Annotated in this window: 75 protein-coding genes, 1 tRNA gene and 1 pseudogene; 54 read left to right on the top strand and 23 right to left on the bottom strand. The window is 73.0% G+C overall.

Features of this window, described 5'->3' with window-relative positions; all coding sequences use genetic code 11:
* Positions 1–263: hypothetical protein (locus tag GVV76_RS08325; RefSeq protein ID WP_159626342.1), on the bottom strand; the 263-nt coding region annotated here is incomplete at its 3' end.
* Positions 264–584: 321 nt separating this feature from the next.
* Positions 585–1,889 carry a cysteine desulfurase family protein gene (locus GVV76_RS08320; RefSeq protein ID WP_159626340.1) on the bottom strand — a complete coding sequence of 435 codons (1,305 nt, stop codon included), beginning with the start codon at positions 1,887–1,889 and terminating at the stop codon, positions 585–587.
* Positions 1,890–2,165: 276 nt separating this feature from the next.
* On the opposite strand from GVV76_RS08320, the gene nudC reads away from it, so the two are divergent.
* Together nudC and GVV76_RS08310 are read left to right on the top strand one after the other, a co-directional pair.
* On the top strand, positions 2,166–3,290 hold the full coding sequence (gene nudC / locus GVV76_RS08315; protein WP_159626358.1) for an NAD(+) diphosphatase: 1,125 nt from the start codon (positions 2,166–2,168) through the stop codon (positions 3,288–3,290).
* Positions 3,291–3,354: 64 nt separating this feature from the next.
* Positions 3,355–5,469, top strand: a complete 2,115-nt coding sequence (locus GVV76_RS08310; protein ID WP_159626338.1) for an ATP-dependent helicase — start codon at positions 3,355–3,357, stop codon at positions 5,467–5,469.
* An 8-nt stretch (positions 5,470–5,477) separates the two neighbouring features.
* Here the strand turns inward: GVV76_RS08310 and GVV76_RS08305 are convergent, their stop codons facing one another.
* Positions 5,478–6,425 (bottom strand): thiamine biosynthesis protein ThiF, encoded by a 948-nt coding sequence (locus tag GVV76_RS08305; protein ID WP_159626336.1) that lies wholly within the window; start codon positions 6,423–6,425, stop codon positions 5,478–5,480.
* 293 nt (positions 6,426–6,718) lie between these two features.
* Here GVV76_RS08305 and GVV76_RS08300 point away from each other — a divergent pair, with 293 nt between their 5' ends.
* Complete coding sequence (locus GVV76_RS08300; RefSeq protein WP_159626334.1) at positions 6,719–8,263, top strand: rhamnulokinase; 1,545 nt, start codon at positions 6,719–6,721, stop codon at positions 8,261–8,263.
* 115 nt (positions 8,264–8,378) lie between these two features.
* Here GVV76_RS08300 and GVV76_RS08295 read toward each other — a convergent pair whose 3' ends face one another.
* The gene (locus GVV76_RS08295) at positions 8,379–9,596 is read right to left on the bottom strand and encodes a YlbL family protein (RefSeq protein ID WP_236263329.1); all 1,218 of its coding nucleotides are present in this window, start codon (positions 9,594–9,596) and stop codon (positions 8,379–8,381) included.
* 190 nt (positions 9,597–9,786) lie between these two features.
* On the opposite strand from GVV76_RS08295, the gene GVV76_RS08290 reads away from it, so the two are divergent.
* Positions 9,787–11,283, top strand: a complete 1,497-nt coding sequence (locus GVV76_RS08290; protein ID WP_159626329.1) for a zinc-dependent metalloprotease — start codon at positions 9,787–9,789, stop codon at positions 11,281–11,283.
* A gap of 29 nt (positions 11,284–11,312) precedes the next feature.
* Here the strand turns inward: GVV76_RS08290 and GVV76_RS08285 are convergent, their stop codons facing one another.
* Positions 11,313–11,921, bottom strand: coding sequence for a PPA1309 family protein (locus GVV76_RS08285; protein WP_159524446.1), 609 nt, complete (start codon positions 11,919–11,921; stop codon positions 11,313–11,315).
* A gap of 166 nt (positions 11,922–12,087) precedes the next feature.
* Here GVV76_RS08285 and GVV76_RS08280 point away from each other — a divergent pair, with 166 nt between their 5' ends.
* The 7 genes from GVV76_RS08280 to GVV76_RS08250 all read left to right on the top strand — a co-directional run bounded on the left by GVV76_RS08280 (position 12,088) and on the right by GVV76_RS08250 (position 21,071).
* Complete coding sequence (locus tag GVV76_RS08280; RefSeq protein ID WP_159626327.1) at positions 12,088–15,507, top strand: UPF0182 family membrane protein; 3,420 nt, start codon at positions 12,088–12,090, stop codon at positions 15,505–15,507.
* A 118-nt stretch (positions 15,508–15,625) separates the two neighbouring features.
* Positions 15,626–15,699, top strand: a tRNA-Met gene (locus GVV76_RS08275).
* A 298-nt stretch (positions 15,700–15,997) separates the two neighbouring features.
* Positions 15,998–17,419 carry a class II fumarate hydratase gene (gene fumC, locus GVV76_RS08270; protein ID WP_159626325.1) on the top strand — a complete coding sequence of 474 codons (1,422 nt, stop codon included), beginning with the start codon at positions 15,998–16,000 and terminating at the stop codon, positions 17,417–17,419.
* 466 nt (positions 17,420–17,885) lie between these two features.
* Complete coding sequence (locus GVV76_RS08265; protein ID WP_159626323.1) at positions 17,886–18,761, top strand: ABC transporter ATP-binding protein; 876 nt, start codon at positions 17,886–17,888, stop codon at positions 18,759–18,761.
* Positions 18,758–19,420, top strand: a complete 663-nt coding sequence (locus GVV76_RS08260) for an ABC transporter permease (protein WP_159524313.1) — start codon at positions 18,758–18,760, stop codon at positions 19,418–19,420. Before GVV76_RS08265 ends, GVV76_RS08260 begins: the two co-directional genes overlap by 4 nt.
* Complete coding sequence (locus tag GVV76_RS08255) at positions 19,417–20,097, top strand: ABC transporter permease (RefSeq protein WP_159626321.1); 681 nt, start codon at positions 19,417–19,419, stop codon at positions 20,095–20,097. Before GVV76_RS08260 ends, GVV76_RS08255 begins: the two co-directional genes overlap by 4 nt.
* Complete coding sequence (locus GVV76_RS08250) at positions 20,094–21,071, top strand: ABC transporter substrate-binding protein (RefSeq protein ID WP_159524315.1); 978 nt, start codon at positions 20,094–20,096, stop codon at positions 21,069–21,071. The genes GVV76_RS08255 and GVV76_RS08250 overlap by 4 nt, the downstream gene beginning before the upstream one ends.
* Positions 21,072–21,126: 55 nt before the next feature.
* Here the strand turns inward: GVV76_RS08250 and GVV76_RS08245 are convergent, their stop codons facing one another.
* On the bottom strand, positions 21,127–22,140 hold the full coding sequence (locus GVV76_RS08245) for a LacI family DNA-binding transcriptional regulator (protein WP_159626319.1): 1,014 nt from the start codon (positions 22,138–22,140) through the stop codon (positions 21,127–21,129).
* 316 nt (positions 22,141–22,456) lie between these two features.
* Here GVV76_RS08245 and GVV76_RS08240 point away from each other — a divergent pair, with 316 nt between their 5' ends.
* The 3 genes from GVV76_RS08240 to GVV76_RS08230 are packed head-to-tail and all read left to right on the top strand — an operon-like array spanning position 22,457 to position 25,769.
* On the top strand, positions 22,457–23,482 hold the full coding sequence (locus tag GVV76_RS08240) for a Gfo/Idh/MocA family oxidoreductase (protein WP_159626317.1): 1,026 nt from the start codon (positions 22,457–22,459) through the stop codon (positions 23,480–23,482).
* Complete coding sequence (locus GVV76_RS10620) at positions 23,479–24,336, top strand: TIM barrel protein (protein ID WP_159626315.1); 858 nt, start codon at positions 23,479–23,481, stop codon at positions 24,334–24,336. The genes GVV76_RS08240 and GVV76_RS10620 overlap by 4 nt, the downstream gene beginning before the upstream one ends.
* Positions 24,333–25,769 (top strand): sugar porter family MFS transporter, encoded by a 1,437-nt coding sequence (locus GVV76_RS08230; protein ID WP_159524318.1) that lies wholly within the window; start codon positions 24,333–24,335, stop codon positions 25,767–25,769. Before GVV76_RS10620 ends, GVV76_RS08230 begins: the two co-directional genes overlap by 4 nt.
* 118 nt (positions 25,770–25,887) lie before the next feature.
* On the opposite strand, the gene GVV76_RS08225 is transcribed toward GVV76_RS08230, so the two are convergent.
* Entirely contained in the window at positions 25,888–27,189 is a 1,302-nt protein-coding gene (locus GVV76_RS08225) for an MFS transporter (RefSeq protein ID WP_442858370.1), read from the bottom strand.
* 113 nt (positions 27,190–27,302) lie between these two features.
* On the opposite strand from GVV76_RS08225, the gene GVV76_RS08220 reads away from it, so the two are divergent.
* Positions 27,303–27,881, top strand: a complete 579-nt coding sequence (locus GVV76_RS08220; protein WP_442858368.1) for a dihydrofolate reductase — start codon at positions 27,303–27,305, stop codon at positions 27,879–27,881.
* A 64-nt stretch (positions 27,882–27,945) separates the two neighbouring features.
* Here GVV76_RS08220 and GVV76_RS08215 read toward each other — a convergent pair whose 3' ends face one another.
* The 4 genes from GVV76_RS08215 to GVV76_RS08200 form a co-directional block, all read right to left on the bottom strand.
* Positions 27,946–28,800 carry a thymidylate synthase gene (locus GVV76_RS08215; RefSeq protein WP_159626311.1) on the bottom strand — a complete coding sequence of 285 codons (855 nt, stop codon included), beginning with the start codon at positions 28,798–28,800 and terminating at the stop codon, positions 27,946–27,948.
* Complete coding sequence (locus tag GVV76_RS08210) at positions 28,797–29,450, bottom strand: hypothetical protein (protein WP_159524334.1); 654 nt, start codon at positions 29,448–29,450, stop codon at positions 28,797–28,799. Before GVV76_RS08210 ends, GVV76_RS08215 begins: the two co-directional genes overlap by 4 nt.
* A gap of 119 nt (positions 29,451–29,569) precedes the next feature.
* Positions 29,570–30,025, bottom strand: a complete 456-nt coding sequence (locus tag GVV76_RS08205) for an OsmC family protein (protein WP_159524321.1) — start codon at positions 30,023–30,025, stop codon at positions 29,570–29,572.
* 132 nt (positions 30,026–30,157) lie between these two features.
* Positions 30,158–30,652 (bottom strand): DUF2505 domain-containing protein, encoded by a 495-nt coding sequence (locus GVV76_RS08200; protein WP_159626309.1) that lies wholly within the window; start codon positions 30,650–30,652, stop codon positions 30,158–30,160.
* A gap of 65 nt (positions 30,653–30,717) precedes the next feature.
* Between GVV76_RS08200 and GVV76_RS08195 the strand changes: the two genes are divergently transcribed.
* On the top strand, positions 30,718–32,208 hold the full coding sequence (locus GVV76_RS08195; RefSeq protein ID WP_159626307.1) for a sensor histidine kinase: 1,491 nt from the start codon (positions 30,718–30,720) through the stop codon (positions 32,206–32,208).
* Positions 32,209–32,402: 194 nt separating this feature from the next.
* Here GVV76_RS08195 and GVV76_RS08190 read toward each other — a convergent pair whose 3' ends face one another.
* Together GVV76_RS08190 and GVV76_RS08185 are read right to left on the bottom strand one after the other, a co-directional pair.
* Complete coding sequence (locus GVV76_RS08190; protein ID WP_159524324.1) at positions 32,403–32,651, bottom strand: WhiB family transcriptional regulator; 249 nt, start codon at positions 32,649–32,651, stop codon at positions 32,403–32,405.
* A 204-nt stretch (positions 32,652–32,855) separates the two neighbouring features.
* A complete protein-coding gene (locus tag GVV76_RS08185; RefSeq protein WP_159626304.1) occupies positions 32,856–36,485 on the bottom strand; it encodes an FtsK/SpoIIIE domain-containing protein in 3,630 nt (1,209 codons plus the stop codon).
* A 171-nt stretch (positions 36,486–36,656) separates the two neighbouring features.
* Between GVV76_RS08185 and ligA the strand changes: the two genes are divergently transcribed.
* Entirely contained in the window at positions 36,657–39,215 is a 2,559-nt protein-coding gene (gene ligA / locus GVV76_RS08180; protein WP_159626302.1) for an NAD-dependent DNA ligase LigA, read from the top strand.
* 77 nt (positions 39,216–39,292) lie between these two features.
* Here ligA and GVV76_RS08175 read toward each other — a convergent pair whose 3' ends face one another.
* Together GVV76_RS08175 and GVV76_RS08170 are read right to left on the bottom strand one after the other, a co-directional pair.
* Positions 39,293–40,576 carry an ABC transporter permease gene (locus GVV76_RS08175; RefSeq protein WP_236263324.1) on the bottom strand — a complete coding sequence of 428 codons (1,284 nt, stop codon included), beginning with the start codon at positions 40,574–40,576 and terminating at the stop codon, positions 39,293–39,295.
* On the bottom strand, positions 40,573–41,544 hold the full coding sequence (locus tag GVV76_RS08170) for an ABC transporter ATP-binding protein (RefSeq protein ID WP_159626300.1): 972 nt from the start codon (positions 41,542–41,544) through the stop codon (positions 40,573–40,575). The genes GVV76_RS08175 and GVV76_RS08170 overlap by 4 nt, the downstream gene beginning before the upstream one ends.
* Between GVV76_RS08170 and GVV76_RS08165 the strand changes: the two genes are divergently transcribed.
* From GVV76_RS08165 to ffh, 5 genes are all read left to right on the top strand, one after another.
* A complete protein-coding gene (locus GVV76_RS08165; protein ID WP_159626298.1) occupies positions 41,494–42,855 on the top strand; it encodes an alpha/beta hydrolase in 1,362 nt (453 codons plus the stop codon). The genes GVV76_RS08170 and GVV76_RS08165 overlap by 51 nt on opposite strands.
* Positions 42,856–42,940: 85 nt before the next feature.
* Entirely contained in the window at positions 42,941–46,795 is a 3,855-nt protein-coding gene (locus tag GVV76_RS08160) for a chromosome segregation SMC family protein (RefSeq protein ID WP_159626296.1), read from the top strand.
* A gap of 33 nt (positions 46,796–46,828) precedes the next feature.
* Positions 46,829–48,031 (top strand): signal recognition particle-docking protein FtsY, encoded by a 1,203-nt coding sequence (gene ftsY, locus GVV76_RS08155; protein WP_159626294.1) that lies wholly within the window; start codon positions 46,829–46,831, stop codon positions 48,029–48,031.
* Between the two features lie 981 nt (positions 48,032–49,012).
* Complete coding sequence (locus GVV76_RS08150; RefSeq protein ID WP_159626292.1) at positions 49,013–49,858, top strand: MerR family transcriptional regulator; 846 nt, start codon at positions 49,013–49,015, stop codon at positions 49,856–49,858.
* 132 nt (positions 49,859–49,990) lie between these two features.
* Positions 49,991–51,718, top strand: a complete 1,728-nt coding sequence (gene ffh / locus GVV76_RS08145) for a signal recognition particle protein (RefSeq protein ID WP_159626290.1) — start codon at positions 49,991–49,993, stop codon at positions 51,716–51,718.
* A 1,981-nt stretch (positions 51,719–53,699) separates the two neighbouring features.
* On the opposite strand, the gene GVV76_RS08140 is transcribed toward ffh, so the two are convergent.
* The 4 genes from GVV76_RS08140 to GVV76_RS08125 are packed head-to-tail and all read right to left on the bottom strand — an operon-like array spanning position 53,700 to position 57,543.
* Positions 53,700–54,338, bottom strand: coding sequence for a response regulator transcription factor (locus tag GVV76_RS08140; protein ID WP_236263323.1), 639 nt, complete (start codon positions 54,336–54,338; stop codon positions 53,700–53,702).
* Positions 54,335–55,666: a sensor histidine kinase gene (locus GVV76_RS08135; RefSeq protein ID WP_236263321.1), complete on the bottom strand. Its 1,332-nt coding sequence runs from the start codon at positions 55,664–55,666 to the stop codon at positions 54,335–54,337. Before GVV76_RS08135 ends, GVV76_RS08140 begins: the two co-directional genes overlap by 4 nt.
* The gene (locus tag GVV76_RS08130; protein WP_201288257.1) at positions 55,603–56,469 is read right to left on the bottom strand and encodes an ABC transporter; all 867 of its coding nucleotides are present in this window, start codon (positions 56,467–56,469) and stop codon (positions 55,603–55,605) included. The genes GVV76_RS08135 and GVV76_RS08130 overlap by 64 nt, the downstream gene beginning before the upstream one ends.
* Before the next feature lie 51 nt (positions 56,470–56,520).
* The gene (locus GVV76_RS08125; RefSeq protein WP_159626288.1) at positions 56,521–57,543 is read right to left on the bottom strand and encodes an ABC transporter ATP-binding protein; all 1,023 of its coding nucleotides are present in this window, start codon (positions 57,541–57,543) and stop codon (positions 56,521–56,523) included.
* Between the two features lie 233 nt (positions 57,544–57,776).
* Here GVV76_RS08125 and GVV76_RS08120 point away from each other — a divergent pair, with 233 nt between their 5' ends.
* The 15 genes from GVV76_RS08120 (at position 57,777) to GVV76_RS08050 (ending at position 71,973) form a co-directional block, all read left to right on the top strand.
* Positions 57,777–59,345, top strand: a complete 1,569-nt coding sequence (locus GVV76_RS08120; protein ID WP_235925289.1) for an alanine/glycine:cation symporter family protein — start codon at positions 57,777–57,779, stop codon at positions 59,343–59,345.
* A gap of 282 nt (positions 59,346–59,627) precedes the next feature.
* Positions 59,628–60,113 (top strand): 30S ribosomal protein S16, encoded by a 486-nt coding sequence (gene rpsP, locus GVV76_RS08115; RefSeq protein ID WP_159524281.1) that lies wholly within the window; start codon positions 59,628–59,630, stop codon positions 60,111–60,113.
* A 1-nt stretch (position 60,114) separates the two neighbouring features.
* Positions 60,115–60,351: an RNA-binding protein gene (locus GVV76_RS08110; RefSeq protein WP_080462961.1), complete on the top strand. Its 237-nt coding sequence runs from the start codon at positions 60,115–60,117 to the stop codon at positions 60,349–60,351.
* 140 nt (positions 60,352–60,491) lie between these two features.
* A complete protein-coding gene (locus GVV76_RS08105) occupies positions 60,492–61,436 on the top strand; it encodes an aldo/keto reductase (protein ID WP_159524280.1) in 945 nt (314 codons plus the stop codon).
* A 245-nt stretch (positions 61,437–61,681) separates the two neighbouring features.
* Positions 61,682–62,305 carry a ribosome maturation factor RimM gene (rimM, locus tag GVV76_RS08100; RefSeq protein WP_159524279.1) on the top strand — a complete coding sequence of 208 codons (624 nt, stop codon included), beginning with the start codon at positions 61,682–61,684 and terminating at the stop codon, positions 62,303–62,305.
* A 31-nt stretch (positions 62,306–62,336) separates the two neighbouring features.
* A complete protein-coding gene (gene trmD / locus GVV76_RS08095; RefSeq protein WP_159524290.1) occupies positions 62,337–63,815 on the top strand; it encodes a tRNA (guanosine(37)-N1)-methyltransferase TrmD in 1,479 nt (492 codons plus the stop codon).
* Entirely contained in the window at positions 63,812–64,597 is a 786-nt protein-coding gene (gene lepB, locus GVV76_RS08090) for a signal peptidase I (protein WP_159524278.1), read from the top strand. Before trmD ends, lepB (GVV76_RS08090) begins: the two co-directional genes overlap by 4 nt.
* A 236-nt stretch (positions 64,598–64,833) precedes the next feature.
* Positions 64,834–65,181 (top strand): 50S ribosomal protein L19, encoded by a 348-nt coding sequence (gene rplS, locus GVV76_RS08085; protein WP_080462967.1) that lies wholly within the window; start codon positions 64,834–64,836, stop codon positions 65,179–65,181.
* A 111-nt stretch (positions 65,182–65,292) separates the two neighbouring features.
* The gene (lepB, locus tag GVV76_RS08080) at positions 65,293–66,183 is read left to right on the top strand and encodes a signal peptidase I (protein WP_159524277.1); all 891 of its coding nucleotides are present in this window, start codon (positions 65,293–65,295) and stop codon (positions 66,181–66,183) included.
* A gap of 3 nt (positions 66,184–66,186) precedes the next feature.
* Complete coding sequence (locus GVV76_RS08075; RefSeq protein WP_159524276.1) at positions 66,187–66,897, top strand: ribonuclease HII; 711 nt, start codon at positions 66,187–66,189, stop codon at positions 66,895–66,897.
* Positions 66,898–67,003: 106 nt separating this feature from the next.
* Entirely contained in the window at positions 67,004–67,309 is a 306-nt protein-coding gene (locus GVV76_RS08070; protein ID WP_017177022.1) for a DUF2469 domain-containing protein, read from the top strand.
* A 203-nt stretch (positions 67,310–67,512) separates the two neighbouring features.
* On the top strand, positions 67,513–67,998 hold the full coding sequence (locus tag GVV76_RS08065; RefSeq protein WP_159524275.1) for a YraN family protein: 486 nt from the start codon (positions 67,513–67,515) through the stop codon (positions 67,996–67,998).
* Positions 67,995–69,575 (top strand): YifB family Mg chelatase-like AAA ATPase, encoded by a 1,581-nt coding sequence (locus GVV76_RS08060; RefSeq protein ID WP_159524274.1) that lies wholly within the window; start codon positions 67,995–67,997, stop codon positions 69,573–69,575. Before GVV76_RS08065 ends, GVV76_RS08060 begins: the two co-directional genes overlap by 4 nt.
* Complete coding sequence (locus GVV76_RS08055; RefSeq protein ID WP_159524273.1) at positions 69,572–70,963, top strand: DNA-processing protein DprA; 1,392 nt, start codon at positions 69,572–69,574, stop codon at positions 70,961–70,963. Before GVV76_RS08060 ends, GVV76_RS08055 begins: the two co-directional genes overlap by 4 nt.
* A 38-nt stretch (positions 70,964–71,001) precedes the next feature.
* Positions 71,002–71,973, top strand: a complete 972-nt coding sequence (locus GVV76_RS08050) for a tyrosine recombinase XerC (RefSeq protein ID WP_235905571.1) — start codon at positions 71,002–71,004, stop codon at positions 71,971–71,973.
* Here the strand turns inward: GVV76_RS08050 and GVV76_RS10460 are convergent.
* Entirely contained in the window at positions 71,946–72,782 is an 837-nt protein-coding gene (locus tag GVV76_RS10460) for a M23 family metallopeptidase (RefSeq protein ID WP_236263319.1), read from the bottom strand. The two genes, GVV76_RS08050 and GVV76_RS10460, sit on opposite strands and share 28 nt — an antisense overlap.
* Before the next feature lie 557 nt (positions 72,783–73,339).
* Here GVV76_RS10460 and rpsB point away from each other — a divergent pair.
* Positions 73,340–74,209 (top strand): 30S ribosomal protein S2, encoded by an 870-nt coding sequence (rpsB, locus tag GVV76_RS08040; protein WP_159626286.1) that lies wholly within the window; start codon positions 73,340–73,342, stop codon positions 74,207–74,209.
* A gap of 44 nt (positions 74,210–74,253) precedes the next feature.
* Entirely contained in the window at positions 74,254–75,093 is an 840-nt protein-coding gene (gene tsf, locus GVV76_RS08035) for a translation elongation factor Ts (RefSeq protein WP_159524271.1), read from the top strand.
* 172 nt (positions 75,094–75,265) lie between these two features.
* Here tsf and GVV76_RS08030 read toward each other — a convergent pair whose 3' ends face one another.
* Both GVV76_RS08030 and GVV76_RS08025 read right to left on the bottom strand, forming a co-directional pair.
* Positions 75,266–75,538 (bottom strand): hypothetical protein, encoded by a 273-nt coding sequence (locus GVV76_RS08030; protein WP_159626284.1) that lies wholly within the window; start codon positions 75,536–75,538, stop codon positions 75,266–75,268.
* 12 nt (positions 75,539–75,550) lie between these two features.
* Positions 75,551–77,299 carry a sodium:solute symporter family protein gene (locus GVV76_RS08025; RefSeq protein WP_159626282.1) on the bottom strand — a complete coding sequence of 583 codons (1,749 nt, stop codon included), beginning with the start codon at positions 77,297–77,299 and terminating at the stop codon, positions 75,551–75,553.
* Between the two features lie 285 nt (positions 77,300–77,584).
* Between GVV76_RS08025 and pyrH the strand changes: the two genes are divergently transcribed.
* From pyrH to GVV76_RS07970, 11 genes are all read left to right on the top strand, one after another.
* On the top strand, positions 77,585–78,343 hold the full coding sequence (gene pyrH / locus GVV76_RS08020; RefSeq protein WP_159524268.1) for a UMP kinase: 759 nt from the start codon (positions 77,585–77,587) through the stop codon (positions 78,341–78,343).
* A gap of 96 nt (positions 78,344–78,439) precedes the next feature.
* On the top strand, positions 78,440–78,997 hold the full coding sequence (gene frr, locus GVV76_RS08015) for a ribosome recycling factor (protein ID WP_159524267.1): 558 nt from the start codon (positions 78,440–78,442) through the stop codon (positions 78,995–78,997).
* A gap of 68 nt (positions 78,998–79,065) precedes the next feature.
* Complete coding sequence (locus GVV76_RS08010; protein ID WP_201292224.1) at positions 79,066–80,004, top strand: phosphatidate cytidylyltransferase; 939 nt, start codon at positions 79,066–79,068, stop codon at positions 80,002–80,004.
* A gap of 158 nt (positions 80,005–80,162) precedes the next feature.
* Positions 80,163–81,335, top strand: a complete 1,173-nt coding sequence (gene rlmN, locus GVV76_RS08005) for a 23S rRNA (adenine(2503)-C(2))-methyltransferase RlmN (RefSeq protein WP_413227758.1) — start codon at positions 80,163–80,165, stop codon at positions 81,333–81,335.
* Positions 81,332–81,874 (top strand): DivIVA domain-containing protein, encoded by a 543-nt coding sequence (locus tag GVV76_RS08000; RefSeq protein ID WP_413227756.1) that lies wholly within the window; start codon positions 81,332–81,334, stop codon positions 81,872–81,874. Before rlmN ends, GVV76_RS08000 begins: the two co-directional genes overlap by 4 nt.
* A 43-nt stretch (positions 81,875–81,917) precedes the next feature.
* Positions 81,918–83,195 (top strand): 1-deoxy-D-xylulose-5-phosphate reductoisomerase, encoded by a 1,278-nt coding sequence (gene dxr, locus GVV76_RS07995; RefSeq protein WP_159626344.1) that lies wholly within the window; start codon positions 81,918–81,920, stop codon positions 83,193–83,195.
* The gene (locus tag GVV76_RS07990; protein WP_159626280.1) at positions 83,192–84,517 is read left to right on the top strand and encodes a M50 family metallopeptidase; all 1,326 of its coding nucleotides are present in this window, start codon (positions 83,192–83,194) and stop codon (positions 84,515–84,517) included. Before dxr ends, GVV76_RS07990 begins: the two co-directional genes overlap by 4 nt.
* A gap of 58 nt (positions 84,518–84,575) precedes the next feature.
* The gene (locus GVV76_RS07985; protein ID WP_159626278.1) at positions 84,576–84,833 is read left to right on the top strand and encodes a hypothetical protein; all 258 of its coding nucleotides are present in this window, start codon (positions 84,576–84,578) and stop codon (positions 84,831–84,833) included.
* A 78-nt stretch (positions 84,834–84,911) separates the two neighbouring features.
* The gene (ispG, locus tag GVV76_RS07980) at positions 84,912–86,090 is read left to right on the top strand and encodes a flavodoxin-dependent (E)-4-hydroxy-3-methylbut-2-enyl-diphosphate synthase (protein ID WP_159524262.1); all 1,179 of its coding nucleotides are present in this window, start codon (positions 84,912–84,914) and stop codon (positions 86,088–86,090) included.
* Between the two features lie 39 nt (positions 86,091–86,129).
* Positions 86,130–87,086, top strand: a complete 957-nt coding sequence (locus tag GVV76_RS07975; protein WP_159626276.1) for a GNAT family N-acetyltransferase — start codon at positions 86,130–86,132, stop codon at positions 87,084–87,086.
* Between the two features lie 107 nt (positions 87,087–87,193).
* Positions 87,194–89,005, top strand: a complete 1,812-nt coding sequence (locus GVV76_RS07970) for a proline--tRNA ligase (RefSeq protein ID WP_442858369.1) — start codon at positions 87,194–87,196, stop codon at positions 89,003–89,005.
* Positions 89,006–89,059: 54 nt separating this feature from the next.
* Here GVV76_RS07970 and GVV76_RS07965 read toward each other — a convergent pair whose 3' ends face one another.
* Entirely contained in the window at positions 89,060–89,896 is an 837-nt protein-coding gene (locus tag GVV76_RS07965) for a Tat pathway signal protein (protein ID WP_159626272.1), read from the bottom strand.
* 342 nt (positions 89,897–90,238) lie between these two features.
* Between GVV76_RS07965 and rimP the strand changes: the two genes are divergently transcribed.
* The 4 genes and pseudogenes from rimP to GVV76_RS07945 all read left to right on the top strand — a co-directional run.
* A complete protein-coding gene (rimP, locus tag GVV76_RS07960; protein ID WP_159626270.1) occupies positions 90,239–90,709 on the top strand; it encodes a ribosome maturation factor RimP in 471 nt (156 codons plus the stop codon).
* A gap of 61 nt (positions 90,710–90,770) precedes the next feature.
* Positions 90,771–91,817 carry a transcription termination factor NusA gene (gene nusA / locus GVV76_RS07955; RefSeq protein WP_159626268.1) on the top strand — a complete coding sequence of 349 codons (1,047 nt, stop codon included), beginning with the start codon at positions 90,771–90,773 and terminating at the stop codon, positions 91,815–91,817.
* Between the two features lie 111 nt (positions 91,818–91,928).
* Positions 91,929–92,264: a YlxR family protein gene (locus GVV76_RS07950; RefSeq protein ID WP_159524256.1), complete on the top strand. Its 336-nt coding sequence runs from the start codon at positions 91,929–91,931 to the stop codon at positions 92,262–92,264.
* 92 nt (positions 92,265–92,356) lie between these two features.
* Positions 92,357–92,699 (top strand): annotated as a pseudogene (locus tag GVV76_RS07945) (translation initiation factor IF-2 N-terminal domain-containing protein); the annotation flags it as partial.

The following is a 92,699-nucleotide window of genomic DNA, read 5'->3' as shown; positions in this document are numbered from 1 at the left end:
ATCAGGCGCGGGTCGTCGGGGATCTCGGGCGCCATCTCGGCCCAGGGGATCGGGTCGGTCATCTCCCTGGGGCCCGTCAGGGGGTCGTAGCCGATGAGTTGGTCCCACCTGGGGATCAAGGAGGCTAGGAAGGGATCCTTGGCGGGGTTGGCCGCCGCCCAGTGGGCCCAGAACGCGATCGAGTCCTGATCGCTCATCGTCACCGGCGTCGCTTTGCCGGGTCTGGGATCGGGCGTCGTGTCGGGTTCTGCCAGCGCTGTCATCGGTTGCCTCCTCGATCAGGGCGTCCAGGCTCAGCTGGGCGAAGGTGCCTTCATTGTGGTGGGGGCCGGTGGGCGTCGGGGGTCTTCTCCTCGTCGGGGAGCGCCACGGATAACCCCATTCTGGCTCAGGGCACCGACATGAATAGGGACTCAATCCCCGGCGGGCACTGGCTCACGCGCTGACGCCCGCGGCGATCTGGGGCGCTCGTGGATCCTTAAGGGGTGGTGGGCCCGTGCGGGTCGTGGTGGGCTCGGCGGGTGTGGCGAACCGCGGCGTCGGCGGTCTCAGAACGGAGGCGCGGAAGCGCGCCCCACAGAGGATCAGTGGGCCCGATGCGCCCGTCGCGCCGTCCCCACCGCGGCGGGCAGGGCCGCCAGGAGGCGCTCGACGTCGTCGAGAGAGGTCCCCGCCCCCATGGTGCAGCGCAGCGTCCCCCGCGCCGCCTCCTCACCCAGGCCCATCGCCATCAGCACATGGCTCGGGCCGCTCACCCCCGCGTGGCACGCAGAGCCCGCCGAGGCGTCGATCCCCGCCATGTCCAGGGCCATGAGCAGCGCCTCCGCGCTCACACCCTCGAACCACAGATGCGCCGTCCCCGGCAGATGCGGCGCTCCCCCCGGCAGGGTCGCATGCGCGCCCGGGATCGCCAGCGCCCCCGCCAGCAGACGGGATCGCAGCCCTTCCAGGCGCTCCGCCTCCGCCTCCCGCTCCGCCACCGCCAACTCCAGAGCCAGTGCGAGCGCGCGTGCGCCCACCACGTCCTGCGTGCCTGAGCGCAGGCCCCGCTCCTGGCGGCCCCCGCCCATCGGCGCCGCCAGCTCCAGATCGCGCCGGGCCACCAGCGCCCCCACGCCCACCGGCGCGCCCAGCTTGTGCCCGGAGACGCTCACCGCGTCCAAACCCCAGCCATGAACATCCAGCGGAACCCTTCCCACGGCCGCCACCGCGTCGCAGTGCACCGGCACGTACCCCGGCCGCCCCGGGCGCGGCACGCCACTCGCCTCCCGCACCGCCGCGACGATCCCCGCCAGGTCCTGCACGGCCCCCGTCTCGTTATTCGCCGCCATGACACTCACCAGCGCCACGGGGCCCGCCGCGCCACCGCTTTCGGGACGGGCCGCGCCCCCGCCCTCGGGGCGGGCCGAGCCCCCGCCCGCCGGCGCCTCCCGCACATCCCGCGCCTCCCGCACCACCGCGGCCGCGGTCTCCGGCCGCACCAGCCCCGCACCGTCGACTCCTAGAACCCGCAGGCGCGCGCCCAGGCGCGCCCACGCCGTCCTGGCCGAATCCAGTACCGCCGGGTGCTCCACCGCAGAGACGGCCAGCACCCCACCCGGGACCGCCAAGGCCCGCCCCGCCACCACGAGCCCATCGGCCTCCGTCCCGCCAGAGGTCAGAATCACCTCGTGCGCGTCCACCCCCAGGGCCGCCGCGATCCGGCCCCGCGCCTCGGCCAGGCGCCCCGCCGCCTTCCGGCCCGAGCCATGCAGAGCCGCCGGATTCGCCAGCGCCCCGTCCGCCCGGCCGCCCGCCTTGCCAGCCATCTCAGCCATGTCCCGCGCCACCTGCTCGGCAACCTCGGGGCGCGTCGGCGCCGTCGCCGCATAATCGAGGTAGGTCCGCATGGAGGAACCCTAGAGGATCGCCCAACTCAGGCGCCCTGGAGGCCCTCAGGACGGCTCGCCGCTGCGCGGCCGACTCCGCGACCAGGCCTGGGGCGCGGCGCCCCACCTGTTGGGACCCGTTGGGCGGACGATCGGGGAAAGGCGCATGGTGGGCGCATGTCCTCCCAACCCGGCGCGCCCCGCCCCACCGCGCCTCATGAGACCGACCGGGACGCGCCGACCACGCGGCGCGCCCACCGCGCCCACCGCGCCCGACCCGCCTCCCTCGCGCTACCGATGCTCTCGCGCGGTCAGACCGACCGGGACGCCGCGCGCCGCGGCGAACCGGGGCTCCTGGAGCGCCTCGCCGCCGACCCCGCCACCCGGCTGCTCCTGGCCGATGCCCGGGGGCGCGCGGCGCTCGCGGCCCCCGCCATCCGCCCCGACCTGCCCCTGGATGGACTCACGCCCTTCGAGTCCGCGCCGGAGAGCCTGCGCCTGGCCGATCTGCGCGCCACCGACGCGGACCTGAGCGGGCTGCTCCTCATCTACCTCGGCCGCTCCCCACGCGGCGGCGCGGTGGGCGAGGGGGGAACGGGCGGGCCGGGGGAGGAGGCCGAGGGCGCCAGCTGGATCGCCGCGATCATTCCCGACGGCGCTCCCGCCACCACAGCCGCCGAGCCCCAGGACGCCGAGGGCGCCAGGCGGCCCCACGCCGACCTCGAGCGGATACTCGCGGCCAACCCGCTGTCCGCGTTGCGCGCCGTCGGCGCCGCCCTCGACGCCCACGACGCCGGGCTCGCCACCACCGCCGTTGCCCTGGCCGCCTGGCACGCCTCCGCCCCCCACTGCGCCGCCTGCGGGGCCCGCACCGAGCCCCACGAGGCCGGCTGGGCCCGCCGCTGCCCGCGACCCGGCGGCTGCGGGGCCATCTCCTTCCCCCGCACCGACCCCGCCGTCATCATGGCGGTCACCGACGAGCGCGACCGCATCGTCCTGGTCCACGGCGCCGCCTGGCCGCCCCGGCGCTACTCCACCGTCGCCGGGTTCATCGAGGCGGGGGAGTCCGCTGAGGCAGCCGTCGCCCGGGAGGTCGCCGAGGAGATCGGGCTGCGGGTCGAGGCGGTCGAGCACGTCGCCACCCAGCCCTGGCCCTTCCCCCGCTCCCTCATGCTCGGCTACCGCGCCCGCCTCGCCCCCGGCCAGGGCCCCGCGCGCCCCGACGGCGAGGAGGTCACTGACGCCGCCACCCTGTCCCGCTCGGAGCTGGCGCAGGCCGTGTCCGCCGGGGAGGTCATCCTTCCCGGACCCACCTCCATCGCCCGCCTTCTCATCGAGGACTGGTACGGCGGGGAGCTGCCCGAGGCGCCCGCGCGGAATGCCGAGGCTCGTCCCGAGGCGGGCGCGCCGCGGCGACCGTGAGCGGCGGGCGGATCGCGATAAGCGCCGTCGGAACGCGTCAGTGGGCCGTGGCAGGCTGTCCCCGATGACCAAGCCCAGCCCGACCCCCGACGCCCCCGGCCCCACCCAGGCCGGGCGGCCGCTGAGCCCCGCCCAGCTGCTCGACGCCCTCGACCCCGATCAGCGCGCCGTCGCCGAGCATGTGGAGGGCGCCCTGTGCGTGCTCGCCGGCGCCGGCACCGGCAAGACCCGCGCCATCACCTACCGCATCGCCCACGGCGTGGCCGTCGGCGCCTACCACCCCCACCAGCTCCTCGCCCTCACCTTCACCAAGAAGGCCGCGGGCGAGCTGCGCGGCCGCCTGCGCGCGCTGGGCATCGAGGGCGCCCAGGCCCGCACCTTCCACTCCGCCGCCCTCAGCCAACTCCGCTACTTCTGGCCCAGCGCCGTCGGCGGGCAGATCCTCCCCCTCCAGCCCGGCAAGGCCCCCCTCATCGCCGTCGCCGCCTCCCGCCTCGGCCTGGGAACAGACCGCGCCCTCATCCGGGACCTCGCCGCGGAGATCGAATGGGCCAAGGTCACCAACACCCTCCCCGAGGACTACGCCCAGGCCGCCACCGCGCGCGGGCGCGGCGCCGCCGGGCTCGACGCCGGCACCATCGCCTCCGTCCTCCACCTCTACGAGGAGGCCAAGAGCGAGCGCGGCGTCATCGACTTCGAGGACGTCCTGCTCATCCTCGCCGGCATCCTCGCCGAGCGGGAGGACATCGCCGCCCGCGTGAGGAACCAGTACAAGCACTTCGTGGTTGACGAGTACCAGGACGTCTCCCCGATCCAGCAGCGCCTGCTGGACCTGTGGCTCGGGCGGCGCCGCCAGCTGTGCGTCGTCGGGGACGTCTCCCAGACCATCTACTCCTTCGCCGGCGCCACCCCGGACTTCCTCACCGGTTTCGCCTCCCGGTACGACGGCGCCCGCGTCATCCGCCTCAACCGCGACTACCGCTCCACTCCGCAGGTCGTCTCCCTGGCCAACCGGGTACTCGCCCGCTCACAGCGCGGTTCAGGGGCGCTGCGCCTGCCCGCCGGAGCCGTCGAGCTCGTCGCCCAGCGCCCCAGCGGCCCCGCCGTCCGCTTCGACTCCTACGACGATGACACCGCCGAGGCCGCGGGCGTCGTCGAGCAGGTGGGGCGGCTCACCGCCGCCGGAGTACCCCTGTCCGAGATCGCCGTCCTGTACCGCACCAACTCCCAGTCCGAGGCCATCGAGCAGGCGCTGGCTTCCGCGGGCATCGGATACCTCGTGCGCGGCGGGGAGCGGTTCTTCGAGCGCGACGAGGTCAAGCGCGCCATGGTGCTGCTGCGCGGCGCCGCCCGCACCGAGGCCGCCACCCTCACCGGGGACGTCGCCCGCGACGCCCGGGAGATCCTCGCCCGCGAGGGCTGGGCCGAGCAGCCCCCCGCCGCCCGCGGCGCCCAGCGCGAGCGCTGGGACTCCCTCAACGCCATCATCTCCCTCGCGGACGAGCTCGCCCCCCGCCCCGGCTCCAGCCTCGACGCCCTCATCGCCGAGCTCACCGAGCGCGCCGAGGCGCAGAACGCCCCCACGGTCGACGGCGTCACCCTGTCCTCCCTCCATGCCGCCAAGGGCCTGGAATGGGACGCGGTGCTCCTCATCGGCGCCTGCGAGGGGCTCCTGCCGATCTCCCTGGCCGAGGGGCTCGCCGCCCTGGAGGAGGAGCGGCGCCTGCTCTACGTGGGCGTCACCCGCGCCCGCGAGCACCTCCTCATCTCCTACGCCCGCGCCCGTCACCCCGGGGGCCGCGCCTCCCGCCGCCACTCCCGCTTCCTCGACGGCATCTGGCCCACCGACGCCGGCACCGCGGGCAGCGGGGCGCGCCGTCGGGGCAGTGGCGGCACCTCGCCGCGCGCCCGCGCCAAGGAGGCCGCCGCCCTCTTCGAGCAGGAGAACGACCCCGCCACCATCGCCCTGTTCGAGGCCTTGCGCGCCTGGCGGGCCGAGGAGGCCAAGGGGCGCTCCGTGCCGGCCTACACGGTCTTCGCGGATACGACCCTGCGGTCCATCGCCGTCGTCAAACCGGGCACCCGACAGCAGCTCGCCCTCATCCGCGGCGTGGGCCCGGTCAAGATCGAGGCCTACTCCGAGGCCATCCTCGCCATCGTCCGCGAGCAGACCGGCTAGGGCCCGGCCTATTCCGATTCCAGCGCCGCGCAGGCGCACTCCGGATGCGGCAGCCACTGCCGCTCCAGGCCCAGGGGCTCGGCCCCGGAGATCTCCAGGCTGCGGCCCGCCCACGTCCCCGGCCCATCAGCCAGCGCCTCCAGGACCGTCCTCGCCACGAGCCCCGACGCCTGATGCGCCAGAAGCCGCTCGATGCGCGGCGCGGGCAGGCCGCGCTCCTGCGTGGCCACCACCGGCCACCGCGGGTCGGCGTCCCGCTCATGCAGATCGAGGCAGGCCGCGCACAGGGCCCGGCCCGGCTCCAGGAGCGGGCCGACCCGCACGCTCACCTCCCGCACCACCACGGGCAGATGAGGGGCGTCGGCCCGCGCCAGGCTCCGCGCCCGGATCGGGTCGATGAGATGCGGCTCCACGGTGAGCATGAGGTCGGGGACCGCGCGCAGCGGGGCCCGTCGCGCCGTCGTCGGAAAGGACTGGGCGACAGCGGCGTCGAGGGCCGGGTCCTCGGCCAAGACCGTGCCCACCCCGGCCTCGGCGAGGAGGGCGGTGGCCTCACGGGCGATCAGCCCCGGCGCCCCGTCGTCGAAGCGCCCCAGGACCGCCAAGCGGGCCTCACCCAGGCGACGGGCGCGCGCCGAGGCGCCGCCGGGGGAGCGCAGGCGCTCCCAGTACAGGAGGTCGTCGGCCTTGCGCCCCCCGCCCGGGAACGGCTCCTCATGCAGCATCCCGGCCTCGCGCAGCCTCCCCACGAGCTCGTGGGCGCGGCGCAGGGGCAGGCCGGCCAGGCGCGCTGAGCGGGACAGCGAGACCCGGTCGATGCCCTCGTCGAGGCGGTCGATGAGCCGCTGCTCCGCCGCGCTCATCCCCGTCAGGACGATGGCGTTGCCCGCCTCGGCTCCGATCTGGCACTCTCCGGGGCCCCGCCATAGGACGGGGGACGCTCCGCGCAGGCGCATGACGATGCTCTCCTCACGGCCGCCATGGGGACGGGGGACCGGTGAGCCGGTGGCGGGGCGGCCAGCATCAGCCTGGCACCCCAGGCGGCGTCGTGCCAGGGGGGCGGGAGAATCTGTGGAAAACCACCCGTCTCCGCAGGCTGAGAACCGGTTTCGATGCTGTTTTCGACCGGTCTCGGCCCGGGGGCGGGGCAGGTCCTACGACGGCGGGGCCGGCATCGGGGTACCTTGAGCGATGCGCCGGGCGGGCCGTACTGCCGACGCCTCCCGGGGCGCCAAGCGCAGGAGGAGACATGAGCAGCAGCACGCCGATCCGCATCGGGGCCATCGACCTGGGCCCATCCGCCGGAAGGGTCATCGTCGGCACCATCGACGACGGCCGCATCACCCTGACCGAGACGCGGCGCTTCTCCAACAGCGCCATCCCCCTGCCCACCCGCGCCGGTGAGCGCCTCTACTGGGACGTCCTGCGCCTGTGGAGCGAGATCCGCGAGGGACTGCTCGCCGCGGTGCGCGACATCGGGCCCCTGTCCGCCATCGGCGTGGATGCCTGGAGCGTTGACTACGGCCTGGTCGATGGCAACGGCGTTCCCGCCGGCATGGTGAGCGCCTACAACTCCCCGCGCACCAAAGGGATGCCTGAGCGCTTCTTCGCGGCGATCCCCGCTGGAGAGCTCTACCGCATCAACGGCCTGCAGGTTCAGGAGTTCAACACCGTTTTCCAGCTCCTCGCCGAAGACCTCGACGGCGGACTGCCCTCTCCCGGCAACGGCCTGCCCTCCCGGACCCTGCTCCTCCTTCCCGATCTCATCGCCTGCTGGCTCACCGGATCGATGTACGCCGAGGTCACGAATGCCTCGACCACCGGACTGGTGGATGTGAGGACCCGCAGCTGGTCCCGCCCGCTGGTCGAGCGCCTGCGCACCGACTTGGGCCTGGACCTGGTGGGGGTGCTCCCCGAGACGATCGAGGCGGGCGCCGTCGTCGGACCCGTGCGCCGCGATGCCCTTGAGGTCTTCGGGCCGGACGGCGCGCCCACGCCCGTGGTCGCCGTCGGCTCGCGCGACACCGCCTCCGCCGTCGTCGCCGTGCCCGCCCAGGGTGAGGACTTCGCCTACGTGTCCTGCGGGACCTGGTCGCATGTGGGGCTCGAGTTGGAGCGACCCGTGCTCTCCGAGGCCTCCCGGCGCGCCAACTTCACCAACGAGCTCGGCGTTGACGGAACCGTGCGCTACCTCAAGAACGTCGTGGGACTGTGGGCGCTCAACGAGGCCGTGCGCACCTGGGGGCGCCAGGGGCTCGATGTCTCCCTGGAAGACCTCGACGCCGCGGCCGAGTCCAGCGAGCCGCTGCGCACCATCATCGACCTCGACGACGGCTCCTTCCGGGCCCCGGGGGACATGGCTGCCCGCATCGATGACGCTGCCCATGCGACCGGGCAACCGCGGCCCCGCACGATCGGCGAGTACGCGCGGTGCATCAACGAGTCCCTTGCCCTGGCCTACCGGAGAGCCGTGCGCGAGGCCATGGCGCTGTCGGGCAAGCGGGTGGGTGTTCTGCACATGGTCGGCGGGGGAGTCCGCAACCGCCTTCTGTGCCAGTTGACCGCGGACGCCACCGGCCTGCGCGTGGTGGCGGGGCCCGTCGAGGCCGCCGCGCTGGGGAGCATCGCCGTCGCGGCCCGCGGCGTCGGGCTCATCGACGGCGACCTGGCGCGGTTGCGCTCCCTGGTGCGGGCCTCTTCGGAGATCGTGGAGTACGCGCCGAGACCCGAGGCCGCGGCCGCCTGGGACGCCGCTGAGCGCCGGGTCTTCGGAGAGCCCGAGCCTCAATCGTGAACCACAGCCCGGCGCGCGGGAGCGAGCGGCGGGCGCCTGTGGACGGGGACCCGGTCTCGGAGTTGTTTTCGACCGGTCTCGGAGTTGTTTTCGACCGGTCTCGATCGAGGGGTGGTCAGCGGGAGGCGACCGCTTGGCAGGTGGTGAGGGATGAGGTGTCGTCGGCGGCGATGCCCTCGGCGGCCTTCACGGCCTCATGCAGGTTGGACACCGCGTAGACCTCCATGCCCTCGGGCTCATGGCCCAGGACATCCCCGCAATTGCTCGCGGGGGCGAGGAAGTAGCGCGACCCCGCGGCAGAGGCGCCCGCCATCTTCTGGGCGATGCCGCCGATGGGCCCGATCTTGCCATCGGAGGAGATCGTCCCCGTTCCGGCGATGTCCTTGCCGCCGGTCAGATCCCCCGGGGTGATCTTGTCGACGATGCCGAGGGCGAACATCGAGCCGGCGCTCGGCCCGCCCACGTCCGACAGGGAGAAGGTCGCGCTGACATCCGAGTTCGCGCGCACATCGAGCATGACGCCCAGGAGCGAGCCCTCGCGGCCCGAGCCCTTCCCCGGGGCGAGGGTCGTCATCGTCAGGCTGACGTCCTGCCCGTCCCGCCTCACCACGACCTGGACCTCGGCTCCCGGCGCGATGGTCGTCATGAGTTCCTGGAGCTGGGCGTAGGTGGCCGGAGAGGTCGTCGTCCCGCCCGCGGGCGTGATCGAGCGGATGACGTCCCCGGCCTTGAACACGCCGTCGCCCCGCTCCTGGGAGGTCCCCCGCACGGTGAGCACCATAGAGTCCGCCAGCCCGGTCTCCATGAGCGCGGCGGTCACCGCCGCGTCCTGCGAGCTCGTCATCTGGGCCTGCTCCACCTCGTGCTGCTGCTCGGCGGTGACGCTCTCGGGGCAGACCCGGTCGCGGTCGAGCACGACCTCATCGGGGTCGAACCAGGCGTGGATGACGTCCAGAGCGGTCACCGGGTAGCCCGGGCAGCCGGAAACCGCCACCGTGGTCATCCGCAGCGCGCCCCGCGCGTGATAGGTCTCGGCGCCGGAGATGCTGATGAGCTCGGTGGACTGGCCCTCGGACTGGACGGTGCCGAGCACGTTCCAGGTGCGCCCCGGGCTCTCGATGACCTTCGGGACGGGGATCGTCGCCGCCGCGATGAAGGCCAGGACCCCCAGCGCCACCCCGGCCAGGAGCCAGCGCCAGGGGTGGGCGATGCGCGGGCGGCCCTCGGCGTCCTCAGGGGCGGCCCCCGCGTCCGGAGCCGCGGCGGTCGGCTCCTGGGCGGGTGAGTCGGAGGCGGGGAGCGTCGGGTCGGGATGCTCGGTCACGGGCCCCATCATGGCCCACGGGGCGGCTCCGCGCCCACCCGCCCCGCCCCGTTCCGTGATCGCGCTGCGGGCGAAGCGCGTACCCGGCGCGCGGGCGCCCATGGCACGATCGTGCCGTGCCCCGCGGGCGGTTCTTTCAGCGCCCGCCGCCCGGCACCGCCCCGACGTCAGCCAGTCACCACCGCCAGGGAGGAACCCCATGAGCGAGGACCCCTTCGAGACCCTTGAGGAGCTCCTCTCCGCGATCCTCGGGCCGCAGACCGCGCGCGATGCCGTCGCCGCCCTGCGATCCTCCGGCATCGATCCCGAGCGGCTCGCCTCAATGGGCGGGATGGAGGAACTCGCGCGCATGAGCCCCGGGCAGGCCATGGCGATGCGCGCGCAGCTGTCCCAGATGTTCGCCGCCTCCTCATCCGAGCCCGTCAACTGGACCATGGGCCGTGACCTCGCCCTCCAGCGGGCGCGCGAGGGCGGCGACCCCACCGTCACGGCCGCGCAGGCCCAGGCCATTCGCCAGGCCCTGACCGTCGCCGATCTCTGGCTGGACACCGCGACCGAGTTCATGCCGGCCCCCGGTGGGCGCGAGGCCTGGAGCCGCGAGGCCTGGCTCACTCGGACCATGCCCGTGTGGAAGGACGTCTGCGCGCCCGTCGCCCAGGCCGCCACTCGCGCCCTCTCCGAGGCCCTGGCCCACCAGATGCGGGGCCTGGGCGAGGCTGTGGGGGAGGAGGTTGTGGGTGAGGCCTCCAAGCAGGCCGGCGCCCTGGAGGCGATCATGCGCACCATGGCCGGCGCCGCCTTCGGCATGCAACTCGGCCACGCCATCGGGCGGCTCGCGCAGGAGGCCGTCGCCTCCACCGAGGTCGGCCTGCCGCTGACCCGCGAGCCCGGCACCGCCCTCCTGCCCGCCAACATCAGCGCCTTCGCTGCCGAGCTGGAGGAGGACGAGGAGGAGGTGCGGATGTTCTTCGCTGTGCGGGAGGCCGCCACCGCGCGCCTCTACGCGCATGTCCCCTGGCTGCGCGGGCAGGTCATGAGCGCCGTGGAGGCCTACGCCCGCGGCATCGCCATCGACACCGACGCCGTCGAGGCGGCCGTGGCGCAGGCGGACCCGCATGACCCCGAGGCGATCCAGGCCGCCCTGGCCGGGGGGATGTTCTCCCCGCAGTCCAGCCCCGAGCAGCTCGAGGCCCTCGGCCGCCTTGAGACCCTCTTGGCCCTCATCGAGGGCTGGGTGCAGGTGGTCACCGAGCGGGCGATCGCCGCGCATCTGCCGCGAGGCATGGCGCTAGCCGAGATGATGCGGCGCCGTCGCGCCGCCGGCGGCCCCGCTGAGCAGGTCTTCGCCCAGCTCATCGGCCTGGAGTTCCGCCCCCGGCTCGCCCGTGAGGCAGCCGAGTTGTGGCGGCGCATCGGCGCGGAGTCCAGCGACGCCGAGCGCGACGCCTTCTGGCAGCACCCCGACGTCATGCCCACCGCCTCCGAGCTCGCCCACCCCGAGGACTTCCTGACGATGCGGCGGGCGGACAAGGACATGGACGCCGAGATGGACGCCGATCTCGCCTCGCTGCTCGACGGCACCCTGGGCTACACCGACGCCGCCCGTGAGGCGGACAGGGCCGACCAGGGCGGGCGCGGGGAGCAGGACGGGGGCCCCGGCCCGGACGGGCCCGGCGCCCCCGGTGAGGAGGCCTGAGGCGCTGAGCCCCGGCGCCCGGGCGAGGCTCAGATGAAGGTGGCCCGCAGGGCCTCCGCCAGGCCCGGCACCAGGTCGGGGCCCTGGGCGACCATGGCGGGGGAGTCCTGGGAGCGGGCGCGCACCGCGCACCACGCCTCATTGGAGCGCAGCGCCCCGACGACGACGCGCACCTCCTCGCGATCCGGCCGGCTCTCCAGGTAGGCCAACTGCTCGGCCTCGTCCTCGATCGCCGCGGCCTCCGCCTCCGCCTCCGCCGGCAGGATGATGCGCTCCGCGGACACGGCCACGCCGTCGATGCTCATCGGCCAGGCGAGCTGGGTGAGCAGGTCCTCCAGCGTGGACGAGGGCGGCAGGTCCTCCTGCTCGACGATCATGAGCGACTCCGGGTTCTCCTTCGCCGCCTCCACGGCGCCGGGGTCCAGGAGGTCGGCCAGGGAGGGGTCGGCCTGGAGGGCGGCCGAGGTGCGCACCAGCGCGAAGACCGCCACGGGGGCGTCCCAGCCCCGCTTCGCCATGTGCTCCTCGAGCTCCATGACGGCGTCGGCCAGGGCGACGTGGCGCGGCGAGCCGAGCGCGAGGCGGCGCGCGGCCCCAGTAACGGACGGGTTCTCCCCAGGGAAGGTCGGCTGCGTCATGCGCCTATCCTCGCACCCTCCTGCCCGGTCACCCCGTCCACCCCGGCGCCGATCGGCGCGTCCCGCTTTGATCGCCGTCTCGCGCCTATGGGACCATGGGGCCCGGGCGCCTCAGCGCCGACCAGCCCGCGCGAGAGCCGCGCGGCACCAGCGACGGAGCGTGATCGTGAGCAACAGGTCCGACGACGACCCCATCGAGCAGCCAGATCCCGACCGGCCCGAGGGCGCGCCCCGGACCCCGTCCGAGGGCGCCAAGGACTCTCAGGGGCCTAAGGGACCGAAGGGGCCGAGGAAGCCCGGGGGCTCGGCGGGCTCCGCGGACGAGCCCAGCAAGGAGGACCGCGTCCGCTCGGGAATGTTCTTCGAGGGTGACGCGGCCTTCCTGCGCCACCTCGGCGATGCCCTCAAGGCCCATGACCCCGGCCCGTCGGACGACGGCGGAGACGGGGGATCGCGCGGTGGAAGCGGCGGCTCCGGCGGCTCTGGGGGATCCAGTGGCGGGCGCGGTGACGGCCCCTCGCGGCGCCCCTCCTCGGGCGCCGGGAGCGCCGGTGCCTCACGGCGCCCGGGACCGCTCTCCCTGACGATCGGCATCCTGGCCGGGGCGGCGGCGATCATCGGCTTCCTCTCGCGCTCGTGGACAGAGGTCCTCTGGTTCAACCAGCTGGGCTACCAGCGGATCCTCTGGACCCACTGGGCCAGCGCGGGGGCGCTGTTCGTCGTCGGGTTCGTCATCATGTTCCTGGCCACCGGTGGTGCGATGGTCGCGGCCTACCGCGCCCGCGAGATCGAGGTCCCCACCGATGAGGCCACTCGCAATCTGGAGGCCTACCGCACGCTCGTCGAGCCCTCCCGCCGGCGCCTGGCCTGGCTCATCCCGGCGTTCGTGGCGCTGGCTGGCGCGGCCTGGGAGCTCGCGCCCAAGTGGCAGCAGTTCCTCCTGGCCTTCAACGCCGAGCCCTTCGGGGTGACCGACCCGCAGTTCGGCATGGACATCTCCTTCTACGTCTTCATCCTGCCGGTGCTCACCACGGTGGTCGGCTTCCTCATCCGCGTGGTCATCTTCGCGGGCCTGGCGAGCGTGGCCGTCCACTACCTCTACGGCGGGATCGCGGTGGCGCGCGCCCAGCACTTCACCCGCGCCGCGCGCATCCACCTGACCGGCCTCATGGCGGCCCTCAGCCTCCTGCTGGGCGCGCGCTACTGGCTGACCCGCTACACCTCGCTGCACTCCTCGAACTCCAAGTTCGACGGCGCCGCCTACACCGACGTCAACGCGGTCCTCCCCGCCCAGGGGATCCTGGCGGCCATCGCCGTCGTCATCGCGGTGCTGTTCATCGCCTCGATCCGCTCCAGCTCGTGGCGGCTGCCCATCATCGGCGTCGTCGTCATGGTGGCCTCGGCCCTGGTCATCGGGACCGGCTACCCGGCGGTCGTCCAGCGCTTCGTCGTCGAGCCCAACGCGCAGCGCGAGGAGGCGGAGTACATCGGCCGCAACATCAAGGCCACGCTGGCGGCCTACGGCCTGAAGGACGCCAGTCTGACCGCCTATGACGCCAAGACCACGGCCGAGCCGGGCCAGTTGCTGGAGGACGCGGAGTCGACGGCGTCGATTCGCCTGCTCGACCCCGGCCAGATCTCGCCGACTTTCCGCCAGGTCCAGCAGAACAAGCAGTACTACTCCTTCCAGCCCCGCCTGAACGTGGACCGCTACCAGATCAACGGCAGCAGCCGGGACACGGTTATCGCGGTGCGCGAGCTCAACCTCAACGGCATCGGGAAGGACCAGCGGAGCTGGATCAACGATCACACCGTGTACACCCATGGCTACGGCGTCGTCACCGCCTACGGCAACACGGTGGCCTCCGACGGCAGCCCCGCGTTCTGGGAGGGAGGCATTCCCTCCCGGGGTGATCTGGGCTCCTACGAGCCGCGCATCTACTTCGGCCAGTCCTCCCCCAAGTACTCGATTGTCGGCGGGGACGACGGTGGAAGCCCCCACGAGCTCGACTACCCCGATGACACCGCCCCCAACGGCCAGGTGAACTCGACCTTCGCCGGCGACGGCGGCCCCAGCGTGTCCAACTACTGGAACCGGTTGCTGTACGCGGTGAAGTTCCAGGAGATGAACCTCCTGTTCTCCAAGGAGGTCCGGGAGGGCTCCCAGATCCTGTACGACCGCAATCCCGCCGAGCGCGTCGCGAAGGTCGCCCCCTGGCTCACGCTGGACGGCAACCCCTATCCGGCCGTCGTGGATGATGATGACGACCCCTCCACCCCCAAGCGCGTCCTGTGGATCCTCGACGGCTACACGACGACGAACAACTACCCGTACTCCCAGCACGAGTCCCTCACGGCGGCCACCGGCTCGAAAGACCTGGTCAGGGCGCCTAAGGAGTCGAACTATGTGCGCAACTCCGTCAAGGCGGTCGTTGACGCCTACGACGGCTCGGTGCGCCTATTCGAGTGGGACCAGGAGGATCCGATCCTCAAGGCCTGGTCGAAGGCGTTCCCCGGCGCGGTGACGCCGATGAGCCAGATGAGCGCCGACCTCATGGCGCATATGCGCTACCCGGAGGACCTGTTCAAGGTGCAGCGCTCCATCATGGCGAAGTACCACGTCCAGGATCCCGCCAGCTTCTACTCCGGCGGCGACTTCTGGCAAGTCCCCGACGACCCGACCCGGGACGCCGACCCGAGCAAGCAGGGTGATTCCCCGCAGGACCCCTACTACCTGAGCCTGAAGATGCCCGACCAGGACGCGGCGAGCTTCTCCCTGTCCAGCGTCTTCATCTTCCCGGGGCGCACGGTGCTCACCGCCTTCATGGCGGTGGACTCCGAGACCTCCTCCGGCCAGCCGGGGGTGCGCAACCCGAACTACGGCAAGATACGCGTCCTCGAGTTGCCCAGGTCCTCGAACATCCCGGGGCCCGGCCAGGTCCAGGGCAACTTCAACTCCTACAACGAGGCCTCCACGGTGCTCAACCTGCTGTCCCAGCAGGGATCCCAGGTGATCAAGGGGAACCTCTTGACCCTCCCCGTGGGAGGCGGCCTGCTGTACGTCCAGCCGGTGTACGTCCAGTCGTCTTCGGGCACGCAGTACCCGCTGCTGCGCAAGGTGCTGGTGTCCTTCGGTGACAAGGTGGGCTTCGCGGACAGCCTGTCCGGCGCGCTCGACCAGGTGTTCGGCGGCGACTCCGGGGCCAAGACGGGCCAGGAGGAGGTCAATGGCGATACCGCGGCCGCCAACGGCACCTCGACGGCGCCCATCGACTCCGGCGGGGCGGGGGCGGGCGCTCCCGCCGCGGATCCCTCAGCGGCGGCCAGCCCCGCGCCGACCCCCGCTCCGAGTTCCCCGGCGACGACGGCGCCCGCCGCGCCCGCGCCCAGCGCCTCCGCGGCCGGCTCGACCGGCGATCCGGCGACGGACCTCCAGACCGCCCTCGCCGACGCCCAGGCGGCGTTGACCGATGCGGATAAGGCGCTCAAGGCCGGTGACTGGGCGGCCTACGGCGATGCGCAGAAGCGCGTCGACGCGGCGATCTCCCGGGCCATCGACGCCCAGGGGAAACTGAACGGCAAGTAGGGACCACGGGATCGGCCGGCCGGGCGGGGAGCCCGGCCGGCCGGACTTCTGGTGAGGAAGCGCACGCTCTGGCGGCTTGAAGGCGGGCGCGGGCCCGGGCTAGAGTTCTTCTCGCCGACGCGGGGTGGAGCAGTTCGGTAGCTCGCCGGGCTCATAACCCGGAGGTCGCAGGTTCGAATCCTGTCCCCGCTACGAGACCGGAGGCCCCGGCACCAGCAGGTGCCGGGGCTTTCTGCTGCCCAGGCACGTACGGGGCCGGCACCCACGAGCCATGGGCGGTGCGTTCCGCGGTGGGCGGCGCTGTTCGCGCTCACTGGTGCGTTCCGCACTGAGCGGTGCTGTTCGCACCCACTGGTGCGGGCAGGACGCACCAGTGGGTGCTAACGGCACCTCTCGGTGGCGAAGGCGCCAGTCGGCGCCGGCGATCTCCCGGTGCCGCGGGACGTCAGTCCGCGGGTGCGTGGGCCCGCTTTTCGCTAGCCTTGGCACCATGACAACCGAGAAGCCCGGCGCGACGACGCGCACAGAGTCCGACTCCATGGGGACCATCGAGGTCGCCTCCGACCGCTACTGGGGCGCCCAGACCGAGCGCTCCCTGCACAACTTCGACATCGGCCGCAACACCTTCGTGTGGGGTCGGCCCATGGTCCGCGCCCTCGGCGTGCTCAAGAAGTCCGCCGCCCTGGCCAATGCCGAGCTCGGCGAGCTCCCCCAGGACATCGCCGACCTCATCGCCGCCGCCGGGGATGAGGTCATCGCCGGAAAGTTCGATGATCACTTCCCGCTCGTCGTCTTCCAGACCGGCTCGGGCACCCAGTCCAACATGAACTCCAACGAGGTTATCTCCAACCGCGCCATCGAGTTGGCCGGCGGGCAGAGGGGCTCCAAGACCCCCGTTCACCCCAACGACCATGTCAACCGCGGCCAGTCCTCCAACGACACCTTCCCCACGGCCATGCACATCGCCGTGGTCAGCGAGTTGGCGGCCATGTACCCGCGCGTCGCGCAGCTGCGCGACACCCTGGCCAAGAAGTCCGAGGAGTACAAGGACGTCGTCATGGTGGGCCGCACCCACCTCCAGGACGCCACCCCCATCACCCTGGGCCAGGTCATCTCCGGGTGGGTCGCCCAGATCGACTTCGCGCTCGACGGCGTCCGTTACGCCGACTCGCGCGCCCGCGAGCTCGCCATCGGCGGCACCGCCGTCGGCACCGGCCTCAACGCCCACCCCGACTTCGGCAAGCTCTGCGCCGCGAAGATCAGCGAGGAGACCGGCATCGAGTTCACCCAGGCCGACAACCTCTTCGCGGCTCTGGGCGCGCACGACGCCCTCGTCCTGGTCTCCGGGGCGCTGCGCGTGCTCGCCGATGCGCTCATGAAGATCGCCAACGACGTGCGCTGGTACGCCTCCGGCCCGCGCAACGGCATCGGTGAGCTGCTCATCCCCGAGAACGAGCCCGGGAGTTCGATCATGCCCGGCAAGGTCAACCCCACCCAGTGCGAGGCCATGACCATGGTGGCCGCGCAGGTCTTCGGCAACGACGCCGCCGTCGGCTTCGCTGGATCCCAGGGCAATTTCCAGCTCAATGTCTTCAAGCCCGTCATGGCCTGGAACGTCCTGGAGTCCATCCGCCTGCTCGGCGACGCCTGCGTCTCCTTCGACACCAACTGCGCCTACGGCATCGAGCCCAACCTGCCCAAGATCGAGGCGAACCTCGCCACGAACCTCATGCAGGTCACGGCCCTCAACCGCCACATCGGCTACGACAAGGCCTCCAAGATTGCCAAGAACGCGCACCACAAGGGCCTGTCGCTGCGCGAGTCCGCCCTCGAGCTCGGCTTCGTCACGGAGGAGGAGTTCGACGCCTGGGTGGTGCCCATGGATATGACGCACCCCAGCGCTGCCGAGTGAGACGCGCCCGCTGAGAACCGCTGGCCAGTGGCCAGGTGGGCCGGCTCAACAGGCCATCCCGGTGATGCCGACGACGGCGCCCGCCCTCCTATCCCGGAGGGAGGGCGCCGTCGTCGTGGCCACGACCCTCATCGGATGCGCCGCCGGCGGGATCGTCTCGGCCGTCCGCCAGTCGCGCGCGTGGCCAGCCATCCGGCGGTGGCCAGCCGCCCCCTGACCAACCACCCAGCGCCGGCCTGCGGGCCGCGGACCGGTCTCGTCGCTGTTTTCGACCGGTCTCGCTCCTATTTTCGACCGGTCTCGGTTTATGAGGGAACTTTATGGAGTCGTGACGGTGGTTCCCAGCAGCGGGGAATGAGATGAGAAGATTGGGTGTTGGGTCATGCGGCATCACCCGCCGCGCGTCGCCAGGCGCCGGACTGAACGAGTGGCAGCCCAGGCCCCACACCACGAGGAGAGCACGTCGATGAGTGGTGAGATCGAGTTCGACTCCGTCACCAAGCACTATCCCGTACCCCGGCGCGCCAGGCGCCAGGGGGCGGACGCCTCGGCGGGCCCCGCCGTCAACTCCTTCAGCGCCACCATCGCCCAGGGGACCACCACCGTCCTGCTCGGCTCATCGGGCTCGGGCAAGACCACGCTCATGCGTATGGTCAACCGGATGGTCGAGCCCACCAGCGGGCGTGTCCTCATCGACGGAGAGGACGTCGCCGGTCGGGATCCCGTCGCCCTGCGCCGCTCCATCGGCTACGTCATGCAGAACGGCGGTCTCCTGCCGCACCGCCGCGTCATCGACAACATCACCCTCGTGCCCCGGCTCAATGGCACGAGCCGGGCGGAGGCCACCCACCGCGCCCACGAGCTCATGGACATCCTCGGCCTCGACCCCGCTCTGGCCGAGCGCTACCCCCATGAGCTCTCCGGCGGGCAGGCCCAGAGGGTCGGCGTCGCCCGGGCCCTCGCGGCCGACCCCGCGATCCTCCTCATGGACGAGCCCTTCGGCGCCGTCGACCCCCTCGTGCGTCGCGAGCTGCAGGCCGAGACCGCCCGCCTCCAGCGCGAGCTGGGCAAGACGATCCTGTTCGTCACCCACGACGTCGATGAGGCCCTGGCCCTGGGTGACGAGATCATCGTCCTGCGCGAGGGCGCCCGGATCGCCCAGCGCGGCACCGGCCCCCAGATCCTCCATCACCCGGCCGACGCCTTCGTCGAGCGCTTCCTCGGTCTCGACGACGACATCCGGGCCTCCCGCCTGCGCGAGACGGCCGTGCGTGACTCCGGCGCCGGCTCGCCGTCCCCACCGTCCCCCGTGCCCGAGGCCGCCGAGGTGCCGCGCCCATGACCTGGATCTTGGCCAGCCGCGCCCTCATCCTCAGTTGCCTGGAGTCCCACCTCGCCCAGGCGCTGCCCGCGATCGTCGCCGCCCTGCTCATCACCATCCCCCTGGCGCGCCTGGCCCAGAGGGTCCGCCCCCTGCGCGGCCTCATCACCACCGCGGCCTCGCTCCTGTACGCGATCCCCTCCCTCGCGCTGTTCGTCATCCTGCCGATCCTCCTGGCCACCGGCATCCGATCCACGCTCAACGTCGTCGTCGCCCTGGCCCTCTACGCCCTGGCCCTCCTCGTCCCCGCCACCGTTGAGGCCCTCGACGCCGTCGACCACCGCGCCCTCGACGCCGCCACCGCCATGGGCATGGGGCGGCTGCGCCGATTCGTCACCGTCGAGTTGCCGCTGGCGGGCCCGGCCATCCTCGCCGCCCTGCGGGTGACCACCGTCTCCACGATCTCGCTGACGACGGTGGGCGCGGTGCTGGGCGTGCGCAGCCTCGGCTGGCTCTTCACCGACGGCTTCGAACGGGGCATCTGGCCCGAGATCATCACCGGCGTGCTGCTGACCGCCCTGACCGCCCTCGTGGTGGACCTGCTCATCGTCGCCGGCGGGCGCCTGCTCATGCCCTGGTCCCGTGGCGGGGGAGCCCGGGCGGGGAGGGCCGCCGCATGAGGCTCCTCCTCGACGCCCTCGCCTACATCGCCGACGGCGCCCACTGGTCCGGCTCCATGGGCATCGCCCGGCTCCTGGCGCAGCACGCCGCCTACTCCCTCGCAGCCGTGGCGATCGCCGCCCTCATCGGAATGCCCATCGGGTGGTGGATCGGGCACACCGGCCACGGTCGGGCCCTCGTCATCGCCCTGACCGGCGCCGTGCGCGCCCTGCCTACCCTGGGGCTCATCACCATGTTCGGCCTGGCCCTGGGCATCGGGCTGAGGGCGCCCATGATCGCCCTGGTCATCCTCGCGCTCCCCTCCGCCCTCGCCGGGGCCTACTCGGGCGTGGAATCCGTGGACCCCACCGCCGTCGACGGCGCGCGAGGGGCGGGCATGAGCCCGCTGCAGATCCTCACGAGGGTCGAGATCCCGCTGGGCGCCCCGATCATGCTCGGCGGCCTGCGCGCCGCCTCCCTGCAGGTCATCGCCACGGGCGCCCTGGCCGCCTACACCGGCGCGGGGGGCTTGGGCCGCCTGATGTTCCTCGGGCTCAAGACCCAGGACTACCCGATCATGCTCGCCGCGGCGCTCCTGGTGATCGCCCTGGCCCTCTTCTCCGAGGGGCTCTTCGCGCTCCTCCAGCGGGCCAGCGCGCCCGCGGGATCGCGCCACCGGCGCAAGGAGGCCTCATGAACCGCCAGAACCACCCCGTCACGCGGCCCACCCGGCGCGCCATGCTCGCGGGCCTAGGCGCCGGGGCCGCGGCCCTCCTGGCCGGCTGCTCCGATGCGAACCCCTTCGCCGTCCACCGCCGCAAGGGCAGCATCGTCGTCGGCAGCCAGCAGTACTACTCCAACGAGATCATCGCCGAGCTCTTCGCCCAGGCCATCGAGGCCAAGGGGCTCACCGTCCAGCGGGAGTTCCGCATCGGCCAGCGCGAGGCCTACCTGCCCGAGATCGCCAGCGGCTCGATCGACGTCATCCCCGAATACGGCGGCAACCTCCTGCAGCACTACCAGCGCGTCTCGGCGACGGCGGGCACCGGTCCCGCCGCTGGGGCCGCATCCCCTGCCGCCGGCCCCACCACCGCCGAGGCCGTCCAGGAGGAGCTCACCCGGATCCTGCCCGGCGGATTGCGGGTCCTGGCGCCCGCGGAGGCGACCGACCAGGACTCCTTCGCCGTCACCCGCGCGAGCGCCGAGGAGCACGGCCTGACCTCCATCGGCGACCTCGCGGGCCTCGGCCGCGCGGTGCGCATGGCCGCCAACAGCGAGTTCATGGCTCGCCCCTACGGGCCAGCGGGCGTCAAATCCGTCTACGGGGTCGATATCGAGGTCACCCCCGTGGAGGACTCCGGCGGGCCGCTCACCGTCAAGGCCCTGACCGACGGGAGCGTCGATGTCGCCGACATCTACTCCTCCGATCCCGTCATCGAGGCCAATGGCCTGGTGATCCTGGAGGACCCCGCCGGGCTCATCGCCCCTCAGCGCGTCACGCCGCTGGTCGCCGAGGCCCTGGCGCCCACGGCCGTGGAGGCCATCGACGCGGTCTGTGCGCGCCTGGGACCGGGCCAGCTGCGAGCCCTCAATGCCCGCTCCACCGGCGAGCAGCTCGCCGCCGAGGTCATCGCCGCCGACTGGCTGGCCGCCCAGGGCCTCGCGGGCTGAGCGGTGCCCGGCCCCGCGGTGCCGACGCCCGCCCAGCAGGCCTGAGGAGGGCCCGTCAGCCCAGCCCCGGAGCCGCTGCGGTGGAGGCCCTGACCACGAGCCGGGGCACGATCACCTGCTCGGTGGGCAGGTAGTTGTTCGCCGCGCGGCCGATCGCACGCTCCAGCGCCAGGCGCGCCATGAGATCCGTGTTCTGGTCGATCGTCGTCAGGGTCACCGGCCCGGCCTGCGCCCGCCGGGCGTTGTCGAAGCCGACGATGCTCACCCGCTCCGGCACCGCCGCCCCGGCCGCCCTCAGGCCCAGGACGATGCCGCCGGCCACCCGGTCGTTGAAGGCGACGACGCCGGTCGGCAGGCGCTCCAGCCCGCCGGCCGCCAGGGCCTTGTCCACCATCGCGGCTGCGGCGGCGAGCCCGTGCTCCTGCTCGATGCCCCCTGGCAGGACCATGACCTGATCCCCCAGGCCGTGCGAGCCCATCGCCTCCAGGTACCCGGCGGCGCGCTCGGCCGAGGATGGCGCCGTGCCGCCGTCGACATGCGCGATCCGCCGGTGCCCCAGGGAGACGAGGTGCTCGACGGCGAGCGCGAGCCCGCCCCGGTCATCAATGCGGATCACGTCCACCGCGGGGCTGGCGACCGGCCGGGCGATCGTCACCACCGGCACCTCATCGGCCAGGCTCCTCAGCCGCGCCGCGCCGATGGAGGGAGCCACCATGATGAGCGCGTCAACGCGGTCGCGCAGCAGCGTGTCTGCGGCACGGCGGTCATCGATCGTGTCGATGACGGCCGAGAGGACGAGCCGGTGCGTCGTGGCGCTCTCCGCGGCGTGGTAGAGGCTTTCGATGAGCCCGGCGTGGAAGGGCTGGTGAACGGCGAAGGTCACCCCGATCAGGCTTGAGCGCGCCGACCGCAGGGCCCGCGCCTGCTGATCCGCCCGATAACCGAGCCGCTTGGCGACGGCTTTGACGCGACGACGGGTCTCCTCGGAGGCCCCCGCGGCGTCCCGCATGACGATCGAGGCCATCGACACGGAGCAACTGGCCTCCCGGGCGACATCGACAAGTGTCACCCTCCTGCTCCTGCCACGGGGCATAGCGCCATCCTCCCTTAGTCCCGCGCCGCTCACGCGGCGCCTGACCGGGGCGCCCGCCCAGCGGCGGTCGCCTGAGACTGGAAAGTAATAATTTTAGAACGTTCTGTCGAGAGCAGTGGTCGGATGAACCGCCTGCCAGCAGCGAAAAGAGGTGGATGAGGGCGCAGAGTTCGTGCGCTCACGGTCCAGGGGAATTGGAACGTATTACGGTCTACGGCGTCGCCAGGATCACAGTGATGATGCTGTGGGCTCCCGGCCTGAGCACCCAGACACGACGAAGGAGTCAGGAAGCATGACATCTCGCGAACCCGTCAGGATCGCGTTGGTCGGTGCCGGCAGAATCGGCTCTCACCACGCCACCGCGATCGCTCACGAGCTCCACACCGCGGAGCTCGTCGCCGTCGTCGACCCCCGCGTCGACGCCGCGACCGCCCTGGCCACCGATCTCGGCGCCCGCCCCGAGGCCGATGCCCGGGCCGTCCTCGCCGACCCCGGCGTCAATGCCATCGTCGTCACGACCCCGGCCGCACTCCACCGCGACCTCATCGTCGAGGCGGCCAAGGCCGGCAAGCACGTCTTCACCGAGAAGCCTCTGACCACGGAGTTGGCCGAGGCCGACGAGTGCGTGGCCGCCGCGGCCCAGGCGGGCGTGGTCCTGCAGGTCGGCTTCAACCGCCGCTTCGCCCCCGGGTTCGCCGCTGCGAGGAGGGCGGTGGACGATGGCCGCGTCGGCACCCCGCAACTGCTGCGCTCGCTCACCCGCGACCCCGGCCCCTACGACGGAGACCCCGAGCGCACCCCGCTGTGGACGATCTTCCTGGAGACCCTCATCCACGACTTCGACACGCTGCGCTTCCTCAACCCCGGATCCGAGGTCACCGAGGTCACCGCCCACGCCGACGCCCTCATCCGGCCGGACGCCCGGCAGGCCGGCTTCCTCGACACCTCGATCGTCCACCTGCGCTTCGACAACGGCGCCTTCGCCACCGCCGAAGCCTCCTTCAGCGCCACCTACGGCTACGACGTGCGCGGCGAAGTCTTCGGCGACGGCGGCATGGCCGTCGCCGGATCCGGCCGCACCAGCGACATGGAGTACTACGGCCCGGACGGCGTCGCCTACGGAACCTCCCGGGCGGACACCGATCTCCTCCACAGCGCCTATGTGGCCGAGTTCGCCGCCTTCGTCGGGGCCGTGCGCGGCGAAGCCCCCGCCATCCCCACGGGCGAGGACGGCGTCAAGGCCCTGGAGATCGCCCGGGCGGCCATCCTCTCGGTCCAGCAGTCCCGCACCGTGTCCTTGGGGGAGGTGGCCCGATGAGCCCGGTGACCGTGCCCGCGGGCAATGCCTTCTCGTTGGCGGCTTGCGCGGAGATGATCTACCTCGACAAGCCGTTCATGGAGCGCGTCGAGGCCATCGCCGCGCGCGGCTTGGGCGTGGAGATCTGGGACTGGACCGCCAAGGACCTCCGGGCGCTGGCTGCCCGCCGCGCCGACGGGGCGCGCGTGGTGTCCATGACCGGATACGTCGAGGGCGACCTGACCACCGACGCCGGTGTCACCCGCCTGCTTGAGACGGCCGAGCAGTCACTGCGCGCGGCCGAGGCTCTGGAGTGCCCGGTGCTTAACTTCCACGGCACCGGCCTGGGCGAGGGCGGTATCCCCGTCGTCGCCAACGCCCACCCCACCCCGGGCGACTGGCTGCGCGCCGCCGATACCTGCGCCCGCCTGGCCGAGCTCGGGGCCAGGGAGGGGCGCGTGTTCACCCTGGAGAACCTCAACACCGCGCTCGACCACCCCGGCTGCCCTTTCGCCTCGGCGGCCGACGCGCTGGCCCTCGTGCGCGCCGTCGACTCGCCGCACCTGAGGATCAACCTCGACCTGTACCACGCCCAGATCGGGGAGGGGAACCTCATCGAGTTGTGCCGCCAGGCCCTGCCCTGGATCGGGGAGCTCCAGGTCGCCGACGTCCCCGGCCGGGCCCAGCCCGGCACCGGGGAGATCAACTACCGCGCCATCGCCACCGCCCTGGCCGACATGGGCTACCGCGGCAACATCGGCATGGAGGCCTTCGCCTGGGGCGCCACCGACGCGGACGAGCCCGGCTCCACCGCCGCCACCAACACCGCCCTGGATCAGTTCATCACCACCTTCACCGTAGGAGGCCCTGCATGAGCGACAACGCCAGCGCGGCCGTCCAGGCGCGCCACGCCGACGCGGGGACCCCCGCGGAGAAGGCCCGCGTCGATAAGCGCCTGCTCACCATCCGCACGATCGCCACACTCGGCGGCCTCCTGTTCGGCTACGACACCGGCGTCATCTCCGGCGCCCTGCCCTTCCTCGCGCGCGGCGCCGAGGAGGGCGGGCTGGGCCTGACCGCCTTCCAGGAGTCGATCGTCACCTCCTCGCTCACGATGGGGGCGGCCATCGGGGCCATCGTCGGCGGGCGGCTGTCCGACCGCTACGGGCGCAAGAAGAACATCTACACCGTCGCCGTCATCTTCCTCATCGGGGCGCTCGGTTGCGCCTTGGCGCCGGACTACCCGGCCCTCGTGGCTTTCCGCTTCTTCCTCGGCCTGGCCGTGGGAGGCGCCTCCGCCACCGTGCCCGTCTACCTCTCCGAAATGGCGCCGGTGACGATCCGCGGCACCATGGTGGCGCGCAATGAGCTCATGATCGTCACCGGTCAACTGCTGGCCTACTCCTTCAACGCGTTCATCGCCGTCATGTGGCCGCAGGCCCACGTCTGGCGCTGGATGCTCGTCATCGCCTCGGTTCCCGCCATCGGCCTGTGGATCGGCATGCACCTACTGCCGGAGTCCCCGCGCTGGCTCGCGAGCCAGGGGCGCGCGGCCGACATGTGGCGGGTCCTCAACGAGGTCCGCATGGCCGACGGCGTCGAGGATGAGGGCCGCGACATCATCCACCGCGTCGAGGAGGAGGCCGCGCTCGGCAAGGGCTCCTGGGCGGACCTCAAGACCCCTTGGATCGGGAAGATCACCGCGATCGGCATCGGTCTGGCGGCCCTGTCGCAGCTCACCGGCGTCAACGGCATCATGTACTACGCCCCGACGATCCTCCAGACCACCGGCCTGGGCACCCAGGCGGCCCTTGTCGCGACGATCGCCAACGGCGTGGTCTCGGTGGTGGCCGTATCCATCGGCATCGGCTTCCTCAAGAGGATGCCCCGCCGGCGCATGATGCTCATCGGCCAGACCGGCGTGGTCATCTCGCTGATCCTGCTGGGCTCGATGTTCCTCCTGCCGGAGTCGACGGCGCGCTCCTACCTGGTGCTGCTGTTCATGCTCACCTTCCTGTTCTCCATGCAGTGCTTCATCGGCCCGACCTTCTGGCTCATGCTCTCGGAGATCTTCCCCATGCGCGTGCGGGGGCTGGCCAACGGCGTGGCGGTGTTCTGCAACTGGATGGGCAACGTCATCGTGGCCTTCGCCTTCCCGAACCTCATCGCGGCGGTGCAGGGCAACACGTTCTTCGTCTTCGCCGTGATCAACGCGTGCACGCTGGTGTTCTACGCGAAGTTCCTGCCTGAGACCTTCGGCCGCTCCCTGGAGTCCCTTGAGCGGCACTTCGAGGAGAAGTACTCCTGAACCTAACCGGTTCGGGCGCTAAGCGGCGGCGGCGCCGTCGGGCTGGTGACGCGGCTCGACGGCGCCGCCGCCGTCCCAGCGCCCAGGGGCGCCGGCCCCGCGCGGCGCCCGAGGGGGCTCATGCCTCCGGCGCCCTCCGTGATCGTCCCCGCAGCCCCGGATGCGTCCACGCGACGGTGAAGGACGCCGTGAGCACTGCCAGCGCGAGGCCGAAGGGAGCCAGGGGCCGCCAGCCGTAGAGCGCCGTCGCCGTGACGGGGGCGAAGACCCATGTCACCGCGCCCGTGGCGTTGAGGATGCCCGCCACCCCGCCCTGCTCGACGGCGGTGACGGAGAGCGAGCCGCCCGCCGTGAAACCGGGCCCCACCAGTCCCATGGCGGCGCCCAGGAAGAGCGTCGAGATGATCATGATGGGCAGGGTGGGCGCCAGTGCCAGCGCCACCAGCGCGACCAGGGCGATGGCCAGGCCGATGCGGATGAGCCTGCGGGGCGGCCATCCCAGGCGCGGCACCGCGACGAGTTGCATGAGCATGGCCCCCGCCGCGTTGGCCAGCAGCATGAGCGCCGTCAGGCTCACCGCGCGCTCCGGGGCCAGGCCGAGGCGGTCCTGGACGATGAAGCCGACGATGATCTGGACCACCCCCGCGCTGAAGAACATGCCCAGCCCCGAGCCGATCCAGGGCAGCAGGCGCGGATCCCTCCAGGACACGCGCGGTGGGAGGGCGGCCGCGCGCGTCGCCGGCGCTCCTGTCGGGCCCGCTCCCGCGGGGGAGGACGGCGGCGCCTGGCCCCCGGAGGGCGGACGGGAGCCGTCGTGAGGGATCCACAGCAGGCCGATGAGCAGGGCGATCGCCACGAAGGCCGGCGTGGCGTACACCGGGGCCAGGATCGACCACGCCCCCAGCGCCGAGGAGACCACAGAGCCGATGAGGATCGACATCTGCACGGCGCCGGCGAAGGCGGACATTCCCCTCACCCGGGCGCGCTCATCCGGCGTCATCTCGGCGATAAGCGCCTGGCCGGTGGGCGGGATCGCCGCGACCGCGCCGCCGAAGAACGGGCCGCGGGCCGTGACCACGGCCACCGCGGCGGCGCCCGCCCCCAGCAGGCCGGCGCTGCGCAGCCCCACCGCGGCGGCGAAGAGGCAGCCCGCGATCATGGCCAGGGTGAGGGCGCTCAACAGCACGCGGCGGCGCCCCCAGGCGATCGACCGGCGCCCCCAGAACTGCGAGAGGGAGGCCACCGTGAGCGCGGCCAGGGAGACGGCCAGGCCGACGATCCACTCGCGCAGGCCGAGCGCCCGGGCCAGGGGAGCGATCGACGCGTTGAGCATGTTCTGCGCCACGTAGGTGAACAGGACGATGGCGAGCAGCGCGCGCAGCGTGGCGCGGGCCGTGCCTGTGACCTGGGATGCGGGAATCGAGGGGGAGGGCAGGGGCACAGGCGCACTCTAGATCATGGCTGGGGCGGCGGCGCCCGGTGAGCCGCGCCTGCCGGGCCGCGGCTCGCGAGCGACCTCCGGTACCTGGCAGGATGGCTCCCGTGAGCGCGAAGCATGTGGGAATGATCTGGGCCCAGGACGCAGCCGGTGTCATCGGCGCCGATGGGGGGATGCTGTGGCGCGTCCCCGACGACTTCAGGCACTTCCGCGCCTCCACCCTCGGCTGCGGCCTGGTCATGGGCCGCGCCACCTGGGACTCCCTAGGTGGGGCGCTGGCCAGGCGCCGCAACGTGGTCCTCACCCGCCAGCGCGGCTGGTCCGCGGAGGGCGCCCTGTGCGCCCCCGACCTCGCCTCCGCCATCGACCTGGCGGGAAGGGGCCTTGACGCCGAGCTCGGCCCCGACCAACGCGCGAGGGCCGGGGCGCTGCCCCGCGTATGGGTCATCGGAGGCGGCAGCGTCTATGCCCAGGCCATGGAGGCTGATGTGGCGGGCCTGCTGCTCGTGACCACTCTCGACCTCGCCGTCGACGCCCCCGACGGCGCCGTGCGGGCGCCCCAAATCGCGGAGGATTCCTGGGCGCGCGATGCCGCGCTGTCCGACCCCGAGGGCGCATGGCGGCCCGTCTCCGGGGACGCCGCCTGGCGGATCGACGCCTGGCGGCGCCGGTGATCGATCGGCCGGCGATCACGGGCCCGGCCGGGAGGATGGTTCTCCCGGGGCTCCCAGACCGCGCTCAGACGGCGACGGGCGCCTTGATCGAGGGGTGGTGCTGGTAGCCCTGCGAGGCGTCGATGTCGTCCATCGCGTAGGCGTCGATCGACTCCGCCTTCTCCAGGCGCAGCGTCGGGAACGGGTGGGCCCTCGGCACGCGGGACAACTGCTCGCGCACCTGCTCGACATGGTTGGAGTAGATGTGGCAGTCCCCGCCGGTCCACACGAGCTCGCCCGGCTCGAGCCCGGCCTGCTGGGCGAGCATGTGGGTGAGCAGGGCGTAGGAGGCGATGTTGAAGGGAACACCGAGGAACATGTCCGCGCTGCGCTGGTAGATCTGCAGGCTCAGGCGGCCGTCGGCCGCGTAGCACTGGAAGAAGGCGTGGCAGGGGGCCAGGGCCATGCGGTCCAGTTCGCTGACGTTCCAGGCCGACACCAGCATGCGCCTGGAGTCGGGGTCGGTACGCAGCGTGTGGATGAGGGCGGTGATCTGGTCGATGGCCCCGCCGTCGCGCGCGGGCCAGGAGCGCCACTGGGCGCCGTAGACCGGGCCGAGTTCGCCGTCGGCGTCGGCCCACTCATCCCAGATGGTGATGCCGTGCTCCGTGAGCCAGCCGATGTTCGTGGCGCCCTTGAGGAACCACAGCAGTTCGCCCTTGACTGCCTTCATCGCCACGAACTTCGTGGTGATGCGGGGGAATCCGGCAGCCAGGTCGTAGCGGAGCTGGCGGGCGAACAGGGAACGGGTGCCCGTGCCGGTGCGGTCGCCCTTGGGCGCGCCGTTGAGGAGGACGTCCGCGAGGAGCTCCTCATAGGCGACGTTGACGCCGTCGGGTGCCCTCAGGCCCAGGGACTCCAGTGCTGGTGTGCTGCTCATGCCTCGATGACCTCCAGGGCGGGGGCGAAGGGGGATGCCGGGCCGAGCGCCGCCTGGGCGCCCTCGATGACCTGGTTGGCCAGGGCCCGCCCACCCGAGTAGCCGATGGCCGCGCCGATGCCCAGCGGCAGGAGCCGGCCCAGCGCGATGGCTCCGCCCTTGGCCGCGGCACGCTTGGCCAGGCGCTTGGCGAGCTGGCCGTTGATGCTCTTGGCGGTGGGGATCGGCATCTGGGCCAGGGACTGGGCCGCCCAGAAGAGGCTGGCCAGGCCGAGTTGGCCCTGGACCGCCTCGGAGCCCTCGCGGCCCAGGAGTGCCGAGAGCACGAGGGCTCGCCGCTTCTCCGGCTCGACGACCCGCAGCCCCTGGAGTTCGGCGACGGTGAGCACGTAGGTGACGGCGGAGCCGATGAAGACGGCCGTCTGACCCACGGTGAGGGCCGCCGCGCTGGCGGTGCCGATCGCCGGAAGGGCCGCCGAGGCGCCGACGGCGCCGGAGGACAGGCCTGCCTCGTTGCGGAAGCGGTCCGCGGCGAGCGCGACGAGTTCGGCCGTGTCCGCGCCGGGGCGGTCGCGGCGCATGCGGGCCACGCGCTCGGTGATGCGCGAGGCGGGGATCGCGATCGCCTTGTCGACGGCCGCCTCGATCATGGCGGTGGAACGGCTCACGGATGCTCCTGGTGCGTGGACGGTGTTGGTGGTGGGAATGGCGCGGGGCTGGGCGCCCCGGGGCACCGGGCGGCGCCCCGGGGCGGGGGAGGGCGCCGGCGTCAGGCCGCGGGCTCGGCGTCGGGGTCCTGGACGATGAGCAGACGGACCTGGGGGCTCTTCTCCAGGGTGTGGCCCACGGTGCAGGAGCGGTCGATCGCGCCGTCGACGCGCTGGCGCAGGACGGCGAGCTGCTCCGCGCTCAAGGATGAGTAATCGGCGACGAGCTGAACCTCGAAGGAGTCGTAGCGCTCGTCTTCATCGTTCTTGGTGGTCGCGCACACGACGTTGGCGTCGAAGTCCTCGCCGAGGGCTTTGGTCAGGCGGTGGTCCGCGGACAGGGAGTTACAGGTGGCCAGGGCGAGCTTGAGCAGCTCCCCGGGGGAGAACTCCCCGGGGCCAGTGCCGATGCGCACCTCGGCGCCGGAGTGGTTGCGGCCCACGTACTGGCGCGTGCCGGTGCGCTCGGCCCAGACGGAGTTCTTCTCGGTAGGGATGATGGAGGGGGTATCGCTCATGGGCCGATCGTGGCACGCCCAGTCGGTCCGATACCACTGGGGCGCGCGCGAAGAGCCCGCCGTGCGCGGAGGGCGGACACGGCGGGCCGGTGGGAATACTCCGGGGAGGAGCGGGAGCGGGGAGGCGGGCGGTCAGTGCGAGCCCAGCCAGGTGGCGGCGCGGGACTCCTCATCGGCGATGACCCGCCCGGCCATCGACATGGCCTTGTCCTCGATGGCGCGGCCCACCAGGGGCACGGTGACCTTGAGCTCCAGGTCCACCTCGACGACGGTCTGCCCACCGCTGGGGCGCATGGTCAGGGCGCCCGAGGAGCGCACGGGCGCGCCGCCAGCGTCGATGCTCAGCGTGCCGGTGCGCGAGCCATCCTCGGCGGGGCCGCCCCAGGCCTCGGTGACGGTGAAGGACACGCCCGAGCGCACCAGGCGGCGGGCGGCCGAGGGCAGGGAATCGGCGGGGACGGTGCCGCTGGCGGTGGCGGAGAAGCCGTCGCCCTGGGCCGTCACCTCGCTGGTGACGGTCCCGGAGCCGAGCCGGGCGACCCTTCCGCGCTGGTACTCCGGGTCCGCCAGCATGGTGGCGACCCTGGCGGGATCGGCGGGGTAGGTGATGGTCACTGTCTTCCTCATGCCCTAGAGCCTGCCATGGAGGGGGCCAGCGCGCCACGGGCGGTCGGCTCGACTAGGCTTCCACTGTGACGCCGATCCTCCCGCCCCAGTCGCGCGCCTCCATCGACCTGCCGCCGCGCGACCTCGACTGGATCCGACACCTCATCGCGGACTGGCAGGTCATCGCCGATCTGTCCGTGTCCGACCTGGTCCTGTGGGTCCGCGGCCTGAGCGGTCGCTTCGTGGCGATCGCCCACTGCCGCCCCTCCACGGGGCAGACGGTCCACTTGGAGGAGGTGGTGGGGCGCCGCATGCCCGCCTCACGCGAGATCGCCGCCCTGGAGACCCTCACCACCGGCACCATCCTGGTCATGTCCGACCCCCAGTGGACCGGGACCACCGCGGTGCGCGAGGAGTACGTGCCCGTGCTCCACGAGGGCCGGGCAGTCGCCGTCGTCACGCGGGAGACGCGCGTGGGGGTCATGCGCGGGGAGCGCTTCGGCAACCAGCCCCTCAAGGCCCTCGCCGACTCCCTGTGCCAGATGATCTCCGAGGGGGCCTTCCCGATCCTCGGCGGAGTGACCGCGCTGCGGCACGGCACCCCGCGAGTGGCCGACGGCGTCGTCCAGCTCGACGCCGAGGGCGCCATCGTCTACGCCAGCCCCAACTCCCGCTCCTGCCTGCACCGCCTGGGCATCGTCGGGGAGATCGTCGGCGCGCACCTGGCATCGGCGATCACGGACATCATCCCCGAGCGCACGCCGGTGGACGAGACCATGGCGGTTGTCCTCATGGGCAGGCAGGCCTGGATCACGGAGATCGAGATCTCCGGCGTCTTCCTCGTCCTGCGGGCGATCCCCCTCATCGTGCACGGGGAGAGGGCCGGAGCGATCCTCCTGGTCCGCGACGTCTCCGAGCTGCGGCGCCGTGAGCAGGTCCTCATGAACAAGGACGCCACGATCCGGGAGATCCACCATCGGGTCAAGAACAACCTGCAGACCGTCTCCGCCCTGCTACGGATGCAGGCCCGCCGCGCCACCAACGATGAGACCCGCCAGGCGCTGGCCGAGGCGGAGCGGAGGGTCGCCGCGATCGCCACCGTCCATGAGGCGCTGAGCCACAATGTCGACGAGACTGTCGACTTCGATGAGGTCTTCGAGTCTATCCTGCGCACCGCCGCGGTCGTCGCCACGCCCTCGGGGCAGGTCAGGACCGTGCTGGAGGGGTCCTTCGGCATCGTGGACGCCGACTCCGCCCAGGCCCTGGCCACGGTGCTGGCCGAGCTGGTGACCAACGCCGTCGAGCACGGGCTTGAGGAGCGGGACGGCACCGTCACCGTGCGCGCGCTGCGGGACGGCGAGCGGATCGAGGTCCATGTCATCGATGACGGCGCGGGCATCGAGCCCGGAGCCGTCATGACCGGCCTGGGCACGAGGATCGTCCAAACGCTCGTCCGCGGCGAGCTGCGCGGCAGCATCGACTGGGAGCCCGTCGTCGATGAGGAGGGGCGCCCCCGCGGGACCGACGTCGCCATCATCGCCAAGCTGGCGAGCCGCGGCGAGCCCGTGCTCGGCTGAGCCGCCGCGCAGTTGGGGCGCCGCGCGGCCTGGCCCGGCCCCGAGCGCGCCCGGTGGGTGTAAGACGGCGGCCCCCGCCTCATCCGAGGTCAGGGGCCGCCGTTCAGGTTTTGGTCGATGCTCGTGGAGCGCGCGGTGAACCGGTCTCGTTGCCGTTTTCGACCGGTCTCGGTCTTGTTTTCGACCGGTCTCGGTCAGGAGGAGCGGCGGGCGCGGGCGGCGCGGCGCTTGAGGGAGCGGCGCTCATCCTCGCTCATGCCGCCCCAGACGCCGGCGTCCTGGCCGTTCTCCAGGGCCCACTTGAGGCAGGTCTCGACCACATCGCAGCGGGCGCACACCTCCTTGGCCCGGGCGATCTGGGCGATGGCCGGGCCGGTGTTGCCCACCGGGAAGAAGAGTTCGGGGTCGACGGTGAGACAAGCAGCCTGGTTACGCCAGTCCATGAAATGCTTCCTTACGGGCAGGTGAGTCAAGAGGGGAGAGCCGAGCGCGTGGTGTCCACCTGGTAGGGGGGCAGAGTGGTCGTCGCGCGTCCTGGGGACACTTTCACACGCCGTACCCCCGACGGCAAGACCTGACGCGTGTGAGACCGCCAATGAAAAGATGTCGCAATTATCACAGCTGCGATTCCCTGTCGGTCCGCGCTCTCACGCATGGCCTGACGCCCCCTGAGCGGCCTCGCCGCGAACCACCTGCAAGGGCGTGAAACGCCCGTGATCCACGAGCACGCCCCGGCCCGGGGCCAGAGGGGCGCGGGGGTCGATCACCCCTCGCAGCGGTGCCCCGGCCACCTGCGCCGCCGGCCCCGCGCCCGGGCACAGGATGACCAGCGATCCCCTCTCCTTGAGCGTCATCAGCGGGCCCCGGAAGGATCCCGCCACGCGCTCGGTCGTCGCCGAGACGAGCACCGGCCGCCCCTCGCGCAGCGCGGCGGCGATCTCCGCCTCCGCCTGGGCGTGAGAGGCCTGGGGGAGGAGGTCGGCATCGTCGATGACCAGCGGGGATGCTCTCCCCGGCGCCTCGGCGGATAGCGCTCCCTCCAGCGCCCGCAGCGCCGTGGTGCGCCCCGATCCAGGGGGCCCGGTCACGAGGACGGCGCCACGGGGAACCGGAAGAGGAGCGGCGTCGTCTCCCCCGACCGCCCAGGCCCCGGCGGGCAGCAGAGATGGGCGCGCCTCGCGGGGGATCGGCGCCAAGCGCAGCGGGCGGGCGGCGGCGAGGCCGGGAGCGGCCCTCTCGCCGGGCGCGGGCAGGAGGATCTGGATGGGCGTGGACTCCGCGCCGTCCACCAGCGCCCCTCGGCCGGGCGCCGCGCCGGTGACCGCGCCCCGGGGCATCCCGGCCAGCGATGCGAGGGCCGGCGTCGAGGCCCCCAGGACGACGCGGTGCCGCAGGGCCCCCGCCCACCGGGTGTTGGCCAGGCCGAAGGGGGCGCCGATGAGCAGAGCCGTCCCCGTGGCCGGCGCGATCCGCACCAGCGCCTCCACGAGCTGCTGGCCCTCGCCCGGACCCAGCGCCTCCTCGACGGCGGGGATGAGAGAGTCGACGTCGTCCAGGACGAGGATCTCACCCGTCAGCCGGCCCTCCGCCGCCAGGCGCCACAGGCGCGCCAGCCGCCGGGGATCATCCGGGCCCACCACGGTGCCCATGCCCACGGCGCCCTGGGCCAGCGCTGACAGGGGACTCGGCGCACCGCAGCGGTGGACGACGCGGCCCGCCGCCAGCGCCCCGAGCGCCGCTGAGTCCAGCGCCGTGGTCCTGCCCGATCCCGCCTGACCGAGCACGAGCAGTGATTCCCCGGTGTCCCAGTGCCACAGTCCCAGCGACTGCTCCTCGGGCAGATCCGTCATCGCCAGGGCCACGCCCTCGCGCCTGCCCGCCCGCGAGCCTCCGGGGCGGCCGGCGGTCACGACCAGTTCGTCGGCCCGCCCCCTGTGGGCGCGCTCGGGCAGCGGCGGGGCCCAGGGCCGCCACGGGCCGTTGGAGCCCGCGCCACTGCCCTTCCCCGGCCCCCGACCGGGGGAGCGCGGGCTCTGATGGGCCTGGTGCACCTGCTCCACAAGCGCCTCAAGCCGCCCGCGCGGGCCGCACCAGGGTGCCTGGAGGACCTCCTGGCTCCTGGAGGCGGCGCAGCCCTCGACGATGACCCTGCCCGGGTGGCGGGGGAGCAGGGCGGCGCCGTCATGGCCGATGACGTCCCGCGAGTCCGCCGGGTCCAGCACCCGCAGGCAGGCCCGGATCGTCGTGTTGGCGCGCATCGCCGGTGAGACCGCGCCGGCGGGGCGCTGCGTAGACAGGATGAGGTGGACGCCGAGGCTGCGGCCCTGAGCCGCCACCCGCACGAGGGCGTCGAGGACCTCGGAGTGCTGGTCCGCGAGGGTCGCGAACTCATCGACGGCGATGAGCAGGCGGGGAGGGGCCTGCTCGGGGGCGAGCGCGCCGTCCGCGGGAGCCGAGGCGCATCGGCGCTCGAGCTCGCCCAGGTCCCGGGCCCCATGCGCGGCGAGGAGGCGCTCTCGGCGCCGGAGCTCGGCCTCCAGCGAGGACAGCGCCCGGGCTGTGGCGGCGGGGTCGAGATCCGTGAGCACGCCCGCCGTGTGCGGCAGGTCCTCCAGGGGGCCGAAGGCCGCCCCGCCCTTGTAGTCGACGAGCACTAGGCACAGCCGCTCCGGCGGCGCCCCCAGGACCAGTTGCAAGAGCCATGCGGTGAGCAGTTCGGACTTCCCCGAGCCCGTCGTCCCGGCCAGAAGGGCGTGGGGCCCGTCGGCCACGAGGTCCACGTCGACGGCGCCGCGCGGCCCGACGCCGAGGATCGCGGGCAGCCGCATCCCGCCGGGGCTTGTCAAGCGCCACCGCTCGCGGATGGCTCGCGCGCTGACAGGGCCGGTGAGCTCGCCCAGGAGGACTCCCTCGGGGGGAGCCAGGGGATCCTCCGCCCCGGTGGGAGCGCCTCGCCCGCGCGGCCCGGCGGGACTGGAGCGCCGGGGGAACTGGCGGCCCGAGGCGAGGAGCACCGCCTCCCACCAGCGATCGGTGATGGCCGGGGCTCCTCTGGGAGCGCGTCGCGCGCTCAGCGCTCTCGCGGGCAGCCCCGTGCCCCGGGGCGCGATGAGCAGCTCGGCGCGATCACCGCGCCAGGTCGCCACGATCCCGGTGGACTCGGCGTCCCCGAACATCTGGAGGTCCAGGGCGCCGCGGCTCGTGCCGAGCGCCGCCGAGGGGGCCGCGCCCGGGGCCCTCCAGCTCGCCGGGGAGTGGGGGACCAGGGCTCGCGCGGCCCCCGGGGCCCGGGAATCACCGGGCTCGCCGGGCCCGCCCGGCTCGCCCGGCGCAGCGGGCGCAGACGCGCCCGGGGCCTGCCCGGCCCGCCCGCCTGCCAGTGGCGCGGAGGCGAAGCCGGCTGGCGCTCCGATCCGAGCTAACACTTGAGCCGCCCACCATCGCTGGGCCCGCGAGGCGCCCGTGCCGGTGAGGGCCAGGCGGTCCCCGGGCTGGAGGGCCAGGGCCGTCCTGCGCCGACGGCGCCCGAGCCAGGCCGCTGGCTCCTGGCCCGGGGCGCCCGCGTCCGGGGCGCTGAGGGGGGAGGCCTCGGCCGCTCCGGACAGCGCCCGCGCCGCCACGGCGAGGAGCACCTCGGAGGGGTCGGGCCGCCGACGCGACCGGCCCCGCCATCCCGCGCGACCGGCCCCGCGTCCCCGGGCGCCCCCGCCGGAAATCAATGAGCCGATCCTCATGATGCCCATGAGGAGCATCGGCGCCAGCATGAGCATCCCTACGCCACCGCGCCCTCCCATGCGCAGAGCGCCGGCCACGATCGTCCCCATGACGAGCAGGCAGAGCAGGCCGGCGATGATGGAGCCGATCCGCCTCCTCCCTGAGGGCTGACTGCTGCCGGGAGCCGGGACGAGGAGCGAGGTGGGGCGGCGCCGCAGTTCCAGCACGCTACCCCCCACCCTCAGGCGCTGGCCCTCGCGGAAGGCGCGCGGGCGGCGGAGCCGACGCCAGCCCCGCAGACGCCGTCTCGCCCGGGTCCCGTTGGCCGAGCCCGCGTCCCCGATCATGACGCGGTCGGTCCTGCATCGCACCCGCAGGTGCTCACGGGAGATCTCCGGATCGCTCAGCGCCCCGCAGCGCCCGATCGTCCCCGAGGCGGGGAGCGGGAGGACCAGACCGGCGTCGGGGCCGCAGAGCACCGCCATGTGCCAGGCGCGGCCCAGGGCCTGGCGGGCCGCGGAGGCGGGGGTGTCGAGGGTAGGGGAAGGCGGGCGCGCGAACATGGCACGAGAGTGCGCCCCGGGGCCGGTCCCGCGCTCGGCCACTGTGGATGAGCACCCGCTGGGGCTGCATGGCGCCCCCGGTGGTTCACGGCGGACCGCGAGACGACGGCGCCACTGCTCCCGGGCGACCGCCGTCCCCGGGCGGTGACGGGCATGGGGGAGGATGGGGGCATGACTGAGCGAACCGCGCCCGCTGCGCCCGCCGTGCCATCAGCGCCGTCGTCCCTCGACGAGCAGCTCGACGCCCTCCTGGCCTCCCCGGGGCTCGCCGGCGTCCCCGAGGCCGACCGTCTGCGCTGGGCCGGGCTCGTGCGCGCCATCGAGGCCGCCCGCGCCGACTACTACGACGTGGTCGAGAACGCCCCCGAGAGCGCGGGCGCCGGCACGGGGATCATCGTCTCGGCCATCTCCGACGCCGACTACGACGAGCTCTACCGCCAACTCGAATCCCTCCAGGACACCCATCCGGCCCTCGACAACGCCCTGTCCCCCACGCGCGCCGTCGGCGGCAGCGCCACCCGGGGCTTTCCTCCCGCCACTCACCACGAGCGCATGTACTCCCTGCAGGACGTCTTCAGCCCCGAGGAGGTCGGGGAATGGGCCGCGCGCATGAGCGCCGCCACCGGGCGGGCCGATGCCGACCTCGCCATGACCGCCGAGGTCAAGATCGACGGCCTGGCCATCGCCCTGACCTACACCGATGGGCGCCTGACCCGCGCCGCCACCCGCGGCGACGGCATCACCGGCGAGGACATCACCGCCAACGCCCGCACCATCGACTCCATCCCGGAGCGCCTTACCGGAGTCGAGCCGGGCGCCCCCAACGGCGCGGGCCTGCCGTCCCTCGTGGAGATCCGCGGCGAGGTCTACTTCCCCGTCGAGGAGTTCGAGGCCTTCAACGCCGCCAGCCGCGCCGCCAACGAGAGGGCCGAGGCCGACTACGCAGCCGGGCGCGCCACCCGCCGGCCCAGCGCCCTGCCGGTCTTCGCCAATCCCCGCAACGCCGCCGCCGGATCCCTGCGGCAGAAGGACCCCCGGATCACCGCGGCCCGGCCCCTGGCCTTCATCGCTCATGGCATCGGCGCCATCACCCCCGCCCCCGGACTCGACCTGCCCCCCAACCAGCACGAGTGGTACGAGCTCCTGGAGCGCTGGGGGCTGCCCACATCCCCCTACAACGCCGTCGTGCGCGGCGCCGCCGAGCGGCAGGCCTACATCGACCGCTACGCCGAGCACCGACACGACCTGCTCCACGAGATCGACGGCATCGTCTTCAAGCTCGACGACCGCTCCCTCCAGGACGAGCTCGGGCACACCTCCCGCGTGCCCCGCTGGGCCACCGCCTACAAGTACCCGCCCGAGGAGGTCCACACCCGCCTGCTGGACATCGATGTGCAGGTCGGCCGCACCGGGCGCGTCACCCCCTTCGGGATCATGGAGCCCGCGCTCGTCGCCGGCTCCACCGTCGCCCGCGCCACCCTCCACAACGCCGCCGAGGTGGCCCGCAAGGGCGTCCTCATCGGCGACATGGTGGTGCTGCGCAAAGCCGGCGACGTCATCCCCGAGATCCTGGGGCCCGTGGTCGCCCAGCGCGACGGCACCGAGCGGCCCTTCGTCATGCCGTCGGCCTGCCCGTCCTGCTCCACCCCCCTGGCGCCCGCCAAGGAGGGGGACGTGGACCTGCGCTGCCCCAACACCCGCTCCTGCCCCGCCCAGGTCACCGAGCGCATCGCCCACATCGGCTCACGCGGCGCCCTCGACGTCGAGGGCCTGGGGGATGAGGCCGCAGCCGCCCTCACCCAGCCCGACGCCGGGCGCCCCGAGGCCATCGCGGCGCTCGCCGCCGGGGCGCGCCTGCACACCGAGCGGGGCCGCTTGCGCCTGCCCGCCGCTCAGCTCGACGCCCTCCACCCCTCCCAGCGCGCCGACGCCGTCGAGGCTCTCCTCGCCGAGCACGGCATCATCGAGCAGGATCCCGCCATCGTGGGGGAGGGGGAGCTCTTCGACCTCACCGCCGAGGACCTGCGCGACATCATGGTCTGGCGTCCGGTCACCACGCGCGGGCGCCCCACCGGCGACTGGCGCCTCGTCCGCTACTTCTGGACCAAGCCCACCCTCACCAAGGACGGCGAGGTCAAGAGGCCGACGACGCCGGCCAAGAACGCCACCGCCATGCTCTCCCAGCTCACCGCCGCCAAGGACCAGCCCCTGTGGCGGGTGCTCGTGGCCCTGTCCATCCGCCACGTCGGTCCCACCGCCGCCCGCGCGCTCGCCGCCCGCTTCGGATCCCTGGACGCGCTTCGCGCCGCGAGCCCGGAGGAGCTGGGAGAGGTCGAGGGCGTGGGCCCCACCATCGCCGCCTCCTGGATCGAGTGGATCGGCGTGGACTGGCACGCCGAGATCCTTCAGCGCTGGGCCGCCGCCGGGGTGCGCACCGCCGACGACGCCGCTGACGGCGAGGCCCCCGCCCGCACCCTGGAGGGGCTGACCGTCGTCGTCACCGGCGCCCTGGAGGGCTTCACCCGCGACAGCGCCAAGGAGGCCATCGTGGCGCGCGGCGGCAAGGCCGCCGGAAGCGTGTCGAAGAAGACCAGCTACGTCGTCGTCGGCGCCAACGCCGGCTCGAAGGAGGCCAAGGCCCGCGACCTCGGCCTGCCCGTCCTCGACGAGAGGGGATTCAACGCCCTCCTCGCCGGTGGGCCGACGGCCCTCGACGCCATGGGTGCGTGACGGAGCGGGAGACTGATCCGCGCGGCCGACCCGCGCGGCCATCCCCCGCCCCGCCATGCTCGTCAGGGCCTCCAGTTTCAGGCCGCGCGGCGCAGGACCTCCCTGAGCGGGACACGGCTGCCGGTGCGGGTGACCGCCCGGGCGTAGACCACCGAGCCGAGCTTGACCAGCAGGATGGTGGCTAGGAGCGTCGCCGCCATCGTGATGGCCTGCTCAGCGGGGGAGGAGACCCCCAGGATCTGCCTGGCCGGCATCATGTAGGGGGAGAACAGCGGGAAGTAGGACAGCGCGCGGTACAGCGTGGAATCCGGGTCCCCCTGCATCATGAAGATCGAGGCCATGTAGGGGATCATCCCCAGCATGAGCAGGGGCGTGGTGACGCTGGGGGCGTCCTCCTGCCGGCTCACCAGCGCCCCGGCGGCGCCGTACAAGGAGGCCATGAGCACGAAGCCGAGGACCATCCACGTCATGATCAGCGCCATCGTGCTGTTGATGGGGATGTCCACATCGTCGAGCAGCCCCACGGTCCTCGCCGCGGCCGCGCCGACGATGCCGATCAGGGAGAAGCTCACGATGGTCGCCGCGCCGATCCCCAGGATCTTGCCCGCCAGCAGGGATGTGGGGCGAACGCAGGCCAGGAGGATCTCCACGATCCGGCTCGCCTTCTCCTCCACGACGCCCATGGCGAGCATCTGGCCACCACCCATGATGACGGACAGCAGGAGGATGTCCGCGGTCAGCAGGAAGGCGTAGCGCTGGGCGAAGCCCTTGTCCTCGTACTTCGGAGGGGAGACGGCGTCGACCTCGGGGGTCGCGCTGGCCAGTGCCGTCGCCACCGCGGAGGGATCGCCGCCCAGCCGCGTGATCCGGTCCGACAGGGCCGCCTGCTGGAGGACCGCGGTGATGCCCGCCTTGACCTGCTCGCTCGCCTTCTCGTGGACGCGCAGGACGGGGGTGGCGCCCGTGAGATCAAGGATCATGTCCAGATGCGCGACCTCGTCATCATCCGCGGCCAGGGCGGCCGTCGCAGCCTCTCCTGTGGGATCGCCCTCGAACTGGCTGACCGCGATCACGGCGCCCTCGGAGTCGGTGACCTGGCTCAGGCCGGGCAGGGCGGCGGGGCTCGCCCCGGCCACCGCCACGCGGTAGGCCTGATGGTCGCCACCGGTGAAGAGGCTGAATCCGATGATGCCCCCCACTACGACCACGAGCATGACGATGACCGAGATGAGCCACGGCTTCTTCGACATCTGGCTCTTGAACTCGCGCGCGGCGACGAGCCGGATCTCCTGGGCAGAGCCCATGGCGGCCCCGGCGGGGGCTGCCACTGACCGCGGCGGGGCGGTAGGCGAGGCGCTCATGCTCGCGCCTCCTTCTTCTCGGAGGACTGGGCGGCGGGGGAGGGGGCGGCCAGGACCTCGCGGAACACCTCGGTCAGGCTTCGGCGCGCCTGGCCGAGTTCGCGAAGCGCCCCGAGGCGGGTGGCGACGGCGAGCAGCGCCTGCTCATCCGGCCCGCCGCAGGTCAGCTCCAGGGTCCCGGGAAGCCTGCCGGGCGCCGCGGCGGGCTCCGGCAGGGCCGCCATGGCCGCAAGGGCGGTGGCCTCGTCCAACCGGGCGGCCTCGACGACGGCGCGCCAGCGGTGCCCTCCGGTCGCCCGCAGCTCCTCGACGGTGCCGTCGGCCACGAGCCCGCCCGAGCGGATGATGATCACCCGGTCCACGAGCCGCTCGACGACGTCGAGCTGGTGGGAGGAGAAGAGCGTGGGGACTCCAGCGGCGGCGCGCTCGCGGATGACATCGGACATGACCTCGACGGCCACGGGGTCCAGGCCGGAGAAGGGCTCATCGAGGATGAGCAGCGCGGGGTCGCCGACGAGCGCCGCGGCGAGCTGGACGCGCTGCTGGTTGCCCAGTGAGAGTTTCTGCACGTCGTCGTCGCGCCGCTCGGCGACGCCCAGGCGCTCGGTCCAGGCGTCCGAGGAGGCCTGGGCGGCGCTCTTGCTCAGGCCGTGGAGGCGGCCGAGATAGGTGAGCTGCTCCCCCACCCTCATCTTGGGGTAGAGGCCGCGCTCCTCGGGCATGTAGCCGATGCTGCGGCGGAAGGAGGCATCGAGCTCGACTCCATCCCAGGTGGTGGTGCCGGAATCAGCCTCGAGGACGCCCATGGTGATGCGCATGGTGGTCGACTTGCCCGCGCCTCCGCTCCTCCTGGGGGAGGGGAGCGTTGCCCGCCGCCACCGGATGGCCGGGCGCCGGGGGCTCGGTATTGTGGCACCGTGCCGACCATCAAGGCGATTGCTGAGGAGACGATGCCCGAGGACCCCCATCCCCGCCGGGGCCCCGGGGTCCGCTCGCGCCGTCGGGAGCGGGCCGGTCGCGCCATGGGGCGGAGCCGCTGCCGGAGGCGCGACGCTCTCGCCCTCATCGGCGCCTGTGCCATCTGCCTCCTCTCCCTCGGCGCGATCACCGCCATCCCCGTGCTGTCCTACTCGCTCATGCTCGGCGCCTGGGGACTCGACGCCGCGGCCGTGATGGCGCTGCTCGCCGTCGTGGCCGGCTACCGGGCCCTCCGGCGGCGCCGCGAGCCGGGGGCGCGGATCCGCGTGGCGACGGCCGGGCTGGTCTGCCTCGCGCTGGCTATCACGGGGTGGATGGGGGCCGCGCAGATCCGCTTCGCCCACGCGCAGGGAGTCGATCTATCGGTCCTCGGCCTCACCGGCATCGGGCAGTGGGGGCGCGGCCCCGATGCCGCCCCCGTCGTCCTGACCGACGCCGCCAGCCGCCAGACCCTTCGCGCCGGGATCTGGTACCCGCGGGGCAAGGCCCCGGGGGACGGCGGGGAGAAGGCCCCGATCGTCGTCCTCCTGCACGGCGGCGGGTGGCGCACGGGGGATCGCGATAACCCCATGACGCGCATCCAGGCGGACTGGCTCGCCGACCAGGGCTATGTGGCGATCGCCCTGGAGTACCCGCTCTCCCTGAGGGACACGCCCACATGGGAACTCGCCCAATCCCGGCTCGTGTGCTCACTGGCCTGGGTGGGCGCCCATGCCGGGGAGCACGGCGGGGACCCGGGCAGGCTCGCCGTCGTCGGGGACTCCTCCGGCGGGCACCTCGCCCTGGAGACGGCCTACCGGCAGGCCCTGGGGGGCCTCGACCCGAGCGGGCCCGACGCCCCGACGGACGCCGATGGCGAGACGCTGCCGGCCTGCCAGGGGAACGTGCCCACGATCCGCGCGGTGGCGACGACCTATCCGATCACCGACCCCGCGGTCTTCCACGACAACCCCGACCCGATCCTGTCCGGGCCTGTGGCGAGCCGGGCCCGCCTGTACGTGGGAGGCGGACCCGCGCAGTACCCGGAGCGCTACGCGTCCATCGACCCCGCCCGCAAGGCCGCGGCCGCGGGGGCCGCCGCCCCGCCGGTGCTCATCGTCCACGGCGAGGGGGACCACGTGGTACCCGTGAGCGGGACGAGGGACCTCGACGCCGTCCTGGAGGCGGCCGGCGCCCGCCACGAGACGATCATCGTGCCCTACGCGGATCATGTCTTCGACCTCAATGGGGGCTCCGTGGCCTCCCAGATCTGGCGCGCCAAGACCCTTCAGCTCCTGCGCGGGGCCGGCATGGGGGCGTGACGGCGCGGCGGCGCGCGGCGCCGGTGGCGGGGCGGGGCCCCGGCCTGGTCGGACGGCGGTCGGCGGCGGGCGGTATCGTGGGGCCGTGCACCTCAAGACGTTGACGATCAAGGGCTTCAAGTCCTTCGCCTCGTCAACCACGCTGCGCCTGGAGCCCGGCATCACCGCCGTCGTCGGCCCCAACGGCTCGGGCAAGTCCAATGTCGTCGACGCCCTGACCTGGGTCATGGGGGAGCAGGGCGCCAAGAACCTGCGCGGCGGCACCATGGCCGACGTCATCTTCGCCGGCGCCGGGTCGCGGCCCGCGCTCGGGCGCGCAGAGGTCTCGCTGACCATCGATAACGCCGACGGCGCCCTGCCCATCGATTACTCCGAGGTCACCATCACCCGCACCCTCTTCCGCGGAGGCGGCTCGGAGTACCAGATCAACGGCGCCCAGTGCCGCCTCCTCGACGTCCAGGAGCTCCTGAGCGACACCGGCCTGGGACGCCAGATGCACGTCATCGTCGGCCAGGGGCAACTCGACGCCGTCCTGTCCGCCACCCCGGAGGATCGCCGCGGCTTCATCGAGGAGGCCGCCGGCGTCCTCAAGCACCGGCGCCGCAAGGAGCGCGCCCTGCGCAAGCTCGACTCCATGGCGGCCGACCTCGCGCGCGTCGCCGACCTGGCCAACGAGCTCCACCGCCAGCTCGGGCCCCTGGCCAAGCAGGCCGCCGTCGCCCGCCGCGCCCGCACCATCCAGATCGAGGTCCGTGACGCCACCGCTCGGCTGCTCGCCGACGATGTCGTCGCCGCCCAGCAGCTCCTCGAGGCCGGCCAGGAGGACACCGCCGCCGTCACCGCGCGCCGCGCCGCCGCCGAGGAGGCTGAGAAGGCCGCCCGTGATCGCCTGGCCGGGCTCGCCGAGGTCGAGGCGGGCGCGGGTCGCAGGCTCGCCGCCGCCACCCAGGTGTGGGAGAGCCTCACCGGCGCCGCCCAGCGGCTCTCCTCGCTCGCCGACATCGCCGCCGAGCGGGTCAGGGGACTGGCCAACGCGCCCAAGCCGTCCTTTGGCACGGACCCTGAGGAGTTGGACCGGCGCGCTGAGGCCGCCGCCGCCGAGGAGGCTGAGCTCGCTGAGCGGATCGAGTCGACCCGCAGCGCCCTGGCCGCCGCCACCCAGGAGCGGGCGGAGGCCGAGGCCGCGCAGAGCGCCGCCGAGAGCGCGCTTGCCGCCCTTCAGCGCCGACAGGCCGAGCATCGGGAGAAGGTGGCGCGCGCGGGTGGCCGCCTGGCCTCCGCCCGCTCCCGCCACGAGGCCGCCACCGCCGCCCGAGAGCAGGCCCGCAGCGCCCTGGCCGCCGCGGAGGAGCGGCGGGCTGCCGCCCAGGCCGCTGTGGAGGAGGCCACTCCCGGGGCCGGCGAGGGCCCCGCCCCGGATGAAGGCGCGCCGGGGAGCGCCAGCGCCGAGCAGATGGAGGCCACCGCCCGTCACGAGGCGGCGACGGCGGCCCTCGCCTCCGCGCGCGACGCGCTTGCCGCCGCGACCGAGGCCCGCTCCCAGGCGGCCTCCGAGCAGGCCACCTGGGCCGCCCGCCGCGACGCCCTGGCGCTGTCCCTGCGGGCGGAGGACGCCACCGCCGAGCTCGCCGAGGCCGGACTGGAGGGACTGCTCGGGGCGCTGCCCGAGCACCTGAGCGTCGACAAGGGCTGGGAGAACGCCATCGCCGCGCTTCTCGGGGACCTGGCCGCAGCCGCCCTGGCCACTGACGAGGCCGCGGCCATCGGCGCCCTGGACCACGCCCGCGGGGCCGAGGCCGGAGCGATCCGGCTCATCATCGCCCAGGAGGGGACTGGCATCGACGGGGCCGCGGATGCGCCTGAGCCCCCGGTGGAGGGGGGCGGGACCGGTCTCGATCGTGATTTCGACCGGTCTCGGCCCGTAGGGCCGGTGGAGGGAGCCATCCCCGCCAGTGACCTGGTCGCCATCCAGGCGGGCACCGCGCAGCGCTCCGGCCTGCGGGCCGCGCTCGACCGTCTCCTCGCCGGGGCGTGGGCCGTGCCCGATCTGGAGACCGGCGTCGCGGCGCGCGCCGCCGACCCGCGGGCAAGGGTCGTCACCCGCGACGGCGACATCCTGGCCCCCGGATGGGCCGCCGGGGGCGGGCGCGGCTCGGCCAGCGTCCTCGAGCTCGCCGCCGCCCATGACGAGGCCGCCAGTCGGGCCGAGGCCGCCCGTGAGGCCCAAGAGGCGGCGGAGACGGCCCTGGCGGGGGCCCGCCAGGCCGAGGAGGCCTGCAGGCACGGCCTCACCGCCGCCCTGGAGCAGCTGCGCCGCGCTGACGCCGAGGCCGCCCGCGAGGCCGAGGCCCTGGCCCGCCTCGCCTCCGCCGCCCACGCGGCTACCGAGGAGGCCGGGCGCGCCAGGCGCGTCCTGGAGCGAGCCGAGGAGGAGGCCGCTCAGCGCACCGCCGAGCTGGCCGCCGCCTCCACCGCCCTGGCCGAGATCGAGCAGGGCCGCGGCTCGGGCGCCCCCGACGGTGAGGAGGGCGCCGCGGCAGGGGCGCCGGTGGACGCCGAGGCGGCCATTGAGGCGGCCCGGGCGCGCCGCGATGAGGCGGCCGAGGCGGCCACCGCCGCCCGCGCCGCCGAGACCGATGCCCGCCTCGCCCTGCGCACCGCCGAGGAGCGCGAGCGCTCCGGGCGGGGCCGCTCCGACTCCCTGCGCCTGGCCGCCCGGCGCGAGCGCGAGTCCCGGGCAGCCGCCGAGCGCGCCCAGGAGCGCCGGGCTCGGCAGCTCCTCGTGGCCCAGCGGGTGCGCGATGAGGCGCGGCGGGCCGCCGAGGCGGGCCGCGAGTGGGCCGCCGAGGCGGCGGATCGGCGGGCCGCCGTCGAGGCGGAGCGCACCGAGTCCCTGGAGGCCACCCGGGAGGTCCGCGATGAGATCGACCGCCTCACCAAGGAGATCGCCGCGCTCACCGACGCCGCCTACCGGGAGGAGATCGCCCGCGCCGAGCACCGCACCCGCCTGGAGGCCCTGGCCGAGCGGGCGCTGACCGAGCTCGGGCTCGAGCTCGACCCCCTGGTGGAGGAGTTCGGACCGCATATGCCCGTCCCCGAGATTGGGCAGGACGACGCCGAGCCGGCGCCAGGCCCGTCAGAGCCTCCCGGCGCCTGTGAGCCGGGGGCCGCCGAGCCGGGGGCCGCCGAGCCGGGGGAGGGGCCCGGCGCGCGGCGCGCTCCGCGGACCCCGACGGCCCGCCCCGGGCGGCCCTACGCGCGCGCCGAGCAGGAGAGGCGCCTGGCCCGCGCCAAGCGCGATCTCGCCCGCCTGGGCAAGGTCAACCCCCTGGCCTTCGAGGAGCACGCCGCGCTGGCGCAGCGTCACCGCTTCCTCGCCGAGCAGCTCGCCGACCTCAAGCGCTCGCGCGCGGATCTGCTGGGGATCGTCGAGGAGATCGACGCGCGCGTGCAGGAGGTCTTCACCTCCGCGTATCAGGACACGGCCCGTGAGTTCGCCTCTGTGTTCGACCGCCTCTTCCCCGGCGGCGAGGGCCGCCTCGTGCTCACCGACCCGGGCGACATGCTCACCACGGGCATCGAGATCGAGGCGCGCCCGGCGGGCAAGAAGGTCAAGCGCCTCTCCCTGCTCTCCGGCGGGGAGCGCTCGCTCGCGGCGGTGGCCCTGCTCATCGCGATCTTCAAGGCGCGCCCCTCGCCCTTCTATGTCATGGATGAGGTGGAGGCGGCCCTCGACGACACGAACCTGGGGCGCCTGCTGGAGATCTTCACCGAGCTCCGCGAGTCCAGCCAACTCATCATCATCACCCACCAGAAGCGCACCATGGAGGTCGCCGACGCCCTCTACGGCATCACCATGCGCGACGGCGTCACCCAGGCCGTCTCCCAGCGCCTGGCGCGCGATCGGGGTGCCGGCGGCGCCCCGGCCACCGGGGGCTGACACGGGGCGCGGGGCATCGGGCATGATGGGGGCATGGACCCGATGCTCATCGTGATTGCCGTCCTCGCCGTCCTCACCCTGGTGGGGGGGCTCTGGCTCGTCTCCGGCCGGCGCCGCCGCGGCCAAGCGCCCCCCGAGGTCAGCGCCCACAAGCCCCTGGATCGTGATCAGGCCCTTCCCACCGCCGGCCCTGAGGGGGCGGGGGAGCGGCCAGGATCCCCCGGCGAAGCCCCTGGGGCAGGGGAGGGCGCCGGGGGCGCCGTCGCCACCCTGGAGCGGCCCGAGTCCATCCCCGGGCGCATGCAGCGCCTGCGCGCCCGCCTGGCCGGCTCCGGGGGCTTCGGCAAGGCCGTCCTGTCCGTCCTGTCCCGCGGCGACCTGTCCGAGTCCGACTGGGAGGAGATCGAGGACACCCTGCTCACCTCCGACCTCGGCGTCGAGGTGACCATGGAGCTCATGGATGGGCTGCGAACCCAGGCCAAGGTGCTCGGGACCTCCGACCCCGAGGCCATCCGCGGCGTCCTGCGTTCCGGGCTCCTCGAACTCGTCGACCCCGCCATGGACCGCTCCCTCAACCTCACCCGGCCCGCGCCCGCCGAGGGCGCTGACCTGCCCGCGGGCGCCGCGCCCGCCGCCGCCATCCTCATGGTCGGCGTCAACGGCACCGGCAAGACCACCACCTGCGGCAAGCTCGCTCGCGTCCTCGTCGCTCAGGACAAGGCCGTCGTCATGGGCGCCGCCGACACCTTCCGCGCCGCCGCCGCCGAGCAGCTGTCCACGTGGGGCCAGCGCGTGGGCGTGGAGGTCGTCCGCTCCGAGCGCGAGGGCGCCGACCCCGCCTCCGTCGCCTTCGACGCCGTGCGCGCGGCCGCCGGCCAGGGCGCCGACGTCGTCCTCATCGACACGGCCGGGCGCCTCCAGAACAAGGCCGGCCTCATGGACGAGCTCGGCAAGATCAAGCGCGTCATGGGCAAGATCGCCCCGGTCGGCGAGATCCTCCTCGTCCTGGACGCCACCACCGGCCAGAACGGCATGCGGCAGGCCCAGGTGTTCTCCGAGGCCGTGGGCGTGACCGGCATCGTGCTCACCAAGCTCGACGGCACCGCCAAGGGCGGCATCGTCGTCACCGTCCAGCGCGAGCTCGGCGTTCCCGTCAAGCTCGTCGGCCTGGGCGAGGGGGCTGACGACCTGGCCCCCTTCGATCCCGAGGGCTTCGTCGACGCCCTCCTGGCCTGAGGACGGGCGCCGACGGGCGCCGGTGGGCGCCGCCTCAGTCCCGCGCCCGCCGTCCATGACGATGACACGCCGCTCCCGGGCCGCCGCGGCGGGGTCATGGGCGATCACGAGGACGCAGGTCCCCTCGGAGGCGATCGGGGCGAACCAGTCCAGGACGATCCGCGCTGAGACGACATCGAGCGCGTCCGTCGGCTCATCGGCCAGGACGATGGCCGGTCGGGAGACGAGGACGCGGGCGGATCGCCACCCGCTGGCGCTCGCCGCCGCTGAGGCGCTCGGGCAAGGCCCCAGCCTGGGTGGCGATCCCGACGTGCTCCAGGGCGGTTCCGTTCCAACCCATCGGCAACTGAGCGTCCTGCGATCCTGCGCCCTCGCCCCCGGGATACCGTCTGCCCCCGGGGATACCGTCTCGGCCCGGCGTTGCGGTCTTGGTTTCCAGATACCGTCTCGGCCCGGGGATACTGTCTGCCCCCGGGGATACCGTCTCGGCCCGGCGTTGCGCCCTCATTCTCGCAGTTTGAAGCGGTTTCTGCGGGGTGAGGCGGTTTGTGCGGGGTGAGGCGGTTTGTGCGGGGTGAGGCGGTATCCCGGGGGCGGCTCGTGCTCGCTCGTGGGCCGGGGGGCGAGCCATCATGCCGACCACCGCTGGCCCAGTCACCAGCGCTCCTTCGGCCAGCAACCACCAACAAGGTAACGGGCCTGGCGGGGATCGCCCAAGGATGGTGACCGTCGTCGGCGAGCTGGCCATCGACTCCCCGGTGGGCCGGGGCGCGATGATCCGCCTGAGCGCGCCAGCCGCCCTGCCGTGGTGAGCCGACGGCGCGCTGGCCAAGCGCGTGGCGCATATCCTCGTCGAGCTCGATCTGCCTCCCGAGGAAGGGAATCGGCGAGTGCGCGCCGTCCTCGGCTGGTTGAGGGCCACCGCTTGACCCTCACGCGGCGTGAGGCGGCAGGCTGCATCGCATGAGAGATTCTCAGGGCATGAACGACGCTCCCCGCTTTAGCGCCCCAGCACCGGCCCCGGCCCCCGGTCACGGGTCGGAGGCCGACCGCACGGTTGGCGATGCTGCGCGGCTGCTGGGCGTGAGCGTGCGCGCGCTCCACCACTGGGACGCCATCGGCCTGCTCACCCCCTCGGGGCGCAGTTGGTCCGGCTACCGCCTCTACAGCGACGCCGACCTCGACCGAGCCCAGCAGGTCCTCGTCTACCGCGAGACCGGCATGGGCCTGGCCGCGATCGGCGAGCTGCTCGACGGCGCCCCGGCGACGGCCGCCGAGCACCTGATGGAGCAGCGCCGACTCCTGTCCGAGCGGATCTCCCGCCTGACGCGGATGGTCCGCGTCATCGACACCATGATGGAGGCGGAGACCATGGGGAATCACATGAGCGGGGCCGAGCGGGCCCAGGCCTGGCACGGCCAGTGGAGCGAGGAGTACACCGCCGAGGCCGAGGAGCGCTGGGGCGGCACCGAGGATTGGGTGGAGTCGGAGCGCCGCAAGGCCGCCATGACGCCGGACGACTGGGCGCGGGCGGCCGACGAGGCCAAGCGCTTGGAGGCCGATCTCGCCGACGCCATGCGCCGCGGCGTCGCTCCCGGCAGCCAGGAGGCCAACGCCCTGGCCGAGCGCCATCGGGAGGAGCTGAACCGCTGGATCGAGATGACCGTGCCCAGGCAGGTGCTCATCGCCCGCGGATACGTTAGCGACCAGCGCTTCACCGCCTATTACGACGCCAAGGGGAAGGGCCTGGCCGCCTGGCTCAAGGACATCATCGACGCATCCGCCCTCGCCCAGGGGGTGGACCCGGGCTCCGCCGCCTGGGAGTGACGCGCGGGGTGGGGGAGCGCGCTTGCCCCGGCCGCTATCCTGGGCGGCAGCAAAGCGCGATGCCCGGGCGGCGCCATGCCGCCCGGGCCCGCACCCCCCGACCGGCGCGCCCGCGCCCCAGGAAGGACCCCCGTGTTCGGCAACCTTTCCGACCGGCTCACCGCCTCCTTCAACTCCCTGCGCGGCAAGGGCCGCCTGACCGAGGCCGACGTCGAGGCGACCGTCACCGAGATCCGCCGCGCCCTCCTCGAGGCCGACGTCGCCCTGCCCGTGGTGCGCGCCTTCACCGCCGCCGTGCGCGAGAAGGCCGTCGACGCCGCCCGATCCCAGGCGCTCAACCCCGCCCAGCAGGTCATCAAGATCGTCAACGACGAGCTTATCGAGGTCCTGGGCGGCGCCACCCGCGAGATCAACTGGGCGGACCGCGGCCCCACCGTCATCATGCTCGCCGGCCTCCAGGGCGCCGGTAAGACGACACTCGCCGGCAAGCTCGGGCGCTGGCTCAAGGGCGATGGCAAGCGCGTCCTGCTCGTGGCCTCCGACCTCCAGCGCCCCAACGCCGTCACGCAGCTCGGCGTCGTCGCCGAGCGCGCGGGCGTGGACATCTGGGCCCCCGAGCCCGGCAACGGCGTCGGCGATCCGGTGCGGGTGGCCGCCAGCGGCGTCGAGCAAGCCCGCGCCAAGGGCTACGACGTCGTCATCGTGGACACCGCCGGCCGCCTGGGCGTGGACGCGGAGATGATGGACCAGGCGATCCGCATCCGCGACGCCGTCGCCCCTCACGAGATCCTCTTCGTCCTGGACGCGATGGTCGGGCAGGACGCCGTCAACACCTCGGTCGCTTTCCGTGACGGCGTCGGCTTCACCGGCGTCGTGCTCTCCAAGCTCGACGGCGACGCCCGAGGTGGCGCGGCCCTGAGCGTGCGCGGGGTGACCGGCGCTCCCGTGCTCTTCTCCTCCACGGGTGAGGGCCTGGACGACTTCGAGCGCTTCCATGCCGACCGCATGGCCAGCCGCATCCTCGACATGGGAGACCTGCTCACCCTCATCGAGCAGGCGGAGAAGACCCTCGACGCCAAGGAGGCCGAGGACGCCGCCACCAAACTCGCCAAGGGCGAGTTCACCCTCGACGACTTCCTCACCCAGCTGCGCCAGATCCGCAAGCTCGGCTCGATGAAGAAGCTGTTGGGCATGATGCCCGGCATGGGGCAGATGCGCGAGGCCATCGAGGCCTTCGACGACCGCGAGGTGGACCGCATCGAGGCGATCGTCTGCTCCATGACGCCCGCGGAGCGCAAAGACCTCACGATCCTCAACGGCTCGCGCCGCACCCGTATCGCCAAGGGTTCGGGCACCACCGTCCAGGCGGTCAACGAGCTCGTCGACCGCTTCGAGCAGGCCAAGAAGATGATGGAGGCCATGGCGTCGGGCGGCATGGGAGGCGCGGGTGGCCCAGGTGGAATGCCCGGCCTGGGATCGCTGCCGTCCATGGGCAAGCACTCCAAGGCCCGTCAGGCGCCCAAGGCCAAGAAGAAGGGCAAGGGCGGGAAGAAAGGCCGCTCCGGCAACCCCGCCAAGGCGGCGCGCCAGGCCAAGGAGATCGCGCGGGGGGCCCAGGAGGCGCCCGCCGCGCCGGTGGCCGGATCCTCCTTCGGGCTAGGCCAAGGGGCAGGCGGGGGAGCGGGCGCGGGCAGCACCGGCAGTGCCGGCAGTGCCGGAAGTGTCGCTGGCGGCTACGGCATCATGCCGGGACAGCAGGCCGCCCCCGCGCAGCCCCAGCAGGCAGCGGCCTCCAGTGGCGACGTCGCCGATGCCATGGCAGCGCTCCCCGAGGACCTGCGCCGCCGCCTCGGGCTCTGAGAGCGGGGGGGCGGGCTGGGACCGGGCGGGCTGAGAGCGGGGGTGCGCGGGGTGGTGCGGCTCGCGCAGGGTGGTGGCTTTTCCCCTTTGGGTGGTGCTGTTCGTGTGGGGTGGTGGCTTTTCCCCCTTTGGGTGGTGCTGTTCGTGTGGGGTGGTGGCTTTTCCCTCTTTGGGTGGTGCTGTTCGTGTGGGGTGGTGGCTTTCCCCCCTTTGGGTGGTGCGGCTCGCGCCCACTGGTGCGGGCAGGACGCACCAGTGGGCGCGAACGGCACCGTTCAGTGCGGAACGCACCGCTGATGCCTCCGTGGGTGCCCACATTGCACGTGTTGGCGTGTCAGGCGTCGTTTGCTCGTTGTGGGTGTCGTGACCGGGTTGGTCGTGGCCCAGTTGCCGCCGTTCGTTGGGGTCATGGGCGCGTCCCGGGGGCGCGTCGGCAGCCCCGCCGCGCGCCGATGACATTCCACCCGGTGCTCACGATGGCCCCGCGGTGCTTACAGCGGCCAGCCGGTGCTCACGATCTTGGGGCGTGTTCGTGATGTTCTCGGCCCGGCGTCGAGAGCAGCGCTGGGAGGTCTCGGGCAGCGCTGGGATGCTTTGGGCAGCGCTCCCCGCGGTGCTCACGATGGCCCAGCGATACTTACGATGGCCCAGAGGTGCCCACAATGGTTCAGCGATGCCGACGATGGCCCACCCGGTGCTCACGACTTTGGGGCGTGTTCGTGATGTTCTCGGCCTGGTGTCGAGAGCAGTGCTGGGCCGTCGAGGGCAGCGCTGGGGCCTCTAGAACGGTGCTGGGATGTTTTGGGCACCACTCCCCGGGGTGCTGACGATGGCCCCGCGGTGCTTAAGGCGGTCGGCAGTTGCTTACGGCAGTCCTCCGCTGCTTATGATGGTCGGCCTTTATCCACAATGGCTTAGCGGTACTCACGACGGCCCTCCATTGTCCACAATGTCTCAGCAGCGCTCACAGTGACCCACCCGGTGCCCACGATCTTGGGGCGCGTCCATGATCTTCCCAGCCTGGCGTTGAGAGCAGCGTTGAGAGGCCTTGGGCAGCGTTGGGAGGTTTGGGGCGGTGTTGGGAGGTTTGGGGCAGCGCTGGGGCGTCTAGAGCAGTACTGGGATGTTTTGGGCAGCGCTCCCCGCGGTGCTCACGATGGTCCAGAGGTGCTCATGATGGCTCAGCGGTGCCTACGATGGCTTAGTGATGCCGACGATGGCCCACCTGGTGCTCACGACTTTGGGGCGTGTTCGTGATGTTCTCGGCCTGGTGTCGAGAGCAGTGCTGGGCCGTCGAGGGCAGCGCTCCCCGCGGTGCTCACGATGGTCCAGAGGTGCTCATGATGGCTCAGCGGTGCTCACGATGGCCCAAAGGTGCCCACAATCGCTCAGTGATGCCGACGATGGCCTACCTGGTGCTCACGACTTTGGGGCGTGTTCGTGATGTTCTCGGCCTGGTGTCGAGAGCAGCGCTGGGAGGTTTGGGGCAGCGTTGGGGCGTCTAGAGCAGTGCTGGGATGTTTTGGGCAGCGCTCCCCGCGGTGCTCAAGATGGTGCAGCGGTGCTTAAGGCGGTCGGCGGTTGCTTATGGCAGTTCTTCGCTGCTTATGATGGTTGGCTGTTGTCTACAATGGCTCAGCGGTACTTATAACGGCTTAGCAGTGCTTACGACGGTCGGCCGTTGCCCACGATGGCTCAGCGGTGCCTTCGACACCCCGGTCATACCGCCACGAGGCGTCCAGGAGCTGGTTACCCGCTATCAGTGAGCCAAGGAGCGGGTCCTGAACACCGACGCAACGGGAACCAGGCCCCAACCAGTGCTACGCGCCCAGTGAGCCGAGTTCGGTGGGGAAGGGTGGAGAGGTTGTCATCAACAGTGCGAGCTTGGAGTGCTGGGGAGGCTGACAGCCGTGCGCTCTTTCAGCCGCCCGCGCCTACAGCCGTGCGCTCCTACCCCGCCCGCGCCTTCAGTTGCCCGCGCCTACAGCCAGCCGTTGCGCTCGGCGGTGCGGGCGGCCTCGGTGCGGTTGCGCGCGTGGGTCTTGGCGATCGCGCTCGACAGGTAGTTGCGCACCGTCCCGTCGCCCAGGCGCAGGCCCGCGGCGATCCCATGGGCGTCGTCGCCCCGGGCCGCGAGGCGCAGCACTTCCTTCTCCCGCTCGGTGAGCGGATTGGGACCCAGGAGCACCGATTCCTGGGCGAGGGTTGGGTCGATGACCCGCAGCCCCGCGTGAATGCGACGGATCGCGTCCGCCAGCTGCTCTGGGGGAGTGTCCTTGACCAGGAAGCCGCTCGCCCCCGCCTCCAGCGCCCGCGACAGGTACCCCGGGCGCCCGAAGGTGGTCACGATGAGGCTGCGGCAGGCCAGGCCCGAGGCGGTCAGGGCGGCGGCGGCGGCCAGGCCATCGCCGTCGGGCATGTCGATATCCAGCAGCGCCACATCGGCTCCGTGCTCCCGGGCCGCGGCCACCACCTCGGTGCCGGATCCCACCTGCGCCACGACCTCCAGGTCCGCCTCCAGTCCCAGCAGGGTCGCCAGCGCGCCGCGCACCAGCGCCTGGTCATCGGCGATGAGCAGGCGGATGACGACGCCGCCGTGCTCGGAATCCGTCGCCTTCACAGTAGGACCTCCATCTCGGTGCCCGGTCCGGCCCCGCCCGGTCCGGCTCCGCCCGGTCCGGTCCCGACCGGTCCGGCTCCGACCGGTCCGGCCCCGCCCGGGCTGGGGATGGGATGCGGCGTCGGGCTCACCAACCGAACCTCGCCCCCCGAGGTCTCCACGCGCTTGCGCAGACCCCGCAGCCCGTTGCCCTCGGGAGCCCCATTGAGCCCGCGCCCATTGTCCGCCACCACGACCCGCCCGGGCGAGAGGGCCACCCTGACCGCTGTGGCGCCCGCGTGGCGCAGGATGTTCGTCGTGGCCTCGCGCAGCGCCCAGGAGGCCAGTTCGCGCTGCCCCAAAGGGAGGTCCTCGGGTCTGCCGGTGAACTCGGCGTCGATGCCGGCCGCCGCGAAGGCCGTGCGGGAGGACTCGATCTGACTGGCCAGATCCGGGGTGCGTAGGCGCGTGGCGGTCGCCCGCACATCCGCCAGGGCGGCCCGTGAGAGATCGATGACCTCGGCGAGCTCGCGCTCCGCCGCCTCGGGATCCCGGCGCAGAAGCCTCTGGGCGACCTCCGCCTTGAGGGTCAGCACCGTGAGCGAGTGACCGAGGATGTCGTGCACGTCCCGCCCGATCTCCTCGCGCTCGGCCATCGCGGCCTCCGCGCGTGCCTGCCGGGCGCGCTGCGCCTCCTGCTCGGCGAAGAAGCGGGAGAGGACCACGAACCCCGACGACGTGATGCAGCCGAGCGTCATGTACACCAGCCCCGGCTCGCCCGGGCCCACGGCCAGGATGACGGCCAGCGCGGCCAGCGCGGCCAGGCACATTCCCGCGCTGGCCATCAGGCCCGTGCGCAGCCTGGTGGTGAACAGGACGATCGCGCAGAAGTAGGGGAGGAACACCGTGGAGTACCAGGTGATCGCGATCGTGGACGCGACCGCGCACAGTCCCAGGAGGACGAGTGGGCGGATCGCGGGGGCGAGCTCCTCGCGCGGCCTCGAGGCCGGGGCGAGGCGGGCGAAGTTAGCCCGCTTGGCGATGAGGCTGACTTCGATCACGTAGATCACCGCGAAGGCCGCTAGGCCACAGGCCCCCAGGATCTTCGCCCACAGCGAGGCCCGCGATGCCAGGAGGAAGGCGATCATCGGCAGGAGGAAGCCGATCCAGATGGAAGCCTCCCAGTCGACGCCGAGCCACCCGGGCGCGCCGGGCCAGGTGGCGCGCCAGTCCCTCCAACTCGGCTCCGGCGACGAGGGCAGGGCCTGGCCGGGGGTCCTCCCGCTCATCGCCGCGCCGTGGCCCGGCGGCGGGAGAGCAGGCAGACGGCGGCGATGATGAGCGTCCATGCCACGAGGTTAGTGACCTGTATCCACGGGCTCTCGTGGACCACGCCCGTCGCGGTGTTGATGACATCGCCCATGATGGGGCGCTGCGCGAGGGTCGCGGCTCCGTAGAGCGGCGTGTAGCGCGCGATCGTGAGCAGCGCCCCGGACAGCGGCATGAAGATGTTGGACAGGAAGGCCCACACCGTCACCGAGGCGGCGGCCGTCCCAACGGCGCCCTGGGAGGGGAACCACATGCCGATGGCCAGGCCGTACAGGGAGAAGGGGATCGTCGGCAGCAGGCAGCCCAGGAAGGAGTTGATCCAGACGAGGGGCGTGTCGCAGCGCGCGCCCATGATGGCCCCGGCGCCGAACAGCAGGGTGGTGGGCACGAGTGATAGCAGGACCCCAGCCGCGGATTTGACCAGGTAGTACGCGCGCATCCCACCGGGGGTCAGCCCCATCTGGCGGCCCCATCCCCCCGCGAGCTCGACGGCGCTGCTCCCCGCCACGGTTGTGGCCGCCATGGCAGCGCTGAAGGCCGCCATATTGATCATGATGACGGCGTTGACATTGCCCCGGCCCGCATCGACATCGCTGTAGGAGGCCATGGTCCCGAACAGGAGGTACATGCCCAGCGGTATGACGACGATGAAGATGATCGTGTCAGCCCTCAGGATCGTCGTGCGCAGCTCGCAGAGCAGGTAGGGGATCAGACTCGGGCGCTCCGAGGGGGCCGGGCCGGGCCCGGGGCGCGGGGCGCCCTGGGCCGGGTTGATCGCGGTTCTGGTTTCAGTGCTGGTTTCAGTGCTGGTATCGGTTCTCATGGTGGTCTCCGGGCGGTGTCGGGATGGTCGTGGGCCGGCGCGCGCGAGCGCTTATCGCGCCGGAGGGGCGGCCGATCCTCCGACCGGCGCGGGCTCCTCGACGAGATCGGTGAAGACGTCGTCGAGGCTGAGGGCGGTGATCCCCAAGTGGTGGGCGGGCGTGCGGGTCAGCAGGATGCGGGCGACGTCGTCGGGCGCGGTGGTCCGCACCTCGATGTGCTCGCCGCGCACCGCGACGCCCTGGAGCGAGGCGCGCGCCTCGGCCAGCGCCTCATCGAGCGCGGCCGCTCCGGGCATGCCAGGCCAGGTGGCGGTGACGATGGTGCCCTCGCCGAGCGCCCGCACGTCGTCCACCGAGCCCGAGGCGATGATCCGGCCGTGGTGGATGATGACGATCCGGTCGGCGAAGTCCGCGGCCTCCTGGAGGTAGTGCGTGGCGAAGAGGACCGACTTGCTCCCGGCGGCGCGCTCGCGGATCGCGGCCCAGAAGGAGCGGCGGGCGGTGACGTCCATGCCGGCGGTGGGCTCGTCGAGCACCATGAGGTCCGGGTTGCCCAGCAGGGCCAGGGCCAGGCGCAGGCGCTGGCGCTCGCCCCCGGAGCACTTGGCCACCTTACGGCCCAGGATCGGGGAGATCCCGGAGAGCTCCAGGACGGCCGGGACATCGTGACGGGCCCCGCGCATGGCGGCCACAGAGCGGATCGTCTGACCCACCGTGTAGTCGGGCAGGAGGCCCCCCTCCTGGAGGATCGCGCCGGTGCGCAGCCCCCTGGCCGCTTGGTCTGGGCTGAGGCCGAAGACCCGGGCGGCCCCGGCGTCGGGGGTGGAGAAGCCGAGGATGATGTCCAGGGTGGTGGACTTCCCGGCGCCATTGGGGCCGAGGAAGGCCACGACCTCGCCGGGGGCCACGCGCAGGTCGATGCCGTCGACGGCGCGTACCGTCCCGAAGGTCTTGACCAGGCCGGTCACCTCGACGGCCGGAGGCTGCGCGCTCCTGCCGGCGCGCGGGTCCGGGGCGGGCGAGTGACCAGGGGGTTTCAGGGCGCCTGGGCCGCCCGGCGTGTGCTGTGTCATGGTCCTATCGTCGGCGCGATGGGCGGCGCCGGGTACTGAGGGCTGTCACCACCCGCCGATGACAGATGTCACGCGGGCGGGACCATCCTCCCGGCGGCTCTCCCGGCCGACATCCCCGTGCCCTCCCGGCCGACATCCCCGTGCCCGCCAAGGGCCGGACCTGAGGACGCGGCGCTCAACGGTCTCAGCTAGTCTCACGGGGTTCACTCGGATCCGGACTGACGGGACCCCTCATGCCCATCGCCATGCCCCTCGCCCTCCCGGTCGCCCTCCCCGCGGCGATCACAGCCGCGGCCTCGCACCCGCCGCTGACCGAGCGGCTCACCGAGTCGCTGGGCGCCTTCGAGGGCTTCGTGTCGGGCAAGATCCTCGTGTGGATCCTGCTCGGCACCGGGCTCTTCCTCACCCTGGGAACTCGCGGGGTCCAGGTGCGCCTCTTCGCCCGCAGCCTCCGCCTGGTCCTGCGCTCGCGGCACCAGCGCGGATCCCTGTCCAGCTTCCAGGCCTTCGTCATCGGCCTGGGCGGGCGCGTGGGCACCGGCAATATCGCCGGCGTCGCCCTGGCGGTCACCCTGGGTGGGCCCGGCGCCCTGTTCTGGATGTGGGTGGTGGCCCTGCTCGGCATGGCCACATCCTTCGCCGAGTCCACGCTTGCCCAGGTCTTCAAGGTCCGCAACGCCGACGGCATCTTCCGGGGCGGGCCCGCCTACTACATGCAGCGGGGCCTGGCCCTCGCCGGGCGCGGCGGGATCGGCCGGGCGATGGGCATCGTCTTCGCGCTTATGCTCATCTTCTCCTACGGGCTCATCTTCCCGATGGTCCAGTCCAACACCATCGCGGCCACCCTCGAATCCTCCCACCACGTGTCCACCACGGCCACCGCGATCGTTCTGATGGCCGTGACCGCCCCGATCCTCCTGGCCGGGATGCGCTTCGTGGCGAGGGTGACTGAGTGGCTGGTGCCCCTCATGGCCCTGGCATACATCGCCGTGGTCGCCGTCGTCATCATCGTCTCGCTGCCCAGCGTCCCCGGGGTCTTCGGGGACATCATCGCCGGCGCTTTCAGTCTGCGGCCGGGCCTGGCGGGCGTGGGCGGGGGCCTGTTCGCCACCTTCCTCAACGGCACCAAGCGCGGCCTGTTCTCCAACGAGGCGGGCCAGGGCTCCTCGCCCAACGGCGCGGCCACCGCCGACGTCGCCCACCCCGTGGTCCAGGGACTCATCCAGTCCCTCGGCGTCTTCATCGACACGATCGTCATCTGCACCGCCACCGGCCTGACCGTGCTGCTGGCCTCGCCCTCGATCTACACCCCGGGGGTCGCCCCCGAGTGGGCCGAGACCACGCTCGTCCAGCACGCCTTGGCCGACGCCCTGCCCGGCGGGTGGGTCCTGTGGTTCATGACCTTCGTCGTGGCGACCTTCGCCTACTCCTCGGTGCTGGGCTACTCGAACTTCGCGGAGATCAACCTCAGTTATCTCGGCGGCGGGCCCCGCGCCGGCGTGGCGCTGCGCCTGGCGATGACGGCGGCCACGGGATTGGGCGCGGTCGTCGCCCTCGACCTGGCCTGGGTGATGGCCGACGTCGCCCTCGCCCTTATGACCATCCTCAACCTCGTGGCCGTGCTCTGGCTGAGCCGCTGGGTCTTCGCCGTTCTGCGCGACTACGACCGCCAGCGATCCGACGGCGTCGCCGAGCCGGCCTTCGTCGCTGAGCGCGCCGGCCTGCCCGCGGCCCTCGACGGCGACATCTGGACGGCGGACAAGGCCGCCGCGCGCGTGGCCAGCCTCGACGAGGAGGCCTGAGCGGCCCGGGATCCTCGCCCACGGGCCCACGGGCCCACGGGGCCCACGGGGCCCACGGGGCCCACGGGGCGCCCTGTGGGCGATCTCGCACCACGCCGCGGCCGGTCGGAGGCGCTCGCGGTGGCGGCCTCTTGGCGGCATCTGGCACAATCCCCTGTGCACTCGAGCGCGCGAGGCCCCTCTCCCTCGCGCCCTCGCGTCTCGGCTCCCGCCGGAAACCGTTGCTTGACCCCACCGGGGATCGGCGCGGGCCAAACCATCCAGAACCAGGAGTTCAACCAAGTGGCAGTCAAGATTCGCCTCAAGCGCATGGGCAAGAAGTTCGCCCCCTTCTACCGGGTCGTCGTCCTCGACTCCCGCAAGAAGCGCGACGGCCGTGTCATCGAGGAGGTCGGCCTCTACGACCCGATGCAGGAGCCCTCGCTCATCCGCATCGACTCCGAGCGGGTCCAGTACTGGCTCGGCGTGGGCGCCCAGCCCTCCGACACTGTCTTCAACCTGCTCAAGATCACGGGCGACTACCAGAAGTTCAAGGGCCTGCCCGGCGCCGAGGGCCGTCTGAAGGTCAAGGACGCCGAGGCCGCCGCGGCCGCCAAGGAGGCCGCTGTCAAGGCCGTCTCCGACGACGCCGAGAAGCGCAAGGCCGCAGCCGCCAAGGCGAAGGCCGACGCTGAGAAGGAGGCGGCCGACGCCGCGGCCGCCGAGGCCAAGGCCGCGGAGGGCTCCTCCGAGGAGCCCGCTCCCGAGGCCCCCGCCGAGGAGGCCTGACATGCTCGCTGACGCGCTCGAGCACCTCGTCCGCGGGATCGTCGACAATCCCGACGACGTCACCGTCACCCCCCGGTCGCTGCGCCGCGGCGACCTCCTCGAGGTGCGCGTGAACCCCGAGGACCTCGGCCGCGTCATCGGCCGCTCGGGCCGCACGGCCCGGGCCCTGCGCACGGTCGTGGGCGCGCTGGCGGACTCGCCGGTGCGCGTCGACGTCGTCGACACCGACCGCCGCTGAGCGCGGCCCGGCCGCGAGGCCCCCGCGCTTCCCACGCCGTTGCCCGGCCCTCCAAGGAATGGAGGGCCGGGCAACGGCGTTGTGCCTCTCACCGGCCTCATCCGGGCCGTGGCGCGCAGTTCGACGAAGGAGACAGACTCATGCGCATAGGAGACTCGGACCTCGACGTCGCCAGGATCGGATTCGGCGGGAACGTCCTGGGATGGACCGCCGACGAGGCCACCAGCCACGCCCTGCTCGACGCCTACGCGGAGGCCGGGGGCAACTTCATCGACACCGCTGACGGCTACTCCCACTGGGCCAGTGGCAACCGCGGTGGGGAGTCGGAGGCCGTCATCGGCTCCTGGTTGCGCGCGCGGGGCCACCACGACGATCTCGTCATCGCCACGAAGGTCTCCACCAAGCCCGACCGGAAGGGCTTGGCCCCCAACAACGTGCGCCTCGCCGTCGACGAGTCCCTGGAGCGCCTGGGAGTCGAGGCCATCGACCTCTACTACGCCCACTTCGACGATCCCGGCGTGCCCCTGGCTGAGACCGTCGCCGTGTTCGAGGAGATCCGCGCGGCTGGCAAGATCCGCCACGTCGGCCTGTCCAACTACGCCCCTGAGCGCATCGAGGAGTGGATGGCGCTCGCCGCCGAGCAGGGCGCCGCCGCCCCTGTCGCCCTCCAGCCCCACTACAACCTCGTGCGCCGAGGCGACGTCGAGGGCCCCGGCGGCCGCGGCGAGGTGGCCGCCCGGCACGGCCTTAGCCTCGTGCCCTACTTCTCCCTGGCCGCGGGCTTCCTCGCTGGCAAGTACCGGCGCGACGAGGCCCCCACCGGCGATCGCGCCGGAATGGTCGCCGACTACCTGCGCCCCGAGTGCTTCGACGTGGTTGACGCCGTGGTCGAGATCGCCGCCGCCCACGGCGTGGAGCCGGCCTCGGTGGCCCTCGCCTGGCTGCGCGACCGCCCCGGCGTCGTCGCGCCCCTAGCCTCCGCCCGCTCCCTCGCCCAGCTCCCGGCCATCACCGCCGCGCTCGACCTCGCCCTGGCCCCCGAGGAGGCCGATCGCCTCACGCGCCTGTCCGACGCGATCGCCTGAGGGCCCGCGCCGATGCGGCCCGCGGGCGGGGCCGCATCAGCGCGGCGCCGTCCGGGCACCGCCTGGTGCCCCGCACGTGAGCAGGAGGGGACCCGTCAGGACCGGCGCCGGGGATGCCCCAGCGCGGGGAGTGACCTTCACCCCTCCTCGCGCTGGCGCGGGGGCCCAGCCGGGCGGCGCGGTAGGTTGGTGGCCGACACGGCGGATCGATCGCGCCGCCGACCCACGCCCACCCAGGAGACCAGGTGCAGCTCACTGTCGCCATCATCGGCCCCGCCCACGCCCTCAAGGGCGAGGTCCGCCTGGAGATCCGCTCCGACGACCCGCGGGGCCGTCTCGCCTCCGGCGCCGTCCTGGCCACCCAGGACCGCTCCGGGAAACCGGCTGCCGACCTCACCGTGGAGCGCCTGCGCTTCGACGGCACCCGTTGGTTCGCGGTCTTCGCCGAGGCCCCCGACCGCAGCACCGCGGAGGCCCTGCGGGGCCACCGCCTCCTCATCGACACCGACGCCGAGCCCGAGGATGAGGACGACGACGCCTGGTACCGCCACCAGCTCGTGGGCCTGGCCGCCCGCCACATCGATGGTACTGGGCTCGGCGCTGTCACTGATCTCGAGCCCGGCGTCGCCCAGGACCGCCTCATCATCACCACGCCCAGTGGGCAGCGCGTCGCGGTCCCCTTCGTCGAGGCGCTCGTGCCCGAGGTCGACCCCGAGGCCGGGCTGGTCATCATCGACCCGCCCGGAGGCCTCTTCCCGGGCATAGGCGCCGCGGAGGTCAGTGAGGAGACCGCCGGGGCATCGGGTCCCCGCGGTGCTCGCGGCGCCCGCAGTGCCGGGCAGGCGGCCGACGGCGGTGATCATGACTGACACGGGCGGAGCCTCCACGCGGTCCCGGCGGATGCGCATCGACGTCGTCAGCATCTTCCCGGCCTTCCTCGACGTCTTGGACCTGTCCCTCATCGGGCGCGCCCGGGAGGACGGCCTCATTGACCTGCGTGTCCACGACCTGCGCGACTGGGCGCACGACCGCCACCGCACCGTGGACGACACCCCGCTCGGCGGTGGCGCCGGCATGGTCATGAGGCCCGACGTGTGGGGGGAGGCCCTCGACGCCGTCCTGGCTGACGGCGCTGAGGTGCCGGGGGGCCCTGAGACTCCGGGCGGGGCGCTCGGGGCGGGCCGCGCCGTCCTCCTCATCCCCACCCCCGCCGGGGAGGTCTTCACCCAGCGCACCGCCGAGGACCTCGCCGGGGCCGACCGCCTCATCGTGGCCTGCGGGCGCTACGAGGGCATCGACTCGCGCGTGCCCCGCCACTACGCGGCGCGCGGCATCGAGGTGCGCGAGCTGTCCATCGGCGACTACGTCCTCAACGGGGGAGAGGCGGCCGCCATCGTCATGATCGAGGCCATCGCCAGGCTCCTGCCGGGCGTCCTCGGCAACCCCGCCTCCGTCGTCGAGGAGTCCCACAGCGCCCTCGGCCTGCTCGAGCATGAGGCGCTCACCCGCCCCGTCGCCTGGCGGGGGCTCGACGCTCCCGAGGTGCTGCTCTCCGGGGACCATGCCCGCATCGCCCGCGCGCGTCGCGACGAGGCCATCGCCCGCACCGCCGCCCGCCGCCCGGACATGATCCGCGCCCTGGATCCCACCACCCTCGACTCCCAGGACCGCGCCGCCCTCGCCCGCCACGGCTGGGTGGTGCCCGCCGGGTCCCTCGGCCCCGCGCCCATGCGCCTGCGCCCCGCCGAGCCCGACGATGCCCGGGCCCTCGCCGCCCTAGCCGCGCGGACCTTCCCGGACGCCTGCCCGCCCTTCCTCGCCCCCGAGGAGATCGCCGCGCATGTCGCCCGCGCCCTGACTCCCGAGCGCTTCGCCCAGTGGATCGCCGACGAGCGCGCCGGCGTCGCCGTCGCGGAGCTGCCCGAGGGCTCGCCGGCCGGCTCCGATGCCGAGCCGATCGCCCCCGGCGAACTCGTCGGCTACGCGGTCTTCCTCCTGGAGACCCGCGACGCCGACGGCGCCCTTCCCGAGGGCCTCGACGCCCGCCCGCCCAGCATCGCCGCGCCCGACGCGGCCAGCGGCAGGGCCGTGGCCGAGCTGTCCAAGGTCTACGCCGACTCCCGGCTGCGCGCCTCCGGCCTGGCCCCAGTGCTCATCTCCCACGCCCTCGCCAGCGCGGCCCGCGCCGGCGCCACCGAGATCTGGCTGGGAACCCACGAGGGCAACCGGCGCGCGCGGAAGGCGTACAAGCGCGCCGGTTTCTCAGCGCGCGGAACGCGCGTCTACGAGGTGGGCGGAACCGCGTGCCGCGACGTCGTCATGTCCCTGACCCTCGCCCCCGCTGGCGAGCCCAGCCCCAGGAAGGAGCCGCGCGCATGAGCGACGCGTTGACCAGAGCCGAGGACGCCCCAGCCGGCCCGGACGCCGAGACCGAGCCCGCCGGTGCCGCCGAGGGGGCCGACGGCGCCGACGCCGTTGACGGAGCCGACGGCGCCGGGCGGAGCCGAGCCGACCGCTGGCGCGGCCGGCTCATCGTCGTCGCCTTCCTCATCGTCGGCATCATCGGCGCCGCCCTGTTCAAGTCCTACATCGCCCAGTCCTTCATCATCCCGTCCGGATCCATGGAGAACACCCTCAAGAATGGGGACAGGGTGGTGGTGACCAGGTACGACGCCACCAACATCCACCGCGGCGACATCGTCGTCTTCGCCGACCCCGGTGACTGGCTCAACGATCCCCAGCCCACCGGTCTCGCGGGCCTCGCCCGGGACGCCCTCATCGCCGCGCGCCTCCTGCCCGACCGCACCGGCGACCACCTCATCAAGCGAGTCATCGGGATGCCGGGGGACCATGTCGTCGCCGACGGCGTCGGCCCCATCACCGTCAACGGGATCCCGGTCAGCGAGCCCTACATCAAACCCGGCCGAGCCCCCTCCGAGCTCGCCTTCGACGTCGTCGTCCCGCCGGGGAAGATCTGGGTCATGGGAGACAACCGCTCCAACTCCGAGGACTCGCGCCACCACCAGGATGATGCCAACGGGGGCTTCGTGCCGCTCGACGACGTCGTCGGCGTCGCCAAGAGCGTGGTCTGGCCGGTCTCCCGCTGGGGAGGCCTGAGCGACGGCCGGGAGGCGTTCTCCAGCGTTCCCCCCGCCTCCTGACGCCGCGGGCCCCGCGTGAGGTCGCGCACTTGGGCATGGGCGTCATCGCCGCGGCCCGTGGCCCTGTGGCAGACTGGACCCGCCCACGGGACTCGGGGTGCCTCCGCCACTGGGGAGGTCCCAGCATCGCAGGACCCGCCGGGCACACGCTCCGGGGCGGCCCCATCCATCATGGGATGGTGCGGCTCCGACTGACCAAGCGCTCACGACCAGTGGCGCGTGCGCAGGAGAGAACAATGAACCTGATCGACGAGATCAACGCCAAGTCGCTGCGCGACGACATCCCCAGCTTCCGCCCCGGCGACACCGTCAAGGTGCACGTCAAGGTCGTTGAGGGCAATCGCTCCCGCGTCCAGGTCTTCCAGGGCGTCGTGATCGCCCGTCACGGCGGCGGCATCGGCGAGACCTTCACGGTCCGCAAGATCTCCTTCGGAGTCGGCGTTGAGCGCACCTTCCCGGTGCACACCCCCTCGATCGACAAGATCGAGGTCGTCACCCGCGGTGACGTGCGCCGCGCCAAGCTGTACTACCTGCGCAACCTGCGCGGGAAGGCCGCCAAGATCAAGGAGCGCCGGGAGGCCTGATCCCGCTTCTCCCTCAAGCGCCCGGGGCCCCGAGCCCCGGGCGCTGACTCCATCCGGCGCATGGCGCCGCCCCGTCAACGCCAGCCACCACGATCATCGAGAGGAGGCCCTGTGACCGACCAGCGCCAGCCGATCATCGTCCTGGGCGCCTCCCGGGATGATCCCGCGGACGAGGAGCCCCGCCAGGACGGCGAGGACTCCCCCCGCCCCCTCCCGCCCGCCTTCCCTCCCCGCCAGCCGGTCGCCAACGCCACCGGCACGCGCCTGGCCGACTCGGCCCCCGCGCCCTCGGCCCCCAGCCCCTGGCGGCGCCTGCTCTCGAGCCTCATCGTCGTCGCCGTCGTCCTGACCGGCTCGGCGCTCATCAAGTCCTTCGTCGTCCAGACCTTCGAGATCCCCTCGGCGTCCATGGAGCCCACCCTCGTCAACGGGGACCGGGTGGCCGTCACCATGTACGACTCCAAGGACGTGCGCCGCGGGGACATCATCGTCTTCCGCGACCCCGACTCCTGGCTCAACACCACCGACCCCACGGGCCTCAAGGGCGCGATGCGCGGCCTCTTCATCGCGATCGGCCTCCTGCCCGAGGGCTCCGGGCACCATCTCATCAAACGCGTCATCGGGATGCCGGGGGACCACGTCGTTGCCGACGGCCAGGGCGGCCTGACCGTCAACGGCGTCCAGATCCACGAGCCCTACCTCCGCCCGGGGACCTCGCCGTCCACCACGCCCTTCGACGTCGTCGTGCCCGAGGGCTGCGTGTGGGTCATGGGGGACAACCGCTCCAACTCCGCCGACTCCAGATTCCACACCTCCGACGCCCATGGAGGCGCCGTGCCCCTGACCGACGTCGTGGGCGTGGCCAAGAGGATCGTGTGGCCCTTCGCCCACTGGGGCACGCTGGCCGGTGGCCGCGAGGCCTTCAAGGACGTCCCCGCCGCCGATCCGGCCGCCGCGCCCGTCCGGGAGGACGCGCCCGCGGGCATGGCCCGCGCGGCCTGACCCATGCCGCGCACTCGACCCGACCGCGCCCTGGAGGCCTCGCTCCTGAGGGACCATGAACTCGTTGGCGGCCTCGACGAGGTCGGCAGGGGCGCGTTGGCCGGCCCCGTCACCGTCGGCCTCGCGGTGGTCTCCCGGAGCACCGCTGACGCCTTCCCCGAGGGCCTGGCCGACTCCAAGATGCTCAGCGCCTCCCGGCGCGAGTCCCTGACAGCCCCCTGCGCCGCATGGCTCACCGACCACGCCATCGCCCACGCCTCACCGGCTGAGATCGACGCCCTCGGCATCGCCGCCGCCCTGCGCCTGGCCGGGCGGCGAGCCCTGGCCCGGGTCCGCGAGCGCGGCCACCTGCCCGGCGTCATCATCCTTGACGGCACCGCGAACTGGCTGGTCCCTCCCGCCGAGGACCTCCTGTCCGCCCTCGACCAGCCGGATCAGATCGTGCTCCGGAGCGACTACGGCTCCGCCATCCCCGACGAGGACATCCCCGGCGTGGTCATGCGCGTCAAGGCCGACGCGGGCTGCGCCGTGGTCGCAGCCGCCTCCGTGCTTGCCAAGGTCGAGCGCGACGCGATCATGTCCGCCCTGCCCGACCCCGGCTACGGCTGGGCCTCCAACAAGGGCTACGGCTCGGCCGCGCACCAGGCGGGCCTGGCCGAGCTGGGCGCCAGCGAGCAGCATCGGCGCAGTTGGCGCCTGCCCGGGCTGGGCTGAGGACCGCGCGCCCGCCGTGGTGGGCGGGGGCTCAGGGGGGCGCGGGTGGGCGACGCAACCCGCCTTCCGCTCGCGCCGGGGTGGCGGCGGCGGGCATGATGGCCCGGTGAGTGCAGAGGACCTTGAGGCATACGAGAACGATCTGGAGCTCGATCTGTACCGGGAGTACCGGGACGTCGTGGGGCTGTTCGACTACGTCGTCGAGACGGAGCGCCGCTTCTACCTGGCCAACTCCGTGGACGTGCAGGTGCGCACCAACGGCGGCGAGGTGTTCTTCGAGCTGAGCCTGGAGGACGCGTGGGTGTGGGACATCTACCGCTCCTCCCGCTTCGTGAAGTCCGTGCGCGTGGTCACTTTCAAGGATGTCAACGTCGAGGAGCTGTCCAAGCCGGAGATGGAGATCCCCTCCTGAGCGCCTGACCCATCGCGGCGGCGGTTGCCCGGACCGGCGGGGGTTCGGCGCGCCTGAGGCCCGCGCGGCGCCGTCGCGCCGCCATCGCGGCGCCATGCGCCGGGAACCACCGGGGCCGCCGCGCGCGGGTCCCGCCCCCTCCTGGGGACGGCGGGCGCGAGCCAGTCCGACGAAGGGGCACCGTGGTCACGGAGGTGACCACCATGACCCCGACGAACCCGCCCATCCCCGCTCCACCGGCAGCGCGCCTCAGCCCACCGATCCCGCCCAACGCGCGGGAGGCGCCGCCCGCCGCGCCCCCGAGCCCCGCGGAGAGGCGGCGCCTGACCGGCCAGCGGGGCGAGGGTATCGCCGCCGACTACCTGCGCGACTCCGGCTGGCGGATCCTCGATCGCAACTGGCGCGCGCCCGCCGGGTCCGGGCTTCGCGGCGAGCTCGACATCATCGCCGAGGATCCCGCCGGAGCTCTGGTCATCGTCGAGGTCAAGACCCGATCCAGTCTGCGCGCCGGGCCGCCCGCCGCCGCTGTCACCCCTCCCAAGGAGGCGCGCTTGCGGCGCCTGGCTATCGCCTGGGCCGGCCGGCGGGGAGCCCCGCCGCACCGCCTCCGCCTGGACGTGGTCTCCGTGATCCTGCGCGAGGGTGCCCCCGCGCTCCTGCGCCACCACAGGGCGGTGTGCGGATCATGAGCATCGCGCGCGCCCTGGCCGTCACCCTCACCGGGCTACGGGGGCACCTCGTCGACGTCGAGGCCCACGCCGCCCCAGGCCTGCCGGGCTTCATGCTCGTGGGCCTGCCCGACGCCGCGATCCGGGAGTCCCGGGAGCGCGTGCGCGCCGCCCTCACCGTCTGCGGCACGACCTGGGGCGAGCAGCGCCTGACCGTCAACCTCTCCCCGGCGGACCTGCCCAAGACCGGCACCGGCTTCGACCTGGCCCTGGCCCTGGCCGTGCTCGGCGCGCGCGGGGCCCTGCCGCCCCGCGCCCTGGCCACCATGGCCCGGGTCGCCTACATCGGGGAGCTCGGTCTGGACGGCGCCGTGCATCCTGTGCGCGGCGTGCTCCCCGCGGTCCTGTCGGCTGTCGAGGCCGGCGTGAGCCGCGTAGTGGTCCCCGCCGCCTGCGCGTCGGAGGCCCGCTTGGTGCCGGGAGCGAGCATCCAGGCGGTCCACCACCTTGGCGAGCTCGTCCAGGGCTACGGCGGGCGCCTGCCGCGCGCCGCCGTCGAGATCATGCGCGGCGCCCAGGAGCGCCCGCCGTCCGTCATCGCCGCCCCCGCGGGCGGCCGCGCGGGCCCCGGCCACCGGGCCGACCTCGCCGACGTCGTCGGGCAGGCCCAGGCCCGCCATGCGCTCGAGGTCGCGGCCGCCGGCGGGCACCACCTGCTCATGGTCGGGCCGCCCGGGGCGGGCAAGACCATGCTCGCCGAGCGCCTGCCCTCGATCCTGCCTCCCCTGGCCGAGAGCGACGCCGTCACAGTCACCTCCCTGCACTCCCTGGCGGGCCTGCTCAACGCTGACTCCGGCCTGCTGGCCGAGCCGCCCATGCGCTGCCCGCACCACACCGCCACGCGCGCCGCCATCATCGGCGGGGGCTCCGGCCTGCCCCGCCCGGGGGACGTGTCCCTGGCGCACCGGGGCGTCCTCTTCCTCGACGAGGCGCCGGAGTTCCCTGCCAGCGTCCTGGACTGCCTGCGTCAGCCACTGGAGGCCGGGGAGGTGAGCATCGACCGCGTCGGCGGGCGGGCCGACTACCCCGCGGCGTTCCAACTCGTGCTCGCCGCCAACCCCTGCCCCTGCGGGCGCGCCAGCGGCAAGGGCCTGGAGTGCGCCTGCACCTCCCTCCAGCGGCGCCGCTACTTCTCCCGCCTGTCCGGGCCGCTCCTGGACAGGGTGGACATCCAGGTGGAGGTCGACGCGGTCAGCGCCGCCGACCTCGCCTCGGGCGCGCCCGGGGAGTCGAGCGCCGCGGTGGCCGCCAGGGTGCTCGCCGCACGCGAGCGGGCCGCGGCGCGACTGGCGGGAACCCCCTGGCGCCTGAGCTCCCAGGTTCCGGGCTCCTACCTGCGCAGTGAGGAGGGAGGGGCCGATCCGGCCCTCATGCGCCCGCTCATGGAGGCCCTCGACCGGGGCGACCTCACTCTTCGCGGCGTCGACCGCGTTCTCCGCCTGGCCTGGACTCTCGCCGATCTCGCTGAGCGCGACCGCCCCACCCCGCCCGACCTCGGGGCCGCCCTGGCCCTGCGCACACGAGGAGCCCGCCCATGAGCGCCCGCGACACCACCGCTGCTGCCGCCCCCGACGCCGCCTCCCACCGCGCCACGCCGATCGATGGGGCCGCGCCACGCGGCGGCGCGCCGGTTCCCGGGCCTCGGCAGGCGCGACCGGTCGAGCCGACCGATGAGTCGGATTCCCTGGCCCGCGCCACCTGGTCGCGGCTCGCCGAGCCGGCCGACCACGCCGCGGCCCTCCTCGTGGCCGGCCTCGGCGCGCCCGAGGCCCTGGCCTGGGTGCGCCACATGGCCGAGCGCGACTCGGGGAGCCCTGAGCCCCCGCCGCTACCGGAGTCCCTCCTGGTGAGCGCCACGCCCCGCCGATGGGAGGTCGCGGTGGGGCGATGGGCGCCCCGGCTCGCGGGCCTGGACATCCGCCGTGAGCTCGATGTCCTGGAGCGCTTGGGCGGCTCGCTCGTGGTCCCCGGCGATCCCTGGTGGCCACCGGGCCTGGATGACCTCGAGCATCCCCCCTTCTGCCTCTGGCTGCGCGGGGACCCCGCCCTGCTCGTGGGCCGCCAGGAGGCGGGCGCCGGGCAAGGCTGGCCGGGGCTGCCGGCGCGGGAGGACCGCATGGCCGCGGGGCGCGGGGCCGGTCGCGCCCTCGCGCTCGTCGGCGCCCGGGACTCCACCGCCTACGGTGAGCGCATGGCCATCGACCTGGCGCGGGGGCTCACCGAGCGCAGCGCGCTCATCGTCTCCGGCGGCGCCTTCGGCATCGACGCCGCCGCGCACCGGGGGGCGCTCACCGCGGGGCCCACGCTGTCGGTGTCGGCCGGGGGAGTGGACCGCCTCTACCCGGCCGGCAACGCGGCCTTGCTCCAGGCGGTGGTGGACCATGGGGCCCTCGTGGCCGAGGTGCCGCCCGGCAGCCAGCCCGCTCGGCACCGCTTCCTGACCCGCAACAGGATCATCGCCGCGATGACGGGCGCCACCGTCGTCGTGGAGGCGGCCTGGCGCTCGGGCGCGCTGTCCACCGCCCACCACGCCATGGAGATCGGGCGCCCCGTGGGGGCCGTTCCCGGGCCGGTGACCTCCATGGCCTCAGGAGGCTGCCACCGCCTCCTGCGCCAGGGGGCGACCTGTGTCACCGACGTCGAGGAGGCCCTCGAGCTGCTCCTCCCCTTGGGAGCCGCGGACGCCGATGCCCCCAAGGAGGCGCTCTCCGCGGCGCGCCGGCCCGGCCTGCTCGACGGGCTCGACGCCATCTCCGCCGCCGTCGTCGACGCCCTGCCCGCGCGCGCGGCGGCCAGCATCGAATCCGTCGCCCGGGCCGCCGGGCTGTCCGAGCGGGAGACCCTGGCCGCCCTGGGCGCGCTCGAGCTGGCCGGCCGCGCCCAGAGAGATGGCGCCCGCTGGCGACGGCCCGCCCGGAGCCGCTGAGCGCCAGCGGTCCGGGCCCGGTCCTCTACCCTGGGCGCATGAGCGGCGACCACGGCCCCGGGGCGGGGAAGGACCTGCCCTCCTCGCGAGGGGAGCTCCTGGACGCCTGGTTCCGGCATCTGAGCCTGCAGCGAGGCCTGTCGGAGCACACGGTGCGCGCCTACGTGGGCGACCTGGAGGACCTGCTCGACTTCCTCGGGGCGGGCGCGGGGGAGGCCGAGCCGATCGGGCCCGCCCTGGCCAGCCTCGACCTGGCCGACCTGCGCGCCTGGCTCGCCGGCATGTCCGGCGCCGGGCGCTCGCGGGCCACCATGGCCCGGCGCAGCGCCGCGATCCGCGCCTTCTCCACCTGGGCCCAGCGCTCGGGCCTCCTCCGCTCCGACGTCGCCGCGCGCCTGCGCTCCCCGCGAGTGGACAACCGCCTTCCCACCGTCCTGACCACAGGGCAGGCCGCCGCGCTCCTGTCCGCGGCATCCGAGCGCGCCAGCCAGGCCCCACCCTCCGAGCGCCCCCTGGCCACGCGTGACCTCGCCCTCCTGGAGATCCTCTACGCCACCGGCATGAGGGTCTCCGAGCTTGCCGGACTGGACCTCGGGGACGTCGATGACGCCAGGCGCACCATCCGCGTCCTGGGCAAGGGGGGCAAGGAGCGTACCGTCCCTTACGGCGCCCCGGCTGCCCGAGCCCTGGGGCGATGGCTCGATCAGCGCCCCGCCCTCGTCTGCCCCCGCACCGGCGCCGCTCTGTTCCTCGGCGCCAGGGGCGGGCGCGTGGATGCCCGCGCCATCCGCGAGGTGGTCCACCGTGCCGCCGCGGCCGCCGGGGTCCCGGACCTGGGCCCGCACGGGCTGCGGCACTCTGCCGCGACGCATGTCCTTAGCGGGGGCGCGGATCTGCGCAGCGTTCAGGAGCTTCTGGGCCACTCATCCCTGGCCACCACCCAGCGCTACACGCATGTCAGCGCTGAGCGCCTGCGCGCCGTCTACGAGCAGGCCTTCCCCCGGGCCTGAGGGCGCGCCCGGGGCGGCGCCCATCGACAGGTGCGTGCCGCCCTGAGTGGTGCTATTTCCGCCGAGTGGGGCGTCCTGCCCGCACCGGTGGGTGCGGATGGCACCGGTGGGTGCGGATGGCATCGGTCAGCGCGGATGGCACCGGTGGGCGCGGCGGGCTTGAGGCGGATGACAGGCGGGCGCAGGAGGCGCAAGGGGTTGATGTAGGACTTCCTGGCGGTCCTGGCGCCCCAGTGGAGAGCATCGACGCCGTCGGAGCGGTGACCGGGCAGCAGGGTCCCGATCACCTGGCCGGCGCCCACCGCGTCGCCCGCGGCCACGCTCGGCGCCACCGGCTCATAGGTGGTGCGGATCCCGTCCGCATGATCGATCGAGATCACGGGGCGCCCCGCCACCATCCCCGCGAAGGCCACCTCGCCCGCGCCCGCCGCGCGCACGGGGCTGCCCGCGGCCACCGCCAGGTCGACGCCGCGGTGCCCCGCGCCCCACACGACGGCGGGAGGATCGAAGCCCTCGACCACCGCCACTGGCCCACCCGTGGGCCACACGTAGCGCGCGCGCCGATGCGCGTCCTTGGCGCGCTCCAACGGCGCGCTCACGGGGAGGACCGCGCCGCGCGCCGCCACTTCGGCGCCGGGCCCCGCGGGTGGGGCGCCGACGGCGGGGAGGGGGATGAGCGCTGCGAGGGCCACAGCGGCGAGCGACGTGACCAGCAGGCGCAGCGCGCGGTGCGGCCCTGGGGAGGCGCGGGGGAGCGGGGAGGGGGCGGCGGGCCAGGCCGGCGGTGAGGCGGGTGGCGAGATCGGCATGGCCCCATGCTCAGGCTCCTCAGCGCGCCCCGGCGTCGCGCGCTCACAGGAGCGCCGGGAGCCGGAGCGCCTCCATGCCTGTGGTTCCCGGGCGAGGGCGGGCCCCGTGACGAGAACGACACCCGGGCAGTGGCATCATTGCCCGGCACGATGCGGAAAGGTCGATGTCACTGTGATAACCTCACGGGCGCGGTTCGCTGTGATGCGCGCTGGTCGGGCTCCCTCGGGAACACCGGTCCGGCGCGGGCCCGGATCCTCATGGCCCCGGGGAGCAGCGACCGACTTCGCGTGCCCGCACCCAGCGCCCCCGGGCTCTGGGAACGTCCTTTCGGACGCCGCGGTCGCGGTCCCGCACGGCCCTCCCGAATCACCGGGGGCGCAGGCGGGTGGCCGCGCGTCGCGGGCACCAGGCCCTATCCGCCCGCTCCAGGGCGGACCCGGCGCGTCCGGGCACAGGGGATCAACTCAAAGAACCCATGGGACGCCGTCGCTGATCGGCGGCGCCCCCTGACACATGGCGGACCGGGCAACCTCCCGGCCGCGCGAAAGGACGAGTCATGGCAGTCGTGACCATGCGCCAGCTCCTCGAGTCCGGTGTCCACTTCGGGCACCAGACCCGCCGGTGGAACCCCAAGATGAAGCGCTTCATCCTCACCGAGCGCAACGGCATCTACGTCATCGACCTCACGAAGTCCGTCGACGGCATCAACACCGCCTACGACTTCGTCAAGGAGACCGTCGCCCGCGGCGGCAACATCCTCTTCGTCGGCACCAAGAAGCAGGCACAGGCCGCCGTGGCCGAGCAGGCCCAGCGCGTCGGCATGCCCTACGTCAACCAGCGCTGGCTGGGCGGCATGCTCACCAACTTCTCCACCGTGCGCGCCCGCCTGGACCGCATGAAGGAGCTCGAGCAGATCGACTTCGACGACGTGGCCGGCTCCGGCCGCACGAAGAAGGAGCTGCTCATGATGCGCCGTGAGAAGGACAAGCTTATCCGCACCCTCGGCGGTATCCGCGACATGTCCAAGCTCCCCGCCGCCGTGTGGGTCGTGGACACGAAGAAGGAGCACCTGGCCATCTCCGAGGCCTCCAAGCTCAACATCCCGGTTATCGCGATCCTCGACACCAACTGCGACCCCGACGAGGTCACCTACGGCATCCCGGGCAATGACGATGCCATCCGCTCCGTCAGCCTGCTCACCCGCGTCGTCGCCGACGCCGCCGCCGAGGGCCTCCTCGCCCGCTCCGCCGGCCGCGCCCGCACCGGCTCCGAGGCCGAGGTCGGCACCCCCGAGGCTGAGCCGCTGCCCGAGTGGGAGGCCGAGCTCCTCGCCGGCGCTGAGGCCGCCACGGCCGAGCAGCCCGCTGAGGCTCCCGCCGCCGCCCCGGCCGAGGCCGCCGACCAGGCCCCGGCCGAGCGCGCCTGAGCGCCCCTGACGACATTCCCCACGCTTCAACACCAGGAGAATCCATGGCGAACTACACCACCGCTGACATCAAGGCGCTCCGCGAGAAGACCGGCGCCGGCATGCTCGATGTCAAGAAGGCCCTCGACGAGGCCAACGGCGACGTCGAGAAGGCCATCGAGATCATTCGCGTCAAGGGCCTCAAGGGCATCGCCAAGCGCGAGGGCCGCGCCGCCTCGGCCGGCCTCATCGCCGCCAAGGTCGTTGACGACGCCGACGGCCAGACCGGCGTGCTCGTCGAGATCAATGCCGAGACCGACTTCGTGGCCAAGAACGAGAAGTTCCTCGGCTACGCCGACAAGGTCCTCTCCGCCGCCCTGGCCTCCGGCGCCGAGTCCGCCGAGGCCCTGGCCGAGGTCGAGGTCGACGGCTCCACCGTCAAGGACCTCACCGACTCCATGCAGGCCGTCATCGGCGAGAAGATCGTCGTGCGCCGCGTCGGCCGCCTGAGCGCCCCCAAGGTGGAGCTCTACCTGCACCGCACCAACCCCGACCTGCCCGCCCAGGTGGGCGTGCTCGTCGGCACCGACGCCAAGGCCGCCGAGGCGGCTCACGACGTCGCGATGCACACTGCCGCCTACTCCCCGGCCTACCTCACCCGTGAGGACGTCCCCGCCGACGTCGTGGCCAAGGAGCGTTCCATCGCCGAGGAGACCACCCGCGCCGAGGGCAAGCCCGAGCAGGCCATCGCCAAGATCGTCGAGGGCCGCCTGGGCGGCTTCTTCAAGGAGAACTGCCTCGTTGAGCAGGCCTTCGCCAAGGACCCCAAGACCACGGTCGGCAAGGTCGTCGAGGCCACCGGCGGCGAGCTCGTCGGCTTCGTCCGCTTCCGCGTCGGCGCCTGATCGCTAAAGCCCGCTGACCAGCGGTCAGCAAGAGCACGGCCCCCGGTCCCTCGTGGACCGGGGGCCGTGGCGCGCGCGGCGCAGTGCCGCACAGTGCGGCGCAGTGCCGCGCAGCGCGGCGCAGTGCCGCGCAGCGCGACGTGGCGACGGGGGAACTGAGGAGCGGGCGGCCTCAGCCCTGGCGCTGGGCTCCGGGATCGGACGGCGAACCGTCCGACCCCTTGCCGGAGTCGCCGGGGGAGGCTCCCCACCACAGGGCCATGAGCACCGCCACGACGACGAGGGCGATGCCCGCCCACAGGTTCGCGTTGACGCCGCCCGTCTTGGCCATCTCGTCCTCCCCGTTGAGGAATCCCGAGCAGACAAGCAGGAAGAGGCCGAAGATGCCGAGGACCGCGGCGATGACCGTGCGGATATCGGCCAGGATCTTTGACAGCAATGACATGTCCGTGGCTCCTCAGTGGAAGATCGAGTTGAGCAGGATGACGAGCGCGCCCGCGCAGACCGCCAGCGGGACCGGCTTGCGGAACCAGGGCAGCGACGCCTCGTTCGGGTCTGTGCGCGCCTCGTGCGGCGTGAGGGAGTAGACGAAGCCCTCCAGCTCCACGGCGGGCTTGGGCGTCGTTATCAACGAGACGACGACGGTCACGAGGATGTCGACAGCGAAGGCCGTGCCCGCGGCGAGGAAGGCCAGGCCCTGGCCGGGCAGCGTCAGGTGCCCGGTCCAGGACGCCACGTTGAGGGCGAGCGCCGCCAGTGTCCCGCAGGCCAGCCCGGACCAGCCCGCGTGGCTCGTGGCCCGGCGCCAGAACATCCCGATGATGAACGTGGCGAACAGTGGCGCGTTGAACATGGAGAAGAGCTGCTGGAGGTAGTCCATGAGGTTGGAGTAGTTCGACGCGATGAGCGCGGTGAAGATCGCGACGGTGGTGGCGACCGCCGTCGTGAGCTTGCCCATGCGCAGGTAGGTGGCGTCATCGGCCCTCGTGTTGATGTAGCGCTCGTAGAGGTCCACGGTGACCACGGTGTTGAAGGCGGAGATGTTCGCCGCCATGCCCGCCATGAAGGAGGCCAGCAGACCGGTGATCGCCAGGCCCAGCAGGCCATTGGGCAAGACGTCGCGCATGAGCAGCAGGACGGCGTCGTTGTAGGTGATCTCCCCGTTGGCGGTCGCGCCGCTGAGCGAGGACTGCTTGAGCCCGATGATCTCCGAGACGAGGACCGCGGCCACCATGCCCGGGATGATGACGAGGAAGGGCACGACCATCTTGGCGAAGGTGCCGATGATCGGGGCTGAGCGCGCCGCCGATATCGAGTCGGCCGCCATGGCGCGCTGGACCTCTACGAAGTTCGTCGTCCAGTAGCCGAAGGACAGGACGAAGCCCAGGCCGAAGACGATGCCGAAGACGGACAGGGCCGAGGAATCGAAGCCGGACAGCAGGTTGCCGGGCCAGGAGTGCAGTTGCGCGCTGGGGTCGGCGTAGGCCCCGGTGCCGTGGGTGGTGGCCGCCTCCGTGATCTTCTCCTTGAGGCCGCTCCACCAGCCCACGCGGTTGAGGCCGACGAGGGTCAGCGGCAGCAGCGCCACGATGATGACGAAGAACTGGAGGACTTCGTTGTAGATGGCGGCGGACAGCCCGCCCAGGCTGATGTAGCTGAAGACGATGATGGCGGCGACGATGAGCGCCACCCACAGCGGCCACCCCAGCAGGCGGTGGACGATCGAGCCCAGGAGGTACAGGTTGACGCCGGCGATGAGCAGCTGGGCCAGCGCGAAAGACAGGGCGTTGATGAGGTGGGCGGCCCGGCCGTAGCGCTTGAGCATGAACTCGGGCACGGAGCGCACGCCGGAGCCGTAGTAGAAGGGCATCATGACCAGGCCCAGGAAGATCATGGCCGGGATGGCGCCGATCCAGAAGTAGTGGAAGGTCGGCAGGCCGTACTGGGCGCCATTGGCGGACATGCCCATGATCTCGACGGCGCCGAGGTTGGCCGACACGAAGGCGATGCCGGTCACCCAGGCGGGCAGGGAGCGGCCGGAGGTGAGGAAGTCATCGGAGGAGGCCATGCGCCGTTTGGCCATGAAGCCGACTCCCACGACGAAGGCGAAGTAGACGATAATGGGGAAGTAGTCGTACCAGCGGGCCTCCAGCAGCGTGGAAGAGCTCGATGCGGCGAGGGATGGGATCAGGTGGGATGTGGTCATCAACGCCTCCTGGGTGTGAGCCGAGACACGTGAGTGGGTCTCCTCCGCGAGCCTAACGCCCGTGTTAACGGATCGTGACCGTTTTGGCCCACCGATCTGCCCGGGTCCCCCGCCCGCGCTCCACCGCCCCGCCGCCCCATGCGGGCTTCCCGCGACGGCGCGAGCGGGTAGTCTCTACCGGACGGCTCAAGGCCCGCCCGCGACCACCGTCCCGCCCGAGCGCGGGCGTCCCCCGGCGGCCGCGCGGGCGATCCACGACACAGGCAGACAAGCAGAGAGGCAGAGATGGCAGACAAGAGCAGCAGAGACGACCGCGTCGCGCACGGCCACCATCCGCGGCGCGTCCTGCTCAAGCTCTCGGGCGAGGTCTTCGGTGGAGGCTCCATCGGCCTCGATCCCGACGTCGTCTCCGATGCCGCCACGCAGATCGCCGACGCCGTGCGCGCCGGGGTCCAGGTCGCCGTCGTCGTCGGCGGAGGCAACTTCTTCCGCGGCGCCGAGCTGTCGGCCCGCGGCATGGAGCGCGCCCGCGCCGACTACATGGGCATGCTCGGCACCGTCATGAACGCCCTGGCCCTACAGGACTTCATCGAGAAGGCCGGGGTGCCCGCCCGCGTGCAGACCGCCATCGCCATGGGGCAGGTCGCCGAGTCCTACATCCCGCTGCGCGCCATCCGCCACCTGGAGAAGGGGCGCGTCGTCGTCTTCGGGGCGGGCGCGGGCCTGCCCTACTTCTCCACGGACACCGTCGCCGCCCAGCGGGCCCTGGAGACCGGCTGCGACGAGCTGCTGGTCGGCAAGAACGGAGTCGATGGCGTGTACACGGCCGACCCCCGCAAGGACCCCAGCGCCGTCAAGCTCGACCACCTCACCTATGAGCGCGCCCTGGCGGACGGGCTCGCCGTCGTCGACGCCTCCGCCTTCGCGCTCTCGCGCGATAACGGCCTGACGATGCGCGTGTTCGGGATGGGCAAGGACGGCAACATCACCAAGGCCCTCCTGGGTGAGAAGATCGGCACGCTCGTCTCCGGGGGGAGGCCCTGAGCCGCAGGGCGCGCGAGAACCGGTCCAGTCAGATCCAGCACGTGCCGCGCCGCGGCGCGATGACCACCCAGACACCTCCCAAGCGAAGGAAGAACGATGATCGACGACGTCATGCTCTCCACCGAGGAGAAGATGGAGAAGGCCCTGGAGGCCGCTAAGGGCGAACTCGCCGCCATTCGCACCGGCCGCGCCAACCCCTCCATGTTCAACTCGATCCTGGTGGACTACTACGGCGCCCCCACGCCCCTCCAGCAGCTCGCCTCCCTGACGATCCCCGAGGCCCGCACGGTCATCGTCAGCCCCTTCGACCGCTCCGCGATGAAGGCGATCACCACCGCCATCCGCGAGTCCGACCTCGGGGTCAATCCCACCGACGACGGCACGGTCATCCGGGTCGCCCTGCCCGCGCTCACCGAGGAGCGCCGCAAGGACTACGTCAAGCTCGCCCGCTCGCGCGCCGAGGAGGCCCGTGTCCAGGTCCGCGGCGTGCGCGGAAAGGCCAAGAAGGAACTCGAGGCCATCAAGCGCGACGGCGAGGCCGGCGAGGACGACGTCAAGCGCGCCGAGGGCGAACTCGACCAGCTCACCAAGCGCTTCGTCGACGCCATCGACAAGTCCCTGGCCTCCAAGGAGGAGGAGCTCCTCTCCGTCTGATCCGCCTGAGCCCGCCGGCCCCTCGCGGGGCTGACGGAGGCGCCCCACCCCGACCCGAAGAACCCCTCGTGACCATTCTGAGCGCTCTGCTGACACCGCCACCGACGCGCAATCGCGCGCCCCTGCCCGCCACGGGCCGGGCCGGCCGCAACCTGCCGGCCGCGATAGGCGTCTCCGCGGTCCTCATCGCCGGGATCCTGGCCTCCCTGGTCTTCGAGAAGAAGTACTTCGTCGGCGTCGTCATCCTCGCCGTGTGCGGGGCGCTGTGGGAGCTCGCGGGCGCTTTCGCCCGCAAGGGCATCGCCTTGCCGCTCCTGCCCCTGTGGGTGGGGTCCGCCGGCATCGCCATCACCGCCTGGACCCTCGGCGCCGAGGGCGCCTTCGGTGCCTACCTGGCGACCGTCGGGGCCTGCGTCCTGTGGTCCTTCGTGGAGCGCGCCGAGGCCGAGGACGGCACCATCCTCGAGGCCAGCCCCCACGACGTGCCGCGCACCGACGCCCACGATGAGGCCCGGCGCTCGCGCTCCGTGGACGCCACGGCCTCGGTCCTGGCCGCCACCTACCTCCCGTTCCTCGCCAGCTTCGCCGTGCTGCTCGCCGCCCAGGACCACGGCGTCGCCAAGGTCATCACCCTGTTCGCCCTGCCGATCGCCAACGACACCGGGGGCTGGCTGGTCGGCATCACGATGGGCCGCAACCCCATGGCCCCCGCGGTCTCCCCGAAGAAATCCTGGGAGGGGTTCGCCGGCTCCCTCATCGCCGCCGTCGGGGCGGGCGCGGCCTGCCTGGCGTTCCTCGACGGGCCGCTGTGGGCGGGCGCCGCGCTCGGCGCCTGCTGCACGATCGTGGCCACTCTCGGGGACCTGGGGGAGTCCCTCCTCAAGCGCGATCTGGGCCTGAAGGACATGGGCACGCTCCTGCCCGGGCACGGCGGCCTCATGGATCGGCTCGACTCGATCCTGGTCACCGCGCCCATCGTGTACCTGTTCACCCTCATCCCCTGGTGAGAGCCGCGCCGGACGAGACCATGGCACCAGCGAGACAATCGAGAGAAAGGACCCCGAGCCCCGTGAGCCCCACCGTCGGCCGCGCCCGCGCCGGGCGCCCCGAGCCCGTCGCCCTGCGGCGCCGGGCCAGCGGTCCAGCGCCCGGTGAGGTCCAGGTGATGCCCACGGACCAGCCTCCCGAGGGCGCCACCACCCCTGACGCGCGCCCCCGCCTGTCCTTCGCCGTCCCGCCCGCCCGTGGCAAGGCCCCCCGTCACCTGGCCGACCTCGGCCTCGCGGGCAGGAGGGCAGCGCTGGCCGAGGCCGGCCTGCCCGCCTTCCGCGCCGACCAGCTCTCCCGCCACTACTTCACCCGCTTCACCCGCCGCGCCGCTGAGATGACGGACCTGCCCGCCTCCGTGCGCGAGCAGCTGGCCGGCGAGCTCCTACCCGAGCTCATCACCGAGGTCAGGATCATGCGCGCCGACCGCGGCCGCACCCTCAAGCACCTCTGGGAACTCCACGACGGGGTGCGCGTGGAATCCGTGCTCATGCGCTACAAGGACCGCGCCACCCTGTGCGTCTCCTCCCAGGCCGGCTGCGGCATGGCGTGCCCCTTCTGCGCCACCGGGCAAATGGGCCTGACCCGCAACCTCACCACCGCCGAGATCGTCGAGCAGGTCCGCCACGCCGCCCGCGTGTGCGCCGACGGCGCCCTGGCCGGCGGCCCCGCGCGCCTGAGCAATGTCGTCTTCATGGGCATGGGCGAGCCGATGATCAACTACAGGAACGTCGTCGCCGCCCTCCACCGCCTCATCGACCCGTCGCCGGAGGGCTTCGGCCTGTCCGCGCGCGGCATCACGGTCTCCACCGTCGGCCTCGTCCCGCTCATCCGCAAGCTGGCGGGGGAGGGGATGCCCGTCACGCTCGCCGTGTCCCTCCACGCCCCCGACGACGAGTTGCGCGACGCCCTCATCCCGGTCAACTCCAAGTGGAGGGTCGGCGAGCTCCTCGACGCCGCCCACGACTACTTCCGCGCCACCGGCAGGCGCGTATCCATCGAGTACGCCCTGATCAAGGACATGAATGACCACGCCTGGCGGGCCCAGATGCTCGCCGATGAGCTGAACCGGCGGGGCCGCGGCTGGGCGCATGTGAACCCGATCCCGCTCAATCCCACGCCGGGTTCGATCTGGACGTGCTCCGAGCCCAGTGTGCAAGATTTATTCGTGGGCACGCTTCGGCGCGCCGGCATCACCACCACCGTGCGCGACACGCGCGGAAGCGACATCGACGGCGCCTGCGGCCAGCTGGCGGCGGAGGTTCTCAAGCAGGAGAGGATCAGGTCATGACCATGTTCCCCAGGACGTCGTTCTTCCGCCGGGGATACCGTCCCTCGCAGGTGGACGGCTACTTCGAGACGGCCAAGGACATCTACGAGTCCGAGGACCTCGACGAGATGGACTCCGAGGGCGTGCGCACTGTCGCCTTTGACATCGTGCGCCGGGGTTACGAGCCCGGTGCCGTCGACGCGGCCCTCGACCGTCTCGAGACCGCCTTCCTGCAGCGGCGCCGGGCCGAGTTCGTCGCTCAGAACGGGCGCCAGGCCTGGATGGACCAGGTGGCCGAGCTCGCCACCACGCTCTACCCCCGCCTCCTGCGTCCCGCTGGGGAGCGCTTTGCCCCGGCTCGCCGCCACGGCTACTCCAAGGCCGACGTGGACGCCCTCATGGACCGCATCGCCGCCTACTTCGACTCGGAGGCGCCCCTGACCTCCGCCGAGGTCCGCACGGCCGTATTCGGCAGCGCGCGCGGCTCCAAGGCCTATGACGAGTCCAGCGTCGACCGCTACCTCGCGCGCGTCGTCGAGGTCGTCTTCTCCGTCGAGTGATGCCCGCCCGGGCCGCGTCCGGAAGGGGACGAGCATGAGCAGCATGACCGCCCGCGCTGGCGCCCCCGGGGCCCTCGTTCTCCTGGGCTCCACGGGATCCATCGGCACCCAGGCCCTCGAGGTCGCCCGGCGCCTCGGGCGGGGCGCCCCCCGTGTCGCCGCGCTGGCCGCCGGCGGCTCCCGCCTCGATCTCCTGGCCGAGCAGGCCCTGCGCTTCGCCGTCCCGCTCGTGGCCCTGGCCGATGGGCGCCCGGGAATCGAGCGGGCGCTGCGCGACGCCCTGACCGCCGCCTCCGAGCGCCTGGGCCGCCCCGACCCCGTCACCACGATCCTGACCGGCCCGGACGCCGCCGCGGACGCCATCGAGGCCTCCGGCGTAGGGGAGGGGGACACGGTCCTCAACGGCATCACCGGCTCGGTGGGCCTTCGCCCCACCCTGGCCGCGCTCGCCAGCGGGGCGCGCCTGGCCCTGGCCAACAAGGAGTCACTCGTCGTCGGCGGGGCGCTGGTCAGGGAGGCGCTGCGCCGCCCCGGCCAGGTGGTCCCCGTGGACTCCGAGCACTCCGCGATCGCCCAGGCCCTGGCCTCCGGGCGTCACGAGAAGGGCCTGACCAGCCCCGTCGTCACCGGGACCAGCGAGGTGCGCCGCCTGATCCTGACCGCCTCCGGCGGGCCCTTCCGCGGGCGCGACCGCGCCTCGCTCGCCGGTGTCACCGCCGAGCAGGCCCTGGCCCACCCCACCTGGGCGATGGGCCCGGTGGTGACCATCAACTCCTCCACCCTCGTCAACAAGGGGCTCGAGCTCATCGAGGCGCACCTCCTGTTCGACATCCCGCCCGAGCGCATCGACGTCGTCGTCCACCCCCAATCGGTTATCCACTCCATGGTCGAGTTCATCGACGGCGCCACGATCGCCCAGGCCTCCCCTCCGGACATGCGCCTGCCCATCGCGCTGGGCCTGACCTGGCCCGAGCGCCCGGACCTGGCCGGGCTGGTGGCCCCCAACGACTGGAGCGCCCCTGTGGCCTGGGGCTTCGAGCCCCTCGACGACGACGCCTTCCCCGCCGTCGGCCTGGCGCGCTCCGCCGTGGCCGCCTCAGCCACCCACCCCGCCGTCCTCAACGCCGCCAACGAGCAGGCCGTCGCCGCCTTCCTGGCGGGCGGCCTGGAATGGATGGACATCGTGGGTATCGACGCCGCCGTCCTGGGCGAGCACGAGGGCTTGGCCACGCCCGGGCTCGACGAGGTCGCGCAGGTGGAGGCATGGGCGCGGGCGCGCGCCGACGAGCTCATCGCCTCCCGTGGCAGACTGCGCGCATGACTCAGGCCCTCGCATACGCCCTCGGCATCCTCGTCCTCGTGATCGGCATCGGCATCTCGGTGGCTCTTCACGAACTCGGGCACATGATCCCCGCCAAGCGCTTCGGAGTGAAGGTCCCCGAGTACTTCATCGGCTTCGGGCCCCGTGCCTGGTCCACGCGCCGGGGGGAGACCGAGTACGGGGTGAAATGGATCTGGCTGGGCGGCTACGTCAAGCTCGTCGGCATGATCCCCCCGGCCAGGCCGGGCCGCCCGGACAAACCCGGCTCCCAGATCGCCGAGGCCCGCGCCGAGGCCCTGGCGGAGATCGAGCCGGGCGAGGAGCACCGCGCCTTCTACCTCCTGAGCGTGCCCCGCAAACTCCTCGTCATGGCGGGCGGGATCCTCACCAACCTCGTGTTGGGTGTCCTCCTGCTCACCGTCGCCTTGTGCGGCATCGGCCTGCCGGGCGGCACCACCACGCTCAAGAGCGTCTCAGCCTGCCTGACCTCCGACGTCGACTCCGGCACTGCCTGCGCGGACACCGACCCGACGGCGCCCGGGGCCCAGGCGGGCCTGCGGGCGGGCGATGAGATCCGCTCCTGGGACGGCGCGCGGACCTCCTCCTGGAAGGACGTCCAGGCCGCCATCGCCGCCTCCGGCACGCGCCCCGTGCCCGTCGTCGTCCAGCGCGACGGCGCCGAGGTCACCCTGACCGTCACCGCCGTCGAGGTCCAGCGCAAGGTCCTCGACCCCCGGGGCAACCCCGTGCTCGATTCCGACGGCAACCCCACGACGACCACCCGCCCCTATGTCGGCATCAGCCCCGTCCACGGGGCGGTGCCCCTGCCGATCGGCGAGCTCCCATCCACCATCGGCCAGGCCGTCACCGGCACGGTCAAGGCGATCGCCACCCTGCCGGTGGGCCTCTACCACGCGGTGGCCGCCGGGCTCGGCCACGAGGAGCGCTCCGCCAGCGGCGTCATCGGTCTCGTGGGCGTGGGGCGCATCGCGGGCGAGGTGTCCAGTGCCGGCACGGGCGCGTCCTCGGTGAGCGTCCCGCTGGAGCTGCGCGTCTCCCAGATGCTCATGCTGCTCGGCTCCCTCAACCTGGCGCTCTTCGCCTTCAACCTCATCCCCCTGCTGCCCCTCGACGGCGGTCATGTGGCCGGCGCGCTCTGGGAGGGGGCCCGGCGCCGCTGGGCGCTGGCGCACGGGCGCCCCGACCCCGGCCCCGTGGACACCGCCCGCATGCTGCCCGTGGGCCAGGTGGTCTTCGGCATCCTCATCGTCATGACCGTCGTCCTCGTGTGGGTCGACCTCGTCGCCCCGATCACCGGATAGGGGTTCTGACCAGGTGGTAGCCTGCTGACAGGCCGGCATCGCGGCACGGCGGCTCATCATGGCCATCGCGGCGCAGGAGCTCACCTTGGATCTCACGGCCTTCTTCCTGCCCGATGCCGATGATGTTCAGGCTCTTTCGATCCTCCGCGCCTGGGGCGCGCCCGAGGCGACCGCTGGCCTCATTGTGGGCACGCTCGTGCTCAGCGCGCTCATCGGGGCCGTCCTCCTGCTCGTCACCGTCGTGGCGGACCTCCACTCGGCCCGTCAGAGCGGTGGTGGTCCGCCTCAGCCCCATCCGGGTGACACCACCGGGTGACCTGGTTGGCCGCGGCATCGCGCTCACCACACCCTCCGTCGTCGTGCGCGCGCGCAGCGCGGTGCCATACTGGGGCGCGTGACTGAAGCGATCGCCCTTGGCATCCCCTCCGTGCGTGAGGAGCGCCCTGTTCTCGCCCCCCGCAGGCCCACCCGGAGGATCCGGGTCGGCGACCTCGCCGTCGGCGGCGACGCCCCCATCACCGTGCAGTCGATGACGACGACGAAGACTCACGACATCGGGGCCACCCTCCAGCAGATCGCCGAGCTCACCGCCTCCGGCTGCGACATCGTGCGCGTCGCCTGCCCCACGGATAAGGACGCCGAGGCCCTGCCCATCATCGCCAAGCAGTCCCGCGTGCCCGTCATCGCCGACATCCACTTCAAGCCGAAGTACGTCTTCCAGGCGATCGAGGCCGGATGCGGGGCCGTGCGCGTCAACCCCGGCAACATCCGCAAGTTCGACGACCAGGTCGCCGCGATCTGCAAGGCCGCCTCCGACGCCGGCGTGAGCCTGCGCATCGGCGTCAACGCCGGATCCCTGGACCCGCGCCTGCTCAAGAAGCACGGCAAGGCGACCCCGGAGGCCCTCGTGGAGTCCGCCGTCTGGGAGGCAGGCCTCTTCGAGGAGTGCGGCTTCCACGACTTCAAGATCTCGGTCAAGCACCACGACGTCGTCACCATGGTGCGGGCCTACCAGATGCTCAGCGAGAAGGGCGACTGGCCGCTCCACCTCGGTGTCACCGAGGCCGGCCCCGCCTTCCAGGGCACCATCAAGTCCTGCGCCGCCTTCGGCACGCTGCTGGCTCAGGGCATCGGGGACACCATCCGCGTCTCCCTGTCCGCCCCGCCGGTCGAGGAGGTCAAGGTCGGCACCAAGCTCCTGGAGTTCATGGGCCTGCGCGAGCGCAAACTCGAGATCGTCTCCTGCCCCTCCTGCGGCCGCGCCCAGGTGGACGTGTGGACCCTCGCCGAGTCCGTCGAGGAGGGCCTGAAGTCCATCAGCGCCCCGCTGCGCGTGGCCGTCATGGGCTGCGTCGTCAACGGTCCCGGAGAGGCCCGCGAGGCCGACCTCGGCTGCGCCTCGGGCAACGGCAAGGGCCAGATCTTCGTCCATGGCAAGGTCGTCGAGACCGTCCCCGAGGACCAGGTCGTCGAGACCCTCATCAGGCACGCCGAGGCCATGGCCGAGCAGATGCGCGCCGAGCTCGGCGAGGACGCCCTCAAGGGCACGGCCCCCTCGGTCCTGACGGTCTGAGGGACGGCGGTCCGGCGGGCGCGGCCCGCCCGCATCGGAATGCCCCTGTTCACGCGCCGACTGACCCCCGTGAGCCCCCGCCGCGCCGGGGGCGTGCTCGCCCTATGCTCCCGCGACCCCGTCCTGTCGCTGCCGCTCGCCCAGCAACTCGAGCGCTGGAGGCAATGGGGATCGGGGGACGTCGTCGTCCTGGGACGGCCCGCGGCCCCCGACGCCGCCGCCTGGTCCACGGGCTCCCTCATCGTCATGGGCCTGGCCCCGCGCCCTGATCTGGGCCTGCCCGGGGCGGGCCGCGTTGGCGCCCGGGCGCTCGCCGAGCACGCCCGCCCGCGCCTGACGCGCAACGGATCGATCCTCGGCAGCCCCGAGGACGTCTCGCTGCTGTGGGATCGCCTGGAGGCGGCCGGGATGCGCTACCGGGAGGCGCGGTGGAACCAGCCCGTCCTCATCGCGCCGAGCCCACCCGGGGGGCTCGCCGCCCGGGCGGTGGCTCGGCGCCCCTTCCTCGACTGGGTCGCGCGCGGGACGCGCCAGGCGCGCCCCGAGGAGGAGCCCCTCGTCCTGCCGGCCTCGGTGGCCATGTTCACAGAGGAGGTCGGCTACGACCCCATGTCCTCCGGCGGCTCCTACGCCCGCCACGTCTCCTGGCTCGTGGGCGAGGGCCGCAGTTACGTGCTCCTCGACGACGGCCAGGGGCGCCCCGCGCGCCCCGGGGGCCCGGCGCGAGTGGCCTTCAAGGTCGACGTCGGCGGGATCTGGCACGCGCCCAACGGCGCGGTCGCCCAGCTCACCGGCGTGTGGACGCGCCCGGACCTGCGGGGCAGGGGAGTGGGCGGCGTGGCGCTGGCCGCCGCCGTCGACGCCGTGCGACAGGAGCACGTGGGGCCAGGCGGCGGGGTGAGCCTGTACGTCAATGACTTCAATGCCCCGGCGCGGGCGCTCTACCGCTCGCTCGGCTTCACCCAGCACGGCGCCTTCGCCACGGTGCTGCTCTGATCCATCAGGGGGCTCCATCCCGGGCCGCGCCGTGGCGGCTCCGCCCATCCCGTCCTGATTCGGGTGCCCGCGGGCCGACCACGTAGGATCGCCCCGTGCTACAGACGATGTCGAACGCCTTCATCCGTACCCTGCGTGAGGACCCCGCCGACGCCGAGGTCGACAGCCACAAGCTCCTCGTGCGCGCCTGCTACATCCGCCGCGCCGCGCCGGGCATCTACACCTGGCTGCCGCTGGGGCTGCGAACCCTGCGCAAGGTGGAGGCGATCGTGCGTGAGGAGATGGACGCCATCGGCGGCCAGGAGGTCCACTTCCCCGGGTTGCTGCCCGCCGATCCCTACAAGGCCTCCGGCCGCTGGACCGAGTACGGCCCCACCCTGTTCACCCTCAAGGACCGCAAGGGCGGCGACTACCTCCTGGCCCCCACCCATGAGGAGATGTTCACCCTGGCGGTCAAGGACATGTACTCCTCGTACAAGGACCTGCCCACCATCGTCTACCAGATCCAGACCAAGTACCGCGATGAGGCCCGCCCCCGCGCCGGCATCATCCGCGGCCGCGACTTCGTCATGAAGGACTCCTACTCCTTCGACATTGACGAGGCCGGCCTGGACGCCTCCTACCAGCTCCACCGCGACGCCTACGAGCGGCTCTTCAAGAGGCTGGGCCTGGACTACGTCATCGTCAACGCCATGTCCGGCGCCATGGGCGGCTCCCACTCTGAGGAGTTCCTCCACCCCTCACCCATCGGGGAGGACACCTTCGTGCGCTCCGCCGGCGGCTACGCCGCCAACGCGGAGGCCGTCACCACCGTCGTGCCCGATGAGATCGACGCCACCGGGGCGCCCGAGGCGCGCGTCGTCGACACGCCGGACACCCCCACGATCGACACCCTCGTCGCCCTGTGCAATGAGGCCTACCCGCGCTCCGACGGGCGGGCCTGGGAGGCCGCCGACACCCTCAAGAACCTCGTCGTCACCCTCACCCACCCCGACGGTGAGCGCGAACTCCTCGTCATCGGCATCCCCGGTGATCGCGATCTCGACATGAAGCGCCTGGAGGCGGCCGTCGCCCCCGCCGAGGTCGCCATGGCCGAGGAAGCGGACTTCGAGGGGCACCCCGAGCTCGTGCGCGGCTACATCGGCCCGCAGGCCATCGGCCCCAACTCGCCCCTGCGCCGCGTGGAGAGGGCCGACGACGGCACTGAGCGCCTCGTGGGCTCCGCGCGCTTCCTCGTCGACCCCCGCGTCGTCAACGGCTCCAGCTGGGTGACTGGCGCCAACGAGCCCAAGAAGCACGTGCTCGGACTCGTCATGGGCCGCGACTTCACCGCCGACGGCACCATCGAGGCCGCCGAGGTCCGCGAGGGCGACCCCGCCCCCGACGGCTCCGGCCCGCTCAGCCTCGCCCGAGGCATCGAGGTCGGCCATATCTTCGCCCTCGGCCGCAAGTACTCCGAGGCCCTGGGGCTGAGCGTCCTGGACGAGAACGGCAAGTCCCGCGTGGTCACCATGGGCTCCTACGGCATCGGCGTCTCGCGCGTCATGGCGGCCCTGGCCGAGGCCAACCACGATGAGCGCGGCCTGGCCTGGCCCATCGCCGTGGCCCCCTTCCACGTGCAGGTCCTGGCCACGGGCAAGGACGACGCCGTCTTCTCCACCGCTGAGGGGATCGCCACCGCCCTGGACGCCGACGGCGTCGAGGTCCTCTACGACGACCGCAGGAAGGTCTCCGCTGGCGTCAAGTTCGCCGACGCCGAGCTCCTGGGCCTGCCCTACACCATCGTGGTCGGCCGCGACCTCGCCAAGGAGGGCACCGTGGAGATCCGTGACCGCCGCAGCGGCGAGCGCCACAGCGTGCCCGCTGACCAGGCCGCCGAGCGGGTCCGCGCGCTCGTGCGCGACGCCCTCGCCCGATAAACCGGTGGCGGGCGCGGCGGCGCCCCCGCCGGCCTCCCGGTGCCGGCGGGCGCCTCAGCCCTGGGTGCCGGGCAGCGCCTCGGCGGTCTCGACCCCCCAGGATGCCGCCCGCAGCGCGGCGGCCACGGAGGCGTCTGAGGCCACCAGGCGCTGATCGCCCGAATCGGAGACGGCGATCGACATCTCCTCGACCATGATCGAGCGCCACAGCGCGCCGATCCACTGTCCGGAAGGGGAGTCCGCGGAGTCGGCCCCTGCGGGCGCGCCGTAGGCGGGCTGGCGCGGGTCGGCGGGCCGCGCCGTCGCCGGGCCCCCGGCTGTGATCGAGGCGTTGACCACCGCGGTGGCGGCCCCGGCGTCCTCGATGGAGTGCCCCCGCGCGGTCGGGTCCGAGGCCGACTGCGCCGCCAGCAGCTCACCGGTGTAGCGCAACTGGTCGTAGAGCGCCAGGGCGTTGTCGGGCAGCGGTGAGGTCGTCGTCGAGGCCGATCGCGCGGACGCCGCCACCGAGCCGGGGGAGAGGGCCTCCTGGCGCAGGGACCACGCGATGCGCAGCGAGGCGGCGAGCCTCGCGAGGCCCTTGTCCTGAGCGGTCCCCAGCGCCGCGCGCGCCGACGCCGCGCCGTCGCCCAGCGCTGTGACCAGATCCTCGGTCGTGGCCGTCCCGGCTGCCGTCTCCACGGGCGTGGCGGTGGGGTGGCCCGTTGGGGCGCCGGTCGGCCAGGGCTCCCAGACGCCCCCGAGGGCGGCGAGTTGGGCATCCGCCTCCTGCGCGATCACCTCCGCCCTCGCGCCGTCCTGCCCGCCCCGGGCGATGACGGCGCGCGCGGTGGAGCCGATGAGCGCGGCACGGCGGGCCAGGGCCTCGCGCGAGGCCTCATCGCCCGTCATCGTCGGCAGCGGATCCGGATCGGAGGGGGCCAACGGCACTTCGCATGCCGCGGTCCCCGCGATAGCGGCGATCCCCAGCACGGCAGCGCCCATTCTGACCAGGGCGGACCGCCTGGGAGGAAGAGAGCGGGCCGCCTGGGAGGAAGAGAGCGGGGAGCGTGGGCGCGCGGTGTCGTTCACGGACCGATCCTCCCATGCCGCGGCACGGTGCCGCCCACCCGCTCGGCCATCCGTGGAGGGCGGGTACGATTGGCCCGACCGAACGCGCGGTGCCCGCCGGCATCGCGCCAGCACGATGCCGGCGTCCAGCCGGCGCCACGCCAATGAGGAACGAGGGACACCATGACGGACACGCTCGCGTCGCGGCTCACCGATCTGCTGGGCCCCGTCGTCGAGGCCGAGGGCCTCTTCCTCGAGGGCGTCCAGACCACCCGGGCCGGCAAGCACTCGGTGGTCAGGGTGATCGTCGACCTGCCCGATGGCCCCGGTGACCTCGACCTCGACCGCATCGGTGAGGTCACCGCCGCTGTCTCTGCCGCCCTCGACGACGCCGACCCGGTCAAGGGCCAGTACACCCTCGAGGTCTCCACCCCCGGCGCCGAGCGCGAGTTGCGCACCCCCCGGCACTTCCGCCGCGCTGTCGGTCACAGCGCCACCGTCACCACCGGCGGCGGTGAGGGCTCTGCCCCCCTCACCGTGACCGGCGTCGTGACCCATGCTGACGACGAGGCCGTCACGATCGAGGCGGATGGCACCGCCACGGCGCTCCGCCTCGACGACATCGCCAGCGCGCGGATGATCGTCGTCTTCTGACCATACGAACCGTCCAGACCCCCATCCCCGAATCAGCACACGGCACCAGACAAGAGGAACCATGGACATCAACATGCCGGAGCTGCGCGTCGCAGCCGACGAACTGGGCATCGACCTCGAGGCCCTGCTGCCCGCCATCGAGGACGCCATTCTCGGCGCCTACTCCAAGGTGCCCGGGGCCATCCGGGGCGCCCACGTCGAGATCGACCGCAAGACCGGGCACATGTCGGTGCTGGCCCCGGAGGTGGATGAGGAGGACGAGCCCACCGGCGAGTTCTTCGACGACACCCCGGACGACTTCGGCCGCATCGCGCAGGCCACGGCCCGATCCGTCATCGTCCAGCGCATCCAGGACCGCCGTGACTTCGAGGTCCTGGGCGCCTTCAAGGACAAGACCGGGGAGCTCATCTCCGGCGTCGTCGAGCAGGGCCGCGACCCCCGGATCATCCACGTGCGCCTCGACGAGGAGCACGAGGGGATCATGCCCCCGCACGAGCAGGTTCCCGGCGAGCGCTACCGCCACGGGGACCGCGTCCGCGTCTACTGCACTGAGATCTCCCGGGGCATGAAGGGCGCCCAGATCATCCTGTCGCGCACCCACCCGGGGCTGGTCAAGAAGCTCTTCGAGCGCGAGGTCCCGGAGATCGCCTCCGGCGACGTCGAGATCGTCGCCATCGCCCGCGAGGCCGGGCACCGCACCAAGATGGCGGTTCGCGCCCGCACCCGCGGCGTCAACGCCAAGGGTGCCTGCATCGGCCCCATGGGCCAGCGCGTGCGCGCCGTCATGGCCGAGCTCGGCGGGGAGAAGATCGACATCGTCGACCACTCCGAGGACCCGGCCCGTTTCGTGGCCAACGCCCTGTCACCGGCGCGGGTGGCCTCCGTGACGGTCGTCGATGACGCCGAGCGCACCGCCCGCGCCGTCGTCCCGGACTTCCAGCTCTCACTGGCCATCGGCAAGGAGGGGCAGAACGCCCGCCTCGCCGCGCGCCTGACCGGCTGGAAGATCGACATCCACGCCGATGCCGAGCTCGGCGAGATCGTCCCGGGCCATGGATCGCGCGCTGACGACGTGACAGGTACCTCAACCCCCGGCGACGGCTCCTGACAGCGCTTTCGGTAGTATTTCCGCGGGCCCTGGGCGGGTCGCGGGGCGCTGAGCGGCGCCCTCGCGCCCGGAGTGGTGGGCGGTGAGTTCCCGGAAGGACACGGTGAGTCGGTGACAGCCTCCTCGCATGTGCCTGAGCGGACCTGCATCGGCTGCCGTGCCAAGGCCCCCAGGCCGCAGTTGCTGCGGCTGGCCCTGACCGCGAGCGGCGAGCTCGCGGTCGACGCCCGGGCCCTCATGCCAGGGCGCGGCGCCTGGATCCACGCGGATCCGGCGTGCCTCGATCTCGCCGAGCGCAGGCGCGCCCTCGGGCGCGCTCTGCGCGCCGAGGGCCCGCTCGACGCGGCCCATGTGCGCGACTGGCTCGCCGCCCACGCGGCGCCCTCGGGAGCGCATGATCCGACCGGTCCCTCCCGGGGCCGGACCACCGATAACGAAGGCGGGTAGGAAGCTGATGGGCACCCGATGAGTACCCAGCGATGAGCTGCCTCTACTAGCGCCCGCTCCTGTCAGGGAGCGGGCAACCTGACAGGAGAAAAGTGGCAAAACCACGCGTTCACGAGCTCGCCAAGGAGCTCGACCCCACTGGCAAGAAGATCACCTCGAAGATGATCCTCTCGTGGCTCAAGGACCAGGGGGAGTTCGTCAAGGCGGCCTCCTCCGCCGTTGAGCCCCCGGTCGCGCGCCGCGTGCGCGAGCACTTCGCGGCGCAAGCGGCCGCGACCCCCAAGGCCGCCAAGCCCGCCAAGCCCGCGGAGGCGAAGAGGGAGGTCAAGGCGCCGTCCGCGCCCAAGCCCGGTGCGAGGCCGGTGGCTCCCAAGCCCGGCGCGCGCCCGGCCGCGCCCGCCCCGGCCCCCGCCGCCCCGTCGGCGCCCGAGGCCG

The organism is Actinomyces sp. zg296, from assembly GCF_009829695.1.
GTDB lineage: Bacteria > Actinomycetota > Actinomycetes > Actinomycetales > Actinomycetaceae > Actinomyces > Actinomyces marmotae.
The sequence above is the reverse complement of the archived record's forward strand: the minus strand, read 5'-3'. Positions and strand labels throughout refer to the sequence as shown.

Bases quoted from the DNA above. Each gene is read 5' to 3' on its own strand.
- GVV76_RS08320 (WP_159626340.1), bottom strand. From the start codon at position 1,889: ATGCGGACCTACCTCGATTATGCGGCGACGGCGCCGACGCGCCCCGAG.
- nudC (WP_159626358.1), top strand. From the start codon at position 2,166: ATGCTCTCGCGCGGTCAGACCGACCGGGACGCCGCGCGCCGCGGCGAA.
- GVV76_RS08310 (WP_159626338.1), top strand. From the start codon at position 3,355: ATGACCAAGCCCAGCCCGACCCCCGACGCCCCCGGCCCCACCCAGGCC.
- GVV76_RS08305 (WP_159626336.1), bottom strand. From the start codon at position 6,425: ATGCGCCTGCGCGGAGCGTCCCCCGTCCTATGGCGGGGCCCCGGAGAG.
- GVV76_RS08300 (WP_159626334.1), top strand. From the start codon at position 6,719: ATGAGCAGCAGCACGCCGATCCGCATCGGGGCCATCGACCTGGGCCCA.
- GVV76_RS08295 (WP_236263329.1), bottom strand. From the start codon at position 9,596: ATGGGGCCCGTGACCGAGCATCCCGACCCGACGCTCCCCGCCTCCGAC.
- GVV76_RS08290 (WP_159626329.1), top strand. From the start codon at position 9,787: ATGAGCGAGGACCCCTTCGAGACCCTTGAGGAGCTCCTCTCCGCGATC.
- GVV76_RS08285 (WP_159524446.1), bottom strand. From the start codon at position 11,921: ATGACGCAGCCGACCTTCCCTGGGGAGAACCCGTCCGTTACTGGGGCC.
- fumC (WP_159626325.1), top strand. From the start codon at position 15,998: ATGACAACCGAGAAGCCCGGCGCGACGACGCGCACAGAGTCCGACTCC.
- GVV76_RS08265 (WP_159626323.1), top strand. From the start codon at position 17,886: ATGAGTGGTGAGATCGAGTTCGACTCCGTCACCAAGCACTATCCCGTA.
- GVV76_RS08260 (WP_159524313.1), top strand. From the start codon at position 18,758: ATGACCTGGATCTTGGCCAGCCGCGCCCTCATCCTCAGTTGCCTGGAG.
- GVV76_RS08255 (WP_159626321.1), top strand. From the start codon at position 19,417: ATGAGGCTCCTCCTCGACGCCCTCGCCTACATCGCCGACGGCGCCCAC.
- GVV76_RS08250 (WP_159524315.1), top strand. From the start codon at position 20,094: ATGAACCGCCAGAACCACCCCGTCACGCGGCCCACCCGGCGCGCCATG.
- GVV76_RS08240 (WP_159626317.1), top strand. From the start codon at position 22,457: ATGACATCTCGCGAACCCGTCAGGATCGCGTTGGTCGGTGCCGGCAGA.
- GVV76_RS10620 (WP_159626315.1), top strand. From the start codon at position 23,479: ATGAGCCCGGTGACCGTGCCCGCGGGCAATGCCTTCTCGTTGGCGGCT.
- GVV76_RS08230 (WP_159524318.1), top strand. From the start codon at position 24,333: ATGAGCGACAACGCCAGCGCGGCCGTCCAGGCGCGCCACGCCGACGCG.
- GVV76_RS08220 (WP_442858368.1), top strand. From the start codon at position 27,303: ATGGCTCCCGTGAGCGCGAAGCATGTGGGAATGATCTGGGCCCAGGAC.
- GVV76_RS08215 (WP_159626311.1), bottom strand. From the start codon at position 28,800: ATGAGCAGCACACCAGCACTGGAGTCCCTGGGCCTGAGGGCACCCGAC.
- GVV76_RS08210 (WP_159524334.1), bottom strand. From the start codon at position 29,450: ATGATCGAGGCGGCCGTCGACAAGGCGATCGCGATCCCCGCCTCGCGC.
- GVV76_RS08205 (WP_159524321.1), bottom strand. From the start codon at position 30,025: ATGAGCGATACCCCCTCCATCATCCCTACCGAGAAGAACTCCGTCTGG.
- GVV76_RS08200 (WP_159626309.1), bottom strand. From the start codon at position 30,652: ATGAGGAAGACAGTGACCATCACCTACCCCGCCGATCCCGCCAGGGTC.
- GVV76_RS08190 (WP_159524324.1), bottom strand. From the start codon at position 32,651: ATGGACTGGCGTAACCAGGCTGCTTGTCTCACCGTCGACCCCGAACTC.
- GVV76_RS08185 (WP_159626304.1), bottom strand. From the start codon at position 36,485: ATGTTCGCGCGCCCGCCTTCCCCTACCCTCGACACCCCCGCCTCCGCG.
- ligA (WP_159626302.1), top strand. From the start codon at position 36,657: ATGACTGAGCGAACCGCGCCCGCTGCGCCCGCCGTGCCATCAGCGCCG.
- GVV76_RS08175 (WP_236263324.1), bottom strand. From the start codon at position 40,576: ATGAGCGCCTCGCCTACCGCCCCGCCGCGGTCAGTGGCAGCCCCCGCC.
- GVV76_RS08170 (WP_159626300.1), bottom strand. From the start codon at position 41,544: ATGGGGGTCCTCGGGCATCGTCTCCTCAGCAATCGCCTTGATGGTCGG.
- ftsY (WP_159626294.1), top strand. From the start codon at position 46,829: ATGGACCCGATGCTCATCGTGATTGCCGTCCTCGCCGTCCTCACCCTG.
- GVV76_RS08150 (WP_159626292.1), top strand. From the start codon at position 49,013: ATGAACGACGCTCCCCGCTTTAGCGCCCCAGCACCGGCCCCGGCCCCC.
- GVV76_RS08135 (WP_236263321.1), bottom strand. From the start codon at position 55,666: ATGGACGCTCATCATCGCCGCCGTCTGCCTGCTCTCCCGCCGCCGGGC.
- GVV76_RS08130 (WP_201288257.1), bottom strand. From the start codon at position 56,469: ATGAGAACCGATACCAGCACTGAAACCAGCACTGAAACCAGAACCGCG.
- GVV76_RS08125 (WP_159626288.1), bottom strand. From the start codon at position 57,543: ATGACACAGCACACGCCGGGCGGCCCAGGCGCCCTGAAACCCCCTGGT.
- GVV76_RS08120 (WP_235925289.1), top strand. From the start codon at position 57,777: ATGCCCATCGCCATGCCCCTCGCCCTCCCGGTCGCCCTCCCCGCGGCG.
- GVV76_RS08110 (WP_080462961.1), top strand. From the start codon at position 60,115: ATGCTCGCTGACGCGCTCGAGCACCTCGTCCGCGGGATCGTCGACAAT.
- GVV76_RS08105 (WP_159524280.1), top strand. From the start codon at position 60,492: ATGCGCATAGGAGACTCGGACCTCGACGTCGCCAGGATCGGATTCGGC.
- trmD (WP_159524290.1), top strand. From the start codon at position 62,337: ATGCGCATCGACGTCGTCAGCATCTTCCCGGCCTTCCTCGACGTCTTG.
- lepB (WP_159524278.1), top strand. From the start codon at position 63,812: ATGAGCGACGCGTTGACCAGAGCCGAGGACGCCCCAGCCGGCCCGGAC.
- rplS (WP_080462967.1), top strand. From the start codon at position 64,834: ATGAACCTGATCGACGAGATCAACGCCAAGTCGCTGCGCGACGACATC.
- GVV76_RS08075 (WP_159524276.1), top strand. From the start codon at position 66,187: ATGCCGCGCACTCGACCCGACCGCGCCCTGGAGGCCTCGCTCCTGAGG.
- GVV76_RS08065 (WP_159524275.1), top strand. From the start codon at position 67,513: ATGACCCCGACGAACCCGCCCATCCCCGCTCCACCGGCAGCGCGCCTC.
- GVV76_RS08060 (WP_159524274.1), top strand. From the start codon at position 67,995: ATGAGCATCGCGCGCGCCCTGGCCGTCACCCTCACCGGGCTACGGGGG.
- GVV76_RS08055 (WP_159524273.1), top strand. From the start codon at position 69,572: ATGAGCGCCCGCGACACCACCGCTGCTGCCGCCCCCGACGCCGCCTCC.
- GVV76_RS08050 (WP_235905571.1), top strand. From the start codon at position 71,002: ATGAGCGGCGACCACGGCCCCGGGGCGGGGAAGGACCTGCCCTCCTCG.
- GVV76_RS10460 (WP_236263319.1), bottom strand. From the start codon at position 72,782: ATGCCGATCTCGCCACCCGCCTCACCGCCGGCCTGGCCCGCCGCCCCC.
- rpsB (WP_159626286.1), top strand. From the start codon at position 73,340: ATGGCAGTCGTGACCATGCGCCAGCTCCTCGAGTCCGGTGTCCACTTC.
- tsf (WP_159524271.1), top strand. From the start codon at position 74,254: ATGGCGAACTACACCACCGCTGACATCAAGGCGCTCCGCGAGAAGACC.
- GVV76_RS08030 (WP_159626284.1), bottom strand. From the start codon at position 75,538: ATGTCATTGCTGTCAAAGATCCTGGCCGATATCCGCACGGTCATCGCC.
- GVV76_RS08025 (WP_159626282.1), bottom strand. From the start codon at position 77,299: ATGACCACATCCCACCTGATCCCATCCCTCGCCGCATCGAGCTCTTCC.
- pyrH (WP_159524268.1), top strand. From the start codon at position 77,585: ATGGCAGACAAGAGCAGCAGAGACGACCGCGTCGCGCACGGCCACCAT.
- frr (WP_159524267.1), top strand. From the start codon at position 78,440: ATGATCGACGACGTCATGCTCTCCACCGAGGAGAAGATGGAGAAGGCC.
- rlmN (WP_413227758.1), top strand. From the start codon at position 80,163: ATGCCCACGGACCAGCCTCCCGAGGGCGCCACCACCCCTGACGCGCGC.
- GVV76_RS08000 (WP_413227756.1), top strand. From the start codon at position 81,332: ATGACCATGTTCCCCAGGACGTCGTTCTTCCGCCGGGGATACCGTCCC.
- dxr (WP_159626344.1), top strand. From the start codon at position 81,918: ATGACCGCCCGCGCTGGCGCCCCCGGGGCCCTCGTTCTCCTGGGCTCC.
- GVV76_RS07990 (WP_159626280.1), top strand. From the start codon at position 83,192: ATGACTCAGGCCCTCGCATACGCCCTCGGCATCCTCGTCCTCGTGATC.
- GVV76_RS07985 (WP_159626278.1), top strand. From the start codon at position 84,576: ATGGCCATCGCGGCGCAGGAGCTCACCTTGGATCTCACGGCCTTCTTC.
- GVV76_RS07975 (WP_159626276.1), top strand. From the start codon at position 86,130: ATGCCCCTGTTCACGCGCCGACTGACCCCCGTGAGCCCCCGCCGCGCC.
- GVV76_RS07970 (WP_442858369.1), top strand. From the start codon at position 87,194: ATGTCGAACGCCTTCATCCGTACCCTGCGTGAGGACCCCGCCGACGCC.
- GVV76_RS07965 (WP_159626272.1), bottom strand. From the start codon at position 89,896: ATGACGGGCGATGAGGCCTCGCGCGAGGCCCTGGCCCGCCGTGCCGCG.
- rimP (WP_159626270.1), top strand. From the start codon at position 90,239: ATGACGGACACGCTCGCGTCGCGGCTCACCGATCTGCTGGGCCCCGTC.
- nusA (WP_159626268.1), top strand. From the start codon at position 90,771: ATGGACATCAACATGCCGGAGCTGCGCGTCGCAGCCGACGAACTGGGC.